This is a genomic window from Chitinophaga sp. SVR4-12A (assembly GCF_056754765.1).
Genome location: NZ_JBPGWP010000001.1, coordinates 3,726,201 through 3,841,543 on the forward strand (window position 1 = coordinate 3,726,201; position 115,343 = coordinate 3,841,543).

Sequence of the window (115,343 nt, forward strand, 5' to 3'; positions counted from 1 at the left end):
AGCATCCTGAAAAAAATTTAGCGCCCTGATTGTTTTTCCAAATAATTACCTACCTTTACCCTACCAATATAGTAGACTAATAAATGCACTCAACTACTACGATACGCTTACTTATCTTAACGGCCAGGCAACATTGCAGCACTGGTTGTTGTTGTTAATCTCCTTATCTCCACCAGCTTTTATTAACATCATTCACCGCACCCGCCGCCATTGATGGCAGCAGGCGCCCTGTCTTTTCAAGCTATTAAAACAATCATTGTCTATGAACACGCAGTATCCAAGGTTTACCTTGTCAGGAACCCTCAGCTCCGAACAACATGATTTCTTCGAAGAATATGGTTTTATCCATTTTAAAAACTTTATTGATCGCGCCACCGTACAGGCTATTATTGACGCCTCGGAAGAAGTGCAGCGTAAATGGATCGCCGGTAATGTCACCAAAGTGAACGGGGTACCTATCAAATATGGAAAAGACCTGAATGGCGATACCATTGTACAACGTTTTGCATTTATTAACCAGCATGCTTCCTTGCTGGCCGACCTGTTGCGCGATCCGCGGTTCACCACGCTCCTGGACCTGATAGGCCCCGGCGCACGGATCGGCTCTCATGAAAAGGACGGCATGGTGTTCAACCATTACGTGAGCGGGCCGCTGAGCAAGTTTACCAAAATGGGCTGGCATACAGACGGCCTGCGCGACCTGTTCTATGGCACCCGCTTAAATCCCATGCTGAATGTGGGCCTTCACCTGAGCACGCAAAAGGCGGAGAACGGCGGCCTGCGTATCATACCAGGCACACAGCGGCAGAACCTCTTCAACTTCCTGTTCCGGAAACTGTACTTCCTTGATCATACAGAAGATCCCGAAGAAGTGGCCATCCTGCCGGAAGCCGGCGATCTTACCGTTCATGATGGGCGTCTGTGGCACCGTGTAGCACAATCACAACGCAGCGGGGAAGAAAGCCGCCGCCGGGTGATCTACATACCGATCATCGCAGGCAAATATGAACCTAAGCATGAAAGCAGCCCTACCCTGTTTTATCAGCGATTTGCTGGCCTGGTGAAATGAGTGAAAGGTCCATGGTCCATAGTCGATGGTCCATGGTATTATCTCGCATGATAATTGCTGACATATACAGCAAAATGGGCCATGGACCATCGGCTATGGACCATGGACTAATTCCCAATCAAACGTTAAAAACCGTCAAAAAGCTTCCATAATAGGGCGAAAAGGCTTATTATTGAACGCATAAATGGTATGTGATTGATGAACTATCCCGGTAACAGCTCTTTTATGCGATCTGTCAAAGGGAAGGTGGTTATTGCCTTCCTGGCGGGTTGTATTGCCCTGGGACTTGCATGGATCGTGAGCCAGACGGCCTTCCGTGAGATGCTGCATACCGTTAAACAGCTTTCAGAGCCAAATGAAAAACTGCGGATCGTAAATGCCCTCTTCCGCGACATCACCCAACTGGACCAGCTGCAGAAAAGACAAGCCCTGCTCAAGGCCAACTCTTACAAGACCTTCCTGAATGAATCCAAAAGCCTGCGCCAGACCATGGACAGCCTGCAGGAGCTGTATAGCGACAACCCTGCACAGATGATCCGGCTGGACTCCATGAAAAGGCTGCTGCTGGAGCGGGACAAGCTGTTCCTGAACTACCTGCAAGTAAGGCAGGGCCTGGTAAATAACAATGACCTTACCAAGCAGATACAGACCTTGTCTGAGCTGATCCTGAACTATGCCCCGCAAATAGATAGTACGGTGATCACCACGGAGAAAAAAGTATCCACCACTTTTATATACCCTTCCGACTCTGCTGCCGCTGCTGCTGCAAATGCAGAAAAGACAGAAGCACCGGCTGTAAAGAGCGGCTTCTTTGCGCGCCTGTTCGGCAAAAAGAAACCGGAGCCGCAACCATCAGAACAGGCCGAACAGCCCAAGCAGGCCCCCACCAAGATGGTGACAGAGGAAGTGAATGTGAAGATAGACACCCTTGCCCTGGCCAAACAGGATAGCATTATGTGGGAAGTGGAAAAGGCCATGCAGGACTATGAAAAAGAACGCCGCCTGCAAAGCAGCCGATTTGTGAACCGTGAAATAGAACTGGCCAACGCCAGTAACGTGCTTACCAGCCAAATGCTGTCTATCCTGCAGGAGGTGGAGAAGGAAGTAGTGAAACAGGAAGCGCAGAATAATGTGCAGGCCCGCAACGTGGTAAGCACCAGCGTAATGAGGATCAGCGTTATTATGGGCGTATTCCTGCTGCTGATGGCCATCCTGGTATACTTCATCCTGACAGACATTGCCAAAAGCAATGCCTACCGCCAGCAGCTGGAGATCGCCAAAGAGGAAGCCGAATACCACGGCATGGCCAAACAACGCTTCCTGGCCAATATGAGCCATGAGATCCGTACACCGCTGCAGTCCATCATCGGTTATGCCGACCTGCTGCGCCAACAGGACAAACCCTCCAAGCGCCATATAGAAGCCATCTTCCACTCTTCAGAGCACCTGCTGCATATTGTGAACGAGGTACTGGACTACAGCCGTATCATCTCCGGCAAGTTCACCTTTGAGCGGCGGGATTTTGACCTGCACCAGTTACTGGAAGAAGTAATCACCGTGATGCGCCCGCAGGCAGAAAAGAAGCTGCTGGCGCTGGAGCTTCATAATAATATCGCCGGCAACGGCTTTATCAACGGAGATCCTTTCCGCCTGAAGCAGATGCTCTATAACCTGCTTGGCAATGCCATCAAGTTCACAGAAGAAGGACATGTGGGGCTGACCGTGGATGAGGCACCGGGTGAAGAAGCGGGTAGTACCGTGCTCACCTTTACCATCAGTGACACCGGTATGGGCATCACGCCGAAAGACGTGCGGCGCATCTTCAACCAGTTTGAACAGGCGGGAGAGAGCTCTCACCAGAACGGTACCGGCCTTGGACTGAGCATCGTGAAGGCATTGACCGAGGCCCAGAACGGCACCATAGAAGTGACCAGCGAGCCGGGTGCAGGCTCCCGCTTTGCCGTACAGCTGCCATTTATAAAGGCCCTCAGCGCTCCGCCCCAGCAGTATACGGAGACCATCCCTGCTTCCAGCCGCTTTACCGGCAAGGTATGGGTGGTAGACGACGATCCATTTATCCTGCATTTATGTGCCGCTATTTTCGAAAAACATGGTATTTCCCATACCTGCTTCCAGCTACCGGAAACCCTGCTGAATACGCCCTGGGATGACAATGTAACACTCATCCTGGCAGATATGCGGATGCCGGGCCTCAACGGGGCAGAGCTCTGCAAACGCCTGCGGAAACAGATACCGGAGCAGGTGAAGATCTTTGCGCTCACCGCACAGGCCCTGCCCGAAGAAAGAGAAGCCGTGCTGCAGGAAGGTTTTGACGGCCTGGTGATGAAACCTTTCAGGGAAAGCGAGATCCTGGCCCTGCTGGATGATCATACCCTGCTGCAGGAAGAAGACTTTTACGATTACGATAACGAACAGGAAGAGGATGACATCGACCTGGCAGCATTGGAAAAGCTGACCTTTGGCGACAAGGAACTGCTGCAGAAGGTACTGGACCGTTTTGTGACTGATAACCGGAACGACCTGGAACTGTTATGCACTGCGGCCAAAGAAGTGGATATGGAACAAATCAGCCTGCTGCTGCACCGTATGGCAGGAAGAACTGCACAAATAGGGGCCGGGGAACTGGCAGCCCGGATGCGGATGCTGGAGATCGCCTTACAGCGTGATACCGTGCTTCCCGGGGATGCTATTGCCGAAGTGAATACATTAACAGATGCGGTAAGGATACTGCTGGATAAGGTAGAGCACCTTTCTATCCCTCAATCTGATACTTCTCCATCTTTTTATAAAGCGTCTTACGATCAATATTAAGCAGCCTTGCGGCCTTGCTTTTGTTATTCTTCACCTGCCGGAGTATTTCCTGGATCAATTCCTTTTCATTTACCTCGTTGAGCGCTTTAAGGTCGGTGCCCTGCACCCGGGGCATCTGGTTAACAGACAGCGTCATTTCATCGGGCAGTGATTCCATACCTGCAGTTTCCCCGTCCGTAAGCAACACCATCCGGCGGATCACGTTCTTGAGCTCACGCAGGTTGCCCGGCCAGTCGTACTGGCGGAAGGTGGTCATAGCGCCGGAGGAGAGGCGTTTAATATGCTTGCCCAGCTCCTGGTTGGCCATTTTGATAAAGTGCTGGGTAAAGATCTCCAGGTCCTCATCTCTTTCGCGCAGGGGCGGCACCTCCATTTTAAACTCATTGAGGCGGTGATAAAGGTCTTCCCTGAAATTGCCTTTGCCGGGCTGCAGCATCTCGTTGGTAGCGGTAATGATACGTACATCCACTTTGATCTGCTGGGTACTGCCAATGGGCTGTATCACCCTTTCCTGCAGGGCGCGCAGCAGTTTTATTTGCACCTCGTAACTGAGGTTGCCTACCTCATCCATGAAAAGCGTTCCGCCATTGGCTGCTTCGAAAAGCCCTTTCTTATTCTGCAGGGCGCCGGTGAAAGCGCCTTTCACATGGCCAAACAGCTCGCTGGCGGCCAGCTCTTTGGACAGCGCTCCGCAATCCACCGCGATAAAGGGCTTATCGGCCCGTTTACTGAGGCTGTGAATGGAGCGGGCCACGTATTCCTTACCGGTGCCGCTTTCGCCCAGGATCATGACAGACATGTCTGTAGGCGCCACCAGTTTGATGTATTCATATAGTTTGTGGGCGGCTTCGCCCTTACCCTCAATAAAGCCGGAGATTACTTTCTGCGGGGCCACCGGTTCCTCTACCTTACGGTTCAGGGCTTCGTTGAGCACCAGCAGCAGCTCGTCTGCATTCACCGGCTTGGTGATATAATCAAAGGCGCCTGAACGCATGGCCTGTACGGCGGTGCGTACGTCATTGAAGCTGGTCATGATGATAGCCGGTATCTGCATGCCCCGCTCTTTGGTGGCTGCCAGCACTTCAAGGCCGTTACCGTCTGTAAGACGATAGTCCAGCAGCAGCAGGTCATATTCTTTTTTTTCCAGCGCCTTAATGCCGCTCTTTACGTTATAGACAGCATCCACTTCATGGCCGTGCTTTTTTAAAAAGCCTTCCAGTATTTGTGAAAATGTAGTGTCATCCTCGACTAATAATATATTGGGCATAGCATCTATGGGTTCTGGTAGTCCGTTTCACTGTAATATTAGTCAACATCTACGGATAAAACAAAAATAGAGAAGTCCCCCGTCCGGGAGGACTTCTCATTTTATTCTACTGCATGTCCAGGGCTCTCAGTACTTAGGCGACTACCTTACCGTCTTTGTCGAGCTTTACAGTTTTGGTTTCTTCACCTTTCTTCAACTCGATTTCATAGTATTCAGCACCGGAAGCTGGTTTTACCATGAAAGCCTTTTGGGCCATCCACTCTTTGTAGTCGTCTCCTGCCAGGGTAGCCTTTACAGCATCCGGCAGTTCTTCTACCTTAACAGGTTTCTTTTCGTCCTGAAATTTTACGATAGCAACATCTTGTTTATTGTTGGCATAAACAGTTACGGTTCCAGCTACAGCGAGGAACGCCATTGACAGCATCAGCTTTTTCATTGCTCAAAGTATTTAGGTAAGCAAAAAGTTTAACGTCTATATACTATGAAAAGCATGCCATCAATGCTGCTAAAACGTAAGGGCACTGATTATTAGCGAGTTTAATGCAAATCAATGCGTATCCTCCACACGTTCCTGCTGAGGACGTACTCCCGAACATGAGGACAAAGTCTACACATTCGCGCCCACAGGTACTTCCTGTACCAACTGAATGTTCATGTGCAGCTTCACTTCATCGCCCAGTATCAGGCCACCGGCTTCCGTGGTAGCGCTCCAACGCAAGCCGTAGTCAGAACGGTGCAAACGCCCGTCCAGTTCAAAACCTGCCTTTACCTGGCCCCATGGGTCGCGGGTAGTGCCGTTGTAGGTAACGGTCAGTTCAATGCTGTGTGTATGATCGCGGATGGTGAGATCTCCTATCAACCTGAAGTGGTGATCATTTACCTTCTTCACCTGTTTGGAAACAAAGCGGATGCGCGGGAAACGCTCGCTGTCAAAAAAATCTGCTGTCTTTAAATGTTCGTCGCGTTGCTGGTTGTGGGTAGTAACACTGTTTACGTCTGCTTCAAAGATGATACGGGCGTCGTGAAAGTCTTCGCTGTCGGCATGCACAGCTCCTTCGAAACTGGTAAAGCTGCCGCTTACGTTAGTGATCATGAGGTGCTTTACTTTAAATCCGATTTCGCTGTGTGAAGCATCAATTTTCCAGGTAGCCATATAATTAAAGTTTTGTGTCCGTTATTTGAACTATCCGTAAAAATACTTGTTGTAACATTCACCTGTAGTGCACAAATTGCCGGAAAGCGTGGACTTTTTTCCTGGTCCGCACATTTTAACATTTCTTTATAAAAACTGGCTAAAAACAGCTGTGGCAGGCACTTTCACGGGTACAACAGCGCGCATGGCAATGTATTAAGAAACGCGGCTGCCACAGAATTTATTATTTTCACCTAAACCGGAACGGCATGAAGATATTATTGGTGGAAGATGAACCTAACGTGGTATCCCTTATCAAAAGGGGCCTGGCAGAGAACGGGTATGAGATCAGCGTGGCGCTGGATGGCCTCTCCGGCCTTCAGATGACCACGACGAATGATTTTGACCTGATCATACTCGATATTATGCTGCCCGGCATTAACGGCGTGGAGATATGCCGGAACATCCGTAAACAAAATGAGCAGGTGCCTATTATGATGCTGACCGCATTGGGCACTACCGAAAATATTGTGAACGGCCTGGATAGCGGGGCGGATGATTATCTTGTAAAACCATTCAAGCTGGCGGAGCTGAACGCCCGGGTACGTGCCCTGACCAAGCGTATTAAAAGCCTGTCGCCGGAGAATAACCTCCTGCGCATAGCCGACCTGGAGCTGGACACTGTTTCCAAATCCGCAAGGCGCAATAACAAGCAGCTGAGCCTTACCGCCACAGAATACCGCCTGCTGGAGTTCCTGCTCAAACATCAGCGCCGGGTATTATCCCGCATAGAGATCCTGGAACACGTATGGGACATTGATTTCAACCTCGGCACCAACGTGGTGGATGTATATGTGAACTACCTGCGCAAGAAGATCGATAAAAATTTTTCGCCTAAACTGATACATACCGTTGTAGGTATGGGCTATGTAATGAGGGAGCAAGATGAAGATACAGAATAAGATCGCCATACTCTTTACTACCCTGACTGCCGCTATCATGCTGCTGTTAAGCCTGTTCATCTATTATTTTGCCTCCCGCAATACTTTTCAGAACTTTTATCACCGCCTGGAAGTACGGGCCAAAATAGTGGCCCAGGCCGCGCTGGAAAAAGATACAGGCAATACCCACATTTACTTCAGGGTAAAAGAAGAACAGCTGGAAAACCTCCCTTTTGAAAAAGATTATTTTCTGCGCCTGCAACCCGGCACCCGTCAGCTAGCAGAGAAATCTCCCCTGCCGTTGCCTGCTTATTTCTATGAAAAGGTATTAGAAGAAAGCATCGCGCGCTATAACCTGGGAGGCACTTTCTATGTTGGTTACTATCCGGGCAAGGCGCATAATTTTATGGTGATCACTTCCGCCCAGGATGTATACGGTATGGAAGAGCTGGAAGGCCTGAAGCGTGTACTGGTAACCGGCTTCCTGGTATTCACCGTACTGGTGTTCACTGCAGGTAAGCTGTTCAGCCGGCAGATCTTCCAGCCCATACGCGCCATTGTGCAGAATGTACAGAAGATCAGCGCCAATAACCTCCACCTGCGCCTTGATACCGGCAATGGGAAAGATGAGGTATCTGAACTGGCCATCACCTTTAATGATATGCTCAGTCGCCTGGAAACCACCTTTGAATCGCAGAATAACTTTATCAGCAACGCATCTCACGAGTTCAGAACACCGCTTACCATCATCAGCGGAGAAGCGGAGCTGGGCATGCAAAAAGCCGGCGACTCACCAGAGCTGGCGGCCTCTTTTCAGCTGATATTGGGGGAAACAGAACGGCTGGACCACCTGGTAAGCAGCCTCCTGAGCCTTGCGCAAACGGGCTTTGATGGCAAGAAAATGCAGTGGGAGATGATCCGGCTGGATGAGCTGCTGTTGTCTGTGAAAAGCACGGCAGACCAGATTTATCCCGGCAACAAAGTATGCCTGGACTTTAACAGCCTGCCCGATGAAGCCGACAACCTGAGCACAGAAGGCAGCCTTACCTTATTAAAACTAGCCATCAGCAATGTAGTGCTGAATGCCTGCAAATACTCCAACAACCAACAGGTAGTCGTACAGCTCTCCGGTACCCGTAAAGTGCTCACTGTCACCATTACCGACCGGGGCATTGGCATTCCCCAGGCTGAACTGTCGCAAGTGTTTGTGCCCTTCTTCCGCGCCTCCAATACCGGCGATTACGAGGGCTATGGCATTGGCCTGCCGCTAACGCTGAATATTATCCGCCTGCATAAAGGGTCTATTGAAATAGACGCTAAAGAGATGCAGGGAACGACAGTCAAAATTCACCTGCCAGTGAAAGTTTGAGGTTTGAGGTTTGAAGTTTGAAGTTTGAGATTTGAAGTTTGAGGTTTGAAGTTTGAGGTTTGAGGTTCGTTGGAGGTTGGAGGTTTCAGGGCCAGCTATCAGCCTCCGGACTTCTAACTTCTAACGAACCTCAAACCTCAAACTTCAAACCTTCAGCGAACCTCAAACATTCTAATCTGTTTCTAATCTTTTCCTCATCACATTCTAATTCCCCTCTTAGACCGTACTAACCCCGTGGTTGTTCCTTTGCATTATCAAACAATCACAAAAAAACAGTGTATGAAGAATATTTTAATTCCCACCGATTTCAGTGTCCGCTCTCTCGACCTGGTGAAGGCGGCCGTATATGCAGGTATTAATGAGCCGATGAACATCCTGCTGGTACATTGCTTCAAAATGTCTGACGATATCCAGGAGCTGATGGCCCTCTCCCGCCGCAGGAAAGACTACGAGCACATCAGCGATGAGTTCAGGGCCGTTTGTGCAGAGCTGCAGGAACGTTATCCCGCCCGCATCAATGATATCCGGGTAGAATGTTTTTACGGCAGCACTATTGCCGTTTTCAAAAATTACCTGTATGCCAACAAAATTTCCCTGATCATTTATGATGAGCACTTCCGTTTTACCAAGGTGAATAAAAGCAGTATAGACCCGCTGAACATCATCAAAAAATCGGGTTGCGCCCTGCTGCCGCTCACACCCGGCCGTGAGGAGAACATAAGGGTAAAAATATACCAGCCCTCCCAGGCTGTTTAACAGGTACTAATTACTCACTCATTAAAATCGTGTTGTATGCTGCTAAAAGAGAATATTCCTTTTGGTTACGTGTTTGGTAAAATAAAGTATGAGCTGATATGGATAACGATGTATGCCGTAGGCATTGCCATCTACCATAATTTTCATATCACACGCATCTCCATTCCAATCGCTATTCCCGCTATACTGGGCACTGTGATCTCGCTGTTGCTGGGCTTCCGTTCCAACCAGGCCTACGAGCGCTGGTGGGAGGCGCGTATCATCTGGGGCGCCATCGTGAACGATTCACGCAACCTCACCAGGCAGCTGCTCACCTTTACTAATTATTCAGAAGAAACGCCGCCCGAAGTGATCCGCTTCCGGGAGCAGTTTGTCAGAAGGCAGATAGCCTGGTGTTACTCCCTTGGGCAGTCGCTTCGCAAACTGAACCCGATGGGCGGCCTGGACCGCCTGCTGTCCAAGCGGGAGATGGAACATATATCCCGTTACGATAACAAACCGGTAGGACTGCAGGAGCTGCATGCTATGGACCTGGACTATGCCCTGAAACAAGGCTGGATCAACCGCTACCAACAGGTGCAACTGGATAGTACCCTCACCAAGCTGTGCGATTCCATGGGGAAATGTGAACGTATCAAGAACACTATTTTCCCGGCTACGTATAGCCTGTACATACATCTTACACTAAATCTTTTCATTATTCTTTTGCCTTTCGGGTTGATAGAGTTTTTCGGAGTGATAGAAATTCCTCTGGTGGTGGCCATCGCCGCATCTTTCCTGTTAATTGAAAAGATGGCCATCCACCTGCAGGATCCCTTTGAGAACAAACCTACCGATACGCCGGTAACGGCTATTTCGAGGAATATTGAGAAGGACCTGAAGCAAATGCTGAAGGATTGGCAGGTGCCGCAGGCGCCGGAAGTGGAACAGGCAGAAAAGTACTATATATTATGATGCTCGTTTAAATACCCAGTAGCGCAACCGGCTCAGATATGAAAGATATTTGGCCGGTTTTTTTTATTCAGAACACTATAAGAATAATCATTCCAAATTTGCCCTGCACTCAAAAGTTTATTGAGTAGTGAATGCTACGTGTTTTCCCTTCGCTTATCAGGGCCCCCAACTCAACGAGCTCCTGCAGATCCCTTGTTGCAGTGGCTTTTGAGGCCCGGGTAATGGAAATATATTTCCGGGCAGTCATCCCTCCTTCAAATCCTTCAGGGCCCGCCTCTAACATTTTCCTGATTACTTTCAGCTGACGGTCGTTCAGGTTATTCTTAAAGCGGTCAAAGAATCTTGTTCTCATGAGGGTCAGATCTATGAGCTGCTTCGTCTGTTTCTGCGCCTCCAATACGGTATCAACAAAGTATTTCATCCAACCGGTCACCTCATTGCTGCGCTGTGCTATTTCCAAAGCGGTATAGTACGCACTTCTATTGCTCTCAATGGTGGCCGACAAACTTAGCAAAACCGGCCGGCCTATAGTTTGCGATAATGCTTTCTCTGCGATTGCCCTTCCTATACGGCCATTACCATCTTCAAACGGGTGAATGGATTCAAAATATAAATGTGCTATGGCCGCACGGACAGCTGCTTTCCCTATCTCTTTTTTTCCCATCGGAGCGGTTTCATTGAACCACTGAATAAATCTGTCCATTTCATAAGGCACTTTCGATGAAGGAGGCGCTTCAAAATGCACTTTTTCGTTTCCGATGCTACCTGACACCACTTGCATTGGAGCTTCGTCTTTACGCCACACACCAAGATTTATTCCTTTACTGTGTTGCAATAATACCCTGTGCCATTCGAAGAGCTTTTCTTTTGTTAGCTCTTCCTTATAAGTATTTCTTACATCAACCACTAATGCACTGACGCCTTGCGCCCTTTTATCTTTAACTGGGTCAAGGGTTACATTCAATCCAAACTGGTTGCGAATAGAAGATACTACGTCCTGGCGACTTATATACTCTCCTTCAATCGCAGAAGTTTTAATCGCTTCTGCGATCAGCGTATTGGTAATTGCTTCCAACCGCATCTCTTCGGGCAACGTGTTCAGCATACCACTCACATGCCCTGTTTCCTGTGCAAAAGCCAAAAGCACATCCCCGATTACACCTGGATCAAACTTAAAATCCGGCCAATCCGGTTGTTGCCAATTGTATATCATCTGCCTTTTATTTGAAGCGTATGAGCCGATTATTTACTCAAATCGGCTCAAATATAGGCAAAATATGAGCCGATTATCTATTCAAATCGGCTCACAAAAATATAACATGTTAATTATCAACACATTCAACATCTAATAAACAACGGTATACTTCCTTCCTTCAAACTTAAAATTTTGTTAATACCCACTTACCGGCAAATCCCTTCGCCTCTGTGTACTTTACAAAACAATCGAAAAACCGATTCTATCCGAGCAAACTGTTTCGTTCACTATCATTAAAACACACCCTCATGAAAATCCAGGTACGTTATGCCTTCCTGCTGGCTATTCTGTTTGCCGCATGTAAAAAAGAAACTATTGAGCCCATCCAACCGGCGCCCATTCAAAGAACAGCGGGCACCGAAGCCGTAGTAACATTATCCGAAAACTTTGAGTCAGGTATTAAAACAGCCTATGCCGCTGGCGACGTATCATTGAGCAGTGGCTCGTGGTACTTCGACGATGCCTTGATCGGCAACCTGGCAGCAGACGCCAAGAGTGGTACCAAGTCTGTACGTATCCGCAATACCGGTAGCATCACCATGAACTTCAATGGTAGCGGCGCCAGCACCATTACCATCCGCCACGCCGTATATGGCAGCGACGGCAACAGTACCTGGCAGCTTTGGGTTTCTACCAACAATGGCAGCAGCTATTCCCAGGTAGGCGGCACAGTTACCAGCTCGTCCACTTCACTGCAAACTGCTACCTTCAATGTAAATATCACTGGCAGCTTCCGCTTGTCTATCCGTAAAGTGTCTGGCGGCAGTAACCGTATCAACATCGACGACGTTTCGGTAAGCACGGGCGACAGCAGTGGCGGCAGCGGTACACCCGGCGATGACGACAACATGCTGCTCGGCAATCCCAGCGGAGCTGTTGCCAGCATTTCTTTTCCTGCTAATTACCTGATGGTAAAAGCTTACTACTCGCTTTCCTATAACCGTGACCGTGGTACCCCTAACTGGGTAAGCTGGCACCTGAGCAGCTCCGACATCGGCAGCGCTGCCCGCCAGGATGATTTCCGTGCAGATGCCACCCTACCCTCCGGTTGGTACCAGGTAGGCGCCACCAGCTACTCCGGCAGCGGCTTTGACCGTGGGCATAACTGTCCTTCCGGAGACAGAACCTCATCTGTTAGCGCTAACTCCGCCACTTTCCTGATGACCAACATGATCCCCCAGGCGCCTAACAACAACCAGCAGACCTGGAACAACCTGGAAAGCTACGGCCGATCACTGGTAAGTGCAGGTAATGAAGTATACATCATCATGGGTAACTATGGCCAGGGCGGCACCGGCAGCAACGGCACCGTGAATACTATTGACAATGGACATATCACTGTACCTGCCCGCGTTTGGAAGGTACTGGTAGTGCTGCCCAATGGTTCGAATGACCTGAGCCGTGTTAGCGCAAGCACCAGGGTAATAGCCGTGAACACCCCTAATATCAACAGCATTAGCAGCGACTGGAAGCAATACAGAACTTCTGTGGATGCTATAGAAAGCGCAACCGGGTATGATCTGTTGTCAAATGTTCCGGCAGCTGTGCAGCAGGTAATAGAGGCGCTGGTAGATAATCAGTAAAAAAGGAACCCTGCAGGTTTTGTGTAATGCATGCGGCCTGCAGGGTTTACTATGTTTGATACAAAAATTATCACTCCAGAGAATAAACTATTTACTACCTTAGCATTAGTTGCCTGTTGCCTTACTTCTCTCTACTTGTAAAGGACTAAAGCAATTTAAATGATCACACAAGTACAAGCAGCGTATTTGTTAGCCTTACAAAAAGAATTTAACCCGAAAATACAGGCAGTAAATTTAGCTGACGAGAAGATCAAATGGAACCTGATATCACCAGATGATGATGATGGGAACTTCTTGTTGAAATTAACAATAGCAGAAAGAAGTCTTTCAGAATATCCCTTCATCACCAGGAAAATATCACCAAAACCGGGCTTCTGAGAATAGACTTTAACAGCGGTCATAGAAATCCGGAGGTGATCAATTCTTTTGTACCGGAATTCCTCCATAAATATGCTGGACAATGGTTCCTTAATGAGCCACATATTAAGACCCCGAAACCTTTAAAAAAATGGTGGCGTGATCCATCATCCCATTTGCCTTACCTCCTCGTACAATTAATCCAACCCCCCGCCGCTACCAGGTGCAATGTGAATCCTATCCGGAACGCAGTGCCATCCGTCGCCACTATTTCCATTTCCCCGCAATCTTTCCTATTTTAAGCTTCCTTTATAAAAACCGGCAGATGAAAAACATACTCGCGTCATTACTGGCTATCGCTATCATAGCGGCCTGCTTTAGCTTTAAGAAGCCTTTAGCTCCTGCAGAAAAGCCCAATGTCATTATCATCTTTATGGACGACATGGGCTATGGCGACCTGGAGTGTTACGCCGGAACTCCCTGGCGCACACCCAATATTAACCAGCTGGCAGCCCAGGGCATGCGCTTTACTTATTTCTATGTTGCACAAGCGGTATGCTCTGCTTCAAGAGCGGCTCTCTTAACAGGCTGCTACTCCAACCGGGTAGGCATACACGGTGCGCTTGCGCCCAACAGCCCTATTGCACTGGACACCAGCGAACAAACCATAGCAGAAGTATTGAAAAAACGTGGCTATACCACCGGCATGGTGGGTAAATGGCACCTGGGCCACAAAGCCCCTTATCTGCCATTACAGCAAGGCTTTGATGAATACCTGGGACTCCCCTACTCCAATGATATGTGGCCGGTGAATTATGACGGCAAACCTTATGCAGATACTTCCAAAAGCTGGCGGGCTAAATATCCGCCACTGCCTTTGATAGAAGGAAATAAGCCGGTGAAGATCATTAAAACACTGGAAGACCAGTCGGAACTGACCACCATGTATACGGAGCGAGCCTGCAGCTTCATCAAAAAGAATAAGAACAAGCCCTTCTTTCTGTATATGGCGCACAGCATGCCGCATGTGCCTATCGCAGTTTCCGGCAAATACGCAGGCAAGAGCGGCGACGGACTGTTCGGCGATCTGATGATGGAAATTGACTGGTCTGTTGGGCAGATCATGAAGACACTGGACGAAACAGGATTGAGCAAGAACACCCTGGTAATCTTTACCAGTGACAACGGCCCCTGGCTTTCTTATGGCAATCATGCCGGCGGTACCGGTGGCCTGCGGGAAGGCAAAGGCACATCCTGGGAAGGCGGTATCCGGGTGCCCTGTATCATGCGCTGGCCCGGACAAATCCCCGCCGGCACTGTGTGTAACAAAATGGCTGCTACAATAGACCTGTTGCCTACCATCGCGCATTTCTGCGGCGCGCCGCTACCCGAAAAAAAGATAGACGGCGTAGATCTGCATACTTTATTATTCAACCAGGCAGGCGCCAGTCCGCGTAATGAACTGGCCGTGTATTATGAAGTGAACAGCCTGCAGGCCATCCGCAAAGGCCCGTGGAAACTGGTGTTTCCACATAAATCCCGCACCTATAAACAGAACCTGCCAGGCTATGATGGCTGGCCAGGCGATCAGCCCAATGTAAATACACCGCTGGCCTTATATGATCTGCGCCATGATCCGGGAGAAACACTGGATGTGCAGGCACATTTTCCTGAAGTAGTAAAGGAGCTGGAAGCGCTGGCAGCCAAATACCGTCAGGACCTGGGCGATGATCTCACTGGTCAGGCGGGACCTGGCCGCCGCACTGCAGCTAAAGTGAATAACTAAAATTATGCATGCTTGCGCTCCACATTGGGCAAGAACCCGGTGAGCAGCCCTATCAGTGGCAACCAGGCGCAAACATGGAACACATGATTAATACTGGTGTGGTCTGCCAGGCGCCCCAGCACCGCAGATCCGATACCGGCCATACCAAAGGCAAGGCCGAAGAACAGACCGGCTATCATACCTACTTTGCCCGGTACCAGTTCCTGTGCATATACCAGGATAGCGGAAAACGCAGACGAGAGTATAACGCCAATGAACACACTCAATACTGCTGTCCAGAAAAGGCTTACATGCGGCAACAGGATCGTGAAAGGCGCTACCCCCAGGATGGAGATCCATATCACGTATTTACGCCCGATACGGTCGCCCACCGGCCCGCCGATGAAAGTCCCTGCCGCGATGGCAAACAGGAAGATGAACAGGTACAGCTGCGCGCTTTGCACGGAAATATGGAACTTGTCTATCAGGTAGAAAGTGTAGTAATTGGTCATGCTCGCCATATAGAAATACTTGGAGAAGATCAGCACCAGCAGTATCACCAGGGCAAAAGCCACCTTGCCTGCGGGTAAGGCCACATGCGCATCGCCTCCTGTTTTGCGCTTAGGCTTTACACGATGCCGGTTGTTCTTATACCAGCCGGCGATATTCAGCATCACCACGATAGCCAGCAGTGCAGCCAGCGAAAACCAGATCACGTTGAACTGTCCGAATGGTACGATAATCATTGCCGCCAGCAAAGGCCCCAATGAGCTGCCTGCATTGCCGCCCAGCTGGAAGAGGGATTGTGCCATACCATGCCGTCCGCCGGAAGCCATATAGGCCAAACGCGATGCTTCCGGATGGAACACGGCAGAGCCCATGCCCACCAGCGCCACAGCTATCAGTACAATATAAAAGCTATGCGCGAGCGACAGGCAGATGAGACCCGTCAATGTAAAGCCCATCCCGATGGCCAGTGAATAGGGTTGTGGACGACGGTCGGTGAAAAGTCCCACCAGGGGTTGTAAGATAGATGCCGTCATCTGGAAGGTAAGCGTGATCAGCCCGATCTGTGTAAAGCTGATATGCAGTGAATCCTTTACTACCGGGTAAATGGCCGGTATCAGGGATTGAATAGTGTCGTTCAGCAAGTGTGAAAAACTGAGGGCCAGCAGTATGGAGAAAACCGTTTTCTCTGCTGCGTCTCTGGCCGCGGCTGGTATGGCCGCTGTTGCTGTGTCTTTTGTTCCCGTTTCCATAATAATTTATGCTGTTGATCTTTATAGGTTATTACTGCTCTTTTTCCACCATGTGGTCTGTAATGCGGGAAGCCCATTGCCAGGCTTTCTCCGGGTTTTGATCGATGATGCTTTTAAGCAAATGCTGATGCAGCTGCTGCGTTTCGGTAAATGATCTGGTAGAGGTAAATATTGAAACGAAATGCTTTTTCAGATGCTCCGCCACGGTACTGTACAAGTCTGCCAGGATGCTGTTGCGGGCTGCGGCAGCAATGCTGCGGTGAAAATCTATATCCGCCTGTATACACTCCTCTACGTTATTGGCCAGGGCAGCTTCTTTCCGCTTTTTCAGGAAGTCCTGCATCTGTTCTATGTCCTTTTCCGTACGGTGCAGGGCGGCTTTTTGGGCGATCTTCAGTTCCAGCAGCTGGCGCACTTCGTTCAGGTCCTCGAACTCGGCGCGTTTCAGGCGTTGCGACCAGGGCTCTGCGTGGTCTGATACCGCCTCAACAAAAGTGCCCAGTCCCTGTTGTACGCGTAGTACCCCGGCATTAGCCAGGATGCGTACCGCTTCGCGGATGGTGGAGCGGCCTACGCCGAACTCCTGCATAAGGGCAGGCTCCGGTGGCAGCCTATCCCCGGGTTTATACTGGCCCAGGGAGATCTGTTGCTGTAAGCGCTGGGCAACTTCGTCGGCCAGGCTTAATCTTTTTATGGGAGGTAATTGACTCATCATATCATCTGATGTTTCAAAGGTAGGGAGAATAGTTGAAAGTTAAAAGTCCATGGCCGATGGTCCATCCTCCATGGCGTATCCCGTTTATGGGCAGCTAACTTATCATAAACGGCCAATCCATGGACCACAGACTATGGACCATGGACTAATTTCCCTACCTTTGCAGCCTCATTGAAGATTATCGGATGAAAGCATTTAACTTTTTTATTCTATACAGGCTGCCGATCGGTATCCTGCTGTTGATAGGCGGTATAGCGCTGGGCGCTACCGTAGGTTGGTGGGAAGCTACTATTCCCCTGCTGCTGGCCCTTATCTGCCTGGTAACCCATTTTATGTTCGGCCCCATGCGCCTGGTACAGGAAGCTGTAGAGGCAGGGGATGTGGAAAAGGCAATGGGCCTGATGAATAAAGTGAAATTCCCCAAGCTGCTGTATAAACCCATCCGCTCCGTATACTATTTCATGCAGAGCAACCTGGCCATGCACAACCAGGACCTGGATAAGGCAGAAGCTGCCGTTCGCCAGAGCATCAAAAGCGGCAGCCCCATGAAAGAGTACGAGGGTATGCAGTATTTCCAGCTGGGCACCATCGCCTACCAGAAAAATGACCTGAAAACTGCTGATCAGAACCTGAAAAAGGCAGTAAGACTGGGCCTCCCCGATAAGGAGAATACAGCCGCTGCGCTGCTCACCCTGGCTTCCATTGCCATGAGCCGCCGCGACTTTAAATCTGCTAAAGATCTGTTCCGCCGCGCGAAGGCACAGAAACCTACTACCGCACAGATCGTAAGCCAGATCAAAGAAATGGACAAGTATATCTCCCGTATGCCGGGTTGATGCTAATAGTTATTTATAACTGGAAGGGGTGTATCGGTTGCGATACACCCTTTTTTATGCCCCTTGCAGCCCTCCGGTTGCATCCGGATAGCACCCGGGTTACTATTTGTCCCGTTAATGTCCCATACCTCTCACATAGTCGTCACATGCCTTTTAGAGGAATGGGACATCTATGAGACTGGATTGGAACGGTACCAGATGAAACCGTCACCCAGATGCTACCCGAATGCAGCAAACAGGCTGCAACATGCAATAAATGACGAACGCTACACCTGTTTAGATGCAGGCGCCAGCCATTATTGTGGTAGTATTTTACCCGCCTTATCCTTGCACTATCCTTGCTGTATCCTTGCTGTATCCTTGCTCTATCCTTACTCCCCGGGCATTTTGCTAAAATAATATCAGGTTTGAGAATTCCTCATTTTGCTTTAGGTTTGCTCCCGCATTTGGTTCCCGATGATGAAATAATCGGGATTAAAATGGGAATCCGGTGTAAATCCGGAACTATCCCCGTAGCTGTAATCCTGCCTCCCGGCTAAAACCGGGCTGTGATTTTCCGGAATACTCCATACCACTGTCCGCCAGCTGGCGGATGGGAAGGTTTCCCGGAAAAGCAGGAAAGTCAGAAGACCTGCCAGGTGTTTCAACATCATTAAACGCTTTCGGGTGAAAGGCTAAGGATGTATGCACCTGCAAGGGTGCCTGTATTCTTTCTTTTTAACATCTCCGGCAGCGCATACCAGTTATTTTTTTAAAGCTTAAACAGTTTTATGCGCAGGAAACTTTACTCCTTTATCCCGGCTGTTGTCATGCTGATGGTTTACACACATGCCAATGCCCAGGACTCATCCCACGCCAACCATTTAAACGAAGTGGTAGTAACGGCTACCAAATTTGCAAAGAGAGCAGGCGAGAGCGGCAAAGTAGTGACCGTGATCTCATCTGATTACCTGCAAAAGAACAGTGGAAAATCCCTCAGCTCCATCCTTAACAGCCAGGCAGGCCTGGTAGTGAACGGAGCCGAAAATGCCCCCGGCACCAACCAGGACCTGTATATGCGCGGGGCCAGCACGGGAAACACCCTGATACTGATAGACGGCATCCCGGTAAGCGATGCATCGCAGATCTCCAATGCCTTTGATCTCAACTTTATACCGGTTACGCAGATAGACCGTATCGAGATCCTCCGCGGCAGCCAGTCTACCCTCTATGGTTCTGATGCCGTTGCGGGTGTGATCAATATCATCACCAAAAAACCGGGCGACAGCAAAGTAGGCATCAGCGCAAATGGCGCCTGGGGCACTTATAAAACCCGGCAGGGCGGCGCAGGCGTGAACGGCAGCGTTGGTAAATTCTCCTACCTGGGCGGATACCAGTACCTGAAAACCGATGGGTTTTCCTCTGCTTACGACAGCCTGAATACCGGCAATTTTGACAAAGACGGCTTTAAACGCCACAGTGTATTCGGTAAAATAGGCTTCCAGGCCACCAATCGGTGGAAATTGCAGTACATGGTGAACTGGAGCGATTATAAAGGCGGCCTGGATGAAGCAGCCTTTACCGACGACCAGGACTATAACATGCAGAATAAATACCTGCTGAACACCATCAGCAGCCGTTACGATTTCAATAAAGGCAGCTGGACCATATTGTACAGTTATCAACGCAATAAGCGCCACCTGCAGAATGATTCCGGCTATATCGCTAAATCAGATTTCCCGAGCAAGTACTACGAAGGCAATTTTGAATCCAATACACACCAGGCAGAAACCTACGTAAACTGGGATATAACCAAAGAGCTGCAACTATTAGCGGGCGCTGAATTCCGTACGTCTAACACGGATCAAAGTACGCAGTTCGTTGATGAGTTCATGGCCTATCCTCCCAGCAAACTATCACCCGACAGTGCCCATGCGCGCCAGTTCAGCCACTATGCGTCACTGCTGCTGCATAACCTGGGCGGTTTCAACCTGGAACTGGGTGGCCGTTTCAATTACCATAACATCTATGGTAATAACCAGACCATCTCTTTCAACCCTTCTTACCTGATCAACAACAGGCATAAGGTATTCATCAACATCTCATCTGCCTATAAAGTGCCTACGCTGTACCAGTTATATTCTGAGTACGGTAATAAAGACCTGCAGCCGGAATCTTCCATCAACTACGAAGGCGGCTACCAGGGCGCGCTGTTCCAGGACAAAGTGAACCTGCGCGTTGTAGGTTTCCAGCGCGAAACCCGCGACCTGATCATTTTCTACACAGAACCGGTTACTTACCGCAGCTACTACCGGAATGCCGACAAACAAAAAGCTTACGGCGGAGAGCTGGAAGCGAGCTGGCAGATCGTTGGCGGCCTGAACCTGAGCGTCAATTACACCTATGTAACCGGTAAGCTCACCCAGCAGGACACCAGCTACTACAACCTCTACCGCAGGCCCAAACATGCCCTGAATGCAGAACTGGGTTACCAGGTAACGCCAGGCCTGTACGTAAGCGCGCAATACAAATACATCAGCAAAAGATGGGAAAGCGTATTCGGGAAAGGCGACCTGCCGCTGGGCGACTACTATACCCTGGGCGCATACGCGGAATATAAACTGGGACAGTTTTTCAAAGTATTCGGTGATTTCCGCAATATTACCGATCAACAATACTTTGATGTGAGAGGATATACCGCCAGGAAGTTTAATTTTACGGCCGGAATGGCAATTAATTTATAAATTACGCTAAATGCTGAACGCCTAAGGCATACGCATTAAGCGTTCAGCATTTAACGTTAAGCGTATTAAATCATCAATCATGTCTCTCAGGAATCTTAATCCGCGTTTAAGTGTGCTGCTGCTGTTCATTGCAGCCGCAGGTATATTGAGGATACTAGGAGAAGGTCATGTTACCCCCTATTCCAACATCAGCCCTATTGGCGCTATGGCCTTATTTGGCGGCGCTTATTTTAACAACAACTGGAAATCCTACCTGTTTCCGCTGCTCACGCTTTTCATCAGCGATGTAGTAGTGCAGCAGCTTTTCTACCCGGATTTTGCTAACGGCGGATTGCTTTACCAGGGCTGGGCCTGGACTTACCTCGGCTTTGCAGCTATGGTGTTGGCCGGACAGCTGATCATCAAAAAAGTGAACATCGGCAATATCGTCATAGCGGCAGCTGCAGCAGCGGTAGCACACTGGCTGATCGCTGATTTCGGCGTGTGGCTCGGCGGCTGTACAGACCCTACCACCGGTAAATTATATACGAAAGACGGCGAAGGCCTGCTCAGATGCTATGCCATGGCCGTTCCCTATATGAAATTCATGTTCATTGGCAACGTTGTTTACGGCGCTATCTTCTTCGGAGGATTTGAACTGATGCAACGCAGGTTTGCCGCCCTGGCAAAATAAGTCGAACTATGATCCAATTGATTACAGGAGGCGCCCGTTCGGGAAAAAGCAGTTATGCACAACAACTGGCGCTGTCACTGGCAGAAGACCCCGTATATGTAGCCACCGCCAAAATATGGGATGATGATTTCGGAGCGCGTGTAAAGCGGCACCAGCAAGACCGGGGCCCTGAATGGACCAATATCGAAGAGCAATTATATGTTAGCCTCTTACCGCTGGAAGGACGGGTAGCCGTTATCGACTGTGTTACCCTCTGGCTGACCAACTTCTTTATGCAACATCATCAGGACGTAGACACCGCCCTGTATAGTATACAACAGGAAATTAACGCCCTTACTAAAAAGAACGCCACGATTATTATAGTGACCAATGAGATCGGCATGGGCGTACATGCAGACACCGATACCGGGCGTAAGTTCACCGACCTGCAAGGCTGGGCCAACCAATACATCGCCCAGCGCGCACAAAAAGTGGTGTTAATGGTATCGGGTATACCCGTAACAATTAAATAATGAACATCTCTCCTCTTTCCCGCGGGCTGGCATCAGCGCTGCAGGAAAAAATTGACCAGAAAACCAAACCGCCGGGATCACTTGGCAGGCTGGAACATATTGCCCTGCAGGCAGGTCTTATCCAACAAACACTGGAACCGGCTATCACTAAACCTACGATCGCCGTATTTGCGGGCGACCATGGCGTTGCGGCAGAAGGGCTCGTCAATCCTTACCCGCAGGAAGTAACGGCGCAGATGGTATATAATTTCCTGCACGGAGGAGCCGCCATCAATGCATTGTGCCGCCAGCTACAGATAGAGCTGGTGATCGTGGATGCAGGCGTGAACCACAATTTTCCCTCCCATCCCATGCTGAACCACTGCAAGATCGCATACGGCACCCGCAACTATCTCCACGAGCCCGCTATGACAATAGAAGAGTGCGAAAAGGCCATGGAGGCAGGCGCAGAGATCGTACAGGGCATCCACCAGCAAGGCTGCAATACCATCGGCTTCGGAGAAATGGGCATTGGCAATACTGCTGCGGCTTCACTGCTGATGAGCTGCTTTACCGGTATTCCTATTGAAGAATGCACTGGCGCAGGTACAGGCAGCACATCCAAACAGATCGCACGGAAGATCGTGATCTTACAGGAAGCATTGAACCGTCACGGCGTGCCCGAAGATCCGATAACCATACTGGCCACCTACGGCGGTTTTGAAATAGCCATGCTATGCGGGGCTATATTACAGGCTGCAGCCCTGAATATGATCATCGTGATAGATGGTTTTATTGTTACCGCAGCTTTGCTAACGGCACAACGCTTACAACCCGCTGTAACAGACTATTGCATCTTCGCACACAGCTCTCATGAAAAAGGCCACCGCGCCATGCTGGAGCACCTGCAGGTGAGCTCCCTTTTACAACTGGATATGCGCCTGGGCGAAGGCACCGGCGCAGCCCTGGCGATGCCCATCATACAATGCGCAGCAGCCTTTATGGAGCAGATGGCCAGCTTTGATGACGCACAGGTTTCAAACAAAACAACTTAAGGTTTGAGGTTTGAAGTTTGAGGTCTGAGGTTCGTTAAAAGGTTAAAGGTTCCGGGGCCGATAACCGGCCTTAAACGTCCAACATCTAACGAACTTCAGAACTCAAACTTTAAACATCAAACGCTATTTATTGATTATGCGACGGCAATGGCTCTTATTACGTACCGCCATCATGTTCTATACACGTATCCCTGTGGGCGGCAACATGGGCCACGGGCTGGATCTGTTGAACAATGCTACCCGCTATCTGCCTCTTATCGGCTGGATCACCGGCGGCGCCATGGCCCTGGTGCTGTGGGGCGCCAGCCAGATCGCTCCCTGGACCATCAGCATCCTCTTTTGCCTGGCTGCTGCTATCTGGATCACCGGCGCTTTTCATGAAGATGGCTTTGCAGATATGTGCGACGGATTTGGCGGCGGCTGGACCAAAGAAAAGATCCTGCTTATCATGAAAGATAGCCGTATCGGCACTTTCGGCATGCTGGGGCTTGTGCTGCTAATGCTCCTGAAGTTTTATGCGTTACAATCTCTGTCCCTGAAACAGGCGCTGCTGGCTATTATCATTGCGCAACCGCTAAGCCGTTTCGTGGCGGTTACCATCATCTATACACTTCCTTACGTAAGAGAGAACGAAGACAGCAAAGCAAAACCTGTGTCCAAAGGTATCAGCGGCTGGGAGCTCACGCTGGCTGGTTTCTTTGGCCTGCTGCCGCTGATCGTGATCATCCTCCTTTTCCAACACTATATACTGATCCTCCTGCTGCCCGCATTGTGGTTGGTACGCGCCTATATGAGCCATAAAATGCGCCGCTGGATTGGCGGCTATACAGGCGATTGCCTGGGCGCTGTACAGCAAGTTAGCGAAACAGTTGTATATTTGTTGCTTTGCATTGCAGCATGGATATATACCTGATCCGGCACACCACGCCGGCCATTGAACGAGGCACCTGTTATGGATTTGCGGACCTGGATGTTGCCGACACCTTCACTGAAGAAGCTACCCGCGTAAAACTACTGCTACCCGGCAAACCTTTTGCCGTATATGCCAGTCCGCTGCAACGCTGCAGTAAACTGGCCCGTTTCCTGTTTGAAGATAATTTCACGCAAGACGATCGTCTGAAAGAATTGAACTTCGGCGACTGGGAGATGAAGCGCTGGGATGATATCGGCCCTAATGCCCTGCAGGCCTGGATGGATAATTATGTATATGCACGTGTGCCGGGCGGAGAAAGTTATGAGGACCTGTATAAACGCGCCGTGGAGATCTTTAATGAAGTGATTGCCCGCGGAAAAGATGCCGTGCTGGTTACCCACAGCGGCGTGATCCGCTCGCTGCTGGCCTATGTAACCAACACTCCGCTCGAACGGTCTTTTGAATTGCGTGTAGAGTACGGGCGTATCGCGCGCTTACAGGTGGAGAATGGAAAAGTGGAGCTCTTAGGGGTGAACGAGTGAAGCAACAGTGGCGCTGCCCCTGTATTTCCTCCTGAAATAGCGGTAGGCGCCCAGCATCAGGCATATTCCCAATACAGACATGCCCAGCACCATATCCATAAAGAAGCGGCTCCAGGAAAGCTGTAGCCTGCTGAAATTCTTTACCAGCAAAATGCTTACGCTGCCCAGGTAACCAAATGAATCTGCCACATAGATAATGAAGCCCACATTGCTCACATACCTGAACGTAGCAATCATTCTTTCAAAAAAGATACAGTTAAAGGGAATATAGCCCATATACAATCCAAGCCCCGTCATGGTCATCCAGGTAACCGGCCCAATCTGCTGCTGCATGAATAAGAGGCAGCTGGCTCCTGCTATTACAAAACCAGCGATCACGATCACGAAGTTGAACATGAATGCCTGGTAATTGTCCTTTATAAATACTAACAATCCCATTATGCCCAGGATCACCAGTGATACCGGCACTTCCGTTTGTGTGAAGATACCTGATTGTTCTCCCATACCCAGCTCCTGCCAGATGTTGGAAGCAAAGTTATCGCGCATATCGCGCAACATGGTCAGCAACACATAACTCAGGATGCAAAGCGTTAAGCCCGGCAAAAACTGCTGCAAAAACTGCCAGCGCTGATGTTTGTCCATGGGTTCTCGTCGCGTTCTTAAGGCCTCGTCTGTAGCTGAAGGCGGGGGAATCTGTTCCAGCAGCATTACAAAGATGATCATGGGAACCATGAAGATCAGCCCTGTAACAAAAGGCATCCAGCGTTCGCTAATGCCCCAGTCTACCATCACCATCATACCAGCCGATTTTACAAAACCGGATGAAAATATAAAGCTGATAGACAGTACAGATCCCATGAACTCTGTGCTCTGCCTGCCTTCCAGGTAGCTGAAGACCAGGCCCCAGATCATGCCCAGCGGAAAGCCATTGAGGAACAGGAACACGATATTAAAAGGGGCTGGCACTACTGCAAACAGCAATAGCGCCAGCCAGGAAAAAAAGATCAGTATAACAATACTGCGCGCTCTTTTAGCGCCCTGCATCTCAGCAATAAAGCGAATGCCATAAAACTTACTGGCGGCGTATCCCATGGTCTGGGCAATCACCAGCCAGATCTTGTAATCTATGCCCAGGAAGCTGACACCTTCAAACAGCGCTACAGCAAACGGTTTGCGAAAGGCATACATACAGGAGTAAGTACCGAATGATACCAGCGCGGCGTACAGTGCAAAGGTGAACTGGTCTGTACGTTTTAACCGTTGTTGGATCCACATAATGGTTGTCAGTTGTTAGTTATCAGTTGTCAGTTGTTAGTTATTAGTTGTCAGTTACTAGTTATCAGCTATACAGTTCCAGCATTTGCTGACAACTGTCAACTATCAACTGACAACTGTTACTAAGTGTTTTATGGCCATCTGTTTAAAGCGCGACAATTCAGGCAGCGGCTGATCCGTTTCTTTTGCCAGATCATCCCAGGTGCGGAGGCGAACCATATCTGCAAACAGCGGATCTGCTTCAAACGCGGCAGCTTCTGTTGCCGTCATCGGGCCTCCCTGGAAGGCCAGCGTTTGCTTGCTGGCCGGCGACAACTGTTCATAATATGCGGGATGCTTGTAGGTGAGATAGCGTTTAGCCGCTACATGCGATCCTACCAGCCGGGCCAGCGTATCAGAAAAACCGCAGCGCTGCAGGTAGATGCTGCCCCATTGCTCGTGGTCCTGTACGCCGTAGCCGTCCATGGAGCTCTTTCCATCCAGCTCGCACAGGTGGCCTATGTCATGAAAGAAAGCCGCCAGGATCACTTCTTCCGTGGCGCCCGCCTGTTCGGCCAGCAAAGCCGCCTGGTACATATGCTCCAGCTGTGACACCGGTTCGCCTATATAATCTGCCGCGCCGTATTGTTTATACAGGGCAAACACTGCTGTTGCTATTTGCTGCGCTTGTTCCAGTTGCATACCGTTTATTTTATCAGCCACATGGCTGCATTAATATCATCAGTGGTGGTACCGAATTGTTGCTGCAATGCTGCAGCCCAGTTGGCGGCATTCGCATCGCGGTGGTTGTTCGGGTATTTAAATCGCAGCGGGATCTTGTTGCTGTTACCGGTGCCGGATCCTGTGCTGAATACAGGTACACCTGTTCTGCGCCAGTTGAGATAACCTTCCCAGTCTGAGTTCTCGAAGAAGGCCAGGTATTTCTGTGTGAGGATCTGCTGCAGGCCGGTGGCGTTATTGCCCTGGTACTTCACCGTGGCCTGTGAGTAGTAATCTGTTTCAAAATTGAAGGCGATATCATGACGCACACCTTTGTATATTTTGGTAACAGTGCCGGGTGCAGTAGCAGGGATACCATAGAAGCTCATAGATGCCTGGATGCCTTTCTTATACCAGTCTTCAGCGTTACCGGTAATCCAGCCACGGTTGATGGCTTCTGCAATGTTGAAGCACATTTCAGGATAACCTACCAGGATACCCGGTTCTGCTGCATAGTTGGCATAGTAACGGGCGCGGCTACGCAGTGAGTACACCGCTGTGTCCACGCTGGACATTTTAGAAGACATATCTGCCAGGTTCTCTCCTGAAGGAGCGCCTACATAAGCGGTAATATCAGCCGGCGTTTTCTTAAACTTATTCAGCTGTTCGGTGGCTGGTTCAGCTGTGATATAAGCACGGGGATCGCGCAGTGAAGACAGCGTGTTCAGGTAAGTAGCCGACATGTTATAACGGGTAGCGTCAAAGCCCAGGTTATCCGGGTTGACCGGGTACTTGTTGATGTTGTTGTAGATGAACTGCAGGCTCTGATCCATGCCTTGCATCAGCGGATACCTGGTTGGATTGGAAACGATGTCGTTGAACTGCTGCTGGATCTTCAGCTCTGCATCTGTTGTTTTCTTGCTGAGCGCGATCAGCACACGCAGGTGGAAAGCATTCACTGCACGTTGCCAGAGATCCAGCTTATTGTTGTAATAGAAATCATTCTTAAGGGTCTGTCCTTCTGAAGTATTACTCTGGTCTGGATTCTTGATCAGCTGGTCCAGTTCTGCGTTGGCTTGTTCCAGCCAGGCGAGGATCTGGATGAAGATGGCACGCTGATCGTCATACCTGGGCGTGAGGTTATTCCTTCCGTCCAGCGCGTCTGTCATAGGCAGATCTCCCACCAGGTTGGTCATACGGTAAAAGAAAAAGGCGCGGAAGAACTTACCTAATGCAGCGTAAGGGTTCAGGTCCTTACCGCCCAGGCGGATCGCTTCTTTCTCCATCTGCTGTACATTCTGCAGGGTAAAATAACCGCCCAGGTCTGCACCGCCCCAGTCGTAACGCTGGTTGCCATAGTAGTTATAGTTGCAGCAATCAAACTGGTTAAAGCGCATTACATCGCTCCATGGTTTGATGGCGTTCATATCATTCAATACACCGCCCAATACCAGGCTGGGAGGCACCTGGCCGGGCTTATTGCTGTTCATTTCATAATCAGTGAACTGTTTGTTACAGCTACTGAATCCGGCGCCTACAGTTAGTAAGGCGGCGATCGTTAATATCTTGATCTGTTTCATTATCGGTTGCTTGAAGTTTTAAGTTTGAGGTTTGAAGCTTGAGGTTGGAGGTTAGTTAAAAGTTGGAAGTTCAAGGCTGATAACCTGCTTTGAACCTGTAACTTCTCACGAACTTCAAACTTCAAACCTCAAACTTCAAACAATTAAAAAGTTACGTTTACATTAAAACCATAACGGCGGGTGGTAGGCGTTTGCAGGGAAGAGGATCCCTGGTCTCCTGCATACTGTTCAATATCCACATCCTTATGGCTGGCGAAATAGAGCAGGTTACGACCTACGAAGGAAACATTTGCCTGCCTGATAAAGCTGCGGCCCAGCAGGCTTTGCGGCAGTGTATACCCGATCACTACTTCGCGGAGCTTGGCAAAGGTCTTGCTGATAATATTCGCTTCGTTCGTGTTGTAGTAAACGCTGATATAGTCCTGCAGGAAGGTTTTGGTAGTGTTGGGCGCAAACTGCATGTCTTTGTAGTTGGTCACATTACCGTTGTTATCATAATTGATAGCGGCGCCGTTGCTGATCACTACCCCTTGTCCAACCCATGATTTCACACCTTTGTAGTCCTGGTAGCGGGCATCGCCCATAGCGCCTTGTACGGTCTGTATATTGCGGCCGCCACGGAAGGTTTGCTGCTGAATATAGTCGATCATTTTACCGCCTACACGGCCATCAAACTGGAAGCTGAAAGTAAATTGCTTGTAGCGGAACACGTTGTTGATCGCCCAGGTCCAGTCAGGATTGGTATATCCGAGGAACTGGTTGGTTGGGTTCCTGATAGGACGGCCATCGCCTGCATCGTTAATGATCTGTCCATCGGGCGTTTTTACGAAAGCGGAACCATAGAATCCATCCACCCTGTCGCCAGGTTTAAAGAATACATTCAATGTATTTACACCTGGATAGAAGTCTACATATTTCTCCTTAAAAGTGCTCCAGTTCACCAATACATTCCAGTTAAGGCCTGTATTGCTGCGGAGGGGAGTTCCGGTAATAGAAGCTTCCCAGCCTGTTTTACGGGTGGTCACACCGTTTACGAGCATCTTTTCAAAACCGGTAGCATCAGATGTTTGCAGTTCAAAAATGCGCGGACCGTTTTTGGTTGTAAACCAGGTTCCGTCAAAGCCAATGCGGTTCTGCAGGAAGCGGATATCCAGACCGGCTTCATAAGCCGTGGTGGAGAATGGTTTCAGATCAGGATTTACGATCGTGCGGGTGTAGAAAGCGCCTGCCTGGTTCTGGTATACCGGTCTAACGTCGTAACCGGCGGAGTTCTGGAAGGTAGGGCCATCATAAGAAGACAGGTATTCTGTTCCATATCCCAGCGGGTAAGCCGCCAGCGGCGTAGCGCCGATAGTGGGCTGTGTAAGGCCGCCTTTTACGTTGGCATAGGAACCGCGTAGTTTCAGGAAGGAGATCACTTCCGGCAGCTTCACATAATCAGATATCACTGTGCTCAATGAAGCGGAGGGATAGAAGTACAGGTTATTGCCTTTAGGCAGTGTAGACAGTTTGTCGTAACGGCCTGTCAGCGATAAGGTGGCGTATTTGCTGAAGGTAAGGTCTACATAACCATAGGTACTGAGCACCAGCATGTCTGAACGGAAATTGTTGGCATACAGCGGATCGCGGGTGTTGGCAAAGCTGTACCAGCCCGGTGCGTTCAGGTAACCGGTGGTTACGTAGCTGGAATTGTATTTAAAGTTGCGGGCATTTCCACCTACGGAAGCACGCAGGTCTATTTTATTGAAAGTATTGTGATAGGTGAGCAATACGTCTGTATTGTTCTCGAACAGTGAGCGTTTGTCTTCGCGGTAATCGCCTTTACCTTCTTCACGGCCGTAGGGGTGTGCAGAGTAAGGCATTTTTTCATTGCGGAACAGGTCATAGGTAGTTACCTGTGTACGGGCCAGCAGTTCCAGGTTATTGGTCAGCTGGTAGGTGAGCTTCATATAACCGTTCACGTCAGTTTTATAGTGACCGCGCAGCCATTCTTTTACCATGAACCAGGGGTTATGGTAGCGCTGGTATTCTGCATAGATAGACTGAACGCCTTCTTTACCCGGCTGCCAGTAGTTGCGCATATCGTCAATGTTCCAGTCGGCGCCGCCCCAGATCTCGATATTATAGATAAGACTGTTGGGGCCATAGTTCACATCCGGGAAGTTGTCTGTGAACTGGCGGTTATAGTTCAGGTAAGACTCCAGGCGCAGGCGATCCGAAAAGTTATATCCCGCAGAGATATTGAAATTGGTAATATTCAGCTGCGTGTTAGGGATGATACCTTTCTGATAGGAATGCGACAGGGAGAAGCGCAGATCTGCCTTGTCGGTCCTGGCGGAAACGGAAATGTTGTTCGTGCTGAGAATACCCGTCTGGATGAACCTTTTCAGGTTATCCTTACCGCGGGCCACCCAGGGTGTTCCTTTGCGCTGACCGGTGGCAGGATCCACGGGACTGTCATACTGCGGGATCAGCTGGCCTTCGAATTTAGGGCCCCAGATATCATAGTCGCCATCGTTGGTACCACCGCCTTTACCGTCTACAAACGCGTAGCGGCCATGGTCGCCGGGACCGTATTCATCCTGCACTTCCGGGATGGCGATGAAGCCTTTATCGAACATGGTGCTGGAGTTCAGTTCTACGGAGAAGCCGCGTTTATCTTTAGACCCTCTTCTGGTAGTGATCATGATAGCACCGTTCAAGCCACGGGAGCCATACAGGGCGGAGGCGGTGGCGCCTTTCAGCACGGTATAGCTTTCAATATCATCCGGGGAAATGTTCCAGGTGTCTGAATTGATAGGTACACCATCTACCACGTACAGGTTGATGGCGCTGCCGCGCAGCAATACCTGGGGAGTGCCCAGCATTTCTGCAGAAGCGCCCACGGTAAGGCCGGCTACTTTACCGGTAAGGCCGTTGATAGGGTTTGGCTCCCTGGCTTTTACCAGGTCTTCACCTTTTATCTCCTGTACGGCATAGCCCAGGCGTTTTACTTCTTTTTTAATACCCAATGCGGTTACCACTACTTCATCCAATGATCTTTTGTCGGTATGGAGGGTGATGACGATGTTTTGCTGGTCTTTCACCGCTACTTCGGCTGGCGTAAAACCGATGTAGGAGACCACCAGGGTGTCAGCAGGAGCGGCAGCGATGACGAACTGCCCGTTGCCGTCTGTAAGCGCTCCTTTGGAGCTGCCTTTGATTTTTACGGTCGCTCCCGGTACCGGCTGACGGTCTTCCGCGGAAGTTACCTGCCCGCTTACGGACTGTTGCGCCTTAACGGCGTAGCCGGCCAGCAGCATTAATATGCACAGGCCAAGCCGTCTGAAATGGTGGTGTAAATGTTGTTGCATGATAATGGATAAGATTTTTGGTTTGGAAGAGGAGATTTGGTATTCCGCCCTTTTATCATGCAAATCTTAAAGAAGAATGTAACCTAATTGTTAAGTAATACTAAAATTATCATTAAGTATTTGTAAAATACGGTTTGAGGTTTGAAGTCTGAGGTTCGTTGGAAGTGAGAGGTCGGGATGGATAGTCAAGCCGACCGGTTAATTATCGCCTTCCAGGAAGAAGTATACTACCAGTATACGTGCGTCTTCGTCACCTATATTAGCGGGTTTGTGGCCCAGGCGGCCGTCAAAGAACAGGGAGTCGCCGGTGTTGAGAATGTACTTTTCGTTCTCTATCTGGTATTCTACTTTACCCTGGATGATGTATTTGTATTCATAGGCATCCGTCTTAACCATCTGGTTGCGGCGGGCGCCTTTCTTTAGCTCCAGGATCACGATGTCTACGGGGTAGTTCTTTACGCTGCGGGTCAGCACGCGTTTGTAGAGGAAGCCTTTGGCGGTCTCTTTTTCGAATACCTGGTAAGCGGCTTCCTGTTTGATAATGACTTTGCTGCTTTGCTGCTCGGTACCAATTTCATTGAAGAACTCGTTCATATCGAGGTTCAGGGCGCGGATAATATTGATGAGCACCAGCAGGGAGGGTACGGTACGGTTATTCTCTATCTGGGAGATCAGGCCTTTGCTCACTTCTGCTTTATCGGCCAGTTCCTGTATGGTGATACCTTTTGCCTTTCTTTTTTCCTTGATCTTATTGCTGATCTGGATAATGATATCTTCGGTCATATATCAGTAAATTGTCATAGAAGGTCCCAAACAACCAAAACAAAGAAAGGGAATAGATGGTCAATAAGCAACTTTTTTAACATACTATGGCCATTCACATAATAAATTATATTTGTATAAAATATATCAACCAGCATGTTTAGCCTAGACCAGATCCTCGCCATTACGTTTACCCTTTTTGCCGTTATCGACATTGTGGGGTCTATCCCGGTGCTGATCTCCCTTAAAGAGAAGCTGGGGCATATTGATGCGGGCAAGGCCACCCTGGCTTCGGGCCTTCTGATGGTGGGCTTTTTGCTGGTAGGCGAGCCTTTCCTGAAGCTGATGAGCGTAGATGTGCATTCCTTTGCCGTGGCGGGTTCTATTGTGATCTTTGTGATCGGGCTGGAGATGATACTGGGTATCGAGTTCTTTAAGAGCACCGAGGCGGATAATAAAACAGGCAGCGTAGTGCCGATTGCGTTTCCGCTGATAGCCGGATCGGGAACATTGACCACGATCATGTCGTTAAAGGCCAATTTCGGGGAATATAACATCATGGCGGGCATCCTTATTAACCTGGTGATCATCTTCCTCGTGCTGCGGTCATTGAAGTGGATAGAACGTATATTGGGCAAGGCGGGGCTGATGGTGGTGCGTAAGTTCTTCGGGGTGATCCTGCTGGCTATTGCGGTGAAGATCTTTAAGAGTAACCTGAACATGTAGAAATGGTTTTGTAATTCAGGGGTAAAAAGCTTAGTTTTGCCATCCTTTCCCGGGAAACGGGAGCTGGACCTGGCCTCGTAGTACAATGGATAGTATAAGAGTTTCCGAAGCTCCAGATACAGGTTCGATTCCTGTCGAGGCTACCTGGTAGATCATGAAAGGCATTCAATTGAATGCCTTTCATGTTTCAAACGAAATGAAACGTCAACAATCTCCAAAATAGTTCCGCATCGATCAATAGCTTTTTAAGCTGTTGCTTAACTCTACAAAAAGTGGCTTTAAGGCAATTAATTTCTGATTGTGTTTTCAGGACATTCCATCTATAGCTACTCTTACATTTGTTTAGTGTACTTCATTTTTCGCAGACAATTGTCCGGAATCGGACAGTAAGCGTTCGTATTCGCACGGACACCAGGATACCCAAAAGATGGGTATTGGGCTATAGGTTTATTCAGTAAATATGGCAGTTTTATTGTGGGTCTGTAGTGCGTATCTCATGTTGACAGTTAAACCCTTCAACTATGCTGAAAAATTATTTCAAGACCGCCTGGCGTAACCTTGTAAAAAACAAATTTTACACTGCCATTAACATTGCCGGGCTTACTACCGGGCTGGCCGTAGGAATTCTTATCATCCTATGGGTACAAAATGAGCTAAGTTACGACAGGTTTCACCGGGATACCAGGAACATTTACCGGGTACTGTCTAACATGGGGAGCGGAAGCAGCAGGCAGATATGGTCTAACTCTCATGCACCATTAGCCACCTTTGCTAAAAGAGATATTCCGGAAGTCAAAAACGCGGTGCGTATCAAGGATAATTGGGATTTCTCCCTATTTAAATACAAAAGCAAACAATTTATTGAAGAAAAGAAGTGCTACGTAGATCCTTCGTTTCTCAGTGTTTTTGATTTTAAATTATTAAAGGGCGACCCTGAAAATCCCTTTCAGGGGAATTATTCCGTCATCTTAACAGCGTCAACAGCCAAACGTTATTTTGACAACGAGGACCCTGTGGGTAAAATTTTATTGGCCGACAATAAAGAGCATTTTGTTGTCGCCGGCGTCCTGGAAGATTTTCCGGAAAATTCAAGTATCAGGTATGACATGCTTTTCCCTATGAACCTTTATGAAAAGATCTTCTCTGTAAACGGTGAAGGGAAAACCATAGATGAAGACTGGAGTAATTTTAGCTATAATACTTTCCTGCAATTAAATCCTGTAGCTTCAACCGCGACCGTTACAGATAAACTGGCTCTGATGCTTCGCAATAATTACAGGGATATAGGTATTGATGATCCTTATAGCCTGCAGTCTCTGACTGATATGCATCTTTACAAAACGGATGGAAGCGACGGATTGATACAAACGGTCAGAATTTTTCTGCTTGTCGGTATCCTGATCCTTATTATCGCCTGCATTAATTATGTCAACCTGTCAACGGCCCGCTTTTTGGTCCGTGCAAAAGAAGTGAGCATACGCAAGATGATTGGGGCAGGAAAAGTTCAGTTATTTATTCAGTTTGTTATAGAAACAGCCCTGGTTTTTCTTTTTGCCGCCGTGGCTGCGCTGGTGTTGGCTTACTTGTTGATGCCAGTGTATAACGACATTGCCGGAAAGAACATGACTTTCAGCTTATTCGACCCGCATATCTGGATTATTGTCAGTATCACCGTACTAGCCACCCTGACCTTATCGAGCATTTACCCTGCATTGTTATTGTCCTCGCTTGAACCGTTAAAAGCACTAACAGGAAAGATTTCTGCAGGCATAAGTGCAATCTTCTTCCGTAAAGCCCTCGTAACAATCCAATTTGTGTTTTCCGCAGCATTGATCACCGGCACCTTGATCATTGACCGGCAGTTGACTTATATTCATGAGAAAGAATTGGGTTACGATAAAGAACATGTGTTCACATTTGGAATGAGGGATATGCAGCCACATGCTCAGTCTGTTAAAGCAGCACTGTTAAAACAGCAGGGCGTGCTGGGAGGTACTTGCGCCAGTGACCAGATCGTAAACATTGGAGTTACTACCAGTAAGGCTGACTGGGACGGCAAAGATCCCGACCAGCGCTTTTTTGTCCATCCGCTTACAGTAGATGAGGATTTTCTTTCCGTCTTCAAACTGCAACTTGTTGCAGGGAACGGTTTTACAGGCATGGCATCCGATTCATCGCATTACATTCTCAATGAGACTGCAGTAAAGGAAGCGGGAATTATTGATCCGATTGGCAAACGTTTCAAATTGTGGGATACAGAAGGCACAATCATTGGCGTGGTCAAAGACTTTCATTTCGCATCTCTGAAACAAAAAATAGCGCCTGTCATTTTCCAGTACCGGCCCGGAAACTCCGGAATGTATATAAAAACTACTGGTGAAGGCGCTCCAAAAGCCATTGCCGCAGTAGAAAAGCTATGGAAGCAGTATAATGCGGGATTCCCTTTTGAGTATACTTTTCTGGATGAAACGTACGATAACCTGTATAAATCTGAACAGCGCACAGGAACACTATTTAAGGGATTTTCCATTGTGGCTATCCTGATCTCCTGCCTGGGCCTGTTCGGATTGGCCACTTATACCGCCCAGGTGAAAACCAAAGAGATCGGCATCCGTAAGGTCATGGGAGCCAGTATTAGCAGCATTATGCAGCTGTTGGCTAAAGATTTTATGAAATTAGTGCTTTTGGCCATTTTGATCGCTACTCCTCTTGCCTGGTATGCTGTTAACCAATGGTTGCAGGATTATGCATATAGAATAGAAATACAATGGTGGATGTTTACCTTAGCAGGATTGCTATCTGTGGCGATTGCTTTGCTGACGGTGAGCTTCCAATCGATTAAGGCGGCACTGATGAACCCAGTAAAAAGCCTGAGATCGGAATAAGTCAATTTGTTTTAGCAGATCAGTGCGGCTAATGATCTCATGCAGCATTTTAAGCGTACATTATTTACTCCATTCTTCGTATTTTGCATAAATTCAGTAAGTTATCTCGTACTTACATCAGACAATGAGCACTATATTTAGACAACATATAGAAAAGATCACACCCATTTCAGACAAAGAGTTTGATTATATCCTTTCACATTTCACAAGAAAAAAATTTAAAAAGCATCAGTTCCTTATTCAGGAAGGCAGTAATGTTCCTAACGACTTCTTTGTTGAAAAAGGCCTGGTCAAAGCTTATTTTACCAACAGCAACGGGAAGGAGCACATTTTGCAGTTTGCTATGGAAGACTGGTGGATCTGCGACTACCAGGCATATTTCAATGAAAGCCAGGCGTCTTTAAATATTGATTGCCTGGAAGATACTGAAGTACTGTGCCTTTCGCTGGCCAACCGTGAAAAAATCTGTGCTGAACTACACAAGATCGAGCATTTCTTCAGGCGGAAATCCAACTTCGGCTACATCGCCTTACAGCAGCGAATCTTATCATTAATAAACAATAGCGCACAGGAACGATACGAACAATTATTAAAGCAATATCCTACACTTTTTCAGCGTCTTCCTAAAACACTTATTGCCTCCTACTTAGGCGTATCAAGGGAAACGCTAAGCCGCCTTTCATCATAACGTAGTATACATCGCGATCCGTTGGTTATCTCCTATGCCGCCATTGGCATTATTTGCAGTTGCCCTATCTCCCTCCGCCCCTCCATTTCCTAAAATAACTCATACATAACAATGAGATCTCAGCACAGCATGGTCTCAAAAAGGGTGTGATGTAGCTCACACAGAATTAGTGCGGTAGGTCCTTTAAAATCAGTTGGTATACATCCAACTTTGCATCATCAATTATGTTCAATAATCATGAAAAACTTAATTAGAAAAAAAGCGGCTGCCTTGTTTATGATCGCCGGCTGTCTTACCGCTTTGTATTGCAATAATGCGTCAGCACAAACAGAAAAGTCAAAAGAAATGAAAAAGAAAATTCTTTTTGTGGTTACAAGCCACGACAAAAAAGGGGATACCAATGAACCCACAGGCTATTACCTGAGCGAAGTATCGCATCCCTGGGAAGTCTTACATAGTGCAGGTTTTGAAATTGACTTTGTAAGCCCTCAAGGAGGCAAGGCACCTGTAGATGGTTTCAACTTAGATGACCCAACTAATAGCAAATTCTGGAACAATACTCAATATCGCTACAAAGTTGAACACACCCTGAAGCCGTCGGAAATTAAAGCCGACGACTATATTGCCATATTTTATGCCGGAGGGCATGGGGCTATGTGGGATTTGGCAGACAACACTGAATTAGCAAAGATCGCTCAGCATATTTATGAAAATGAAGGCATCGTAGCTGCTGTGTGCCATGGACCTGCCGGATTGGTAAACATCAAACTAAAGGATGGGAAATACCTGGTTGACGGAAAGAAAATAAACGCCTTCACCAACGAAGAAGAGGTTGCGGTGAATATGCACAAAGTAGTACCATTTGCGCTCGAAACAAAGCTCATTGAACGTGGCGCCAGGTTTGAAAAATCAGGTTTGTGGCAACCACATGTAGCAACTGACAACAGAGTTGTAACAGGTCAAAATCCGCAATCGGCTAAAGCGGTAGGCGAAGCTGTTCTCGGAATCATAAATCAATAAGTCACTTCACAATAAAATTTTAGACAAAATGGACTTACAACTTCAAAATAAAACAGCATTTATAAGCGGCTCAACCGCAGGAATTGGCTACGCCATTGCCAATCGCCTGGCAATGGAAGGTGCAGCGGTCATTATTAATGGGAGAGCTCAGGAAGCTGTTGATAAGGCTGTTGCCGACCTGAAAGCAACAAGCAATAATCAAAATATTTCGGGCATTGCGGCAGATTTCTACAAGGTCGATGAAATAAACAACTTACTAAAGCAGTTACCTCATATTGATATACTGGTAAACAATACCGGCATCTTTGAGCCAAAAGCATTTACTGAAATTCCGGACGAGGACTGGTTTCGCTTTTTTGACATTAACGTCATGAGTGGCGTCAGACTATCCCGTTATCTATTCCCTAAAATGTTAGAAAATAACTGGGGACGGATCATTTTTATTTCAAGTGAAACAGGTGTCTCTACTGCCAGCGAAATGGTGCACTATGGAATGACAAAAACAGCGCAGATAGCCGTAAGCCGGGGTATGGCCGAGCTCACAAAAGGAACCGGCGTCACCGTAAATTCAATTTTGCCCGGCCCGACAAGATCCAGAGGTATAAATGGCTTTATCGGGGATATGGCAAACGCAAGTAATATTAGCTTCGAAGAAGCTGAAAGCAATTTCTTTAAAGACATCCGTCCTTCTTCTCTTCTTCAGCGTTTTGCATCAGTGGAAGAAGTAGCCGATACCGTTGCATACTATGTAAGCCCGCTTGCGTCAGCAACCAATGGTGCAGCCATCAGAATTGAGGGAGGCATTATTAAAAGTATTATCTAAAAAATGAGGCGCTGTTAACAATAGCCCGGCAAATTGCCTGGCTATGGCTGCCAGGGATAAAAAGTCTTGTAACAAAAATATAGTTACAAAGCTTTTACCCTGGTTTTCCCACTTTCCGGAAATCTGAGCCTTTCAGTTTAAACCAGCCAATTGTTCCCCTAAAACACTCATATATAGCAAATTATACATTTATTAGTGTTAAACAAACAATTATTCCTATACTTGTAGCATAATAGCTAAATTCCATTAATAATGAAAAGTTTCCACGGTATAAAACCCCTCCTGCTTTTTCTATTTTTAAATCATGTGGTACAGGCAGGCTGGGCACAGTCAAATGCAATGCAACCGTTTAAGTTAAGTGAAGTGCGCCTGCTCGAAAGCCCTTTCAAGGAGGCCGAACAAACGGATTTAAACTATATGCTTCAGCTGGAGCCAGACAGGTTGCTGGCGCCTTTTCTGCGTGAGGCAGGGCTTACGCCAAAGGCCGCAAGCTATGGTAATTGGGAGAGCCTTGGTCTTGATGGTCATACGGCGGGTCACTACCTATCGGCCCTTTCACAAATGTATGCGAGTACAGGTAATGCCGAATGCAAGAAGCGGCTCGATTACATGGTGAGTGAACTGGCGAGGTGTCAGCAAAAGAATAATAATGGCTATGTCGGCGCGGTACCTGGTGGAAATAAAATGTGGCAGGAAGTAAAAACAGGTGATTTTTCGGAGTACAATAAGAAATGGGTACCCTGGTACAATCTGCACAAACTTTTTGCAGGGTTGAGAGATTGTTATTTACTTGCCGGAAACAAGCAGGCAAAAGACGTATTCATTAAACTTACGGCATGGGCTTATAACGAACTGGAAGGATTAAGTACGGAACAGCTACAACAAATGCTTGCATCGGAGCATGGTGGAATGAATGAAGTATGTGCCGATGCAGCTGTGATCACCGGTGACGATAAATACCGTTTACTGGCCGAAAAGTTTTGCCATCTTGCTATACTATCACCGCTTATCCAGCACCAGGATAAACTCAGTGGCCTGCATGCAAATACGCAAATACCTAAGGTAATAGGTTTTGAACGGATCGCCGAGCTGAATGGCGATAGCACTTATCATAATGCTGCCAAGTTCTTCTGGAGTACCGTAAAAACTAACCGCAGCATTTCCATAGGAGGCAACAGTGTAAGGGAGCATTTCAATCCAACAGATAATTTCGCCACTATGCTGGAGTCTGAGCAGGGACCGGAAACCTGCAACAGCTACAATATGCTGAAGTTAACCAGGATGCTGTTCATGCAAGATCCCCGCGCGGAATATATTGAGTTTTATGAACGGCTTCTTTATAATCACATTCTTTCTTCCCAGCATCCAAAAAGAGGAGGCTTTGTTTATTTCACGCCGATCCATCCTCACCACTACCGGGTATACTCTACTGCAGATGAAACTTTTTGGTGCTGTGTAGGCACCGGGATGGAAAATCATGGTAAGTATGGCGAACTGATTTATACGCACACTAACGCAGACATCTATGTGAATCTTTTTATTCCGTCTGTACTGCAATGGAAAGAGAAGGGTATCGAATTGGTTCAGCAGACAAAGTTTCCGGAGTCTGAAAAGTCTGAGCTGTCGCTACGCCTGGATCGTCCCGGTCGCTTCTCCATATACATCCGGAAGCCGGAATGGGTCAAAGGCGACGGTTTTACTGTAGCAGTAAATAACCAACCAGTGCAGGATGCGCACAGTATGGCTGAATATATACAGCTAAACCGCAGCTGGAAAACCGGTGACCGGATAACAGTGATGCTACCGATGAAAAATACTGTTGAATATCTGCCTGATCATTCCCAGTGGGTATCGTTCCTGCATGGCCCTGTTGTGTTGGCCAGCCCTACTGATACAACGGACCTGGCCGGGCTGAGAGGTGACAGCAGCAGGTGGGGACATATTGCCCTGGGCGCCCTTTACCCTTTATCAAAGGCGCCTTTACTGCTAAAAGAAGGAGGTGACCTGGCCGATGCCCTGCAACCGGTAAATAATGATGCTTCAACTTTTTCTATTAGCGGACGGATCGTTCAGCCTGACTTTAAAAATCTATTACTGAAGCCTTTCTACAAGGTACACGATACCCGGTATGTGCTGTACTGGCCGGTAGCCTCAAAAGATAGTATCAGACAGAAGGAAAGAGCGCTAGAAATGCTTGATGAACGTTACGTGAAATATGCAAATCGCACAGTGGATGTAGTTGCACCTGGGGAACAACAACCGGAAACCGACCACGCCCTGTCTGCAGAGAAGACAGTAACCGGTACTTTTGAAAGCCGCCACTGGCGCAGTGCTGCTGGTTATTTCAGTTATAAAATGCGAATGACCCCCACGGTAAAATCCCTGTATATCGCTTACAACGGGAAGGACAAAGACAGGGACTTTGACATTTATATCGATGACGTTAAAATTGCACATGTGAAGCTTGACCAATCTGGCACAGATGACCTGGTTGGCAAGGAATATAATGTTCCTGAGCAACTAAAGGCAAACAAGAGCGTAATAATCAAATTCCTTGCATCGCCGGGAAGCCAAACAGCATCTATTTACGATGTACGCCTGTTGCGATAAATTGTTCGTTGAGGCTACAACTGAGAAGGACGTCCGTGTTAAACTGGCCGTCCTTCTTCATTTATTACTAAAGAGGGGCAACCATAAGGGTTCTGAATTCCGTATCTTGTAACAGGCTTGCATATGCCCTTTAAGATAATGAAGCATTTACATACCGGAGAATTTCATGGAAAGACCAGTAGAACTATCGACTTAAATGGAGTAATCTTAACAGATACTGAATACACGCATGATAAAGTGGACTGGCACTACCACGAAAATGCCTACTTTACTTTTATACTCCAGGGAAATGTAATTGAAGGAAATAAAAAAGAAATATACACTTGTTCTGCAGGCAGTTTACTATATCATAACTGGCAGGACCCTCACTATAATATCAAACTGGAAGGGTTCACCAGGGGATTTCATATTGAATTGAAAGATACCTGGTTTAAAAATTTCTCCTTTAATAGCTCCGCTTTGCAGGGAAGTATTAACATCTCCAACCCGGACGCTAAATTTTTGTTCTACAAAATTTTCAAAGAAACAAAGATCTGGGACGATGTATCGGTACTAGCGATTCAAAGCCAGCTATTGCGGGTGTTGGCCATGATGTATGGCAACGTCGGGCCTGCACAGTATAACAAACCTTTATGGGCAGCTAAGATAGAGGAGATCCTCCGAGACGACTTTTCTAAAAGCTACAGGTTGGATGATCTTGCTACCTCTCTAGGGATACATCCTGTTCATCTCTCCAGGTATTTCCCAAAATACTTTCATTGTGGATTGGGAGAATATGTAAGAAAACTGAGAGTTGAAAAGTCGCTGGCTTTATTGTCAAATAAAAAAACACCTTTAACGGAAGTAGCTTTTGAATGCGGCTTTTCAGACCAAAGCCATTTCAACCGTTGTTTTAAGGATATTATGGGCATCACCCCCTTTACCTTCAAAAAGCTGGTACATAGCTAAAGCACGGCAGATGTTAATTTCGTTCTATTTTTGTTGCAGGCAGTACATTAGCTTTGTGCTTCATTTATCTTACTACTTAAAATGAAGCGTATTCTTCTTATAATAAGCTGCCTGGTAACTATGCATGCTGCACATTTATATGCTCAAACAGCAGACATAGTAAAAACGGAAGGCATTACCTCTACACTGCACAGGAATAATATTGGTAAAATTTTCTTCAGCTCAAAAGGCATTGCTACAGCAAGCCTACATGAGGCCGACTTTCTAAATACCTATAAGCTGACAAATAAAAGCGATCTGTTTTTCATAGCTTTCATGGGAAACTCCATCACTAATTATTTGCATCGGATGGCCCCTGCTCTGCCGGCTGACTCTCTTGTTAAAATCGGGAATTATCAGTTTACTTTATTTGTTGACGATAGATTGATCTACCAAAGCAACCTATATCCGGGAGCGCCTTATGCAAAAATACAGGACACTGCGACCGTTATCAATAAACCACTTATTGATAATAAAAATGGATACGGATTATGGAGTGAGTCTTTCTGGAACAGGTTTATGCGCTATGGCGGTGACAGTGCTTTAACAGAAGGCCCTCATACACTAAGGATGGAAATAAGGCCTTACGTAAAAACCGACAGTATAAAGCTGGGCGAATTGATTGCTGCAGGCACATTGCCCCTGATTGTTGAGAGAAAGCCTGTCATTAATACCGCAGCCATCAGGTTAAGCCCTATCAAACCTTATGATGGTTTTGATGTCTCAAAGGAGGGTTTTGACATAGATAAAATCAAAGAACTGAAAGGCAGTATTGACGAAGGCATCTTTAAAAAGATCAGCAGCGTAGTTGTTATTAAAAATGGTAAGCTGTTAATAGAAGAATATTTTAACGGCGAAGAGCGTAACACATTGCACGACCCGCGATCGGTTGGCAAGTCATTTGCATCAACCATGTTGGGCATCGCTATTCATGAAAAGCACTTGTCGTCTGAAAATCAGCCATTGAAAGCGTTTTACAACTTGCATGCTTTTAAGAACTATTCACTGGCAAAAGAAAATGTAACACTTAAAGACTTGCTTACCATGAGCTCGTCTTTTGATGGAAATGATGAAGATGGAAATTCTCCGGGCAATGAGGAAAATATGTACCCAACAGATGACTGGCTACAGTTTGCGCTGAACCTTCCTACCAGGACAGATAGCCTAAAAAAAGAATGGCATTACTTTACTGCTGGCATTATCCTTTTGGGCGACATTTTAAATAAAGCTGTCCCTGGCGGGCTTGAAAAATACGCCGATGAAAAGCTGTTTAAACCATTACACATTTCTAATTATAAATGGCAATATACACCGCAGAAAGTACCCAATACAGCCGGTGGTATTCGAATGAACGCTTTAGATTTTGCCAAGTATGGACAACTATATAAAAACGGAGGAAAATGGAGCGGCAAACAAATACTTCCAAAGGAATGGGTAACTAAAACGTTTACAAAACATCAGCAAATAATGAACAGGAACAGTGAGTATTATGGATACTTGTTTTGGAACAAATCCTTTCCAGTCAAAAACCAGATGTACGAAGCTTTTTATTGTGCAGGAAACGGTGGAAATTATATTGTAGTATTTAAAGATCTGCCCGTGGTTATTGTGATAACAGCTACGGCTTATGGGCAGTCATACGCACATCCGCAGGTGAATAAAATGATTACCAGTTATATATTACCAGCTATATTAAGGTGATCTGCTTGGATAGCATTGCTCATGTGAAGAATGAGTAATAGTCTTGCAGAGAAACCTACGACAGCGCTGAGTTTGGTTGGTTTTTAAATACTCTTACCATACATTTATCCTATAGAAATTCAAAAAGAGTATGATACAAGGGGCGACATTACTATCCACATTGGTAACAATTCTTGGGTTTTCAGGTGCTATTACAGACTACATGCTGCTGGTCTCAGTTGTATTTGGGTTGGCTATTAGCCTTACCGTCATTGCATTTTACAGAGAAAAAGCATCTATTAGCCTGGAGTACCGTTCCCCGAGCCAAAGAAGAAGAAAAAGGGACTACTGGTTTCCGTTTCTGAAAAAAAACGTTGAATAGAAGGGTCCAGAAATGGTTGCATGCGCCGGGATAGCGTGTGATTTTGATTATGACAATTACAAAAATTATTTTAAATTTAAATGAAATTATAACGGGGACAATTTAGAACAATGAAAAACCACACTCACCACATGCGATTGGATTAACACGCAACATATCTTATCACTTTATACCTAAACCGCCTCTTTTTGTACCACAGGAGAGTACTTAAAGCGGGTAGGGAATTCCATGAAAAACTTTAAGTCATGAACCATTCGAAAATCAAAATAGTTCACGGGACAGTGCTATTATTCGCATTAATAGCAGTATTTCTATTCATGTTAACGCTCATAATAGGCCTGTCGGGATCATTCATAGAATATATTCTTTGGACTTTGCTTAAATATGTAGTCATTACCGCTCTTGCAGGTATTTTCCTCTGTGTGCTATTAAGCTACAATCGTTATTGGGCTAAGAGGCGGGGGAAGAAGAAAGCCTTAACTGGTTTCGAGAATTGACAGCATTTCTTTAATGATCTTTTTCAATTCATCAATGGAATTGGGCTTTACAATGTATCTCAATGCTCCTTGTTCATAAGCCATTTTAATAGCAGATGGCGAGCTAGCGGTTGAAAACATGACAACAGGAATACGATGAATACCTGGTTGTTTTTTTATCTCCTTTAAACACTTTTGTCCGCCACCTCCCGGCATATTCATATCCAGTAAAATAAGGTCAGGCCGATCGTTTCCGGCAATTAAAAATCCAAGCAACTCTTCACCTGTCTTGCACCAGGTAAGTCTGACTGAATCATTTTCTTCTCTTAAGATGGTCGAGAATAAATAAAAATCATCATAGTCGTCGTCAGCCATACAGATATGTCGAACCTCTAAAGTCATAAGCTTAAAAGTTTCTTGGTACTTACAGCGTAATAACGAACCCAAAAGAACTGTCATAGATGCATTACTGAGAAATCAGCATGCGAGAAGTTAAAAGCAAGCTACGAAAAAATTAAAAGCGCTTTAAGATTAAAGCGCCTGTTACTTTTAACCATATGTTTCAATAACATAATAATGATTTAAGGCGCAGAATTAATGCCATAAATTGATTGTTCTACCTGAGATTGCTTCCAATAGCCAATTACGGGCTATTGCTACTATTAAAAGGGAGATAATACCGCAAAACTGATTATAAAAGAGGTGGGCCGCCTCCTATTAGCACTTCCAGGAAAAACATTGTCTGGCATTAAATGTGCTTTTTAATCATATTATTTAGTTTTTCATAGGATATGGTCAAAAAGGTGCTTTAATCTTAGAGCGCCTTCTTTTTTTTCAATTCTCTGCCAAACTGGGCAAAAAGCAATCTCTTCCAATCCAGATACACATTAATAACTGTATAAATATATTAAACTGAACTAAAAAATGCTGTTGATATTCAGTTAAGCTTCCTATTATTAGTAGGGAGTTCATCCCCCATTTTGTGGGCCTTCTCTTTTCTTTTGCGTCTATAAATTTCCGCAATAAGAGCATCAATTCTGGATTGATGTAAGGAAATCTGGTCTGGGATTTTGGCGATGCAGGCTTTGGTGTATTTTACTGTCTCCTGAGCTAACATATCAAACAAACTCTGTAAATCTGGCATGCGGGCAAGAACGGAAATTACATAGTCTTCAGTTTCCCTTGCCAGTGAACTAATTAAAAATTGTAAATCCAATTCTTTGTTCGCGTCCATTACACACATTTTCAGAAAATCAACAAACATTGAGCCAAGTGGCCAAGTGCCTGGCTGCGGACAACATAATATCCCTTACCTTTACTCCGTCTTTATCCTAAAAGAATCCCCTCCCTTATCCTCTATTTATTAATTGTTAAAACCAAAATCGATGAATCACCAAAGATTTGCCTGTATGCTTATTAGCGCAACCGTAATCGCTTTCTTAACCGCCTGCGGAACAGGAGGCGGAAAAAAAGCAAGCACTGACAGTACCGTTACCGGTACGGATACTGCTACCGTTAATACCGCCACCGAAACGCCAAACACCGTTATCACCACACCACAGAACATGTTGGTGGTTACACACAAGGTTGCCAATTTTACAAAGTGGATCGCCTCCTATAATGAACATGATTCCATGCGCCTGGCTAGCCAGATCCATAGTTATGTCATCGGCCGTGGCGTGAAGGACTCCAATATGATACTGGTAGCCCTTAAAGTGGAAGATATGACTAAAGGGAAGGCATTTGCCAAATCTGCCGATCTGAAAAAGGCGATGCAAAAGGGCGGTGTGACAGGCTCCCCAACTGTCAAATTTATTACGATGACCTTCCAGGACACCGTCCACCTTGATACAGATGTCCGGGTCAGCTCCGCATTTACGGTAAAAGATTGGGATACCTGGCAAAAAGCATTTGAAGGACACAGGGTGGAAGGGCTGGACAATGGTTTAAAAGTACGGGCTTATGGTCATGAAGCAGATGACAACCATAAGGTAATGATCGTATCCGCCATAACAGATACGGCAAAAGCCAATGCCTTCTGGAAGTCTGATCTGCTTAAACAAAGGAGAGCTGAATCAGGCGTAACAAGCGAGCCGGAACGGTTTATATTCCGGATAGCGCGCAGGTATTAAGTTTTATTTGAGGATGCAGTGAAGCGCTATTTCTTCACTGCATATCCTCCATAAAGTATATTCATATCTTTGCTTTCTACCAGCCAAAACTTTTCTCCCAGCTCCTTAAAAGTCCATTCACCTTTTGCGCGCTTTCTAAGGTAGCTTAGCATTTTGGGGATAGATACGTTGGGCGCTGAACCAACATGATCCTGCCATTCAAGTCCGTTCTTGGCTAAGAGCTCCTTTAGCTCAGCCGGTTTGATGAACATTCTCCATACGTGGAGGTTGGGTGGCATAAATGCCCAGCGTTTCCACTCCTGCCAGATCTTAATAGCTACCAGCTTGCTGATAAAAGTGCGGTTAAGCGTATCGTAAATAAACACACCGCCTGGCTTCAGCACCCTGGAAATTTCACCGATCACCTTTGGCAGATCACGTACATGTTCCAGCACATCGCAGCAAAATACACAGTCATATGATTGATCGGCATACGGGAGCTGCTCACCGGTTCCTTTCTCATAGCTAATGCTCAGTCCCTCTGCCTTTGCATGCTGCTGAGCGGTTTGGAGCGACGCTTCTGCCGGCTCTATGCCCGTGGTGGTGAATCCCATCTTACATATTTCTTCTGTCAGGATCCCGCCTCCGCTGCCTACTTCCAGCGCTGTTTTTCCCCTGGGATCGATATTCAGCTTTTTCAAAACCCTTATGGCATAATTTACTCTCCAGGGATTGACCGAGGTCTTGAGGAGGTGTAGAATATGATCGGGCCGCCACCATATGTCGCCCTCAGTTTTGTACACCTCGTTGTTGATCTGGTCGTAAATGGATTGTGGTACCTTTTCCATTTTTGGTTGATTTAGGGGTTATTACGCTAATAAATATAACATTTTTTACTCCTACCGTTTATTCCAAATTATTTCGCTACCTTCATATCCGCGCCTATCAACCCCATACACCGCTGCAACATGTGAATGTAACCACTACCACCACAGATGGACTTAAGCGAAAGGATTTAGATGTGACATTACCCCAAAATCTGCATCAGCATGCCTGATGAGGCACGCGTTTTTTCAACGCTCTAAAAACACGCGTATGAAGATCTTATTTATTGTTCCCTCTTATAAACCAGCTTATCTCTATGGCGGTCCCATTGTCGCCATTGCAAGGCTGGCAGAATGCCTGGCGCAGCTGGGACATGACATCACTGTATATACCACCACTGCCAATGGCAAATCAGAACTGGATGTGCCGGTGAATCAACCGGTAATGGTAGATGGTGTTAGTGTGTGGTACTTCCGCCGAATTACAGGCGACCATACGCATCTGTCTCCTGCATTATGGCGGCGTACCTGGACAACAGTAAATAAGTTTGATATCGTTCATATACATTCCTGGTGGAATTTACTGGTATTAGGCGCCGCATTGATATGCCGGTTAAAGAAAGTAAAACCATTGCTATCGCCACATGGTATGTTTTGCGATTATGTAGTGAACAAAAAGAATGCTGCCAAGAAGCGCTTCCTTCATCGCCTGATCGGTAAACGCCTGTTAAAATATTCTTACCTGCATGTTACTTCTCTCATGGAATGGAAAGAATGTTTAGACTTGTACCCCAGCTGGAAAGGCGGCATGATCTCTTACCTGATAGACCTGCCGGGAAACCAGTATAGCAGAACAGACAACGATGTATTTACCATCAGTTTCCTGTCAAGGGTGGATCCCAAAAAGGGCTTGGATATCCTGCTCAAAGCATTAGCCGGCTTACCTATTCCATACCGCCTGCGCATTGCAGGCACCGGGAAAGTAGCCTATATCTCGAAATTGAAACGGCTTATCTCCACATTGAACATTGCAGATAAAGTGGAATGGGTGGGATGGAAAAGCTATGAAGAAAAGTTTTCGTTCCTGGCAGCATCCGATCTGTTTGCACTCACTTCTCACAACGAAAATTTTGCGATCGTGGTGATTGAATCATTGCATGCCGGCACACCGGTATTGATCAGTAAACATGTAGGCTTGTCTGATTATGTACATCAGCACAAACTGGGATGGGTAACGTCTATTGATCGTATTGAGCAGGTACAGGCAAAGATCACAGAAGCTTACCAGGATCGTGAAGAACGCGCAAGGATCAGCAGAGATGCGCGGACAATTATACTAGGCGACTTCAATGATGTAACACTGGCCGGTGAATACCTGGAGCTCTATGAAAAATGCAGAAGTGATTTTGCAGTCCGGCATCATACTACTCCGGTATAACTGTTCACCTGATGAAAATATGACGGGCAATATTACATTACCACTCATCCAATACATTAAAAAAACTTTTGAACAATTGAAAAGTATTATTTAGTTTTGGCTCCGCTTAACCATATTCCTGTTTAAGAAACCTTAAGTAGGAAAATTAAGTTTAACCTCTAATAAAAACCTCTAACAAAAAAAAACTTTAACCTCATGGAACTCAAAATACTATCCTTGATCCATTGCATAGTCACGTGACCCGCAACTTTACAAAGGATCCACAACGACGCTGAAAGACACCACAAGATTATCCTGCAATGAATTGTTTGTTACGATATCCCCAAGATATCTGCAAATCCCTATGCTTGCAGCATGCTTGTCAAACAACATCTTAACAGATGCTGTGTAGCTATCAGCATACACTAAACCTATTTTGCCCTGATTAATCATCTAACAATGATTGATGCTGCTTTTGCTTTGCTGAATAATCAGCTGGCCGCATATATTGAATCTATGGGAGGAGACCGGCTGGATGTGATCATGGCCAATATCGCCGCGATTGATGCAGCCAACAGCAATGTTGACCTCGAACGAAAAGTAATTCTTAGTCTTGTGAATATCGAAGAAGAAGCCGCATTGAAAAATGCAGGCCCACTCTACCGGAATGTGAAGACGCTGAATTATGTTAATCCGCCCATCTATCTTAACCTGTACTTACTGATCACCGCACATTACGAAAAGTACGAGGATGCACTTACCAGGCTTTCCAATGTGATCCAGTTCTTCCAGGGTAAGAACAGCTTTTCGCTGAAGAACTCCCCTCCTAATGACATGCTGCTGAACCCCGATACGTATGAAGACATACAGCTGCACCTGGAGATGTTCTCGCTTTCCTTTGAACAACTGAACCATTTGTGGGGATCGCTCGGCGGCAAACAATGGCCCTCCGTGCTTTATAAAGTGCGCCTCGTGAAGATTACTGAAAACAGGATCACCGCACAAGGCCCGCTCATTGAGCAGGTACAGACAAAAGACAACATTATCACCGCAGAATAACAGACCCTGATGTCATTTGCCACAACATATAAACGGTTAGCGGCCGTTAATATACTGCATCCCTGGTACCTGGATACTGAGCAGCAACGCTTCTATGAGCTGTCTGCCGCAGACCAGGATACCGTACTGACGGCGCAGCTGCAGGCAGGCCGTTATGCTTTGCTGCAGGACATAGTGCTGGAGCCTAGCCCCTCTACCGCCGCCCTGCTGCGCGGGCATAAAATGGTGTACCGCCAGACACCGCAAGGCCTCCTGCTGGGTGTTGCAGTAGAAGCGATAAATGCCGGCGGACAAGAACGTTACCGTCCGCAGATCATCCCGGACAACCACCTTCGTCTGCAGTTCTACATAAGGATCAAAGATCCTTTATTGCTCTCCCGCAGTAATCTTCGCTTCAACCCCGTATTTCCTGCGATCTACTATTTCACCAACGATACCACCACTGCCGGAAAAACTTTTCCTTCCCTCTCTGTGCCCATGCAGGACTTTGCAGATGGGCGCCTCTATGAGATGGGAGAAACAGCCATAGTGAATGGTACCCCCTCGCAGGCTTCAGCGCCCACCAGCACTGCTGCGCAAGGATGGGCTGCATTAGCAGACAGGCAATACATCAGTGAATATGATCGCATTTTACTGCCTTTCAATTTTACCTACAAGATGGAAACAGCAGGCATCGATGAAGCCACATTTGAATTGAAGCAAGGCGCTGATGTGGTTAAAACATTGCCATTTCAACGCCCTGAAGGATTGCAGGAAGTAACGCTGGATTTCCGTCCAAAAGCAAACGAAGCCCCGCTTCAAAATGGCGTGTATACATTGGCAGTAAGCGGCAGCAATAACTATGAGCGCACCTATACCATCTATCTCAATAACTCACTATACCGGCCGGATGTATGGGGCGTGCTCGATATCGCGCTGCACACTTCCGATGTCGTTTTCAATCTGCTGGACGATGATGGGCTGCTGATAGCCCCTGCCCATCCGGTATTTGAACTGCGTTTCCTGAACAGGTCCACTTATTTCAAATACTATTTCCAGCAAAAAGAGCCGCCGGTAGCAGATCCCTCATGGAACGAATTACCCGCTCCGGCAGGTATACAGAAAGTGATCATCAGCAAACAGCCTATTCCTTTAATGCGGGCTTACCGGAAGATCAAATATGATACTGTGCAGTTGCCCAACCCCGATGGAAGCCTGATCAGCAGGCAGGATGGCCGTGTTTGCGCCGATACGATGTTGACAAGAATTAAACTATAAATAATAAAAATCCAGATTATGCCGAACAATACGTATTATACACCTGGCGTGTATGTAGAGGAGATCTCAAAGTTTCCCCCATCGATCACAGCTGTACAAACAGCTATTCCGGCCTTTATCGGTTACACACAGATAGCCAAAAAAGACGGTCAGAGTTTAATCAATGTGCCCCTGCGTATCAGCTCCCTGCTGGAGTTTGAGAGCTACTACGGTACTGCGCAGCCGGAAGAGCACCTGCTGACAACAGTAGAAAACGAAGCAGGCACCACCCGCTACAATGTGTCGCTCCCTGACACACAAGCCAAGCCTGCATCCAAACACCTGCTGTACTATGCTATGCAGCAGTTCTTCGACAACGGCGGCGGCCCCTGCTACATTATTTCTGTTGGCACCTATCTTACACTGGGTACGGTTATTTCAGACAAAGACGCCTTTACCAACGCCCTCGATGAACTGAAAAAACAGGATGAGCCCACCCTGATCGTAATTCCCGAAGGACAGGGCATGTCAGCAGACACCTACATTTCCATCATTCAGAAAGCCCTGGAACAGTGTGCACTGCTGAAAGACCGCTTCACTATCATTGACCTTACCCACACCGGTAAAGGCCTGAAAACTGAAGGAGAGATCCTGGCTGCAGCAAAAGCATTCCGTGACAAAATGACCGCCACTGCTGAGGAGCTGCGTTTTGGTGCTGCTTACTTCCCCAATATCCGTTCTTCTTTCAACTATGTGTACGACGAAACCAAGATCAAAGTGGTGATCGACGGCACAGAAAAGGATTTCAGCACGTTGACCAATTTGCAGAAAGCAAACGTAAGGCTGGCTATTGACAATTTCTCTATCTACCTGCCGCCCAGCGCATCTGTAGCTGGTGTGTACGCCCGTGTAGACAATACCCGCGGCGTATGGAAAGCCCCGGCCAATGAAGTACTGAAATCTGTTTTTGAACTGACCTGCGATATTAACGACCAGATACAGCAAAACCTGAATGTGGATGTGGACAATGGTAAATCCATCAACGCTATCCGCTTCTTCACCGGCAAAGGCGTTAAGGTGTGGGGCGCACGCACACTGGATGGTAACTCCAACGAATGGCGCTATGTCTCTGTACGCCGCTATTTCAACATGGTGGAAGAATCTACCAAAAAGGCTACAGAACAGTTTGTGTTTGAGCCCAACGACGCCAACACCTGGGTGAAGGTAAGGGCCATGATAGAAAACTTTCTCACCAACCAATGGAGAGCAGGTGCACTGGCCGGCGCAAAACCTGAGCATGCCTTCTATGTAAAGGTAGGTATCAACGAAACCATGACTGCCTTTGATATCCTGGAAGGTAAGATGATCGTGGAGATCGGTCTGGCAGTAGTTCGCCCCGCGGAATTCATCATCCTGCGCTTCAGCCACAAAATGCAGGAGTCCTGAGACCTGATCTAACCCCCAAACATTCACATTTAAACTAGTGATACATGCCAGAAGATAACAAACAACAACAATACCCACCGAATCACATCCACTGCTCGCCAGAGAAGCCCTCACAATACGACCTGGTGCTGAAACAGTACGGTGATGCGCTGAAGGAAAGCGTGAAGAACGCCTCCGACGTCCTGATCACCAAAGCTACGGATGCAAGCACCAAGAGTGCAGCGGTATGTACCGATCGTAAGATCAGCGACAAGCTGTCTGCCGCATTGAAAGAATACAATTTCCTCAGCATCTGCATAGGCGCTTACGCCAGCAAAGACCTTGATCTGTTACAGACTGTTGTGGCAGAAGACGTGGCCCGCTATGATGCGTTGAACACCGCCTATACCACTGCTGTAAATGCCATTAAAGCAGCCAAGCAGAAAATAGCAAAGGTGAACACCCTGGCCTGCAAACTGAAAGACGCAGTACCTGATTCCTGCAACTCAGAAGAGCTCAAGCAGATCAAGGAATGCCTGAACAAGAACAACAACACTGGCAAAGGACAGCAGCAGGATAGCCTGGAAGAAAGCGTGTACAAGATCGTACACCAGGCGCATCACATAACCGACCAGGTGGATGACCTGTCTGAATCTGCTGTAAAAGTAGCCGGCATCAACGCCTTCATCAACATCGCCAGCTTAACTCCTGCAGCTACGCTGATTAAGGAAAAAGGCACTGCATTTATCGCCGATGTGGACGCCAACCTGAAAGCCCTGCAAACACAGTACGATACCGCCCGCCAAACCCAGGTGGATGCCCTGAAAGCGCTCAGCACCAGTACTGTAGATAAATACAAAGCATGGATCGTTAAAGACGGCCTTGCCGCTACTGCCCAATTTGTAAAGGATAATGACTGTGATCATGACTGCCGTTCGCTGGACGAAATAGCCAAAGAAGCAGAACAATCTTTCAACCGCTGCTGCGGCAGTGATGAGGAAGAAGAGGGAGGTGAAGACAATCCGGCCTGATCCCCGCTTTCATGATTCCGTTCACCCTAAAAAAAAACAGAATAAAATGCCTAATCATAATCACGACAACGATTCCGTACAAGAATACCTCGACCGGCTCAAGCAGGACCTCGCAGTAGCCACCGCAGCATTGCTGCTGGCGCAGGCGCAGGAGAACCAGAAAAGCAGCGAGCTGACCAAAAAAACACAGTGGTCTACCCTCCTGAAACAGGTGCTTGACCTCCTGAAAAGAACCAACCAGCTGGGTATGACCTACATCCGCACTGTACAGCGTGTACGCAGGCAGGGCGAAAAAATAGGCGAGAATGCCGAACTGGGTATCGAAGCCATGGAAATACTGATCTGCCAGATCAAGAAGCTGACAGACTGCACCGAAGTGCTGAAAACCATGATCAAAACCCTGCTGGATCGGATCAACTGCACCATTACCGGCAAGGACGATGGCATCTTCGGTACGCTGAAAGCCCTCAGGGATGCAGTAGATGAAGCCCTCACCGGCGTAAAGGATGCGGTGACCGCCCTGCTGAATGCTTTGAAAGCACAGGAAGAACTGTGGGTAAGCATCTCTGGCGACAGAGGCCTGGTATACCAGCTGAATGGTTTGTCAGAACATATGCTGAAAGGCCAGAAGCCTGATATCGAAGACTGCGCTTCCTGCAAACCCAAACAAACACCGCTATTCCCTATGGATGACCCGGATTGCGATTTCTACTCTCAGACAGAAGAACAGTACGAAAAAGTAGAAAAACAGATCACCGTACTGCGCGAAGAACTGGAAGAGGCTACCTGCAAACGCGAAACTGCGCAAGCCAGGAAAGATGCCCTGCAGAAAGCTTACGACGCAGCAAAAGCAGCAAAGGCCTGCTAAGTAAAACATCATCATTCATCTAACAAAAAACATTATAACAATGGCAACGTATCCACTTCCTAAATTCCACTTCCAGGTTGAATGGGGTGGCAAGAATATCGGCTTCACTGAAGTGACCGGGCTTACCGTAGAAACTGAAGCGATAGAATACCGTCATGGCGCCAGCCCTGAATTTCACAAGACCAAACAACCCGGCTTGCAGAAATACAGCAACATTACCATGAAACGTGGCACCTTCAAATCAGACAACGAATACTTTGACTGGTGGAAGGAAACCAAATTCTTCCAGGAACAAGCCGGTCAGTATCGTCGCGATATCACCATCAGCCTGCTGGATGAAACCCACAACCCCATCATCGTATGGAAAGTGAAGAACGCCTGGCCTATCAAGGTACAAGCTGCTGATCTCAAGGCAGACGCCAACGAGATCGCAGTGGAAAGCGTGGAGCTGGTGCACGAAGGTCTGGTGATCCAAAACGACTAAGCCCATGGCAGCACCGGTATCACATACGCCTCCGGCCGGGATACACTACTATCCCCCGGTAGGCTTCCACTTCAAAGTGGAGTTCCAGTTCCAGGACAGGAAAGACCTGGACATCCTGTTCCAGTCTGTTTCCGGCCTTAACAACCAGATGCAGACCGATACATTGCGGGAAGGCGGTGAAAACCGTTTCGAGCATGTAATACCCGTAAGGAACAAATGTACCGACCTGGTGCTGCGCCGCGGCCTTTTAAGCCCGGGGCAGTCCAGGATCACCCAGTGGTGCCAGCAGGCCTTCAACGATTTCATCTTTGAACCTGTTGACCTGCTGGTAACTCTGCTGGATGAGCAGCACAACCCGCTCATGACCTGGAACGTGCACCGCGCCTGGCCTAAGAACTGGAAGATAGCAGACCTGAATGCAGATAAAGGAGAAGTGGTGATAGAAACCTTTGAACTGAACTACAATTATTTCACGTTCAAATAAAACACCACTTCATTCCCAACATCAATAAATCACTACCATGCCCGTAGAAATAAAGGAACTCGTGATCAAAGCCGTAGTGAACGAGAACGCTGGCAGCGGCGCTACGTCCGCAACGCCGTCCGGACTGGATGGCGGCTCGCAGGATGCCATGATCAAGCTCTGTGTAGAAAAGGTGCTTGAAATATTAAAAGATCAAAAGGAAAGATAATGGGTAACGCCAACGTAACGAAAATAGTGATACGGCCCTTCCTGAACCAGAAACAGGATCAGCGCGCAGGAGAGGATTTCACCATCCCGGTGAACCCGGAAAGCTATTCCCAGGCCTACAAAATAGAGCTGAAAGATAAGCCAGCCGGCGGCAACCAGGGCAGCGCTCCTGAATACAAGTTCACCTCTCCTGAAGAGCTGAAGCTGGATTTTACGTTGGATAACACCGGCACCATCGAAGGAAATGTGTACGAGGGCACCCCCGTACCAAAACAGGTGGAAAAGCTGCTGGCTACTGTATACAAGATGCAGGGCGAAGCGCACCGGCCCAGTATACTGAAGATCCAGTGGGGCTCCTTCTTTACGTTCGATTGTGTACTGTCCAGCCTTGACATCAACTATGTGCTGTTCAGGCCTAATGGCGAACCGCTCAGAGCCAAGGTGAGCGCCAGTTTCAAACAGTACACCGAGCCACAGATCAGGTCCCGGCAGGAAAATAAAAAATCGCCGGACCTCACCCGCGTAATAAAAGTAGCTGACGGCGATACCCTGCCTAACCTCTCTTACAAGAGCTACGGCACACCGAAGTACTATCCGCAGGTGGCTTACGCCAACAAATTGATGAGCATACGCACACTCCGTACCGGCGAGGACCTGGTGTTCCCACCGGCACGTACAGATGCGCAGAACCAGACAACCTCCTGATAAATGGCAAAGATATCTCCTAATGACAGGATCATTCCAACTCCCGGCGTACATGACTATACGCAGGTAGAGATCCACATCAACGGTAGCAGGGTGAATAATCCTGACTACCACGTGCAGTCGGTAACGGTAACAAAGGAAGTGAACAAGATCCCTTCCGCCCGTATCACGCTGCTGGATGGGGATTTGTCTGCAGAGAAATTTGCCGTCAGCGAAGCGGCTGACTTCATACCCGGTAATAAGATAGAACTGAAAGGCGGACGGGATGGACAACAAGCTTCCTTTTTCAAAGGGATCATCGTTAGACATTCTATCCGCGCCGGAGAGAACGGCAAATCCTATCTCATGCTGGAATGTAAGGATGAAGCCGTGCAGCTGACCCTGGGCAGGAAGAACCGCTATTTCAAAGATGTAAAAGACAGCGACGCCATGCAGGCCGCGCTGGGTTCCCATGCCGGCAGCATAGAAGCTACGGCTGTTACACACAAGGAGCTGGTGCAATACTACTGTACTGACTGGGACTTTGTGATGAGCCGCGCAGAGATGAACGGCCGTGTAGTACTGGTGCAGGACGGAAAAGCAGATGTAAAGGTTCCTAAGGTAGGATCAGCCGCTTTAGTGCTTTCCTACGGCTCCACCATCGAAGAATTCGAAGCGGAGATGGATGCCCGTACGCAATGGCAGCAGGTGAGCGCCAGCTCATGGGACTATGCCCAGCAGCAGCTATTGAAAGCAGATACTTCCAGCAGTCCTTTTTCGGAGGCAGGTAACCTGAAGGGTGCTACGCTGGCGACAGCGGTGTCTCCTGCAGACCTGCAGCTGCGGCACAGCGGCCTGGTAAGTCAGCCGGAGCTGAAAGCCTGGACAGACGCTTTCCTGCTCAAAAGCCGCATGGCCAAGATCCGTGGCAGGGCCAGGATCACTGGCTCATCAGCCGTTAAGGCAGGCGACACCGTAGAGCTGAAAGGGCTGGGTGCACGCTTTAACGGACTGGTATATGTAAGTGCCGTAAGACATGAGATCGTTTCTGACATCTGGCAAACCCACCTGCAATTTGGTATCTCACCGGAATGGTTCCATCAGAGCCCCGACGTGATAGAAACCCCTGCTGCCGGTTTGCTCCCGGCTGTACAAGGCCTGCAGATAGGCAAAGTAGTGCAGCTGGAAAGCGATCCTGACGGAGAGCACCGCATACTGGTGAAACTGCCTACGCTGGATAACGAGGCCAAAGGCACCTGGGCAAGAGTAGCATCCCTGGATGCAGGCGATCAGCGTGGGTACTTCTTTCGCCCCGAGATCGATGATGAGGTGATCGTAGGCTTCGTAAACGGAGATCCGCGCTTTGCCGTGGTGTTGGGCATGCTGCACAGCAGCGCCAAACCGGCTCCCGTAGAAGCAAAAGATACCAATCACATCAAAGGCCTGGTAACGCGCAGCCAGATGAAGACCATGTTTGACGATGAGAATAAGGTAATGAAGATGGAAACGCCCGCCGGCAACTTCATAGAGCTGAGCGAGAAAGACAAGGCCATCACCATCCAGGATCAGCATGGCAACATGATCAAAATGGAATCTGCAGGCATCACCATCAAAAGTGCCAAAGACATTGTGATGGAAGCCACCGGCTCATTCTCATTAAAAGCCGGTACAGACGTGAAAGTGGAAGGAGTAAACATTACAGAAAAGGCCAGCGCCGGTATGGAACTGAGTGGCGGGGGCAGCACCAAGCTCACCTCTTCAGCTATACTGGAAATTAAAGGCAGCCTGGTAAAGATCAATTAAAACTTAAAGACTATGCCTCCGGCAGCAAGAGTAACAGATATGCATGTTTGCCCGATGAGCACCGGGCCGGTGCCGCATGTTGGCGGTCCGGTTACAGGCCCGGGAGTGCCCACCGTGCTGATAGGCAGTATGCCCGCCGCAGTAGTAGGCGATATGCTGGTATGCAGCGGCCCGCCAGACGTGGTCATAAAAGGATCGGCTACCGTACTGATAGGCGGTAAGCCGGCCGCCCGCATGGGTGATTCAACAGCGCATGGCGGCACCATCGTGGCCGGCCTGCCTACCGTGATGATTGGAGGATAGATCAATCTGAATGCATATGGCAGAAGGAAAAGATTTTTTAGGTAAGGGCTGGTCGTTTCCGCCCACCTTTCATAAGGATAATGGTGAGACAGACTGCTACGTACAAATGGTAGCAGCACGGGAAGATATTGAACAGAGCCTGCATATCCTGCTCTCCACCAGTTTGGGCGAGCGGGTGATGCAGCCACTGTTCGGCTGTAACCTGGAAGATTACCAGTTTGAGCCGATGAGCAGCACCCTGGTAGGATTCATCAGGGACCTGGTAACAAAGGCGATACTGTACCATGAAGCAAGGATCTTGGTAGAGAATATCACCGTGTCTCAATCAGATTCATGGGATGCCATCCAGGGCTATTTACGTATCAACATAGATTATATCATCAGCGCCACCAACTCCCGCTTCAATTATGTATACGATTTCTACATAAGGGAAGGCAGCGCTGATGGACTGCAATCAACGACAGGACTATAATGAGCAATACCGATAATATAGCAAATACGCTGATACGCGATGGAGCCAGCCAGCAGCAACGCATGGCAGTAGTAGCAGATAATGCCGTACTGTCTGCCGGGTATGTGAAGCTGGACGAGCGCAGCACGGCAGACCTGTTAAGCCTGTTGTACCGCTATGCCAGGTTTGTGCTCTACTACGACGAGCGCGATTATGCAGGGCAGACGGCACGCACACAGTTCCTTCCAAAAGGCGACTGGCAGGCTTTCTTCAGGAACAATGCGCCCTTCCAATATGCTTTTATACAGCAGTTTGCTGCTGCCGACCTGGAAAGCGACTACAATACCGCCCGCGCCCGCCAGGATAAACAGTTTGCCGACAGCGGCCACTGGCCCCTGCTGAACAGCATTCTCGCAGTAGCCATACAGGTGAATAACTGGTACGAGACCTTGCAGGAGCTGCAGCAGGAAACTGCCCTCCGCCGCATGCTGAAAGCGTTGATACAAAATGATCTCAGCAAGGCATTACAACAGCTGATCGCGGTAGGCAACACCTATAACACGGTGGATGAACTGCCTTACACCGCAGAGCTGCTGCAACTGGCCAACCAGGAAGAGGACATATGGGGCATCAAATCCCCCATGGTACGGCTGGCAAAAGATACTTACCTGACCAAGCTGGCCCCCTACCCCCGCAGGCAACGCACACAAACACTGGTGCAGCTGGATGAGCTGTTCCAGCTGTTCTTCAAAGGCGTGCAGCAGGTGCAGCAGTTCGCATTGTCAAACTTTGAAGAAACGCTGACTGGCAACGACCAGGAGCATGCCCCTTACCAGGGCCTGTTATACGCCTTCCTCGAGATCTTCAAAAAAGTAAAGAACGGCGGCAATGGCCTGAACGATATTACCCGCCTGCACCTGGATTTCTTCTACAAAGAGATCCTGCAGCTGAAACACCGCCCGCATGTGCCCGATCATGTGCATGTGGTGACTACGCTGGCCAAACAGGTGGAAACATTCCTGCAGGCGAAAGACACGGGGCTTAAAGCAGGCAAGGATGCTACGGGGAAAGAGATCACCTTCCTCACAGAAGAGGATGTGGTGCTTAACAAAGCTACGGTAGAAGAGATCCGCACCCTGTCGAAAGACAGCTTCTCTACACTGTTTGCAGCGCCCAAAGCCAATAGCGCCGATGGCCTCGGCGGCGCCTTCCAGCATCCTGCCAACAACAGCTGGCCGGTGCTCGGTGCCGCCTCCTGGATCAGCAAGAACAACCCTGCTGCCGGTGCACAGCACTACCCTTTTGCGCTCAGCGGCTTTATGCTTTCATCTGCTGTACTGCTGATGAAAGAAGGCACCCGCACGATCACCGCGAACATTAGCTTACAGCACCTGAACGCAGACGCTGCAGCGCTGAACAACGTGCTGAAAAACCTGCTGCAGGTACAGTATACATCAGACAAAGGTTGGACGACAGTAGTCAACCCGGGTATCAGCTATAACAATGGCAAGCTTACCATCGTTATCAGCCTGCTGCCGGATGCGCCGCCGGTACTGCCGCCAGACGAAAAGAAACTGCTGATCGCTTACCCGGTAACCGCACCCATGCTGCGCATCCTGTTTAACCAGCAGCAACAGTATGAGCTGAAAACAAACAAGTGGTACGATCTGCTGAGCCATGCAGTAGTAACAGGCGCTGATATCAGCGTAGAAGCCAAAGGCTTAAAACAGGCATTACTGGGTAATGATGATGGGCCGGTAGACCCGAATAAGAGCTTCCAACCCTTTAGCAGTGTACCTAAAACCGGCGGCAGCTTTATTGTAGGCAGTGATGAAGCCTTCCGCAAACATCTCACCAGTATGTCGCTGGATCTGAAATGGGAAGGACTGCCGAAAACCAACTTTACGGAATATTACCAGGCATATAACCCTAACCCGGCGATCACTACAGCCAGCTTCACCGTTAAAGCGGAAAAACTGGTAAATGGCGATTGGCAGGATTTATCAAATACTACGAATGCATTGCCGCTTTTTCAGCAGGACGGCAACGGCGTACCGCAGGAGCATAATGTCCTGCAGCTGGATGTTACCACCATACCGGTATTGAAGCAGGATACCACCCTCGCTTCCTACAGCAATGCCTCGTTGTTTGGCTTTGTACGTTTCAAGTTGAACCAGCACTTTTTCCACCAGGAATATCCGGCTGTGCTGGCCGTGCAAACGCTGCGGCTGAGCGATCCGAAGATGGCAGCTAACTGGATTAAGCTCCAGGAAAACGTCGGTGGTGCAGGATTGGTGGTAGAGGCCGGTGCTACCGTGGCGAATGCATTGAATGCTGATGACAAAGCAGATAGGCTTACCACTACGCCCACTGAGGATGAGCTGAACCTGCTGCGTACGGATACACAGAACACGCTGAATAGCGCTGACGCTGTGAATACGAGATCAAACACCATTCATGATTACTTGTTCCCTATCGGTACCGGGAATGAACTAATCGCCATCCCGAACCAGCCGTACACTCCTTCCATCAAGGCATTTACAATGAACTATACGGCGGATGCGGGCATGAACGATATCGTGCTGCTGCACCAGTATCCCTATGAAGAAAGTAATTACAAACAGGTGCCCACAACATCTGGAAGCCTGATGCCGGTGTTTGATGATGAAGGCGCCCTGTACCTGGGCGTGAAAGATGCAGTACCCGGCACCAACCTGGCTTTACTGTTCCAGCTCGCTGAATTCAGCGCCGATCCTGATATACCGGCCGCTGATGTATACTGGCAATATCTTTCAGGTAACGAATGGAAGCCCCTGGCAAAAGATACAGACGTGATCAGCGATACCACGCAGTCGCTGCTGGCATCCGGCATTGTCACTATCGCGCTGCCATGGGATGCAGACCTCCAGCATACCATACTGCCCTCGGGGTTTCACTGGCTGAGAGTAGCGGCAGCGAGCCATACCACGGCCGTATGCGAGGCCATTGTAATAGCGGCGCAGGGCGCCCGTGCTGTGTTCAGCAACCAGGGTAATGACCTGGGGCGCCTGGCAACAGCGCTGCCTGCACAAAGCATCAGCGCGCTGGTAGTGCCGCAGTCAGCGATCAAAAGCATTGCACAGGATTTTCCCTCCTTTGGCGGCAGAACGGAAGAAACAGATACGCAGTTCTATGTACGCGTAAGCGAACGCCTGCGCCATAAAGGAAGGGCCATCAACATATACGACTACGAAAGGCTGGTGCTGGATGCATTTCCCGCCATCTACAAAGTAAAATGCGTACCGCATACCAAAATATGCCGCAATGATGCGGGCGAAGGAACACCCCTGCAATCACCGGGCTGGGTAACACTGGCAGTGATTCCGGAGATAGCAGGCTTCCCCGCCGGCAGCCGCTTTCGCCCTAAGGTAAGCCGCATCCTGCTGAAACAGGTAAGCGACTACCTGCAACAGCGGACATCCGGATTTGTAAGTGTGCAGGTGATCAATCCCGATTACCAGGAAGTGAACTTCAGCGGTAACATCAAATTCAAAAGCGGTAAGGATAAACAGTTCTACAAAAACCTGCTGGAAACAGAAGTACAAGGTTTCCTGTCTCCCTGGATCCTGACCGGCTCGCAGGACATTGTATTTGGCAGCACCATCATGATGTCGTCTGTACTGCAATTCATTGAACAACGGAACTACGTGGAATATGTGACCGAATTCAAAATGTTCAGAACAGGCGGGCCGCCGGAGCAGGGTATCACGGCAGACACGCCCTGGTCTATACCGGTGGCCGGTACACAAAACTATGTACCATTACCCTAAACAATAAAAACAACCAATAAACCCAACAACAATATTCATTCAACAACTAAAAGATATTCTCATGGCTATTACATCAAGAGCAGCCCTCAAAGCACAGTTCAAAACGGGAAGCGTGCCTACTGCCCAGGATTATTTTAACCTGATAGATTCCGTTCTTGTAAAAAGGGATGATGCTTTCTTTGGTAAGTGGCAGCCCGGTATCAGCTATCATGAGTCGGATGTAGTGATCTATAATAATGCCTTATACAGCCTGGTGCTGGAGGGTTCAAAACCCTGCGGCTGCGATGATGATGACAAACCGGATCAGACCCTGGATCCTTCCGGCGCCTATTGCTCCATACTGCCTCCCGACCAGGATAAAACACACTGGCGCCTGCTGGAGCTGCAGATCGAAGACGATGATTGGGCGATCATCCGCGCTGCAAAAGACAGCGGCGAACTGGATATCATGTATGCCAAAGTATTCGGCAAAATAGGCATGGGCACAGAACAGCCGGCAGCACGGGTACATATACACGATGACCGTAACAACGGCAATTATCTCTTTGCCCCTGATCAGTCGGCCGCACCGGAATTCATTATCCAGCAATCCGGGGAAGTGTCCCGTCACCTTTCCCAGAGCGTAGCAGACAACAAAGCGAAGTTCACCACCGATACGGATGGCTTCCTCTTCCAGCCGGCTATACAGCCTCCTCCTGTACCGCTTGAAGAGCCGGTACAAGAACAGGCGCCCGGTACAGCCTCTACACCGATATTTATTACCTCTCTGCAGGGAAGGGCAGCCGCGGGTATCGGCACCCTGACGCCCGAAGCCGCAGTAGATGCACAACAGGGCCCTAATGCACGCGTACTGCTGGCGCCCCTGAAAAAGGATACGCCTGAAATTGCTTTCCTGAACAAAGGCGAGTACAACCTGCGAACTTGCTATGTGAACCGCCTGGATGCCAACAGCACCCAATTCATCACCAATGCGCCGGAAGGTTTCTATTTCAGGAAGGGGCTGACAGACTGCAATAACTATCCTATCGGGGAAGAGTCAGTATCAGAGACAGTGTTATCTATCAAGCCTGATAACAAGATCGGTAAGGTAGGTATCGGCACAGAAAACCCGCGTACGCAGCTGGAAGTTACTGATAACATTTCAGGCCGCATACTGGTGAGCCTTGAAAAGATCAACCCTGCTTTTTCTGTAGTGAACCTGCGGCCCAAAGGTGGTAAATCCAACTACATGACCATAGGCGCAGATAATGATTTCGGCACACTGGTAACTGATTCTCCCGGCGGCTTTGTATTCCGCAAAGGAGGAGAATACGGGTTGAATGATAATGAGATCAACCTGAACCAGGGAGACGACCTGGTGACTATCCGGCCTGATGGTAAGGTAGGTATCGGCATATCACCCAAGCAATATGAGCTGGATGTATTTGGTAAGGCACGCATGTTTACGCTTTACCTGGACACTGACCTCAAAAAAATACAGGACCCGAAACCGCTGGACGACGTGATGAACCAGGTGATGAAGCTCAACCCGATACGCTTCCGCTGGAACAGCAAACGCACCAGCTGCCCCGATACGGAAGAACAACTGGGCTTCCTGCCGCATGAGGTGGAAGAAGTTTTCCCCGAGGTGGTAAAAACACATGAAGACAACAGCAAGGCCCTGGCCTATCCTAACCTGGTAGCGGTGCTTACCAAAGCCATACAGCAACAGCAGGAACAAATAGCAGCACTGGAAAAACGCCTGGCACGCCTGGAATCAGGTAACAAGTAATACCCACCCCATGGAGGATATAAAAATCATAACGACAGAAAAAAACAGCGGCTTCCCGGAGTATATTGATTTTGCAACGCTACGACAGGAAGGCATTGATCATATTGCAGCTTTCTCCGGTAAGGTGTGGACAGACCATAACCTGCACGATCCCGGTATCACCACGCTGGAAGCATTGTGTTATGTGCTGACAGACCTGGATTACCGCAGCAAGCTGGATTTCAAGGACCTGGTAGCCAGGCAGGGCAATGCGCAGGAAAACAACTTCCTTACATCTGCACGCATTCTGGGCAATAACCCGCTCACCGTAACAGATTACCGCAAGCTGCTCATCGATATCAACGGCGTACGCAACGCATGGCTGGAAAAAGCGACGGAGGCTGAATATACCCTTAGCTGGAACTGTGATACCGGTAAGCTGCAGAACACTCCTCTTGCGACAAACCTGCGCAAGGTGCCACTGAATGGCCTCTACAAAGTGTATTTAGAGCCTGATGATGTATATAAATCAGCCTATGTAAAAGATGCCTGCGGTAACGATGTATTCCCCATGGATGAAATGCTGAATACCGTAAAGGAACGCCTGCACCGCTACCGCAACCTTTGTGAAGACTTTGCAGAAGTATCTGTGCTGCGGGAAGAGCGCATCAGCCTGTGCCTGCACGTAGAATCAAAACCAGACTACGTTCCGGAAGATCTGCTGGTGGAAATATTCAGCCGGATACAGGACTTCTTTTCTCCTGCCCCGCAGTTCTATACGCTGCAGCAATTGCTGGACAAAGGCCGCAGTATGGAAGAGATCTTCGAAGGCCGCCCCTTCGACCTGGAGAAGGATACCGTTGTACAAAAGAATGGCTTCATTGATACCCGGGAGCTGGAAGCACTCGCGCGTCACCGCGTTATCTACGCTTCTGACCTGTACCGCATTATTATGAGCGTACCCGGCGTAGCCGGTATTACCCGCCTGGTAATGTTCACCGACGCTAATGGAGGTAACCCCAATACCGCATTTGACCTGGGCCAGGAATGGAGCCTTACACTGCAGGACCATCACCGCCCCGTGCTGGACCCTGAGCAGTCGAGCGTGATCTTCTTCAAGAACAGGCTGCCTTTTACAGTAGATCCGGCGAAGGTGAAGGGCCGCTATATCAAAAATATTTCTGACTACAATAAATCTGAGAAGAAGGAAACGGAATTGGATACTGTCATTCCACAGGGCAGGCAGCTGAACCTGGCAGAATACCGTTCCGTACAATACGAATTTCCCCGCGTATACAATATCGGCAAGCACACCGTTCCCCCCGATGCGCCTGCCGAACGCAAGGCCCAGGCGCTGCAAATGCAGGCCTACCTGCTGTTCTATGATCGCCTGCTGGCAGACTACTTTGCCCAGCTGGCAAACATCCGCAACCTGTTTGCATTATCCCCCGGCAGCGATGCCCCTCAACATACTTACTTTACGGCAGACCTGACAGGCATTCCCCAGCTGCCCGAACTGCTGCGCGGCTACCAGAATGCCAGCGGAGACGGCGCTCCCTACAGGGGCATGCCGCTGGCATATGTGCCTGACAGCGATGATCCGTCGCAACATCGTTATTACAGCTCCCTATTCATCAGGGAAGAAGCCATCCGCCGCATCCTGAATGCCTGCACCAACAATAATGTACAGCCCCTTGCAGCGCAGGATGAGGAAGGTAACTTCTATTTTTACCTGGAAAGCAATCATGAAGAGATCCTGCGGGGCATCCAGCATTTCCCTACCGAAAGGGATGCACTGCGCGCCGCCAGGGATGTATTGTTCCTTGCAGGCCTGCCTGATTCTTACAGCCGTATCAACGACCGTGAGGGAGAGCGTTACGGTTTTGACGTGGTGTATACCGATAGCGGCTATACAGAGATGATCACTGCACTGTATGAAACAGCCGAAGCTTATAACACCCGGAAGGAAAAATTCCTGGATCATTTACTGGCCCGTTTCTCCGAAGATTTTACCGACTATGTGCTGATGATGTATGCGCTGAACGGTAAAAAGAACGACCCGGCGCTGAATATCCGCGATAAAAGCAATTTCCTCTCCGTATATCCGGCTATCAGCGCTTACCGCTCCCGCGCATTCAACTACCTGGAAACACAGGAGGGTTTGCCCGTAAGCGGTTTACAGGAACGCGTTTCAAGGTTGATAGGGATTGAGCATGATCCCTCCGCCTCGCTCAATAATTTTGACATCGTAGAAGTAAGCGACGGATATGTTTTCCGCGCCAAGCTGCCCGGGCAAAGCGATGGAGATACTCCCCTGTTTATCAGCCGCAGCACCTATGCATCTGAGAAAGATGCAGAAACCGCTTACCAGTTCTTCCTGCATGCGGCCGCTGAAAAGAACTTCTATAAAAAATATGGTTGTACCGGCGAAAATGTTTATGGCTTCTACGTACAGCACCTGCATCGCGATAAGGATGGTAAAGAATGGTGGCTGGATGTATGGCACCCGGTAGAATATACCCACAGTGGAAAAAGAGATGCGATACTGGACTGGATCGTACAGTACTTCGCTATGAAGGGAAAGTATACGCAGCTGGTACGTTTAAACGAAGGTTATTATTTTCTGCTGCGTGATGATAATGGTCAGCTCTTATTCCGCAGCGTGGAAGGATATGAAACACCGCAACAGGCATACACCGCCTGCTTCGATATCCTGGAATTGCTGTTGCAGAACAGTAGTTACCGCGTACGCTACCGTGCTGAAGCTGCCAGTTACCTGGTAGAGATCATTGATCCCCATGCACACCCGGTAACCGCACTGGCCCGTTATCCGCGCGCTTTTAATGATGAAGCCAGCGCAAATAAAGTGATGTTGCAGCTGCAACAGTTCTATCAGCAGAAATACCTGCTGTACAAAGAAGAATCAGAACGCTCTTACAGCTGGAAACTGCATTACAAAGGACAGCCTGCCTGGGAAAGCTTTGCCACCTTCAAACATAGCAATCAACTGCGCCCGGCCTTTATACAATTCCTGGAACTGGCCATTTCAGCAGATAACTACATTCCTGTAAAAAGTGAGAATGACAATTACAGCTTCCAGGTAGTACGCAAAGAAGTACTGACCGAAGAAGAGCCTGTGCAAACCGTACAGACCATAATGGGCGCACACCTGCAGGATTATGCCACCGAAGCTGCCCAGCAGCAGGCCATACAGGAATACGTAGCGCTGTTCAACCACATATGGCAGACCATCCGGGATACTTCCATACAGGTAGACACCGGCTACTGGGATTTCTATAATCCAGAGCTGGTATGGGAAGTAGCGAAACACGGTCACTACTTCTTTAAGATAAAGGACCAGGAAGAGACCCTGCTGCAGGAAACAAAGGAGTATAACAGTCTTGAAGCGGTACGTACCGCTTTCTACAAAACGATACAACTCGGCAAGCGTTTCGAATATTACCAGCCCATGGTAACAGACGGCTGTACCTATGGCTTTATAATAGTGGATGAGCAACAGGCTCCGCTCGCCCTGCATCCCTCCGTTTACTTCACCGAGCAGGAAAGAGATCTTGCCATACAAAGAGTGATCCGTTTCCTGCAACAGCACGGCGCAGCACTGGAAGTGGTGCAGCTGCCAGGCGCATGGCGCTATAACTGGCAATGGTTGTCTTGCGGTAGCGGCTTCCCTGAAACAGCGCTGGAAGGACTGGATGAAGTACATGATGAACAGGAAGCAAAAGATAGCCTGGCTAAAATGATGGAGCTGGCGGCCAACCCCGCTTATTATGAAAGAGTAGCCGAAGAAGGCGCCTGGCACATATGGCTGCGCGCTGGTGAGAACGGCGCGGGCAACCGCCTGGCAAGGCATCCGGGCAGCTACCCTTGCGAACAACAAGCCCTCATGGCGATTGAACGGCTGGTGAGCTGGGCACAGAATGATCTGGACAAACAAACCGGCATGGAGCTGACAAGCGTATTTGCCAGCAGCCATCCCGGACAGCCCGTTACTTCAAAAGATAGTGGGTTCCGCCTCTGGGACCGCAATTATCGCGTAGCTGCCTATTACCGCCGGTTCAGCTGTGCCGCCGACCGCGATGCTGCATTGCAGGCGCTCTGGCTGCAATACCAACAGCAGGACCCTGCATATACCGTGGTATATACAGAAGAGCAAGGCAGCTTCGGCTTCCGCTTATATAATCCGCAAACAGGTATATACGAATGGGATAGCCTCCAGTCTTATGCTTCAGAAGAAGCGGCAGCAGAAGGCGTATATGAATTACTGCAGCTGTTTGCATATATAGGTAACTACTGCCGCCAGGATGAACCTGCGGCCTGCCTGTATACCATTACCATGGGCAAGGTGCTGCTGGATATCTACTATGCAGCCCAGCGAACCCCCGATAAAGATGAGCCCAGGGAAACAACAGACTGGGAGCGTTTGAACGAATTCATCTCCAGCATTCCGCAGGAAAGTGAAATGTTCTACAGCTACACCAACCATCCGGACGATTGCCGCTATGGATTCCGCATGATCAACAACAACCGCTATCGCATCGCTGCTCATACCGGCTGGTATCACAGCACGACCAAAAGAGAAGAGGCCCGTACTGAGCTGCTGGCAGACGTAGCCTGCAAAAGAGAGTTGTACAGCTGGGTTCTGGCCACTGCCGGTGTTACTTCAGAAACGCCTTTGGAACTGCTGGAGGCAACAGAACAGAACACCGTTAGCCTGCTTCCTTGCTACTTCCCTCACCCTGAACTGATAGATATAAAAAGGCTTTGGCTGAATGCCGACAAGGATATGCCGCTGCAGACAGAATGGAAGCTGGTAACAGAAGAACTGCCTTATGGAGCTGGTTCCCTCTACTACTACCAGCTGGTAGAGAAAAATATGGACGGTAAGCCCTGCCCTGTTATCTGGCGCAGCGTCAACAAATATCCTGATGTCTGCGCAGCAGAAACGGCTGAAGGTTTTCTTTACATCTACCTGCTGGAACTGGCCCGCTCTGCCGCCTCTTACTGGTACGAAAAAGTACCTAAAGAAGAAAATAAATATACTCTTTCACTGAAGGATATCAGTGGTGAAGTAATAGCAGTAGCGCCGGGTATTATCTGTGAAGAAGACCTGGAAAAAGACAAGGCTGCCCGCATGCTCAATGCGATGCTGTACCCGGTAATGGAGAACGGCGCCGGTTATTCTTTCGAGATCAACAGCGTATGGCAGCAGTTGATCGGTCCGGGCGAAGCCACTTACGATTACAATACCGTATGGCAGGGTTTAAGGGTGTACAGCACGCCTGCTGAAGCTTTTACCGCCTTCAGGCGTGCAGCAGAACTGCTGCCCGATCTGCGGAACTACCAGCGTGTGGAAGACGACAACTGCGGGCCTTTCGGTATTGAGCTTACAGATCCCGCACAGGTAATTGCCGAGCACCCGCTTACCTACAGCACGCAGCGCGCCAGGGATGCAGCCATTGCAGCTACCCGCAGCGCGATCAATGCAGAAGGGTTCCATGTGCTCGAGCATATCCTGTTACGCCCGCAACAGCAGGACCGTGTCTATAATGCGCTCTACCTCAGGTGGAACCTCGCGCTGCGATCCGGGGAAGAAAAACCTGTTGACGTAACGCTGGACCTGGTAGCACGCACCACCTTTGACCAGAAAGGGAAAACAGAGCAGGAAGCTTTTGTGGAAGCATTGAAAGCCACTCTCGCTAAAAACGAAGGAGAGAAAGACGCTATCTACATCGAAGAATACGATAACCGCTATATTATCTCCTGCTGGGATAAACAGCAGGTAATGATTGCCAGCGGCACTGTTTACAAGCAGCATGCTGACGAGCACCTTTGTGATATACTGGGCTTACAGCTGAGAGGACTGATCGATGCCGCCAAGGCGAGCGACGTTCAGTTGCAGGGTGCAGCAACAACTGCCACTCCCCTGCTGGCCCTGTGCCCTGAAGAAGACATCTGCCAGCTGCCTGCGCCTGACACGAGTGACCCTAACAGCAGTTATTGCGACAAAACCTTCATGGTAGACCCTTACTCTTTCTGGGCTACTGTAGTATTGCCGGGATGGCCGCGCCGATTCCAGTCGTCAAGATTCAGGCAATTCTTTGAGCAAACCCTCCGCAAGGAAGCGCCTGCACACATACGCCTGCGCATCCTATGGGTAAGCCCGCAGGATATGTATAACTATGAAAAGGCCTGCCTGGCATGGCTCAGGTCATTTGAGTGGACCGGTGGTTGTGATTATACACAGCGCCTGCAGGAGCTGACCAGCATTTTGCAGTCCATGCGCACCATCTACCCTGCTACCTCACTTTTTGACGAAGGCGGTAATGCAGACAGCCAGGTTATTTTATTAGACGAAACATTGTTGGGATTATAAATAATAAAACGCTTTACTAATGATACTTAATTCACCCACCCACTATCCTGTTTTCAAGAAGGGGCAGCCTTTAAGGAGCGATGATCTGAATGACCTGATCAGCTACCTGGAAGCAGAAGAACTGGATACCCGGGTATTTCTTATAGGCACCGGTATCTTCTACGGGCTGGTGCCCAGCTGGAACGCGAATGAAAAGCAACTGGAATTAACGCCCGGTGCAGGAGTAAGCTCAGATGGCTTCCTCCTGGCCAAAGATGGATTTACCAGCCTTGTGTACAAAGGCATACAGGGTGAAAGTAACATTGCTTATCCCGGCGGCACCATTCCTGTATCTGTGCTTACAACAGCCGCTACCGACAATGATAAGCTGGGAAACCTTATCACGCAGCAGCAGGCCATAGTGATGCTCCGCCTGAAGGCAGAGGACACCACAAAATCAGACTGTCTCAGCAGCTATGATAATAACAGCGTACGTAAAGACATCAGCGTAGAGGTAGTGGTAGCCCTGAAGGAAGATCTGCTGAAAGCCAGTGAACAATGGCGGGTACAGCATACCGGCTCCCAGTCAGGAGAAGATCTCTTCGTGCACCGTTTTGGCTATACCGGTGATCCGGAAACAAGCGCTACCATCTCGTTCAACAACTTTACCGACTGGAAAAAGGTAAAGGACAATTTTGACGCAAGATGCGCTGCAGCGGAAGCTACCATCGCCGCTGTGTATAATGATGTGTATAAAGATTATGCAGCGATACTGGAAGCAACGCTGCCCACTAACCCCCTGGCAGATATGGCGCAGCAGCTGAAGGAGGCAAGACAGCGCATCAATGCAGACAACAGTGACCTCTCATGGCAGCTGCCTTACTACTACGACTATTTGAAGGACCTGATCAGCGCTTACCAGGAATTTTCATATACAGGTTTTAACACGCTGTACCTTACACCGCTCAAGTCCCGTTTTGAAAAATATCTTTCACTGGGCGCCTGCACCGGCGAACAACCGGAAAAGTTCCGTATGGGCCTGTACCGTCCTCCCTTTGCAGATGCGGACCGCTCTACCATGGAAAAGCTGCGGCTCTTACTGAAACGCATGATCCATATCGGGCAGGTGAGCAATACGATGTTTAACGCAAACGGACAGTTGCCGGGCACGGTGAGCATTACGCCCAGCGCCTTCCTGTCAGCAGCCTTGAGCCGTAAGGCCATCCCTTTCTACTACCGCGACCGTGATCTGGCAGGCGGCATCAAATCTGTCTGGAACTACGAAGCGGTGCAACAGCACCGCCTGTTCAGTATCCCCGGTGTAGATGATGCTACCGACAAAAAGCTGTTGCTGCGTGATTTGGATGCCTACAATTTCTTCCGTACCCAAGGCTATATAGGTAAAACAGCCCAACAAGCACAGGAAGCGATCGCCAAATCCCGTGGAGACCTGCATCTGCCCTTTGATGTAAAGCTGGTGTTCCTGGGCACAGACGATGTAGCCGCCTCCCTGATAGAGGGCGAAAGCGCCTGGTTCTCCGACCTGGGCCTGTTGCTGGAAAAAGTGGTGAACGACATCCGTTGTACGGCCGAATGCGGTGAGAATTACGAAAACGCCATATTCGACGGCACTTCCACCAATATGAACATTGGCCAGATGTTTGAAGCGCTGGGCCGCTTCTTTATGGGAGTAAAGCCAGAAGCATGGGCGCAATGGGTAAGTAACAAATGCAGGTCCATATGCAGACCCAACCTGCCCGACCTTGCCGCAGCAGCACCTGCTGACGATACAGAGTTTAGCTGCTGCCCGCTGCATCTGAAGATCCTGTTTGACCTTTATACAGAATACGCCCGGAGAAAGGTAGAAGTACTGGAAGATCTGTTCTTCCACAAATTCGCGGCCAAGCATCCGGGGCTGGAGCACAATGCAGGCGTGCCCAAAGGCGGCACCCTTGTATTGGTGTGCGCCGTAGCAAACCCCAGCAGCGATAAACAGGAAGTATTCGCGGCTATGCTACGCAACCTTAAGTCGCTGAATGAAGCAACCAAAGCTACCCTACTGCTGGAAGCAGAATCTTTATCAGACTATATCGTAGTCGCGGATTTCTGCCTGCCTTACATCTGCTGTTCTAAAACACCTACCGTGAAGATAGAATTGCAGCAGGTGCAGCCGGTAGCCGATTTTGAAATAGTGGACGACCCGGTAGAATTACCGCAGGAAGCAGGCAAACGCTTTAAGTTCCACAATCTTTCCAGCAATGCCACCGTATTCAAATGGGAACTGTTTGACTTCAGAGGTCAAAAGAAAGACGAGAAAACTACCAACAACCTGGCCGATGATATAACATTCGATATGAAGTATGCAGACGGCGTTCAGTACGTGGTACAGCTCACCGCCAGCAGGGGCCCATTGTTCCAGCAGGTGGCCAAGCCGGTGGTTTTCTGTCCCGGTAAAAAGAGCCTTCAGCTGGAGGACTCTAAAGGCAACAACAAGTTCACCTGGAAGAAAGATACCGACATTACCGAGCTGCAGCTGAAAACAGCTCCGTACGGAGGAGAATTCTACCTGTATAAAAATACCGGTGGTAACGAATGGGAATATGTAAGTGACAATTATACCATTCTCTGGCTGGATAACAAACTAGCTGTTGAGGTGATCTATGATGAGCTACCTGTAGGCACTTATCGCCTGGATTATACCTTCCCTCAATGTGATATTACCATCTCTTTCACTATCGTTATCGAGGAAGCTGACGAACCTTCAGACAATACACGTCTTGCAGCTGAAACCACTACTACAGATGCCACCGTTGATATTGCCAAAACTTTTAACCGGCGCCTGCAACAATACCGCAAAGCAGTAAGCGCCATCGGCGATGAGGATAAAACCCTCGCCAAAACAGAGAAGTTTGGTAAAACAGAAGCCTTCCTGCGCTTCAGCGGTAAACAGCCGGAACTGCATAACCGTTATGCAGACGTGTTGAAATCATTGCAGACCGGCTTAAGCAATGCAGGAGAGAAACGCCTCCAACAGGTGTCGGATATGGCGATCTACAGCACTGTTTTTTACCTGGACCGTTTACTGGTAAGCACTCCTGATGCACAACCCGAAGAAGCCAAATCATTGCTTCCGGAAGCAGCCAGTCTTATAAAAGGCCAGACAGACGGCCTCAAACGCCTGCAGGAAGTATGGGATGCCGCGGCGGTTACCAATGAGCAGAATACTGCTTCTATCAATGCCTATAAATCATTACTGAGCTAATGTCGCAGCACCATACCATAGGAAAGCTGTTGCTGGAGCTGGAACTACCTGCCAGGCAAAACGCCCTGTCCATACAGGAGCAACTGGGCGCTGTTTGCAAGGACAACCTGGTATATGCGCTACAGGAACTGCTGGACAGTTGGACGGACGCCAACACACTGCTGCGCGTGGAGCGACTGGAAATCAACCTGGGCGAATGCACCGCACAGCAGCTGGAAAAGGAACTACCGGAGAGGATCATATCGTATTTACGTGACCGTTACCCTGCGCTCCGACAGCAACCATCGCTGGAAACAGGGATGGAACGGCACCCTATGATACAGGGCTATTTCGACAGCTGGCTGTATTTTCTTGAACATGGCCTGCTGCCGGATACCTCTCCCGTACAGGATACTGCCGCATGGGAAGCCGGCGTGCTGGAAATACTGGCCACCGCCACACCTGCCCTGGAAAGATGCAGGCGCGTACTGGAAACCCAGCCTGCGGCCATCAACAGGATGGTGCTGCAGTTCAGCCGCCAGTTCATAAGGCAATGGATCCAGGCTTATGCTGGTCCGGCGCAGCAACCGGTTATGCAAATGGTAAAGGCATGGGAACAATGCTGCGATTCAACAGCGTTCTTAGCACAGCTACGCAATGCCGCGGGCCTTGCCGGTGTTACGCTGCCGTCATTACCGGGCAAAACAGACTTTCAGCGCAGGCTGGATGAATGGAGCATACAGCAGATCTTATCAGCATCGCCCGTACCTGCACCTGCGACATTACTGGAGGAGATATTAGTAGTAAGCTTTGGCACAGCGCGATTACCTGCATATGTGCAGGCATTGCAACAGCTGCCGTCATTACCGGGAGAAGACACTGCAATAGTGAAAACAGCCCTCCGGGATTTGTATAAGCGGTATGTATCTACAGGTAAGATCAGTCATGCTGTAGAGCCGGGTGGCCCGGCTGGGAAAGATCTTATTGACAACCACCCTACTGCCAAAACGGAGGATGCTCAGGCATCACAAGCGTCGACGCGCCCGGATGAGCAAGCTGCTGCAGCCAAAGCAACAGATATCCCGTTAACATCAACAGATCAACAAAAAGATGAATTACGGCCTGGTGCTGATGACACAGCAAACAGTTCAGCCGCATCCCGTGATGCTACGGAACAGTTTACGGAAGGTACACCCCCACGCGCTGCTGCAATTACACCGGCCGCACAGTCGGCAAGTCCATCCGGTACTAATGAAAATCCAGGACAAACAGTATCTGCGGACGGAAAGCCTGCAGACAAAGACAAAAGGGCGGAGCAGCGTAAGAAGCCAGGCCCACCACGGGATGGGCTCAATACCTATATCAATAATGCCGGATTGGTATTATTGCATCCCTACCTGCATATCTTCTTTGATGCATTGGGCTTGCTGGAAAAACGTGCATTCAAATCGCCAGCTGCGCAGGATAAGGCAGTACAGTTGCTCGGCTTCCTGGCCAGCGGCGAAACTGATATTCCCGAATACGACCTGGTATTTCCCAAGCTGCTTTGCGGCTTATTGCCGGAAGATCCGGTGGACCGTTTTGTAGAGCTGACAACGCTGGACAAAACAGAAGCTAACCAGCTGCTGGAAGCGGTGATCAATAACTGGAATGCCTTGGGCAGCACGTCTGCAGACGGTTTGCGTGGCAATTTCCTGATGCGCGAGGGCAAGCTGCAATGGCAGGGAGATGAGTGGAGATTACGGGTAACACAGACTTCCTATGATCTGTTGTTAAACCGCCTGCCCTGGGGGCTCAGCGTTGTACGTTTACCGTGGATGCCCTGGGTGCTGAAGACGGAGTGGGTGTAAGAAACTAATAGTTAATCCTAAAGAATAATTATAGTGGTAAAAGCCACAGATACAAAAAGCAGTGCGCATCAATCGCAGCAGGCCCAGCCAACTCAGGGGCAACCTTTCTTTAACAAGGAAGGTGGAGATTCCTTTTTCCAGCCTGAAGCCTCTGAGCAAAACACCCCCTTCTTTGTTCAGCCTAAGCTGAACGTTAACCAACCGGGTGATCCGCTTGAAGAAGAAGCCGATAAAACGGCAGAAGACCTGGTGCAGCGCAAGCCCATCTTCGACAGTATGGCCGCATCCGATGAGCCGGAAAATAATATTCAGCGCAAAAGCGAAGGAGAGGAGGAAGAACAGGAACAGCCACTGCAGATGAAGGAAGAACCGGAGAGAAAGGATGATGAAGAACTGTTATTACAGCGGGAAGAAACACCAGACGCTGTACAGCCTCCTCCCGTTCCTTCTCCGCAACAGGCAGCTGCATCTGCAACCCCTCCCCCTTCCGGATCATCGCAGTTAACACCACCGGAAGCAAAGAACCCGGCATTTGATTTTAAGCTTGCTCCGCTGCAAGAGGGCATGGACTGGTTTTCCATGACACGTCCTTTCTCAACAAGGGGCGCAGAACACTTACAATCCGGCAGCGCCGATGCGATCAATCAGCGCTGGATGCAGACCTACATGTTAACCCAGGGCCTGCTGGGCCCTTCCCTTGCCACGCGCGCCGCTAATATGGCGACTCCCATGGCTGTAGATAATGCCCTGAAACGGGATTATCCTACCAGGAGCGAACAAACAGATCAGGCATTAGGCAGCTCTCCGGTAGGAGGCAGCGTTACACTTTTCCAATTCAAATTATCTGTCAACACACCACAGGATAAATATGAAAAAGAAGCCGATGCTGTAGCAGATGAAGTAATGCAGCGGGATGCTTCAGGTAAAGCCAGTTCCCCGCAAACAGATGCCGCTGGTCTTTTACCCAAAATATCAAGGCTGAACAGTAAAGAACTGGGCACAGGAAAAACAACTGAACAACCGGCACAGCTAAAACCGGGAGCACCGGGAGAAAGAAATACCGGTACAGGATCTTCCTCTGTCGAGGAACGCCTCTCAGCATCCAAGGGCAATGGCGCTCCATTACCGGATGATACCCGTACTTCCATGGAAGGCTCTTTAGGCGCCAACCTGGATAATGTACGTGTACATACCGACAGCAACGCCGTACAGATGAATAAAGACCTGCGTGCGCAGGCTTTCACCAACGGCAGGGATGTTTATTTTAATGAAGGCAAATTTAACCCTGGCAGCGCCGAGGGCAAACGCTTACTGGCACACGAACTTACACACGTAGTACAACAAACCGGCGCAGAAGGCAAAGGAGCTGAACGCAGCGCAGCGCCGGCGGATGATAAAGCAGCCGGTGCACCGCAAAACGGCAACGGCAGCCCCGCTGCCGGAAATAAAACACCGGCGGGAGAACAGCCGGCGGTAAAGCAGGCAGATGCACCCCAACCTGAGACGGCGGCCCAGGCGGAAGGAGCTGCTGCAACCGAAACAGCAGCAGGAACAGTACCTGCAACAGGTGAAATGACTCCTGCCGTACCGGAATCACCAGCTGCAGCAAGTGCAATAGCCGCCTTACCAGGCGCTAAAGCAGGAGGCAGCGCCAAAGACAAAGGCCCCGAACTGGCAGTAGATGCTTCACAAGTAGAGCCTATGCCTTCTTTTGAAGAATTATTGGGCAGTGTGCCGGATGAGGAACCTGTCAGCGCCGCAGAGAGTGCCGGGGGCGCCGCCGGTGAGGAAATGGCTCCGCCACCTGAAGAAAATAAAGGAGCCGAAGGCCCCGACATTCAGCGCCAGGAAGAAGACGGTGAGGAAGGCAATTTCACTCCGGAAATGTCGGGAGACGAAACAGTCGCCGCCGGCAACCCGGAACAGGAAGAGACCGGAGAACAGTCTACCTTCAACCCGGATGGCATTGTCCAGCAGATCAGCGCACATTCCCAGGCCAGGCAGCAACAGGTACAGCAGGAAGCAGACGCAGTGAAAGCAGATGCACTATTACAGGGCAATCTCTTACGGAACACCCTGTTCGGCATCATTGAGGAAAAAAGGAATGCACTGCGCGCAACATTTGCAGACCGCCGCGTAGCACTGGAAACAGCCATTACAACAGCAGACGGGCAGATAACAGAACGGCTGGCGCAACGTACTGCTATCCTTGAAACAGCCGGCCAATCAAGTAAGGACCGGCTGACAGAAATATTTGCAAACCACGAAATCAATTTAGATACACTGGCGGAAGACAAGGTGACGGAAGTGGAAGACATGACCACCACCAGCCAGGAAACCGTTAATAACCGGGTAACAGAGCAGGCTGCTGCTGCAAGAACGCAGGGCGCCCAGAAAGCCGCTTCCTTCCCTTCAGATGAAAGAGGAATGGAGCAGCGAAATGCCGCAACCGGGGTGGCTAATGAAACCGCCCGGGAAATTGAGTCGAAAAGACCTGAACTGCTGGATGCCATTGCAGAACTGACAGCCGATATTCCCACTTCCTTTGTGGACCAGGCTACAGAAGCAAAAAGCGGCCTGGCAGATACCCTGCAGGAACTGCATGATAACGTAGATGAACAGGTGGCAAATGCCATCAGTACACTCGAAGATCAGGCAGATCAGGCGCGTGATCAATTACAGGAGCAGGCGGATAGCGGCAGGGAACAATTAGACATGCAGGAAGAGCAGGTAATGGAGCAACTGGATCAATATGCATTGCAGGTAGAAGACCAGGTGGTGAGCGGCGTAGATGAAGCAATAGCGCAAACAGATGCGGCGCTCCCTGATGTAATAACGCAGCTGCAGCAGATAGAAGCAGAAGCTACCGGCACCCTGTCTGCCCTTGAAGATCCTGACCCGGCTGCAGCGCAGGACTTTGGCAACGAAGTAATGACCTACCTCAGCCAGGTGGCAGATACTGCCATAGGCGGCTTCCAGGAAACAGCCACCGTATTGAGCGGATCATTTGCAGAGAAAGTAGGCGCTACCCAGCAAGCGCTGAACAATATGGAAACCGATGTAGAGACGCAGCTGCAACAATTCGAGGAAGGCGTGGATACAAGTATACAGGACCTGCTGCAAAACCTGGATACTTCTTTTGATGATATTACAACCGGTCTGGAGCAGTCTTTCAGCGAATCTGAATCCAGCGCCGAAACGGAACTGCAAACATCCTATACAGACCTGGAATCGGATTTTAATGAGACAATCGAAGAGACCCGTACCAAAATTAATGAAGCAGTCAATGAAGGATTAGCGAAGAATGATGAAGCGCTCGCGGGGCTGGATGCCAAAATGCAGGAAGCCGCCGATGACGCCGCATGGGATTTTGATCATCCTATACTATCCACCATCCGCGACATTGGCATGTTCATCGTCGGAGTGATCGCAGCCCTGGTGGTACTGATCGCTATAGCTATAGTAGTAGTGCTGGCATTCAAGGCCATTGTAGCCGGGCTCATATTCCTGGGATTATCTGCTGCAGTAGCCGAATTCATTGTTGCTATAGCGGCAATAGCACTGATCGCATATGGCGTATACGAAGCTTATCAGGCCAGGATGGCAAGAGGCGCCGCCGGCGGCTGGGGTACTTTCGGAATGGCCTTGCTGGACACAATAGGCGTAACAGATATCTATAACGCCTTTGCACAGGATGGCTTGTCACCATTCCAGCGTGGCTGGTTATTTGGAGAAGGCGTATTTAAGTTCGTCACTACCATCCTCATGGTAAGAGGCGCCTGGAAATTTGTAAGGTCCGGCGGCTTAAGGAATGCATGGCGGGGCCTGTTCAGAAGAAGGCCATTCAGGTGGGGCGGCTTCGGTAGAAGGGCAAGGGCGATCGGACGATGGGCCAGGAGCGGCGTTCGGGCAGTAGGAAGAATGATAAGCAGCGCTGGAAGAAGCGTAGCAAGGGGATTGCGCTCAGCCGGAAGGGCTATCCGGGACTTCTTCAAAGACCCGCTTAACAGAAGAGATACCCGTGGCAGAACACCCGGGCGCAGGTTAGACACCGGCGCCAAAACCGGAGAACCGCCAACTCCGGAATCTATCCGGCAGGGCACTGTAAGGATGGAGGATCATCCTGAATATGAAGCGGTACTGGCCGAAATAAGGGCTAAAGGATTTGAGGTAAGAGAAGTGCCGGGAGACCCGCACGTGTCTGTGGTGGAAGTGCTGAATCCTGAGGGAGAGGTGATAAGAGTAGAGAAAGTGCTGTTTGTACGCAGAGGTATGCGCTTCCTGGACCTGGAACATGAGCTGGGCCATATCAGGCAGGTAACGGAAAGGTTTGGAGCAGACAGGGTGCTTCCCACGGAAAGAGTAGTAGAATATCCAGATGGCAGAAGAAAAGTATGGACACAGGGCGAGTTTATGACCGAATGGCAGAATCCTATTGTAGAATACCATAACAGGCTGGTTGAATTTATCCGGCTGGCCGAGCGTGGAGCTGATGAGGCACTGTTGAGAGAACATGCCCGTGGCGTAGCTGAATGGCGTCAGTCATACCTGAACAAAGGATTGAAAGGAGGCAGGAGCCCGTCGAGAAGAGAGTGGGCAAATACCCACTTCCCCGATATAGGCCAGCTGCAGACACGGTATAACGAGCTTGGAGGCCTCAATCTTGAACGATAATTTGTAAATTACAAATGGAATGAAAGCTATTATGAGCGATAAAACAATACATATCAGGCATCAACCCCTGGAGGAAGAGGCATCCATTGCCGCTTTATTTGAGAACATTTTTGATATAGGTTTCAGTCCCCTTTTTCATATCGGCTTCATTCCCGCTGTGAATAAAGATGATCTCTCACACCTGGACGATATACTGCCCCAGAATTTTGACGAGATCACTACCGAAAAGGAAGCAAGGCTCATGACCCTTCTGCAGTTTGAATATGTGATCACTAACAGCCCCAAAGGTAGACCTCCCGAGAAAATAACATACCAGTTCGATAACAGCGAACGGGAAGTAACGCTGCTCTACGTGGACGATCCTACATTCGAAAAATTCAGACAGGAACTACAGGAACTGGCCCCTGAATTTGGCGATGTACGATTCGGACATCCCATCGGTACTTACGCACGCTATAACGTTGTCAGCTACCTGGCGAAATGCCTGGATAGCGGGATGATCAAAAGCGCACATCAATAATTGAACTTACATAATCTTATACGATTATGAAATCCAGACTACCCAAGGACAAGCAGCAACAGCCCCGGCAGGACAGCGCCCCTTTCTTTGACAAGAACAGGGACAATAGCCTGCTTAGCCAACCTGAAGGCAACAACTTTTTCACGAAACCGGTACAAGCCAGGTTACGTGTTGGGCCGCAGGATGACGCTTACGAAAATGAAGCCAACCAGGTAGCAGCAGGCATGTTCGGTGCAGCAGGCATGTCATTACCCGCACAAGCCCCTGCTGCTGCCCCCGCACAGGCAGAACCGGATAAACAGCGGACCGCCGCACTGGAAAGCGAGATCAATGATGCCAAAGGTGGCGGACAATCTTTGCCAGGTGATGTAAAAAGTCACATGGAGCCTGCTTTCAATACAGACTTCAGCCAGGTAAAGGTACATACCGGCAGCAGGGCCGAAGCTTTGAACAACCGCATCAATGCATATGCTTTTACGTACGACAATAATATCTTTTACGGCAAGGGCCAGCAGCCTGGCATGAATCCGCTGACCGCCCACGAGCTTACCCACGTGGCGCAGCAGCAGGGCGGAACGAACCTGTCCTCCAAACCGGCTTATCCTCCCGCTAAACAGGCGCAAAGCAACAGTGCTGTTTTCAAAAAAGATCTCGGTGAATTCACCAGCACAGATACCAAAGAAAATCTGCAGGGTGGAAAACAACAACGGAAAGTTTCCAAACAGGAAAGCCCTAAAACGCTTCGCTCCTGCAGCAGCTCTCCTTCATTCTCCCCCACATTAGGGCGTAAGAAAACCCCGCTGAAAGGTACTTTTGGCGACTTTGAAGTGGAGCATGGATTAGATAAAGCGCCCTCCACAAGCGGTTTCGGCGAATACTACTTTAATGTGGAGATGACGCCTAACATAAAGACCAAAGGCAGCAAGATCGCTTTTGTGCAAACGGTGAGGTCCGGCAAGCCCGGAGGAACCTGGTTCAGCAAGGCAAGCGATCCGAATGTTGGCGCGGACCGTGCCAAAAGAACCACAAAAGAGGGCTGGCGCCTTGACCGCGCAGACCCATCTGCAGATAAAACCCCGTTCTACGGGATGTACAAAGATAAAGGCGGCCTGAAACAATACTCAACATCGAGGATAGGCGAATATGGCGGCAACACTGCCATGATGCACGACGAACCTGGAGTAGCAGATCCTGATGCCATGCAGTTTGCCGCTACCGCAATGGATATGAGCACCGGCGCCAATTACGGCACAGTGGCATGGGGTTTTGAATATGACAGCTCCAAGAGTTACTATAAAGAAGAAACTCCCAGGCTGCTCGACCCGGCGGATCCGAGGATGAAAGGGAGAGACGATGCATTCAAGAAATTTAATACGGACGTGGCAACTGCAGGCAGTGGAATTGATAAGGTGCCGGGTGTATAAGCCTTGCCTTATGGACAATAAGTCGTAAATTCCAGGTGGAATAAATGTAATTTTGAGCAACCATAATCCCTTACGGTGATGAAATCCAGATTACCCAGAGATAAACGGCAAGCCCCAACAGATAACACCCCATTCTTTGATAAAAATGCGGATAGTAAATTAGTTGATAACCAGCAAGGGCAAAGCTTTTTTAGCAAACCGGTACAGGCCCGGCTACGTGTTGGCCAGCAGGATGATGCTTACGAAAGTGAGGCCAACCAGGTTGCTGCGGGCATGTTCGGTGGAGAAGGCATGTCATTACCTTCACAAGCCGCTGCGCCGGCCAATACCCAGGCAGAACCGGATAAAGAGAGGGCTGCAGCGCTGGAAGGGCAGATCAATGAGGCCAGGGGAGGCGGACAATCTTTACCTGGCCATGTAAGAAGCCATATGGAACCGGCCTTCAATACAGACTTTAGCCAGGTAAAAGTACATACCGGCAGCAGAGCAGAAGCACTGAACAGCCGGCTAAATGCATATGCGTTCACTTACGACAATAATATTTTCTATGGCAAGGGGCAACAACCGGGCATGAACCCGCTAACGGCACATGAGCTTACGCATGTTGTGCAGCAGCAGGGAACAAGCACAATGTCTACCCAACCGGCATATCCCCCTGCTAAGCAGGCGCAAAGTAATAGTGCAGCCTTCAGGAAAGATCTTGGCGGCTTCACCAGTACCGATACCAAAGAGAACCTGCAAGGGAAACAACAACAGCGGAAAGTGTCGAAAACGGAAAATGCAAAAACACTACGCACCTGTGGCGGTTCACCTTCATTCTCTCCTACATTAGGGCGTAAGAAAACGCCGCTGAAAGGTACCTACGGCGATTTTGAAGTGGAGCATGGACTGGATTCAGCACCTTCTGCCGCGGGCCTCGGTGAATATTATTTTAAGGTAGAGATGACCCCGAATGAGAAAACCAAAGGCAGTAAGATAGCCTTTATACAGGCGGTAAGACGCGGAGCACCCGGTGGAACATGGTTCTCAAAAGCAACTGACCCAGGCATGGATGCAGATCGCGCCAAACGAACCACCAAAGAGGGCTGGCGGCTTGATCGCGCAGATCCGGCTGCAGATAAAACACCATTCTACGGAATGACCAAGGATAAAAGTGGCAATCTGAAACAATATTCATCTTCCAGGATAGGAGAGTATAAAGGGAATAAAGCGATGCTGGAAGATTCACCAAGCGTTGCCGATCCCTCTGTCAGAGAGTTTTCCGCTACTGCGGTGGATATGAAAACCGGCGCCAATTATGGAACCGTGGCCTGGGGGTATGAGTTTGACAGCTCCACCAAAACTTCCAGGGGTGAAACCCCGAGGCTGTTGGATCCCGCAGATCCGCGGATGAAGGGACGTGATGAAGCATTTAAAAAATGGAATGATGTTGTGGCTACGCCAACGAGCGGCATCGATAAAGTACCAGGCATATGAACCGTTCCCGATTATTGTATACGCCGGCCTTACTGCTTTGGCTGATTGTTTATGTACCCGCAACCGTATTCTCCTGTACACCTAATACCCGGAGTATGAGTAACAACGATACTGCTATAAAAAAAGCGACCAGTGATATGCTGATGGAAAGCAGGACCTATATCACAATGGAAGGCTTGAAAAGCAGAAAAAAACTGGAAGAGCTGTTAAAGGATTATACGCTGAATGAAAAACAATTCACGCCGATAGAACTATTTTTTATGGCGGAGACTTCACCAGCATTAAAAACTGCCATCAGCAACAGCGCCCTGCAACAAGCCTATTGCGCGGCAGTAAAGCAATTGAGCCCTGATTGGTGGGGACTGCCCTCATCGACCAGGGCCGAGGTAGCAAAGCACCTGGTCTCAATACCAGGCGTAGTTAGCTGCCTTGAAGCCTTGCTGGACGACGCTTCACCCCTCCGCTATGAAGATGGAGAGTCAAATACACTGGCCAAGGCATTACAATGGCAGACAGGCGATCTGGCGGCTGGTTTTATCAGTGCGATACATGACGCGGAATACGATTTTCGCGCGCCGCTGGAAGAGCGTTTGAAAGCAAGAGAAGCATTACGTAAAAAATAGAAGATCAAAAGCCCCATGTTAACTCCTTTTACAAATGATATTAAAGCGAAGCTGTTTGCACATATCCCCCCGGATTGGCAAGCCTTGAAATACATTGCCGAAAAATGGATGGAGCGGGGCTTGCCCCCTGAAACCGGCATTCCCATGGCCTGCTGCCAATATGCGGGCGGGAGTGCACTACAAGCCACCGGTGTAACGGCCGCACTGCTCGCCGGCGCTATCAGCCTGCGCATACTGGATGATCTTAGCGATAAGGACCGGGTAGATACCCTCTGGAATGTAGCAGGAGAAAGCCGTGCATGGAACTTTGCTTTTGCTTTTAAAATGATCTCCCTCCAGATACTGCATGCCGCCATTACGAATACTGAAAGGCGCAGCTATGTACAGGAGGTTTATCTGGCTAAACTCATGCAAATGGGCGCAGGGCAGGATATGGACCTCGGCAACCGCGCATCTACATTCGAAAGCTACTGGAAGCTGATGGACCTGAAAGCCGGCACGCCCTTCGGCTGCGCCGCCTGGCTGGGAGCAGTAGGCGTAACGGCCAACCGCGATCTCTGGAATGCCTGTTATACATATGGCCACCACCTGGGCCTTGCCATCCAGATATTAAACGACAGGGAAGGTATCTGGTCTGACAAAGCAGTGTCAGACCTCGACAGAGGAAAAGTAAGCCTGCCCCTGCTGTATGCCCTGTATTGCGACCATGAACACAAGGAAAGCATACAGACTATAGTAAATGAGGGAACGATCAGGGAGCATGCCGCCTGGCTACGCACGGTGCTGGAAGAAATAGAAGCCCCGCAATACCTGGTATGGGCAGCATGGCAGCATCGCAAAGAAGCGCTGGCCGCTATTCAAAAAGGTGGTGGTAAAGCAGCCGGCGCTCAGATACTCGAAGCATATGTTAACGGCATATTCGGCGACCTCGTACCGGATCAGGCGCTTGCCGAAAGCCAGTCTTTTGAGCTTCCGAAGACCGTTGCCTCCGCTGAAAGCAATGGCGTCGGCAATAAAGATGCTGAATACAGATCAGCATCACTGCGGTTAAGGCAGCGTATATAACCTCAAATCGAATGATAATGGACGAACTATTAAATAAAAACGGAGCGGAAGGCGAAGAACTGGAACACCAGCTGAAGCTTTCTAACTTCTTCATGCATACAGAGCTCAGCAGGATCTCCAGCAAAATGAATGAGATAGACGCCTTCCTGAATGGAATGGCGGATCTCCTGCTGAAAAAGCATATCATCCGCGAAGAAGACCTTGCCACCTCGGTAACAGAGAACCAAACCGAGATGATAGAGAAGAATACTGTATTCCTTCCAAGGATCGCCACCAGGAAAGACGACCCCGACGCGGTATTCCTGCCCGTGAATTGCCAGGAAAGGCTGCATATCTGTAAAGCGGCCTGCTGCAAACTGCATTTTGCCCTGACCACAGAAGAAGTGGAATCCGGCCACGTAAAATGGAATCTCGGAGAGCCCTACTTCATACGCCAGAAAAAAGATGGATACTGTGCGCACAACGATGGCAAAGGATGTTGCGACATATACGAGAACAGGCCTACCGTTTGCAAATACTATAGCTGCAGGAACGACAAACGCATCTGGAACGATTTTGAGAAAATGGAGCTGAATGAAGAATGGATCGGACAACACCTGCAGGGTGGACAAATGGTGATCGTAAATAACACATTATAACTATGCAGGTAATATCTGTAGCAATACAAAAAGGCGGTTCGGGCAAAACCACCACTGCGCTTAACCTGGCCGCCGCATTGCAGCAGGAAGGGCACCGCGTATTACTGGCCGATCTTGACCCGCAGGCCAACCTTACGCAGGCATCGGGCATAACAGACGAACCTGCACAAAGCATCTATGAGCTGTTAAAGCAGGCCGCAGAAGGAGAATCAACCCATTGCCGGGACACTATCATTAAAGCAGGCCCGGTACCGCTATTACCCGCGTCTTTGTCGCTGGCTGATGCAGAAATGGAACTGGTGAGTATCTACGGCCGGGAGCATCTGCTTAAACAAGTGCTGGCCCCACTACAGGATGACTACGATTTCATCATCATTGACTGCCCCCCGGCTATGGGTATGCTGACGGTTAACGCGCTCGCTGCATCCTCTTATGTGCTGATCCCTATGCAGGCAGAGTTCCTTCCCTTCAAAGGAGTGCTAAGCTTCATGAAGCATTTCCAGCTGATTAAAAAACACGTAAATAAGCAGCTGGAGCTACTTGGCCTGGTGCTCACAAAATATGATGAGCATAAAAGCATGCACCGACAGATAAGACTGCAGCTGGAGGGAATATACAATGGTAAAGTGCTGTCCACCACCATCCGCAATAACATTGCCCTTGCCAAAGCTCAACAACAGGGTACGTCTATCTTTCACTTAGACAAGCACTGCAACGGCGCCAGGGACTATCTGCAACTGGCACACGAAATACTGGAAAAGTTTAACTGATCCTCTTTCCGGTCATATCATCCTAATGAAAACAAACCAGCTAAAACTGACGAAGGAAAAAACATGTTTACAAGTTCAGAAAATGCGATCGTATTAAACGAGTATCTCCAATGGCTGCAATCAGCCGTTACAAACCGTCTTCAACAATATTTCAATAAAGAGGAACAACAAGTAAACGGTAATGGAACGGCCACACTGGCCCCACTGGTAGTTAGCTATCCCCAGACGCCCTTACCTGCTTTTATCAGTGAGCATGCGCTGGACCTCAACGAACAGCTGCTATTGTTACTTGCACTGGCGCCTCATATCAACCCGGTTTTCTTCGACGAGATCATACAACAGTACATTCCCAAAGCCGGCGATTTTCCGCAGATAGGCGGCGTGCGTGGAACCCAGTTCCGTGGTTTCCTTCCTACCGGCGAAACCGCGCTCTTCCTGCTGGCCGGAAATGTGCTCGAACAACGGATGCAGGTAAAAAACCTGCTGCGCGAAGAACACCTGTTTGCCAACAGGCAGATCCTGCGGCTGGAGAATCCTCCTGAAGGCGAACCCATGATGAGCGGTAAGATCGTACTATCACAGGAATATGTAGATCTGTTCCTGACAGGCCATTATACACGGCCGCGGTTTGGCGCCAGCTTCCCGGCCGACAGGATTACCACTCCGCTTGAATGGAGCGATCTTGTGCTGAATGCACAAACCCTGGAGCAGGTGCAGGAGCTGAAAAAATGGCTGCAACACAAGCATACGCTACTGAAAACCAACAAACGCCTGAAGCCCGGTTATCGTGTAATTTTCTATGGCCCTCCCGGTACCGGTAAAACATTAACTGCCTGCCTGCTGGGAAAACCGGAAACACCCGATGGCCCTGAACTGGATGTATACCGGGTAGACCTTTCGCAGGTAGTATCCAAGTTCATTGGCGAAACGGAAAAGAACCTCTCCAGGCTTTTTGACAAAGCAGAACATAAAGACTGGATCCTGTTCTTTGATGAAGCAGATGCCCTGTTTGGTAAACGTACCAACATCCGCGATGCACATGACAAATATGCGAACCAGGAAATATCTTACCTGCTGCAACGCATCGAAAACTATAACGGCCTCGTAATACTGGCCACCAACTTCAAAAGCAATATAGACGCAGCCTTTGCACGGCGCTTTCAGGCCATTATTCACTTCCCGCTGCCTAACCAGGCAGAACGCCTACAGCTATGGAAAATGATCCTGCCGGAGCCCATGCTGCAGCAACAAGGCATACTGGAACGCCTTTCAGCCGCCTATGAGCTGCCCGGCGCGTCTATTATCAACGTAGCACAGTACTGTTTCCTTAAGAACATGCAGCCGGATGGCTCCATTGCCCCCATCTCAGGAACCGACCTGGAAGAAGGGCTCATCCGTGAATTCAATAAGGAAGGAAAAGTATATAAATAAGATGTCGCAAGCGGCCTCCTAAACTGTCTCTTTCGCCCCCCTTGTGTAAAGCAGCGATGTCTCATCTTTGTGTTGTAATCATTTCACTAAAAAACAGCCAAATGAAAACACTGGACTATAAAATCGACATCAATGCTGATAAGGAGAAGGTATGGAACACCATGCTGCAACTTGATACCTACCAACAATGGACAAATGTAAGCTGGCCCGGTTCCAGCTATGAAGGCGAATGGAAAGAGGGAGCGGCCATGCGCTTCGGTTCCCCCGGACAAGGCGGTACCTATGCAGAGCTCAGAGAGCTAAGGCCGTATGAGTACATCCATGCAGAGCATACCGCTGCCATCAACGCTGATGGTTCTTTAGACAGGGATAGCGAGATGGCAAAGGGCTGGGTAGGCACTACCGAAAGCTATACCTTCACTGAAAATAATGGTAAAACAACACTAAGGGTACAGATGAAAACAAGCCCCGAGTGGGAATCCATGTTCAATGAGGGCTGGCCGCCTGCACTGGAAAAACTGAAAGAGCTTTGCGAAAGCTGAGGCGCTAATAATAAGCGCCCAGCTCTTCTACATGGATAGTTACCGGCTGCTCTTCGCAACGGTCTTTAATTGCAGCACTGAATTCATTAAATGCTGGCAGTGCTGTAAATAACTGATTTGCTGCCTTGTCTTCAAAAGCTGCGATGTGCACAAAGCTTACGCCATCGCTTTGCTTGTACACGCTGTACTGTACACCTTCAGGCAGTTGCCTGAAGAGCTGTTTAAATACCTGTTTGATCAGCCTTTCATTTTCTTCCGCCTGTTCAGCCTTTACCCTGTAAGTAACCATCACCCGTTTCATAGATATATTGTTTTAGTTAGTAAAGGCAAAACTAGCGAGGAGTAAAGACATCGCAGGGATGCAAACCTGCCAAATTAAGGGGCCATTCTTGCCAGTATTTTTTAACTTAGACGCATGTTCAGCGTTTTCCGTGAGTATTTGTCTCGCAAAATCCAGTTAAGCGATGAAGATTACAGGATGATCGAATCACACTGCATCTTCAAAAAATTGCGTAAACGGCGGACAATCAAGCTGTCCGCCGCTATCAACCAGGGCTATACTTACAACGGATAGAACGATACCGCCGCTCCTCCGCCTGCAGCCAGCTGCAGGGTCAAGGTGCTGGTGCCGTCTACGACCATTTCATGAATGCGGTAGGCTTCCGGGTTGGTTTTCCAATCGGCGCCGGGAGCATCTGCGTAAATAACAGCGCGATATTTTCTCCCTTTATCCAGGAACTGCAGGGGCACAACAGCTTTGCGCGCGTGCTCGTCTGTAATGGCGCCCAGGAACCAGTTCTCCTTCCCCTTCTCTTTACGGGCGATGGTAATATAATCTCCCGGCTCGGCTTCAATGATACGCGTATCATCCCAGTCAACCGGCACCTCGCGTATAAAGCGGAAAGCATCAGGATGCGCTTCATAATTTTCAGGCAGGTCTGCTACCATCTGCAGCGGACTGTAAATGGTAACATACAGGGCCAGCTGTTTGGCCAGCGTGCTATGCACCGTTCTTTCAGGTGCATGGGGCGCATAGTTCCTCAGCTTGAAAATGCCCGGCGTATAATCCATAGGGCCGCCCATTAACCTGGTAAAAGGCAATATGGTTTCATGATCCGGTGCATTGCCGTTACTGAAGGCGTTGTACTCATTCCCCCGCCCTGCCTCAGAGGCCATCCAGTTGGGATAGGTACGCTGCAAGCCAGTAGGACGGGGCGGTTCATGTGCATCGATCATCACATGGTACTGCAATCCCTTGCGCGCTACACGTTCATAGTGGTTCACCATCCATTGCCCGTCATGATGCTCACCACGCGGGATGATCCTACCTACGTAACCGGTCTTCACTGCATGATAGCCAAAAGCATTCATGAAACGGAAGGCGGTATCCAGCTGCCTTTCGTAGTTGGTAGCAGAACCAGATGTTTCGTTGTGCATGATCATCTGCACGCCCTTGGAAGCAGCGTATTGCTCAATTCCCTTCACATCAAAATCAGGATAGGGCGTAATAAAATCGAATACATCTTCTTTCCAGTTGCCGAACCAGTCTTCCCAGCCGGTGTTCCAGCCTTCTACCAGCACAGCGGGTATATTATTGGCGGCAGCAAAATCTATGTAGCGCTTTACATTAGCAGTATTGGCGCCGTGCCGTCCGTTAGGTTTCAGCACATCGTCCTTTCCCCTGGCTGCATCGTCAGCATAGTTCCAGGTACTTTTACCGCTCTGCATCTCCCACCACACCCCTACAAATTTCATGGGTCGTATCCAGGAGAGATCGCTTGCGGCCGGAGGCTCATTAAGGTTAAGGATCATTTTAGAAGCCAGGATATCAGCTGCCTTATCACTGATGATAATAGTACGCCAGGGCGTGGTGCAGGGCGTACGCAGGTAAGCTTTATTGCCTACTGCATCAGGCACCAGCCGTGACGACAGCTGATAGCTAGCTCCATCTACATGCAGCTGCATGGCAGGATAGTTGGTCAACGCCGCCTCGTGTATATTAATATAGATGTTGTTGCTGGTCTTGAGCATCAGCGGCGTTTGTACCGCAAAAGGATCCGGCACGGTACGTACCGCAATATCAGTAGCGGCTTTTACCACGCTGCTGTTATTCACCTGGCTCAGTCTGGAAGTAGTATAAGTGTATTCATTACTATCGTAGTCACCGGGGATCCAGAACGCAGTATGATCACCGCTGAGATTAAAATCCGTCAGTTCATCCTTCACCACAAAATACTTTAAGCCTGCCTGCCGGGGGAATTCGTACCGGAAACCTACGCCATCGCCAAACACCCTGAATATAATATCGAGAAGACGTCCCGGCGCGTTCTGCTGCTTTAAATGCACTGTCAGCTGTTCATAGCTGTTGCGGATGCTGCTCACCTCTCCCCATACCGGTTTCCAGCTTTCATTCACAGACTTTCGTTCCGTACCGGTGATGGTAAAGCCTTTGTAGAACAGACTGTCTTCCGCCAGCACAAAGCCCTGCCGGGAGGGCGCGATAAGTTGTTGCCCCTTGAAGGATACCGCATAACGCGGGCTTCCTTCCCCGTCCAGCGAAAAAGACAGCCGGATATTATCTCGTTCAAGCTGCAAGGGAGCATTGTCCTGTGCAAAGCCCTGCAGCAGTATCCCGGTAAAGAAGATGATCAAAAACAATTTTCTGAATAACATATGCTCAATTAAAGATTAGTAGCCTGGGTTCTGTTTCATCCTGGTATTTGTATTGATCTCATTCACAGGGATAGGCCAGGTATAAGACTTTGCATCGCTCCACTTAATAGGCCCGCCTACTAACGAAGTGGCGTAGTAGGTCGCTTCTGCGCTGCCTATACGCCAGCGGCACACATCAAACCACCAATGCCCTTCTCCAAACAGCTCCGCCCATCTTTCGTAACGCAGCGGGTTGTTGGCCAGGTTAGGATCAGTAGCCATGGTAGCTGCGTTGAGACTGGCATAATCTACCGGCGAAGCAGCATTCACCGGGTAATCATAGGCCCGGCGTTTTACCTTATTAACATATTCCAGCGCAGTAGCCCCTTCGCCTGAGTTTGCACAGGCTTCTGCATACAGCAGGTACACATCGGCCAGGCGCAGCATATAATAGTTAGCCGCATCCGCAGCTGCCTGCCTGTTAAAAATGGAGTTATCGTAGGTGACGAATTTGCGAAGGCTCCAGCCGTGGTAGCTTGGTTTTAAAGCAGCGCTGATAGCAATGAACTTGCATACCGGGCGCCAGTTGATCCCATCATTACTTGCAGAGTCCAGCCAGGGCTGCAGGGCTGATACATACAAACGGGGATCCACTGTTTTATTGGTACGGGCCGCCATCGACTGCTGACGGTATGCAGGGTCTATCACCTTTTGCGGGTTCTTATAAGATGCTGGTTTACTGTTATCGTAAGCAGGATTATTCACCAGGGTATACACCGGCTGCTTAAAGCCAAAGCGCTGTAAATTCTTTTCGTTGAAGAACTCATTGCAGTAACCCAGGCCCAGGCCCTGGTCTTCCGTACCATTATCTCCCAATATGCTGGGCGACCATATCAGCCCCTGACTGGTCGTAAGATTGGTATTGAAGCTAAAGATACCATAGCCGCCCAGCGAGTTGCGGTCTACGTTGATCTCAAACAAGGATTCTTCATTGAACTCATTTGCATCATTGCCATTAAATGCATCGCGGTATTTGCTGAAAGGCATGAGTGATTTACCGCTGTTGTTGATTACATCCAGCAAAGTGGTTTTGGCAGATGCCCAATGCTGTGTGAATACATATGCTTTCCCCAGCAGCGCTTTGGCAGCCCATTCTGTTACACGTCCTTTATTGGGGCCGGTCCATTGCGCGCCTTTCAGCAAGGTAGCCGCCTGCTGCAGATCACTGATGATCAGGTCCCACACTTCACGGGTAGTTTTACGTTCCACCTGTGTAGCTTCCAGTGAGCCGGCTATTTCAGTTATAATGGGCACGCCCATTTTATCACCTCCTGCACCATTCGCGCTGATATAGCTTTCGCCGTAAAAACATTCCAGGTAGAAATAGTACAATGCACGCAGGAAATGCGCTTCGCCCCGCATCTGGTTGATCTGTTCCTTTTCATTGGGAGAAGCATAACGCTGCTCATAAAAATCTGCACGGTCCAGGAACACATTGGCGCTTTTGATGCCGCGGTACAATCCCAGCCACAGGTTGTTGGCATAGCTGTTAGAAGTGCTGAGGTTATTAACGGTCAGCTCCGTCCATGATTGATCGCCGCCATAGGCCAGCTCTGCTACGTGCTCACTACCGGCAAAATCCTTGCACAGCAATTCAAAGCCCTGCAGCTCCATTGAACGGAAATTACCATAGGCAGGTACCAGTACACCAAAGAGATTATTTAAGGTAGTAGGATAGTTTAGGCTGCTGTACACATCTGTGCGGGATACTTCATCCGGCGATTTTGTACAGGCTGCCAGCAGCACCAGCAGCAAGGTGCTGATATATCGGAGTGACATCATTCGCTTTGTCATTGTTTTTCATTTACAGGTTTAGAATGTAAGGTCCAGTCCTACTGAATAAATACGCGAGTGCGGGTATTGCCATACCGCATCTATGCCCCTCGCAGTAATACTGCCTGCCAGCTCCGGATCAATGCCCGAATATTTCGTGATAGTAAACAGGTTGTTACCCATTACATAAATACGCGCTGATTTGATGGACACCTTTTGCAGCCATGCATCAGAGAAAGTATATCCCAGCTGCAAATTCTTCAGCTTCAGGTAAGCGCCGCCTTCCACGAAATAGCTGCTGGATCTTGAATAGTTGCCATTCGGATCATTGTTATCAATACGGGGCTGGTCTGTTACCTGGTTATTACCCAGGAAGGAAGCGCCAAACACTTTGCTGGTAGTATTACCATCTGCAAAGGGATAGGAAGCATAGGCTTTTACTCCGTTAAAAAGATCCACACCTGCTACGCCATTCCATAACATGGCCAGGTCAAATCCTTTCCAGTCGAGGCGGATGTTAGCGCCATAGATCAGCTTCGGATTGGGATTGCCTAACTCGGTCCGGTCCTTATCATTGATCACGCCGTTGCCATCCGTATCAGCAAATATGAGATCACCTGGACGGGCAGTATAGCCTTCCTGCTGCGCATGTTTGCTGATCTCATCGTCTGTACGGTAAATGCCTTCTACTTTATAACCATAGAACTGTCCGAAGGGCAGGCCGGCTTTGGTAATGGTAATCGGCTGATTTACCATAATGCCGAAAGTGGCGTTACCATAATTGTTGTTTCCGTCAAGAATAGGATTGCTGTTAATATTGTCGAGGTTAAGCACTTTGTTCTTATTGAAAGCGCCGTTCACACTGATGCTGTAGCCCAGGTCTCCTGTTTTGCCTTTATAGCCCAGCACTATTTCCACACCCCGGTTCCTTACGGAGCCAATATTGGTATAGAAAGGCACCGTAATACCGGAGCTCAAAGGAATAGGCAGTCCATACAGCATGTTCTTCGTGGTCTTGTTATACCACTCTACCGTAACAAACATTTTACTATCAAACAGCTCTGCATCAATGCCCACGTTGCCTTCGTACACGCTTTCCCATTTCACATTGGAGTTAGGAATAAAGGTGGGGCTTACGCCGATGAAGGGTGAGCCACCAGGCGTGAAATTCTGTGCATTGATCAGGTCAAAGGTGGACAGGAATTTATAGGCCCCGATATTGCTGTTACCCAACACGCCATAGCTGCCTCTCAGCTTCAGTTGGTTGACCTGTGGCACCGCCCTGCGGAAGAATGGCTCTTCGCTGATGCGCCACCCCGCAGAACCTGCAGGGAATACGCCATACTGGTTACCCGGACCAAAAACAGTGAAGTTACCATCACGGCGTATGCTGCCGGAGAGGTAATAGCGGTTATCATAATTATAATTCAACCTGGCGAACGTTGACTTTATCAATCCGTTAGGATCATAACTCCCTGCCACCGTTGCCTGCGATGCAGAGGTCTGGATAAAGCTGTAAGAATTACCGCCCACAGATGTCTGCGTAGCATATTGCGAATTGTAAGTGGTCTTGAATTGCTCATACCCTGCTACTGCGCTGACAGCATGCTTACCAAATGTATTATCAAAAGAAAGGGTGTAGTTATACATGGTGGTAGGCTGCGTGATATTGTACTTCTGCAGCTGGTTGATCGTAGTGGAAACGCTGCCGAAATTGTACGCATCCTGGAAATAGCTCTGGTTCTCTGTATAGTGGGTATACCCAAAGGTAGTGCGGAAGGTCAGGTAGAAGGGCAGCTGGATTTCTGCAAAGGCATTGGCCTGCAGGTTGAACTTCGTATTCCTGATGTCTGCCGTCATGATCTGTCCTACCAGATTAGGGCCGCCAAAGCCTACCGGCGATTTTCCCCAGGGGCTTTTTGGATCAGTCTTGTCATACACCGGCATAATAGGAATGGAGCGGAAAGGCGGATTGATGGCTGTTACCACTTCCGGTTTGGTGCTCCTGCTCCATACATACAGCTGTTCTCCTACTTTGATCCGTTTACCCAGCTTGAAATCAGTATTCACACGGGCGCCGGAGAGGTAGGAGGTATTATTCAGATAGATGCCGTCCTGCCCGTTGTAAAAGGCAGAAACATAATAATTGACGTTCTGTGTAGACCCTGAAACAGACAGGTTGTAATTCTCTTCCCTGCCGTTGCTGTACAGTTCTTTTACCCAATCTGTATCTGCCAGGGTATCAACATTCACATTAGAGAGATAATTAGGGTCCAGCAAACGTTTCATCCGCACAAAATCATTCCTGTTCAGCAGCTCCAGCGTAAGCGGTTTGGTAACGCCGTACCTGGCGGAGAAATTCACCACCGGCTTGGCGCTTTGCCCTTTCCTGGTGGTGATGATGATCACCCCTCCGGCAGCGGCAGAACCGTATATAGCAGCAGCGCTGGCGTCTTTCAGCACATCCACGGAAGCAATATCCTGCATGTTGATATTATCTCCCGACTGACGTACACCATCCACTATATACAGCGGGGGCGCATTATTCAGGGAAGATACGCCGCGGATAATAATACTGGCTGTAGCATCTGGCGCGCCGGAGCTTTTTACTACTTCTACGCCTGCCATACGGCCCTGCAGGGCTTCCTGCACATTGGTGACCGGCAGGCTTTTAATATCTTCTCCCCTGGCAGAAGCTACCGCACCCGTAAGGTCGGTTCGCTTTTGTGTACCATAGCCTACCACCACTACTGCATTGAGCAGCGTTTTCTGTGGTTGCAATCGAATGTTCAACTCATGGGAGGCGCCAATAGCCACCTCCTGCGATTCAAATCCAACATAGGAAATAAGCAGGCTACTGGCGGATCCTGGTACCGTAATAGTAAAGGCGCCCCCGGCACCGGTAGAAATACCGTGCTTACTTCCTTTTACTGCAACGCTGGCCCCAATAAGCCCGCTGCCTGTTTCGTCAGATACCGTACCGCTGATGCGGCGGTCCTGGGCATAGGTGTCATACGTGTTTAAAAGGATCAGCAAACCCAAAAGGAACGTGGACAGCGATCTTGTTTTTCTCATAACAAATGTTTGGTTGTGATTAGGGATAGATTCCAAAGCCGGATCTTGGTGGATGTCTCTTTAGCGGAACTTTTTTGTATCAGTGATTTACCGCATCAAAGAAAAACCGGCGGCGAGCCACGGGCAAATTATATGGGGAAAGTATAAGAATTAAAGGGCTAACCGGGCTTAACACGCCCTGTAACAGATTGATAACAAAATACTTGTAAATATATTATACTAAATGATATATATCAGCATCCTACAACAGAAAGGCCTTATTTATACGGCTTTTATTTCCATCACGCGCTTTTCAAACTCCTCATTAGGCACAATAGAGCGGTTCTTTATTTTGGTTTTGTAGGTGGTGATGGTATTCACGGAATACTGGAGAATATGGGCTATTTTTTCATTATCGTGGATGCCCATCCTTATCAGTGCAAAAATCCGGAGGTCTGTATTCAGCAGTTCATTTTCTTCCAATACCTGCTGATCCTCATCCCGGAACATGCTGTTGAAGACCGTTACAAAATTGGGGAACAGCTTTAAAAAGGCATGGTCGAAATGCTGTACCAGCTCTTCCTTTTCCTTCCGCAGGTTGATTTTGGTGATCAGGGACTTTATTTCATCCAGTTTACGGTCTGCCAGCTTCTGTTCCAGCGACTTCTTAAACTTCTCCATCTTGTCATAAAAAGCGGCGTTAAAGTTGAAGAAGTAACCGATGTATTTCTCCTTGATCTTGTTGGCGTCTTCCAGGCGGGCATTGGTTTCGGCCAGCTGCCGGTTGATCTCCAGCTCCTTGATATGCGCCTGGGTGATGGTCTTTTGCGCCAGCTGCAGCTTCTTTACCTGCCGTAATATAATCAGGCCCAGGCCGATAATAAGCAATAACAAGAGGGTTACCGTAGTGGCATAGAACAGCAGCTTTCTTTTCTCCGTTTCTACCATGCTCAGTTTCTGGGCCTCAATGAGGGGCAGGATGGCGCTCACCTGTACCTTGCGCTGCCTGGCCCCGTAAAAGGAAGCGTCTGCAATGGCCCGGTTAATACAAAGAGAAGCATACTTTACATCTCCCTCTTTAAATAAAAGACTCGCCAGGTTAAAAGCGGCCGAAGTTTCTTTGGTTGAAGCCTGTATATCTGCAATAGCAGCGGTGGTCAGCAGCTGAATAGCGCTGTCTGTTTGACCGTTACGGATATAAAGATCGCTGAGGGTAGAGGTAGTAACCGCTACCTGGTGAGGTGTCAATACAGGGCGCTCTAAGATCGCCGTCAGGATGCTGAGCGCACCCGCCTTATTATCGGCCTTCAGCTCTTTCAGTCCGCGGTAGTAGGCCGCCTCATACGTGCTGGCAGGCAGCAGGGCCAGTGCAGAATCAATGTAGCGGCCTCCAAGAATATTATAAACAGGCGTATGGTATTTATCATTATCAAAATCGCCCAGGTCATAATAATAACGGCCCAGTAATGCGTAATATTCGGCCTTGCCGCTGTCAGGCAGCTGCTGCACATTAACCGCGGAAAGGGAGTCTAAGGTTTCCTTATACATACCTGAAGACAGCAATGAAAATCCCAGCTTGATCCTGGCATAAGCCAAACGGGCAGGATCATTCATTTGCAGGGCAGCTTCCCTGAGCTTGCGGGCATAGTGGTAGGAAGAGTCGAACTGGAAAAGGCGGTATTCTTCATACAGGCTTTTATATAAGCCGAACTGCGCCGACAGATCACCGGGACGGGCACTGCTTAGCAGTCTTTTAATACTGTCTATACGCTGTTGCTTATGGGCATCATACTGGTCTGCCTGTTGAATGGCCGTACCCAGCGCCTGCAGTTGCAGCGGCCTGTTGGTTTGGGCGTAAACTGTGCCTGCCAGCAATAGAAAAGGGATAAAAAAAAGGAGCTGCTTCCTGAGAGGGCGTAAGGAGTTGTGTGTGGAACCGGGCCGCATAGTAGAAAGATTGAATAACGTGTAACGGCAAATATATCCAAAAATGCTAGCTCCACACACAGCCGCTGATCTCCTGCTGCTTATGCTCCTTCAGGTAATCAACAGCCCACTTTTCCATAGCGGCTATCAGCGGGATCAGCGACTGCCCCGTAGGGGTAAGCATATATTCTACCCGTGGCGGCACCTCGGGCCAGGTAGTGCGGGCAACGATCCCGTCTTCTTCCAGCTCCCTGAGGTGATTGCTCAGCATGGCGGGAGTAATACCGGTGATGGCGCGGCCTAATTCACCAAAACGCTTTGCCCCATGCCGCAGGTTCCACAGGAGCAGCATTTTCCATTTACCGGAAAAAACATCCAGCGTAACCTGTACCGGGCAAAAATCTTTATCACTGTGCGTATTTTTTTCTGGCTGATTACCAGTAATTGTATGTTTTTCCATAGTAAGTATGATGACTGATACTACTTGATTTACACAATCTACGGCTTTTACTTTGCCCGCAAAAACAGTTTGTTATGAGAAAAGTGATCCTGATAGGAGCTACCGGCATCATCGGCAAAAATATACTGGGCGCGCTCCGTAGCTATGATGATCTTGAAATTGTAACGGTATCCCGCAAGGGTGGCGCCGACATACAGGCAGATATTTCATCCCTTCCCGATATACGCCGCATGTACGCTGAAGCGGGTGCTTTTGATGCAGTGATCTGCGCCGCAGGCGACTGCTACATCGGTCCTTTTGACCAGATGACGGAAGAAGACACGTACATTGGTATACGTGGTAAGATGATGGGACAGATCAACCTGGTGATGGCAGGCAAAGACCTGATCAACGACAAAGGCTCTTTTACGCTCACCTCCGGCTTCCTCTCCGATGATCCTATCAAAGGCTGCATCAATTATGCCATGGCCAACGGCGCTATCGATAACTTTGTATTTGCCGCCTCCATTGAGCTTTCCAGGAACATACGCATCAATGCAGTAAGCCCCGGATGGGTAGTGGAAGATTACGATGGCAGGATGGATAAGCCTACTATTGGCCAGTACCCGGTACCAATAGATAAAGTAGTACATGCATACTACAAAAGCGCATTCGGATACCTGAGCGGACAGGTGTACCGCGTGTGGGAAACATCCACGCAACGTAGGAAAGTTTGAGGTTTGAGGTTTGAAGTTTGAGGTTCGTTAAAAAGTTGGAAGTTCAAAGGTTTGCTTGCAACCTGTTTTGAACATATAACCTCTAACGAACCTCAAACCTCAAACGTCAAACCTTAAACTAAATTTGTTTTCCTTTCCCTTTGGTTTCCTCTTCAATGTTCTTCAGCTTATCCGGGTCTACCACGGTGCTGATCTGGTAGATCTCGCCCGCCGGCGAGATCCCCAGCACCTGGCAGGACAATATTTTTCCTTCCACATAAAACAACAACGCAGGCTGATGATTGACAGTGGTAGCTATAATGCTGGCGTTCACTTCAAATTTGTTGTATACATATACCAGCAGGTCTGCCACTTCATGAATACCCGTGCAGATCTTCTTCACCACATTCACTTTACCACCGCCATCAGCATAGAAGGTAATATCTTCCGCCAGCAGGTCTTCCAGCCGTTCGGTGTCTCCTCCCCTGATCGTATTTACATATTTTTCAAGGATCTCAGAGGGCACCGGTTCGCGGTGCAGCTTCACCGGGTGCTTTGACTGGCTCAATTTACTTTTGGCGCGGCTCAGCAATTTCCTGGACAGCTCCACAGTGCCCGACAATACTTCCGAGATCTCCTGGTGGGAATAGCCAAAGCCCTCCTTCAGAATAAATACGGCCCTTTCTTTTGGGTTCAGCTGTTCCAGCAGGATCAGTAAAGAATACGATACAATATCCTTCAGGTTGATATTGGTATCTGCCAGTTCAGTGGCCACAGGCTCGGGCAGCCATACTTCACCATAGCTCACCTTCTTCCGCCTGTTGCGAAGATTGATCGCATGATTGATCACTGATTTTATCAGGTAGTTCTTTTCGTTCTCCACGCCCTCCCGCGGTGTAGCCACGTAATTAGAGAGCACATCCTGGATAGCATCCTTGGCATCTTCTGCTGAGCCGAGAATGTTATAAGCATATGGAAATAGTACCTGCTGATAATCTTTCACCTTATACTATTTTAAATTCTTTACGCAATGTATTCAGGTTGATCAGTACGATCGCGGTAAGGATGAGCACAATGCCCAGCCATTGAATAGCCAGCACCTGTTCATGCAGCAATACATACGCCATACTTACGGATACTGGTATTTCGATGGAGATAATAATAGATCCCAGCCCGATGCCTGTTTTGGGCATACCTATACTGAACAGCAGCGGAGGCAATATAGTACCGAACAATGACAGCAGCAATCCCCACTTCCAGAAAACGGAGAGATGGAAATTTGCAGGCCATTGCGGAAGAGCTGCCAGCAGCACCAGTGTAGTGGCGCCTAATAGTGTCCAGTAACTCTTCTGCTGCGGCGGCATCTCCAGCGCGATCCTGTTTGATACAAACAGCATGCTCGTATAGGTCACCGCAGATGCCAATCCCCAGAGAACGCCGCGCAGATCCAGCCCTTCGTGATTATTGATCGCATTGGTGGCCAGCAAGGTGCCGCCCAGGATGATCAACACCGCCAGGCATTTGCCTTTTGAAGGCAATCGTCTCATTAATATTGATTCCAGCACAATGCCCATCCAGATCGTTTGCATCAGCAATACCACGCAGATGGAAACAGGAATATACTTTACAGACATATAATAACAAGTGCCCGTCAGCCCATAGGCAGTGCCGCCGATCACCAGTTTCAGGCGGTCGTATTTAGGGGCGGACGCTATGTATTGCCTGCCTGTCTTATTTTTCACGAGGGTAATGATACCCAGGGCCAGCAGGCCCAGGGTATATTGTGCAACTATCACCTCTGTGGTAGTATAACCTTCATTATAAGCCAGTCTTACCAATGTTGCCAGTACAGCATAGCATACCGCCCCTGTGATCACCAGCAACACGCCTTTTAACATTCCGGTTTTCATTGCCGCCATCATTTAATGTTGTCCTACTTCGTATTTACCCGGAATAGTGCCGAAGGCTTTATTAATACGGTTCCAGGTGTTGATCTGTGCAATGGCCAGTGTAAGGTCGGCTATCTCTGCTTTGGAGAAATGCGCCGCCAGGTTATTGAACACTTCATCGCTTACATGCTGGCTGTTGGCATGGGTCAGCACTTCCGCAAAAGCGAGTACTGCTCTTTCTTTGTCGCTGTAATAAGGCACTTCTCTCCATGCGGCCAGTGAGTGCAGCCGCAGTTCTGTTTCACCCATATTAGTGGCTTCTTTATGATGCATATCCAGGCAGTAGCCACAGCTGTTGATCTGTGATACCCGGTAGTTCATCAGCTCCCGCAGTTTCGGGTCTACAGTAGATTTCTTCAGATAGAATTCGGTCTTCATCAAACCATCCATCAATCCTTTGTTTGCTTCCTGGTAAGAAATACGCTGTGTCATATACTTTGTTTTTTGTTTTGAACAATGTTGTTTGATATATAGACACAGGTATTTCCCGAAACGTGACGAAAAAATAAAAAAAGTTGTAAATAACTAGTTATCAATGGACAATGTACCAGATACATAGGTCCGGGCGTGACCGGATATCAATACACGCTCACCCACATTCTCACAATACAGCGTCCCGCCCCTTTCAGATAGCTGTAAAGCTTTCATTTCTTTTTTTCCCAGCTGTTCAGCCCAGTATGGAATGAGAGAGCAGTGGGCAGAGCCGGTAACCGGGTCTTCAAAGTGAGAGGCCTGCGGCGTGAAAAAGCGGGAGACAAAATCGCTCTTTGTGCCGGGGGCGGTAATGATCACGCCGCCCGGATCAATATTGATCTGGTCGATGATCTGCCGGTTGATATGGATCTCACGTACATCCTGCTCCGATTCATACACCAGCAGGTAGTCGCGCGCTTTCAGTACGGCAGCGGGTAAACGGCTCAGGGACTGCGTGATGATCTTTGGCAGCTCTGCAGGTACAGGTTTACGGGAAGGAAAGTTCAGCGTATACAAGCCATTCGCTTCGCTTACTTCCAGCGGCCCGCTCCTGGAGCTGAAAACGATCTTATCCCCGGGATACTGCAATATAGCTTTCAGCGCATGTGCAGTGGCCAGTGTAGCGTGGCCGCAAAGATCCATTTCAATCTCGGGTGTGAACCAACGGAGCGCGAAGTGGTCGCCCTCCGGTATAAAGAAAGCGGTTTCAGGCACGTTGTTCTCTTTGGCGATCTGTAGCAGCAGCTGGTCTGGCAGCCATTCCTGCAGGGCTATTACGCAGGCAGGGTTACCGCCAAACAACTTATCAGTGAACGCGTGAATGATGGAAAACGGCACTTCCATAGCGCTGTGGATTTAAAGTATAAGTACCTTTTATAACAGTAACGGCCTGACCAGCCATTAAAACGCGGTCTCCATTTACCTTCACTTTCATAACACCGCCACGGGCAGACGCCTGGTAAGCCAGCATTTCGGATTTACCCAGCTTCGCAGACCAGTAGGGCGCCAGGCAACAATGGGCAGAGCCGGTAACCGGGTCTTCATTGATACCAATACAGGGGGCAAAGAATCGTGAAATAAAATCAAACTCAGATCCCTTCTCCGCCCTCGCAGTAATGACCACTTTAGGATGAGCTGTCAGCCTGAAGAAATCGGGACTGGCATTATATACCTCCGCTTCGGTAGCCAGTTCTACCAGGAACCGGTTGAAAACATATTCGGTATGTAAGGGACTTACGCCTAATATTTCCCTGATTTCCTGCGGTAACTGCACAGCATAGCCTGTGAAGGATGGGAAATCTAATGTGATCCAATCGTCATTACGGGCGGTAGTCAGCCAACCGCTCTGGGTATCGAATCTGATCTCCTCCTGCGGGGCTACCATGCCCTCCTGCCAGAGCGTATGAGCAGTGGCCAGTGTGGCATGCCCGCACAAGGGCACCTCTGTAACAGGAGTGAACCAGCGCAGGGTAAAATTGTCTCCGGCACGCGATACGAAAGCGGTTTCCGCCAGGTTGTTCTCCGCAGCAATCTGCTGCATAGTAGTATCGGGCAATGCGTTCTCTGTGATACAAACGGCTGCAGGGTTGCCCTTGAAGGGCGTGTCTGTAAATGCATCCACCTGGAAAAATGGTATTTCCATCCTGTACTGTTTTAGTCAATGCAATATTCGGCAAAATAACAGTGGCAATACAGATGCAGATTTTGAAATTTCGACCAGATCAGATGATTGCCCCGCATTTAGTAAATTGCCGCTATGGAACAGAAACAGGAAGAGATTTTTGATAACGGTATCAGGCGGTCCATACGCTGGCAATGTGGCGATATCCTGCTGGGGCACGCCGTTTCCACCTTTAAAGAGCTGACCAGCTTTAACGGCAGCAGTACCGCCGATGTGGTGCGTTTCCACTTTGGGCTCAAAGGCGATTACCGCTTTTACTATAAACAGCTGGACCGCTCATTCGACCTGATAGGCGGGCACCACAATATCATGTACTCCCGGGATTTTGATATTGAAGTATCTAATAAGACCCTCGAACTGGAAACATTCGGTATACAATTCCCCAGGCAGCAGTTCATACAGATCACAGAAAATGCCAACGATACGTTAAAGCGCTTCGCAGCAGACATCATGGACGGCAAGAGCATCCTGCTATCCGAAAACTGGGGCGCTATTGACGCTCCCATACAACAGGCCATACAGCAGATCATGTACTGCAAATACGGCGGCGATCTGAAAACCATGTTCCTCTTATCCAAAACCGTTGAACTGCTGGTGCTCTGCGCAGAGTCCTATACCGCCGCCAACAACAAAACAGATGCTTTTCTCCGCAGCAAGGCAGACAAGGAAAAGATCATTGCGGCCAGGGACCTGATCAACGACCGTGTTAGCAACCCACCTAATTTATCCGAGATCTCCAAAAGCATCGGCCTCAATGAATACAAGCTGAAACGCGGTTTCAAGGAAACTTTCAACAACACGGTGTTCGGTTACCTTACAGAACAGCGCCTACACCTGGCGCACCAGTATTTAAGAGATACACAGAAAACAGCTGCTGAAATATCCTTTGAGCTGGGCTATGCCACTCCGCAGCATTTTAATAATGCCTTCAAGAAGAAATTTGGGGTTACACCTTTTTCTGTCAGAAATAATCCGTAAAACGCAATCACCTCCGTTATAAGCCACCTAATATTGCAGTGTACTAAAAAACTGACAATATGAACGCGCCATTAACCTTATCAAGCAGTATCCTGATTAATGCATCTCCTGCCAGGGTATGGGCGGTACTGGTAAACCCGGAAGAAACCGTAAAATACATGTTCGGTTGTGTGCCTGATTCTGACTGGCAACCAGGCAGCCCTTTGTTATGGAGAGGAACATTTGACGGGGTGGAAATAGTGGCTGTAAAAGGCACTGTGACGGAGATCAGGCCGGAAGCTTACCTGGCCTACACCGCTATTGATCCTAATGATCCTAAAGTAGCCGACATCCCCGAAAACTACATTACCATTACCTATACGCTGACGCCCACAAACGGGCATACTACGCTCAGCGTAACACAGGGCGATTACTCAAAAGTAGCAGAAGGCGAGAAACGCTATCAGCACAGTATTGAAGAAGGCGGCTGGGACCCGCTGCTGGAGCAGATCAAACAGATCGCAGAAAATAATTAAATCAAAAGGATGGTACCTTTATTACGGACCATCCTTTTTTTATCTTGTTCAGGCCTCTTTTACCTGTATATAGAAATGCCGCTCATCCACTTCGAAATCATCTTTATTCATCTGCTTTAGCGTCATCACTTTCCAATCAGTGGCCGGGTAAATAAACCCAAAGCGGTCCGGCGCCAGTGTTACTTTTACTGGCATACGAAAACCAGCTACATTGGCCTGCCAGCGGTATTTCACCTGCAGGTCACGCCCCTGTTCTTTCAATGCTATTTCCAATGTGGGCAGATTGGTATATTTCAGGTATTGATCAAAGAACCAGGTATAATCTTTCCCGCTACGTTTACAGATATAACGCACCAGGTCATCTGAAGAAAGCGTGTGATAACGGAACTGCTGCTGTATATCTTTTAACAGATTAAACCATAAAGTATCGCTGTTCAATACCGCACGGAAGGTGTTCAGCATCAGGCTGCCTTTGGAGTACATATCCCCGATATCATAAAAGATGTGGTTAACGTCGTAAACACCTATAATAGGTTCGCGGTTCTTTACACCGTCTTTCTGGTTGTTCAGGTATTCAACAGCAGCGTCTTTCCCAAAAGAGCATTCCACCATCAAAGACTCTGCATAGGTGGCAAATGCCTCGTGCATCCACATATCAGCAATATCTTTGCAGGTAATGGCGTTGCCCCACCATTCATGCGCAGCTTCGTGCCAGAGTAAAGGGGCATAATCACTACGCATACCGGATTTGATCTTTCCTATACATACGCCGCTCTGGTGTTCCATGGGATAAAGGCTTTCCAGCAGTCTAAAACCGTCGCGCGGAAAAGGATATTTACCGAAATGCTGTTCAAAGCACTTTAACATTGGCTTTACCTGTGCGAACATCGCTTTGGCCATTTCCAGGTGATAAGGCATCGCATAAAAGTCCAGTGTAAGCGTGTCCTTACCGCTGATGTATAGATCATTAAAATGTGCGTATTTACCAATGCAAAAGGTGGCATTGTAATTATTGATGGGATAGCCCACTGCCCATTCATAACGGGTTTTATCTGTCCCTACCGCCGTCTTTCCCTGCAGCCGGCCATTAGATATTTCTGTAAAACCGTTGGGGACAGTGATCCAGATGCGCATACTATCCGGCTCATCAGACAAATGATCTTTGCAAGGCCACCAGAGACTGGCTCCGGAGCCCTGGCACACCATCTGGATCCATGGGTTGCCGTCTTCGTCCTTATCCCATAGCACACCGCCGTTCATTGGAACATTTAAGTCAGGCACCTGCGGCACACCGTTATAATATACGGTCACTTCCTCTTCACTGCCCGCAGGCAGCTTGGACGGGAAGCTTACAACAACAGCATCATACTCACGCGTAAACGGCAAAGCCTGATCGCGGTACAAGATCTTTTCAATATGCATATCAGCATACAGGTCCAGCTGTATGCGATTAAACGGATCCACTACTTTAAAACGGATCTTACTGCTGCCGCGGATGGAACGGCTAGCGGGATCAATTTCCGCATCCAGATGGTAAAAGCTGACATCATAACAGGAACGAAGCGGTGACAACATACCGCGTAAGGTATCCGCCCGTGTGAAACCATTCTGACGATTAGAAACATGCCTGGCCTGGGGCGGAGCCGGACTTTCGTGCTTTTGTTTCAGCGAATCCGGCAGCACTGGTAACAGGATGTTATAATTCTCCCAGAAACTGGCATCGTATTCATTCCCCACTTCGTTGTACATAGACGACTTGTTGTTACTGACACCGCTAGTAAAACGATCCACCTTGTCGGTATTAATGTCTGTCACCAGCAGATAGAAATCTCCCGTCCACGCCACGTTGGTCATGCCCCTCTTTTTACTGTTCACCACGCAATCCCAATGACGCTGTACCGTGCTGAGATAAGTTTTATTCCGGTACTGCTTATAGGTAACCACCATCTTAAGCCGTGTAAAATCCAGCGTGGCCTTATTCACCTTCGACATGATCGTGTAGCTGATCCCACCTTTCTGGTGACCGTTTATATAGTCAACACCCGCCGGGGTGGTTTCCATTTCACAGCGCACCAGCGCCATGGAATTTTCGTCAATGTAAAGTGTTGCCCTCACCAGCGCTTTACGGCTGTCTTCTTTGGGTTGCAGGAAAAGCACCAGCAGGTTACGGTCGCCTTCCCGAACGGTTTCCTTATAGTCGCAGTTGTAGTAGCGGAAATTGCGTTCATTCAGTATGTTCCGCCTGGCATCGAGGTATTTCTGCAGGTCTTCGTTCAGGGATGAATAGGCGGTGTTCATGATATTACCGATCCAGTAATACAGCTGCGGATCCTTGCTCCAGTCCACCTTTTTCTTACGTCCCTTGAGAATGCGGATCTGGTCTTTATGGTCCCGGCTGCTATGATAGGTTTTATAAATATCCAGCACCGATTCATTAAAATTGATGGTATCCCCCGCCAGGCGGATATTTTCGCGGTAAAAAGCGGTCAGCTTTACATCTGCGGTATCATAGTTGTCTGGTATCTTACTGATCATTTGTTTCAGGATCGCCAGGCCACTACGTGCGTTTACCGACACCGCAGGTAGCAGGTATACCGCCGGTTCGAGGCGCATATCCATATCCTGCAGGTTGCCGGAGGGCAGGGGTATCACAGTGGTTTTATAACCAATACAGGAGATCAGCAGGGTGTCCTGCCAATATTTATCCGGTATATTGAACATGAAGTCTCCCCCGCATTGGTAAGGGTACCAATGCTTCCCTGTTTCAACTGGATATTGGCATAAATAACAGGTTGATGGCTTCCGGCATCTGTAACGCGGCCGGAAAGGGTCTTGAACTTCTCCTGGGCAATTACCTGGCCGCCAGCCAGGAGCATTAGTAACAAACAAAGCCGAAGGTGGTGTTGCATCTTTTTTTCTGACAAAGCAAGCTATTTCAGGTCTTTAGGTCTACTCAAATCCGGACTTGAGCACTATTTTACTGCTCATTTTCCTGTTTTGAGGCCCCCTTGAGGTGTTGCTGCATATACTCCCGGGGCGACATTCCCGTACTACTGCGGAAGGCGCGCTGGAAAGTGGCCTGGGAATTAAAGCCGGCGTCAAGGGCCAGGGCCAGGATCGTCATATTATCCTGTTCCGCCTGGCTAAGCTTTTGCTTAAAGGCCTCTACCCGGTATCCGTTCACAAACTCGTTAAAGCTTTTCTGCAGGTGCTGGTTCAATACCAGGGAGATGGTTTTCTGCGGCAAACCGGTATGACGGGACAGCACGGCCAGGTTAAGGTCAGGCTCGAGGTACAGGCGGTCCTGCTCCATGGCTTTGCGCAATAAAGGCACCGCCTCCGCCACCAGCTCTATGGGTGGTGGCGCCACGGCTTTCCTGGTGACCGGTGTTTCCTCCGGTGCCATGAGGTACCCTTTTAAGCCCAGGCAGTAGATGAGCACCACCAGCGGAATGTATACGGGGTACCAGTCTACCGTATTCAACACTTTATCTGTCAGGGAGGGGATCACATAAGGCACCAGGTAAACGAACCAGATAGCCTGGAAAACAAGGAAAAGGCGGATAAACTGCCGCAGCCACTGGCGGTAGGCATTGTTTTCCGTTCCTGACGCAAGGTACCTGGCGGATAACCAGAGATATAGCGTGATAGCGCCCCAACGGGGAATATCAGCATATACATTATAGTTGTCAATAAATCGGCCCCAGGGCGCGGGCGGCGAGCTAATAAGGCCGGTCAGCAGACCAGTGAAATAGATCAGTGTGGTCAATTCAGGTACAACGTCTATGATCACCGGCAGAAAATGCAGCCGCTGCTTCCTGCCAAGCCGGAAGGATGGCTCCATACTGCTTCTGATATAAAAATACAACAGCGGGCCTACGGGCATGATGATCACCAGCGGTATAATGTTGCCCAGGAGATTCAGTACAGGATCATTATTGAACCAGGGAGATTCGAAGAGGTACAGGTTCAGACAAGCCAGCGCGATCAGTAATATAAGCGTAGCTAAAAAACGGTTGGGCCGGGATCTTTTCTTCGAAAAGAAGAGCAGCACGCTCATAATAGCCCCCTGAAGGAAGCCCAGCAGCATCAGTATATGAAAAAATTCGGCGAAGGTCATGGCCCGGGGGTTTGGGCTTTAAAGATAAAAATATTCCTTCCATATACCTGCTACATACCCTCCACATACCTTCCATATACCCCCCGCCTTTTTCCAATACAATTTTACCTGTCTTCTCCTTGCACTATCCTTGCAGTATCCTTGCTCCCTGAGCATTTCGTTAAAATAGTATCACTTCATCAGCGCTTTTCAATATCCTCTGTTCAATAACTGGTCCGCCAGCTCCAATAAAGGCCGTTTATGCTCCGCCGCCACCGTCATATCTTCCAGGTGCTGCAAAGCAATCTGCGTAAAACGTTCCTTTTCCCGCAGGGCCCATTCATCCACCTTGCAATCCCGGTACAGCTGCAGCATACGGGGCACTTTATCGGGCCCGGTTAAAGACAGCAGCTCTTCCAGGTAATCCCGCTGTACCGGGTTGCCAAATTCATGGGCTTTCAGCAGCAGGAAGGTCTTTTTATTGGTAACGATATCCCCGCCCAGCTGTTTGCCGAATTTCTCCGGGTCGCCAAAGCAGTCCAGGTAATCGTCCTGGATCTGGAAGGCGATGCCTACATGTTTGCCAAAGGCGTACAGGTGCTCCTGGTCTTCGCTGCAGGCGCCACCTATAATACCGCCCATCTGCAGGCTGGCTGCCACCAGCACAGAGGTTTTTAAGGTAACCATATTGAGGTAATCAGGATAAGAAACGGCCCTCAGGGGCATATTTTCCAGGTCCAGGTCCATTTGCTGGCCTTCACATACCCCTAAGGCCGCTTCTGTAAATACCGCTGTTACTTTTTGCTTATAGCGGCCCTGTATACAATTCAGATATTCATAGGCATATAACAGCAGGGTATCACCGGCCAGTATGGCGGTGTTGGTATTATATTTCATATGGATAGTGGGCCTGCCCCTCCGCAGAGGGGCGCGGTCCATAATATCGTCATGTACGAGCGTAAAATTGTGATACAGTTCCACTGCATTAGCGGCCAGGAAGCTATCCAGCTGCAGTGGACTGATAAGCGCATTGCCCATCAGGCATAACACGGGGCGTATACGTTTACCGCCATTGCTCAGCGTATAATCTATGGCGTCATAAAGGGTGGCAGGAGCTTCAGGAAAAAGGCGGTCGCTGAATTGCTGCTCAAAAGCAGCAAGAAGGTCTTTGAAGGAAGCCGGCAACTGCTCTCCGGCAGTGGTATTTTGAGGAGAGGGATAGGCATCCATAGCCATACGGTTTATACTAAGATAAGCATCCCTCCTGAAATAGGGTCGCAGTAACCGCACAACTGAGGATCAGCAAGCCTCCAACCTTTAACATTTAACTAACACCAAACCTCAGTCCTCAGACCTCAAACCTGTCCCACTGGCATCATTATTGGGTAGTTATATGTATATAAAATCAAAACTTTTATGAAAACAATGAAAAAACTACAGGTCATTTTATTCGCGGCCGCTGTTGCGGTTTCCGGATCACTGATCGTAAGCAGTTCATATGCACAGGGCGTTGACAGCGCCATCAGGAAAGTAGGACAGGCCGGTAAGAAAGTAGGACAAACAGGCAAGAAAGTAGGGCAGAAAAGTGCATCAGTAGCAGTAAAGGGCGCATCCAAAGTGGCAGACAAAACCTATAAAGGAAAAGAAGGCCCCAACGGTGAAACCGTATACATCGATAAAAACGACCACAAGTATATAGTAGACGATAAAGGCAAGAAAGTATACCTGGATGAATCAGATATCCGTGATAAGAAACAGGATTAATACATCCAGCACAATAAAAGAGAGAAAATGCAACGTGATGAGATTTCATCCGCTGCATTTTTCAATTTAAAGCCCACACATCTTTATCTTAAAGGAATATTCAGATCAGATAAGGCAGCAGCAGAACGCTCCCCTTCGGTGGCCAACAGGTAGAGCTTATACCCCTTGGGATTGTCCGGGATGTTGAGCGTCAATTCAGGCCCCTCTCCTGCCCATTCCATTACCAGCGGATAGCCCCAGCGGTCTGTACGTACCAGCCTCCATTCATACCGTATATGCGTTTTACCCGGTCCCGGCGTAGCCCATTGTTGTCCCTTGCGGATCAGCGCCCGGTAGGTAAGTGCAGCACCGGGCTTCACCAGCCGTGCCGGACGGAGGATCTTCATCTCCGGCAAGGCGGAAGCTGCTTTTTCTTTACCCCAGCGCTGACCTAACTGGTACCAGGCTGGTTTATAGCGTCCCCAGTGGTCTACCATCCCGTCAAACGACAAGTAATCTTTCTCCCCCGTATCCTGCCAGGCATTGATGAAAGCACCCATATGTGGGCCCGCTATTTTTACATACTCCGGTACGGATATACGGCTGATAAAGCAGGGAACCTGCAGCTGGTTCACCGCCGCAAGGCCGCTGGTATCCTCGCCAACGATCAATCCGAAAGCATCTACCTCGGGCAACTGCAGCTGCAATTGCTGTAAAGTAGCTGCCGCCCTGGTATTCAGGGGCACTTCCATGGTTATGGGCCGTTGCGGATCAATGGCTTTGATACGAAGCAGCAGCTTCTTTAACCAGGTAACATAGGCCTCCTGCTGGTAAAGCAGGGAAGGTTTGTAATACCTTTCGCCCAGCTGCTGCCAGAGGGTGTCTGCTATATTCCAGGCCACAATGCTTTGGTGATCCTTCAGGTCTTTGACAGTAGCCACGATCTCGTTAGACAGGCTTGACAGCTGCGGCATATCCCGGATCACATCCGGCGTTTCGGGTACATCAAAGCTGTAATGCACACCGATATGATACCTGGCTGCCAGGGTAAGGATGTTCCTGTCGTATACACCAGGGCCTTCCCGCATGATGGTATTGATACCCACCCGCTGCATGCCTTCAAAATCATTGATGATGGTCCTGCGGGTAAGCGCATGGAAATTCTTATACCAGTGACGTCCCTTCTGGTAATGTACCCCGTGTATGTCGGCAGGTAAAGGCCGCCGTTCTTTTGAAGGCGTGTTATACACTGCCAGACTGGGCGTTATTTCATCCCGATGAACAGAGCGGTATCCCCTGGACGCCTGGTATTTTGTGATGGTGGCAAAGAAAGCGCCGGGATCCTGCAGCTTCCAATGCAGCTCCGTGTCCTTTGCGCCGTTAGGCAGGTTCCTGTCCACATCAGAGTTGAACAACACAATACCTTTAATCTCCGCAAACTGCTGGTCTATGGCTACAAAGGAATCTGAGAGCCATTTTTCCTGTCCGCCTTCCTCACGCAGCGAGCCTGTTTCTGCCACTATAACGGGCAGGCCCGAACGGAAAAGCGGATGACGGTGAAAAGGCGCATACAATTGCTTGAACGAATAAGCGGTACTGTCAGGATTATAGGTACCATAATTCAGGCAGGTAACGCCCAGCCAGTCCACATATCCCGGACCGGGATAGTAATCATCTATGTGCTCCGCGCGCCAGGGGTTCCACACCCATATTACATTATTGGCTTTTTGCCGTATAAAGAAATCATGTACATATTTCCAGGCCTTCCTGAAATCTTCCGGCGTGTTGCCACCGCTGGAAGACCAGGGATAGAAGGGATTATCTGCCTCATGCGCAAAACGCAGGTATACCGGCCTGTTAAGCGCCCTTACCTGGAAAGCAAATTTCTCCAGGTAGCGGTCAAAGTGACCGGTATAGATGTAAGACAACATGTACTTACCTTCGGTAGCGATGCCGCTTTTAAAAAGCTCGCCCCAGGGTTCCCAGGTGATCATGGGATAGGAGCCATTCCTGTAAATGGAATCCATCAGTTTCGAAGGCACATAGCATTGCTCCTCATCGCCCCAGGGAATATAGAGCGACACAATATTGAAGTGGGTGTTATAACGTTGCTGATAATCCTTCACCTGTTTCATGACGCTAAGGCCATTTGGTTGTGCAGGGCTGAAAACACCGGAATAGAATACATGCTGTTTGGAACGATAGCGGGGCATATGGCCGGGGAAACGGGCGGCGCCTGTCAGGAAATACAAAGCGGAGAACGAAACAAGGAGCACCAGCGGCAGTGCAGCACTGCGGATACCATCGTACATTCCATGGCGGAAATCCCAGAGGAACTGCTTTACCACTTTCCAGCCTGCAAATACTGCCTTCATAAAACCTAGCCGGGCCCGGAGGCGTATCAAATCATTCCTTCGGCTGATAATGATGTTGAACAGCATGATGCCGCAGTTCATACCTGCAATACCTGCCATTACCAATATAAAGGGGTTCCAGTCGTTATACAATCCGTATATAATGGCGCCCAGCGAAGCCAGGGCAACTACCCCGTTGGGAATATTCAGCTTCCAGTTATCCGATTCGCTGTCATCTTTAGGTGTAGGTATATAAGGTATCTTTTTCCGGATGATGGTATACACCAGGCCCAGTATATAGATCCACCAGGTGCCTATCAGCAGTAAGCCGCCTAATACGTGATTCCCCCTTTCATTCTCTCCCATTACCCAGCGTTGTACAAAATGCCGGATGGCCATCGTGGTGCTCAGAAACGGCGCTCCCACCAATGCAAACGACAGCAGGTCCATCCGGAAAGGGATCAGTCCCAGCGTGAGTGAAAGAATCGGCACCAGGAAATTGACCAGGAAGATCACCCCTGAAAAATAATGGAAGGGTATTGTAAAATAATGCAGCCGCTGCCGCCAGGTAAAATGCTTAAACAGTTTGGGGTAAGTAGTAACCAGCAGTTCAAAGGTGCCCCTTGCCCATTTCAGCTGCTGCTTGTAATAGGCTGATAAAGTAGAGGGCACCAGGCCATAAGTAAGCACCGCAGGTACATACACTGATCTCCATCCTTTGGCGTGCAGCTGCATGGCAGTATGCATATCCTCAGAAAGGCCCGCTGCATGCCCGCCGATAGAGTCCAGCGCTGTTCTGCGGAAAGTACAGTTGGCGCCGATGGCCAGCACCGTACCATAACGGTTCATGGTCATCATCATAGGGCCGTAGAACTGGAAGGTTTGCTGGGCGGCCCCTTTGGCTATCAGGCTGTCCTTCATATTATCATAAGCCTGTACTACCTGTACAAAACCTACTTTATCATCTGAAAAATGCGGTATGATATGATCCAGGAACTCCGGCAAAGGCACGTGATCAGGATCCAGCACCACGCAGAGATCGCCGTTCGACTGCCGCAGTGCGTTATTGATGTTGCCTGCTTTGGCATCTACTTTTATAGTACGCGTAACATGGTGCACACCCAGGCGGTGGCATAATGCCTTCAGGTACGGATCATCTGCCTCATCACAGAGATAGGTATTGTGCGGGTACCTGATGGCCTGGATGGCCTCCAGCGTTTCCTCGATCATTGCATAAGGCTCCCCCGCACAAAAGGTGGTAAAGATATCCACCGTGAAGTGTTTGCTAAGCGGCGGTGTAGGCGGTACCGTTATATACAGGTAATGGTACCATTCATGCAATACCCGCAGGCAGTTAAAGACAGTTGTTACTATCAATAGCCAGTAGAAGGGCGCATATCCTACCTGCAGCGGGTTTAGCAGGCAGTATAAAAAATACGCCATACTGCAAACTCCGATGAGGATCATCAGGCGCAGCGACCAGAGTTCTGTTCGCGTTGGAGGGTTAGCTTTCTTGGGTGTTACATGCATAAAATAATCATTCACATTGTCTACTCAACTACATAAAAAGGTGTATTGGCTGTGGAGAAATTTCCATGCTCATCCATCACCTTTGCGTAAATCCGGTAGGGGCCTTCCTTTAAAGGGGCCTTAAATGTTAAGCGTAATTTGTTATTGGCAGACAGCAGGGTATCCAGCATGGTAAGCGGCGCCTGGTGCAGCTCGTCAAACCAGTCCTCCTGCAGGATCTGCCAGTGTACTTTAAGGTTGTCTGCCCGGTTATCTTCCAACAGCAATTCAGCTGTTTGCTGATCGCCAGGCAGCAGCATAATATTGTCCCTTGCACCTTTGTTATTCAACAGCATATATTTGATCTGCGGCGGCTGATGGGCAGGCCATTTACCCGTCCACAGGTACTGTATGG

89 protein-coding genes, 1 tRNA gene and 1 riboswitch (2 of these 91 cut by a window edge) are annotated in these 115,343 nt (G+C 48.9%); of the genes, 59 read left to right on the forward strand and 31 right to left on the reverse strand.

What is annotated here, in order from left to right:
• The 3 genes from ACR9Y8_RS15230 to ACR9Y8_RS15240 form a co-directional block, all read left to right on the forward strand.
• On the forward strand, positions 1–2 hold a 2-nt sliver of the coding sequence (locus ACR9Y8_RS15230; protein ID WP_481214101.1) for an SDR family NAD(P)-dependent oxidoreductase. Its footprint begins 778 nt before the window's first position; only 2 of the gene's 780 nt are visible here; its start codon lies beyond the left edge, outside the window; the stop codon is cut by the window's left edge — 2 of its three bases fall inside, at positions 1–2.
• A gap of 260 nt (positions 3–262) precedes the next feature.
• Entirely contained in the window at positions 263–1,069 is an 807-nt protein-coding gene (locus ACR9Y8_RS15235) for a phytanoyl-CoA dioxygenase family protein (protein WP_481214102.1), read from the forward strand.
• A gap of 225 nt (positions 1,070–1,294) precedes the next feature.
• Positions 1,295–3,901, forward strand: coding sequence for an ATP-binding protein (locus ACR9Y8_RS15240; RefSeq protein ID WP_481214103.1), 2,607 nt, complete (start codon positions 1,295–1,297; stop codon positions 3,899–3,901).
• On the opposite strand, the gene ACR9Y8_RS15245 is transcribed toward ACR9Y8_RS15240, so the two are convergent.
• From ACR9Y8_RS15245 to ACR9Y8_RS15255, 3 genes are all read right to left on the reverse strand, one after another.
• Complete coding sequence (locus ACR9Y8_RS15245) at positions 3,843–5,168, reverse strand: sigma-54-dependent transcriptional regulator (protein ID WP_481214104.1); 1,326 nt, start codon at positions 5,166–5,168, stop codon at positions 3,843–3,845. The genes ACR9Y8_RS15240 and ACR9Y8_RS15245 overlap by 59 nt on opposite strands.
• Before the next feature lie 133 nt (positions 5,169–5,301).
• Entirely contained in the window at positions 5,302–5,604 is a 303-nt protein-coding gene (locus ACR9Y8_RS15250; RefSeq protein WP_481214105.1) for a hypothetical protein, read from the reverse strand.
• 171 nt (positions 5,605–5,775) lie between these two features.
• Positions 5,776–6,321, reverse strand: a complete 546-nt coding sequence (locus ACR9Y8_RS15255; protein ID WP_481214106.1) for a YceI family protein — start codon at positions 6,319–6,321, stop codon at positions 5,776–5,778.
• Positions 6,322–6,569: 248 nt separating this feature from the next.
• Here ACR9Y8_RS15255 and ACR9Y8_RS15260 point away from each other — a divergent pair, with 248 nt between their 5' ends.
• The 4 genes from ACR9Y8_RS15260 (at position 6,570) to ACR9Y8_RS15275 (ending at position 10,320) form a co-directional block, all read left to right on the forward strand.
• Positions 6,570–7,262, forward strand: coding sequence for a response regulator transcription factor (locus ACR9Y8_RS15260; protein WP_481214107.1), 693 nt, complete (start codon positions 6,570–6,572; stop codon positions 7,260–7,262).
• A complete protein-coding gene (locus tag ACR9Y8_RS15265) occupies positions 7,246–8,610 on the forward strand; it encodes a sensor histidine kinase (protein ID WP_481214108.1) in 1,365 nt (454 codons plus the stop codon). Before ACR9Y8_RS15260 ends, ACR9Y8_RS15265 begins: the two co-directional genes overlap by 17 nt.
• A 279-nt stretch (positions 8,611–8,889) precedes the next feature.
• Positions 8,890–9,366: a hypothetical protein gene (locus tag ACR9Y8_RS15270; RefSeq protein ID WP_481214109.1), complete on the forward strand. Its 477-nt coding sequence runs from the start codon at positions 8,890–8,892 to the stop codon at positions 9,364–9,366.
• A gap of 36 nt (positions 9,367–9,402) precedes the next feature.
• On the forward strand, positions 9,403–10,320 hold the full coding sequence (locus tag ACR9Y8_RS15275; RefSeq protein ID WP_481214110.1) for a bestrophin family protein: 918 nt from the start codon (positions 9,403–9,405) through the stop codon (positions 10,318–10,320).
• A gap of 109 nt (positions 10,321–10,429) precedes the next feature.
• Here ACR9Y8_RS15275 and ACR9Y8_RS15280 read toward each other — a convergent pair whose 3' ends face one another.
• Entirely contained in the window at positions 10,430–11,533 is a 1,104-nt protein-coding gene (locus tag ACR9Y8_RS15280; RefSeq protein WP_481214111.1) for a Fic family protein, read from the reverse strand.
• 290 nt (positions 11,534–11,823) lie between these two features.
• On the opposite strand from ACR9Y8_RS15280, the gene ACR9Y8_RS15285 reads away from it, so the two are divergent.
• The 3 genes from ACR9Y8_RS15285 (at position 11,824) to ACR9Y8_RS15295 (ending at position 15,301) form a co-directional block, all read left to right on the forward strand.
• Positions 11,824–13,158: a DNA/RNA non-specific endonuclease gene (locus tag ACR9Y8_RS15285; protein WP_481214112.1), complete on the forward strand. Its 1,335-nt coding sequence runs from the start codon at positions 11,824–11,826 to the stop codon at positions 13,156–13,158.
• 159 nt (positions 13,159–13,317) lie between these two features.
• Positions 13,318–13,536: a hypothetical protein gene (locus ACR9Y8_RS15290; RefSeq protein ID WP_481214113.1), complete on the forward strand. Its 219-nt coding sequence runs from the start codon at positions 13,318–13,320 to the stop codon at positions 13,534–13,536.
• A 304-nt stretch (positions 13,537–13,840) separates the two neighbouring features.
• Positions 13,841–15,301, forward strand: coding sequence for a sulfatase family protein (locus ACR9Y8_RS15295; protein ID WP_481214114.1), 1,461 nt, complete (start codon positions 13,841–13,843; stop codon positions 15,299–15,301).
• A 2-nt stretch (positions 15,302–15,303) separates the two neighbouring features.
• On the opposite strand, the gene ACR9Y8_RS15300 is transcribed toward ACR9Y8_RS15295, so the two are convergent.
• Together ACR9Y8_RS15300 and ACR9Y8_RS15305 are read right to left on the reverse strand one after the other, a co-directional pair.
• Positions 15,304–16,539 carry an MFS transporter gene (locus tag ACR9Y8_RS15300; protein ID WP_481214115.1) on the reverse strand — a complete coding sequence of 412 codons (1,236 nt, stop codon included), beginning with the start codon at positions 16,537–16,539 and terminating at the stop codon, positions 15,304–15,306.
• Between the two features lie 31 nt (positions 16,540–16,570).
• Positions 16,571–17,254 carry a FadR/GntR family transcriptional regulator gene (locus ACR9Y8_RS15305; protein WP_481214116.1) on the reverse strand — a complete coding sequence of 228 codons (684 nt, stop codon included), beginning with the start codon at positions 17,252–17,254 and terminating at the stop codon, positions 16,571–16,573.
• Between the two features lie 185 nt (positions 17,255–17,439).
• Between ACR9Y8_RS15305 and ACR9Y8_RS15310 the strand changes: the two genes are divergently transcribed.
• From ACR9Y8_RS15310 to cobC, 7 genes are all read left to right on the forward strand, one after another.
• Positions 17,440–18,090, forward strand: coding sequence for a tetratricopeptide repeat protein (locus ACR9Y8_RS15310; protein ID WP_481214117.1), 651 nt, complete (start codon positions 17,440–17,442; stop codon positions 18,088–18,090).
• 430 nt (positions 18,091–18,520) lie between these two features.
• Positions 18,521–18,743, forward strand: a riboswitch (cobalamin riboswitch).
• Between the two features lie 117 nt (positions 18,744–18,860).
• Positions 18,861–20,813 carry a TonB-dependent receptor plug domain-containing protein gene (locus ACR9Y8_RS15315; RefSeq protein WP_481214118.1) on the forward strand — a complete coding sequence of 651 codons (1,953 nt, stop codon included), beginning with the start codon at positions 18,861–18,863 and terminating at the stop codon, positions 20,811–20,813.
• A 79-nt stretch (positions 20,814–20,892) separates the two neighbouring features.
• Entirely contained in the window at positions 20,893–21,486 is a 594-nt protein-coding gene (locus ACR9Y8_RS15320; RefSeq protein WP_481214119.1) for a DUF6580 family putative transport protein, read from the forward strand.
• Between the two features lie 8 nt (positions 21,487–21,494).
• On the forward strand, positions 21,495–21,998 hold the full coding sequence (gene cobU, locus ACR9Y8_RS15325) for a bifunctional adenosylcobinamide kinase/adenosylcobinamide-phosphate guanylyltransferase (RefSeq protein ID WP_481214120.1): 504 nt from the start codon (positions 21,495–21,497) through the stop codon (positions 21,996–21,998).
• Positions 21,998–23,032, forward strand: a complete 1,035-nt coding sequence (gene cobT / locus ACR9Y8_RS15330) for a nicotinate-nucleotide--dimethylbenzimidazole phosphoribosyltransferase (protein ID WP_481214121.1) — start codon at positions 21,998–22,000, stop codon at positions 23,030–23,032. The genes cobU and cobT overlap by 1 nt, the downstream gene beginning before the upstream one ends.
• A gap of 136 nt (positions 23,033–23,168) precedes the next feature.
• Positions 23,169–23,945, forward strand: coding sequence for an adenosylcobinamide-GDP ribazoletransferase (locus tag ACR9Y8_RS15335; protein WP_481214122.1), 777 nt, complete (start codon positions 23,169–23,171; stop codon positions 23,943–23,945).
• Positions 23,930–24,487, forward strand: coding sequence for an alpha-ribazole phosphatase (gene cobC / locus ACR9Y8_RS15340; protein WP_481214123.1), 558 nt, complete (start codon positions 23,930–23,932; stop codon positions 24,485–24,487). Before ACR9Y8_RS15335 ends, cobC begins: the two co-directional genes overlap by 16 nt.
• On the opposite strand, the gene ACR9Y8_RS15345 is transcribed toward cobC, so the two are convergent.
• The 5 genes from ACR9Y8_RS15345 to ACR9Y8_RS15365 form a co-directional block, all read right to left on the reverse strand.
• On the reverse strand, positions 24,470–25,762 hold the full coding sequence (locus tag ACR9Y8_RS15345) for a DUF5690 family protein (RefSeq protein ID WP_481214124.1): 1,293 nt from the start codon (positions 25,760–25,762) through the stop codon (positions 24,470–24,472). The genes cobC and ACR9Y8_RS15345 overlap by 18 nt on opposite strands.
• Before the next feature lie 105 nt (positions 25,763–25,867).
• Positions 25,868–26,443 (reverse strand): phosphonate degradation HD-domain oxygenase, encoded by a 576-nt coding sequence (locus tag ACR9Y8_RS15350; protein ID WP_481214125.1) that lies wholly within the window; start codon positions 26,441–26,443, stop codon positions 25,868–25,870.
• Positions 26,444–26,448: 5 nt separating this feature from the next.
• Positions 26,449–28,041, reverse strand: a complete 1,593-nt coding sequence (locus tag ACR9Y8_RS15355) for a SusD/RagB family nutrient-binding outer membrane lipoprotein (RefSeq protein ID WP_481214126.1) — start codon at positions 28,039–28,041, stop codon at positions 26,449–26,451.
• A gap of 143 nt (positions 28,042–28,184) precedes the next feature.
• Positions 28,185–31,394 carry a SusC/RagA family TonB-linked outer membrane protein gene (locus ACR9Y8_RS15360; protein ID WP_481214127.1) on the reverse strand — a complete coding sequence of 1,070 codons (3,210 nt, stop codon included), beginning with the start codon at positions 31,392–31,394 and terminating at the stop codon, positions 28,185–28,187.
• A 198-nt stretch (positions 31,395–31,592) separates the two neighbouring features.
• Positions 31,593–32,177, reverse strand: a complete 585-nt coding sequence (locus tag ACR9Y8_RS15365; protein ID WP_481214128.1) for a helix-turn-helix domain-containing protein — start codon at positions 32,175–32,177, stop codon at positions 31,593–31,595.
• A gap of 135 nt (positions 32,178–32,312) precedes the next feature.
• Between ACR9Y8_RS15365 and ACR9Y8_RS15370 the strand changes: the two genes are divergently transcribed.
• The 9 genes from ACR9Y8_RS15370 (at position 32,313) to ACR9Y8_RS15410 (ending at position 43,596) form a co-directional block, all read left to right on the forward strand.
• A complete protein-coding gene (locus ACR9Y8_RS15370; protein ID WP_481214129.1) occupies positions 32,313–32,882 on the forward strand; it encodes a MarC family protein in 570 nt (189 codons plus the stop codon).
• Between the two features lie 71 nt (positions 32,883–32,953).
• A tRNA-Arg gene (locus ACR9Y8_RS15375) sits at positions 32,954–33,025 on the forward strand.
• Positions 33,026–33,403: 378 nt separating this feature from the next.
• Complete coding sequence (locus ACR9Y8_RS15380; RefSeq protein ID WP_481214130.1) at positions 33,404–35,767, forward strand: ABC transporter permease; 2,364 nt, start codon at positions 33,404–33,406, stop codon at positions 35,765–35,767.
• Between the two features lie 124 nt (positions 35,768–35,891).
• Entirely contained in the window at positions 35,892–36,455 is a 564-nt protein-coding gene (locus ACR9Y8_RS15385) for a Crp/Fnr family transcriptional regulator (protein WP_481214131.1), read from the forward strand.
• 237 nt (positions 36,456–36,692) lie between these two features.
• Positions 36,693–37,475, forward strand: coding sequence for a type 1 glutamine amidotransferase domain-containing protein (locus ACR9Y8_RS15390; RefSeq protein ID WP_481214132.1), 783 nt, complete (start codon positions 36,693–36,695; stop codon positions 37,473–37,475).
• Between the two features lie 28 nt (positions 37,476–37,503).
• Positions 37,504–38,298: an SDR family NAD(P)-dependent oxidoreductase gene (locus ACR9Y8_RS15395; protein ID WP_481214133.1), complete on the forward strand. Its 795-nt coding sequence runs from the start codon at positions 37,504–37,506 to the stop codon at positions 38,296–38,298.
• Between the two features lie 339 nt (positions 38,299–38,637).
• Positions 38,638–40,908 carry a beta-L-arabinofuranosidase domain-containing protein gene (locus ACR9Y8_RS15400; protein WP_481214134.1) on the forward strand — a complete coding sequence of 757 codons (2,271 nt, stop codon included), beginning with the start codon at positions 38,638–38,640 and terminating at the stop codon, positions 40,906–40,908.
• 123 nt (positions 40,909–41,031) lie between these two features.
• Positions 41,032–41,856: a helix-turn-helix domain-containing protein gene (locus ACR9Y8_RS15405; RefSeq protein ID WP_481214135.1), complete on the forward strand. Its 825-nt coding sequence runs from the start codon at positions 41,032–41,034 to the stop codon at positions 41,854–41,856.
• 81 nt (positions 41,857–41,937) lie between these two features.
• Positions 41,938–43,596: a serine hydrolase domain-containing protein gene (locus tag ACR9Y8_RS15410; RefSeq protein ID WP_481214136.1), complete on the forward strand. Its 1,659-nt coding sequence runs from the start codon at positions 41,938–41,940 to the stop codon at positions 43,594–43,596.
• Between the two features lie 837 nt (positions 43,597–44,433).
• Here ACR9Y8_RS15410 and ACR9Y8_RS15415 read toward each other — a convergent pair.
• Together ACR9Y8_RS15415 and ACR9Y8_RS15420 are read right to left on the reverse strand one after the other, a co-directional pair.
• Positions 44,434–44,835, reverse strand: coding sequence for a response regulator (locus ACR9Y8_RS15415; protein ID WP_481214137.1), 402 nt, complete (start codon positions 44,833–44,835; stop codon positions 44,434–44,436).
• 535 nt (positions 44,836–45,370) lie between these two features.
• A complete protein-coding gene (locus ACR9Y8_RS15420) occupies positions 45,371–45,667 on the reverse strand; it encodes a hypothetical protein (protein WP_481214138.1) in 297 nt (98 codons plus the stop codon).
• Positions 45,668–45,818: 151 nt separating this feature from the next.
• Here ACR9Y8_RS15420 and ACR9Y8_RS15425 point away from each other — a divergent pair, with 151 nt between their 5' ends.
• The gene (locus tag ACR9Y8_RS15425; protein ID WP_481214139.1) at positions 45,819–46,565 is read left to right on the forward strand and encodes a hypothetical protein; all 747 of its coding nucleotides are present in this window, start codon (positions 45,819–45,821) and stop codon (positions 46,563–46,565) included.
• 26 nt (positions 46,566–46,591) lie between these two features.
• On the opposite strand, the gene ubiG is transcribed toward ACR9Y8_RS15425, so the two are convergent.
• A complete protein-coding gene (gene ubiG / locus ACR9Y8_RS15430) occupies positions 46,592–47,392 on the reverse strand; it encodes a bifunctional 2-polyprenyl-6-hydroxyphenol methylase/3-demethylubiquinol 3-O-methyltransferase UbiG (protein WP_481214140.1) in 801 nt (266 codons plus the stop codon).
• Positions 47,393–47,639: 247 nt separating this feature from the next.
• Here ubiG and ACR9Y8_RS15435 point away from each other — a divergent pair, with 247 nt between their 5' ends.
• From ACR9Y8_RS15435 to ACR9Y8_RS15570, 28 genes are all read left to right on the forward strand, one after another.
• Positions 47,640–48,806 carry an XrtY-associated glycosyltransferase XYAG1 gene (locus ACR9Y8_RS15435; RefSeq protein WP_481214141.1) on the forward strand — a complete coding sequence of 389 codons (1,167 nt, stop codon included), beginning with the start codon at positions 47,640–47,642 and terminating at the stop codon, positions 48,804–48,806.
• A gap of 438 nt (positions 48,807–49,244) precedes the next feature.
• Entirely contained in the window at positions 49,245–49,844 is a 600-nt protein-coding gene (locus ACR9Y8_RS15440) for a Pvc16 family protein (protein ID WP_481214142.1), read from the forward strand.
• Positions 49,845–49,853: 9 nt separating this feature from the next.
• A complete protein-coding gene (locus tag ACR9Y8_RS15445; RefSeq protein WP_481214143.1) occupies positions 49,854–51,101 on the forward strand; it encodes a hypothetical protein in 1,248 nt (415 codons plus the stop codon).
• 18 nt (positions 51,102–51,119) lie between these two features.
• Positions 51,120–52,526 carry a phage tail sheath family protein gene (locus tag ACR9Y8_RS15450; protein WP_481214144.1) on the forward strand — a complete coding sequence of 469 codons (1,407 nt, stop codon included), beginning with the start codon at positions 51,120–51,122 and terminating at the stop codon, positions 52,524–52,526.
• Positions 52,527–52,570: 44 nt separating this feature from the next.
• The gene (locus tag ACR9Y8_RS15455) at positions 52,571–53,536 is read left to right on the forward strand and encodes a hypothetical protein (RefSeq protein ID WP_481214145.1); all 966 of its coding nucleotides are present in this window, start codon (positions 52,571–52,573) and stop codon (positions 53,534–53,536) included.
• Positions 53,537–53,582: 46 nt separating this feature from the next.
• Positions 53,583–54,404: a hypothetical protein gene (locus ACR9Y8_RS15460; RefSeq protein ID WP_481214146.1), complete on the forward strand. Its 822-nt coding sequence runs from the start codon at positions 53,583–53,585 to the stop codon at positions 54,402–54,404.
• A 40-nt stretch (positions 54,405–54,444) separates the two neighbouring features.
• Positions 54,445–54,888, forward strand: a complete 444-nt coding sequence (locus ACR9Y8_RS15465) for a phage tail protein (protein WP_481214147.1) — start codon at positions 54,445–54,447, stop codon at positions 54,886–54,888.
• Positions 54,889–54,892: 4 nt separating this feature from the next.
• Entirely contained in the window at positions 54,893–55,372 is a 480-nt protein-coding gene (locus ACR9Y8_RS15470; protein ID WP_481214148.1) for a phage tail protein, read from the forward strand.
• Between the two features lie 37 nt (positions 55,373–55,409).
• On the forward strand, positions 55,410–55,580 hold the full coding sequence (locus ACR9Y8_RS15475) for a DUF5908 family protein (RefSeq protein WP_481214149.1): 171 nt from the start codon (positions 55,410–55,412) through the stop codon (positions 55,578–55,580).
• Positions 55,580–56,284, forward strand: a complete 705-nt coding sequence (locus tag ACR9Y8_RS15480; protein ID WP_481214150.1) for a CIS tube protein — start codon at positions 55,580–55,582, stop codon at positions 56,282–56,284. The genes ACR9Y8_RS15475 and ACR9Y8_RS15480 overlap by 1 nt, the downstream gene beginning before the upstream one ends.
• Positions 56,285–56,287: 3 nt before the next feature.
• The gene (gene vgrG, locus ACR9Y8_RS15485; protein WP_481214151.1) at positions 56,288–58,066 is read left to right on the forward strand and encodes a type VI secretion system tip protein VgrG; all 1,779 of its coding nucleotides are present in this window, start codon (positions 56,288–56,290) and stop codon (positions 58,064–58,066) included.
• 12 nt (positions 58,067–58,078) lie between these two features.
• On the forward strand, positions 58,079–58,369 hold the full coding sequence (locus ACR9Y8_RS15490) for a PAAR domain-containing protein (protein ID WP_481214152.1): 291 nt from the start codon (positions 58,079–58,081) through the stop codon (positions 58,367–58,369).
• Positions 58,370–58,385: 16 nt separating this feature from the next.
• The gene (locus ACR9Y8_RS15495; protein ID WP_481214153.1) at positions 58,386–58,841 is read left to right on the forward strand and encodes a GPW/gp25 family protein; all 456 of its coding nucleotides are present in this window, start codon (positions 58,386–58,388) and stop codon (positions 58,839–58,841) included.
• Positions 58,841–62,629: a baseplate J/gp47 family protein gene (locus ACR9Y8_RS15500; protein ID WP_481214154.1), complete on the forward strand. Its 3,789-nt coding sequence runs from the start codon at positions 58,841–58,843 to the stop codon at positions 62,627–62,629. The genes ACR9Y8_RS15495 and ACR9Y8_RS15500 overlap by 1 nt, the downstream gene beginning before the upstream one ends.
• A 61-nt stretch (positions 62,630–62,690) precedes the next feature.
• Positions 62,691–64,400, forward strand: coding sequence for a tail fiber domain-containing protein (locus ACR9Y8_RS15505; protein WP_481214155.1), 1,710 nt, complete (start codon positions 62,691–62,693; stop codon positions 64,398–64,400).
• A 10-nt stretch (positions 64,401–64,410) separates the two neighbouring features.
• Positions 64,411–70,773: a hypothetical protein gene (locus tag ACR9Y8_RS15510; RefSeq protein ID WP_481214156.1), complete on the forward strand. Its 6,363-nt coding sequence runs from the start codon at positions 64,411–64,413 to the stop codon at positions 70,771–70,773.
• Positions 70,774–70,792: 19 nt separating this feature from the next.
• Positions 70,793–74,014, forward strand: a complete 3,222-nt coding sequence (locus ACR9Y8_RS15515; RefSeq protein ID WP_481214157.1) for a hypothetical protein — start codon at positions 70,793–70,795, stop codon at positions 74,012–74,014.
• Positions 74,014–75,843 carry a contractile injection system tape measure protein gene (locus tag ACR9Y8_RS15520; protein ID WP_481214158.1) on the forward strand — a complete coding sequence of 610 codons (1,830 nt, stop codon included), beginning with the start codon at positions 74,014–74,016 and terminating at the stop codon, positions 75,841–75,843. Before ACR9Y8_RS15515 ends, ACR9Y8_RS15520 begins: the two co-directional genes overlap by 1 nt.
• Positions 75,844–75,876: 33 nt before the next feature.
• The gene (locus tag ACR9Y8_RS15525) at positions 75,877–80,517 is read left to right on the forward strand and encodes an eCIS core domain-containing protein (RefSeq protein WP_481214159.1); all 4,641 of its coding nucleotides are present in this window, start codon (positions 75,877–75,879) and stop codon (positions 80,515–80,517) included.
• Positions 80,518–80,536: 19 nt separating this feature from the next.
• Positions 80,537–81,037, forward strand: coding sequence for a hypothetical protein (locus tag ACR9Y8_RS15530; protein ID WP_481214160.1), 501 nt, complete (start codon positions 80,537–80,539; stop codon positions 81,035–81,037).
• Positions 81,038–81,063: 26 nt separating this feature from the next.
• A complete protein-coding gene (locus ACR9Y8_RS15535; protein ID WP_481214161.1) occupies positions 81,064–82,461 on the forward strand; it encodes an eCIS core domain-containing protein in 1,398 nt (465 codons plus the stop codon).
• Between the two features lie 78 nt (positions 82,462–82,539).
• Positions 82,540–83,937: an eCIS core domain-containing protein gene (locus ACR9Y8_RS15540; RefSeq protein ID WP_481214162.1), complete on the forward strand. Its 1,398-nt coding sequence runs from the start codon at positions 82,540–82,542 to the stop codon at positions 83,935–83,937.
• Positions 83,934–84,560 carry a hypothetical protein gene (locus ACR9Y8_RS15545; protein WP_481214163.1) on the forward strand — a complete coding sequence of 209 codons (627 nt, stop codon included), beginning with the start codon at positions 83,934–83,936 and terminating at the stop codon, positions 84,558–84,560. Before ACR9Y8_RS15540 ends, ACR9Y8_RS15545 begins: the two co-directional genes overlap by 4 nt.
• A 15-nt stretch (positions 84,561–84,575) precedes the next feature.
• On the forward strand, positions 84,576–85,625 hold the full coding sequence (locus ACR9Y8_RS15550) for a polyprenyl synthetase family protein (RefSeq protein ID WP_481214164.1): 1,050 nt from the start codon (positions 84,576–84,578) through the stop codon (positions 85,623–85,625).
• 17 nt (positions 85,626–85,642) lie between these two features.
• On the forward strand, positions 85,643–86,263 hold the full coding sequence (locus ACR9Y8_RS15555; protein ID WP_481214165.1) for a YkgJ family cysteine cluster protein: 621 nt from the start codon (positions 85,643–85,645) through the stop codon (positions 86,261–86,263).
• Between the two features lie 2 nt (positions 86,264–86,265).
• Positions 86,266–87,033, forward strand: coding sequence for a ParA family protein (locus ACR9Y8_RS15560; protein ID WP_481214166.1), 768 nt, complete (start codon positions 86,266–86,268; stop codon positions 87,031–87,033).
• Positions 87,034–87,096: 63 nt separating this feature from the next.
• Positions 87,097–88,464: an ATP-binding protein gene (locus ACR9Y8_RS15565; RefSeq protein WP_481214167.1), complete on the forward strand. Its 1,368-nt coding sequence runs from the start codon at positions 87,097–87,099 to the stop codon at positions 88,462–88,464.
• Positions 88,465–88,565: 101 nt separating this feature from the next.
• Positions 88,566–89,006: an SRPBCC family protein gene (locus ACR9Y8_RS15570; RefSeq protein WP_481214168.1), complete on the forward strand. Its 441-nt coding sequence runs from the start codon at positions 88,566–88,568 to the stop codon at positions 89,004–89,006.
• A 4-nt stretch (positions 89,007–89,010) separates the two neighbouring features.
• On the opposite strand, the gene ACR9Y8_RS15575 is transcribed toward ACR9Y8_RS15570, so the two are convergent.
• The 6 genes from ACR9Y8_RS15575 to ACR9Y8_RS15600 form a co-directional block, all read right to left on the reverse strand.
• Positions 89,011–89,307, reverse strand: a complete 297-nt coding sequence (locus tag ACR9Y8_RS15575; RefSeq protein ID WP_481214169.1) for an antibiotic biosynthesis monooxygenase — start codon at positions 89,305–89,307, stop codon at positions 89,011–89,013.
• Between the two features lie 260 nt (positions 89,308–89,567).
• Entirely contained in the window at positions 89,568–91,679 is a 2,112-nt protein-coding gene (locus ACR9Y8_RS15580; RefSeq protein ID WP_481214170.1) for a glycoside hydrolase family 97 protein, read from the reverse strand.
• Positions 91,680–91,694: 15 nt separating this feature from the next.
• Entirely contained in the window at positions 91,695–93,500 is a 1,806-nt protein-coding gene (locus ACR9Y8_RS15585; RefSeq protein WP_481214171.1) for a RagB/SusD family nutrient uptake outer membrane protein, read from the reverse strand.
• Between the two features lie 30 nt (positions 93,501–93,530).
• Positions 93,531–96,566: a SusC/RagA family TonB-linked outer membrane protein gene (locus ACR9Y8_RS15590; protein ID WP_481214172.1), complete on the reverse strand. Its 3,036-nt coding sequence runs from the start codon at positions 96,564–96,566 to the stop codon at positions 93,531–93,533.
• Between the two features lie 261 nt (positions 96,567–96,827).
• Entirely contained in the window at positions 96,828–98,492 is a 1,665-nt protein-coding gene (locus ACR9Y8_RS15595; RefSeq protein WP_481214173.1) for a DUF6377 domain-containing protein, read from the reverse strand.
• Between the two features lie 46 nt (positions 98,493–98,538).
• Positions 98,539–98,931, reverse strand: a complete 393-nt coding sequence (locus ACR9Y8_RS15600) for a winged helix-turn-helix transcriptional regulator (protein ID WP_481214174.1) — start codon at positions 98,929–98,931, stop codon at positions 98,539–98,541.
• Positions 98,932–99,005: 74 nt separating this feature from the next.
• On the opposite strand from ACR9Y8_RS15600, the gene ACR9Y8_RS15605 reads away from it, so the two are divergent.
• On the forward strand, positions 99,006–99,647 hold the full coding sequence (locus ACR9Y8_RS15605) for a short chain dehydrogenase (RefSeq protein WP_481214175.1): 642 nt from the start codon (positions 99,006–99,008) through the stop codon (positions 99,645–99,647).
• Between the two features lie 118 nt (positions 99,648–99,765).
• Here ACR9Y8_RS15605 and ACR9Y8_RS15610 read toward each other — a convergent pair whose 3' ends face one another.
• The 5 genes from ACR9Y8_RS15610 to ACR9Y8_RS15630 all read right to left on the reverse strand — a co-directional run bounded on the left by ACR9Y8_RS15610 (position 99,766) and on the right by ACR9Y8_RS15630 (position 103,691).
• Positions 99,766–100,629, reverse strand: a complete 864-nt coding sequence (locus tag ACR9Y8_RS15610) for a sigma-70 family RNA polymerase sigma factor (RefSeq protein WP_481214176.1) — start codon at positions 100,627–100,629, stop codon at positions 99,766–99,768.
• A 1-nt stretch (position 100,630) separates the two neighbouring features.
• Positions 100,631–101,536: an EamA family transporter gene (locus ACR9Y8_RS15615; RefSeq protein WP_481214177.1), complete on the reverse strand. Its 906-nt coding sequence runs from the start codon at positions 101,534–101,536 to the stop codon at positions 100,631–100,633.
• A 12-nt stretch (positions 101,537–101,548) separates the two neighbouring features.
• Positions 101,549–102,007: a carboxymuconolactone decarboxylase family protein gene (locus ACR9Y8_RS15620; protein ID WP_481214178.1), complete on the reverse strand. Its 459-nt coding sequence runs from the start codon at positions 102,005–102,007 to the stop codon at positions 101,549–101,551.
• A 93-nt stretch (positions 102,008–102,100) separates the two neighbouring features.
• Entirely contained in the window at positions 102,101–102,892 is a 792-nt protein-coding gene (locus tag ACR9Y8_RS15625; RefSeq protein WP_481214179.1) for a PhzF family phenazine biosynthesis protein, read from the reverse strand.
• Entirely contained in the window at positions 102,855–103,691 is an 837-nt protein-coding gene (locus ACR9Y8_RS15630; protein ID WP_481214180.1) for a PhzF family phenazine biosynthesis protein, read from the reverse strand. Before ACR9Y8_RS15630 ends, ACR9Y8_RS15625 begins: the two co-directional genes overlap by 38 nt.
• A gap of 114 nt (positions 103,692–103,805) precedes the next feature.
• Between ACR9Y8_RS15630 and ACR9Y8_RS15635 the strand changes: the two genes are divergently transcribed.
• Positions 103,806–104,708 carry a helix-turn-helix transcriptional regulator gene (locus tag ACR9Y8_RS15635; protein ID WP_481214181.1) on the forward strand — a complete coding sequence of 301 codons (903 nt, stop codon included), beginning with the start codon at positions 103,806–103,808 and terminating at the stop codon, positions 104,706–104,708.
• A gap of 59 nt (positions 104,709–104,767) precedes the next feature.
• Complete coding sequence (locus ACR9Y8_RS15640; protein ID WP_481214182.1) at positions 104,768–105,223, forward strand: SRPBCC family protein; 456 nt, start codon at positions 104,768–104,770, stop codon at positions 105,221–105,223.
• Positions 105,224–105,271: 48 nt separating this feature from the next.
• On the opposite strand, the gene ACR9Y8_RS15645 is transcribed toward ACR9Y8_RS15640, so the two are convergent.
• The 4 genes from ACR9Y8_RS15645 to ACR9Y8_RS15660 all read right to left on the reverse strand — a co-directional run bounded on the left by ACR9Y8_RS15645 (position 105,272) and on the right by ACR9Y8_RS15660 (position 110,552).
• Positions 105,272–107,944 carry a M1 family metallopeptidase gene (locus tag ACR9Y8_RS15645; RefSeq protein ID WP_481214183.1) on the reverse strand — a complete coding sequence of 891 codons (2,673 nt, stop codon included), beginning with the start codon at positions 107,942–107,944 and terminating at the stop codon, positions 105,272–105,274.
• Positions 107,902–108,132, reverse strand: a complete 231-nt coding sequence (locus ACR9Y8_RS15650; RefSeq protein WP_481214184.1) for a peptidase associated/transthyretin-like domain-containing protein — start codon at positions 108,130–108,132, stop codon at positions 107,902–107,904. The genes ACR9Y8_RS15645 and ACR9Y8_RS15650 overlap by 43 nt, the downstream gene beginning before the upstream one ends.
• A 68-nt stretch (positions 108,133–108,200) precedes the next feature.
• Complete coding sequence (locus ACR9Y8_RS15655; protein WP_481214185.1) at positions 108,201–109,343, reverse strand: helix-turn-helix domain-containing protein; 1,143 nt, start codon at positions 109,341–109,343, stop codon at positions 108,201–108,203.
• A gap of 189 nt (positions 109,344–109,532) precedes the next feature.
• Positions 109,533–110,552: a polyprenyl synthetase family protein gene (locus tag ACR9Y8_RS15660; protein ID WP_481214186.1), complete on the reverse strand. Its 1,020-nt coding sequence runs from the start codon at positions 110,550–110,552 to the stop codon at positions 109,533–109,535.
• Between the two features lie 186 nt (positions 110,553–110,738).
• On the opposite strand from ACR9Y8_RS15660, the gene ACR9Y8_RS15665 reads away from it, so the two are divergent.
• Positions 110,739–111,086, forward strand: a complete 348-nt coding sequence (locus ACR9Y8_RS15665; protein WP_481214187.1) for a hypothetical protein — start codon at positions 110,739–110,741, stop codon at positions 111,084–111,086.
• An 83-nt stretch (positions 111,087–111,169) separates the two neighbouring features.
• On the opposite strand, the gene ACR9Y8_RS15670 is transcribed toward ACR9Y8_RS15665, so the two are convergent.
• Both ACR9Y8_RS15670 and ACR9Y8_RS15675 read right to left on the reverse strand, forming a co-directional pair.
• Complete coding sequence (locus ACR9Y8_RS15670; protein ID WP_481214188.1) at positions 111,170–114,949, reverse strand: glycosyltransferase; 3,780 nt, start codon at positions 114,947–114,949, stop codon at positions 111,170–111,172.
• 20 nt (positions 114,950–114,969) lie between these two features.
• A protein-coding gene (locus ACR9Y8_RS15675) for a glycoside hydrolase family 2 TIM barrel-domain containing protein (RefSeq protein WP_481214189.1) crosses the window boundary here: on the reverse strand, positions 114,970–115,343 show its end. 826 nt of this gene lie beyond the right edge of the window; only the last 374 of its 1,200 coding nucleotides appear in the window; the start codon falls outside the window, past its right edge; it ends in the stop codon at positions 114,970–114,972.

Excerpts from the sequence above, each read along its gene's own strand:
- ACR9Y8_RS15235 (WP_481214102.1), top strand. The coding sequence starts at position 263 with ATGAACACGCAGTATCCAAGGTTTACCTTGTCAGGAACCCTCAGCTCC.
- ACR9Y8_RS15240 (WP_481214103.1), top strand. The coding sequence starts at position 1,295 with ATGCGATCTGTCAAAGGGAAGGTGGTTATTGCCTTCCTGGCGGGTTGT.
- ACR9Y8_RS15245 (WP_481214104.1), bottom strand. The coding sequence starts at position 5,168 with ATGCCCAATATATTATTAGTCGAGGATGACACTACATTTTCACAAATA.
- ACR9Y8_RS15250 (WP_481214105.1), bottom strand. The coding sequence starts at position 5,604 with ATGAAAAAGCTGATGCTGTCAATGGCGTTCCTCGCTGTAGCTGGAACC.
- ACR9Y8_RS15255 (WP_481214106.1), bottom strand. The coding sequence starts at position 6,321 with ATGGCTACCTGGAAAATTGATGCTTCACACAGCGAAATCGGATTTAAA.
- ACR9Y8_RS15260 (WP_481214107.1), top strand. The coding sequence starts at position 6,570 with ATGAAGATATTATTGGTGGAAGATGAACCTAACGTGGTATCCCTTATC.
- ACR9Y8_RS15265 (WP_481214108.1), top strand. The coding sequence starts at position 7,246 with ATGAAGATACAGAATAAGATCGCCATACTCTTTACTACCCTGACTGCC.
- ACR9Y8_RS15270 (WP_481214109.1), top strand. The coding sequence starts at position 8,890 with ATGAAGAATATTTTAATTCCCACCGATTTCAGTGTCCGCTCTCTCGAC.
- ACR9Y8_RS15275 (WP_481214110.1), top strand. The coding sequence starts at position 9,403 with ATGCTGCTAAAAGAGAATATTCCTTTTGGTTACGTGTTTGGTAAAATA.
- ACR9Y8_RS15280 (WP_481214111.1), bottom strand. The coding sequence starts at position 11,533 with ATGATATACAATTGGCAACAACCGGATTGGCCGGATTTTAAGTTTGAT.
- ACR9Y8_RS15285 (WP_481214112.1), top strand. The coding sequence starts at position 11,824 with ATGAAAATCCAGGTACGTTATGCCTTCCTGCTGGCTATTCTGTTTGCC.
- ACR9Y8_RS15290 (WP_481214113.1), top strand. The coding sequence starts at position 13,318 with ATGATCACACAAGTACAAGCAGCGTATTTGTTAGCCTTACAAAAAGAA.
- ACR9Y8_RS15295 (WP_481214114.1), top strand. The coding sequence starts at position 13,841 with ATGAAAAACATACTCGCGTCATTACTGGCTATCGCTATCATAGCGGCC.
- ACR9Y8_RS15300 (WP_481214115.1), bottom strand. The coding sequence starts at position 16,539 with ATGGAAACGGGAACAAAAGACACAGCAACAGCGGCCATACCAGCCGCG.
- ACR9Y8_RS15305 (WP_481214116.1), bottom strand. The coding sequence starts at position 17,254 with ATGATGAGTCAATTACCTCCCATAAAAAGATTAAGCCTGGCCGACGAA.
- ACR9Y8_RS15310 (WP_481214117.1), top strand. The coding sequence starts at position 17,440 with ATGAAAGCATTTAACTTTTTTATTCTATACAGGCTGCCGATCGGTATC.
- ACR9Y8_RS15315 (WP_481214118.1), top strand. The coding sequence starts at position 18,861 with ATGCGCAGGAAACTTTACTCCTTTATCCCGGCTGTTGTCATGCTGATG.
- ACR9Y8_RS15320 (WP_481214119.1), top strand. The coding sequence starts at position 20,893 with ATGTCTCTCAGGAATCTTAATCCGCGTTTAAGTGTGCTGCTGCTGTTC.
- cobU (WP_481214120.1), top strand. The coding sequence starts at position 21,495 with ATGATCCAATTGATTACAGGAGGCGCCCGTTCGGGAAAAAGCAGTTAT.
- cobT (WP_481214121.1), top strand. The coding sequence starts at position 21,998 with ATGAACATCTCTCCTCTTTCCCGCGGGCTGGCATCAGCGCTGCAGGAA.
- ACR9Y8_RS15335 (WP_481214122.1), top strand. The coding sequence starts at position 23,169 with ATGCGACGGCAATGGCTCTTATTACGTACCGCCATCATGTTCTATACA.
- cobC (WP_481214123.1), top strand. The coding sequence starts at position 23,930 with ATGGATATATACCTGATCCGGCACACCACGCCGGCCATTGAACGAGGC.
- ACR9Y8_RS15345 (WP_481214124.1), bottom strand. The coding sequence starts at position 25,762 with ATGTGGATCCAACAACGGTTAAAACGTACAGACCAGTTCACCTTTGCA.
- ACR9Y8_RS15350 (WP_481214125.1), bottom strand. The coding sequence starts at position 26,443 with ATGCAACTGGAACAAGCGCAGCAAATAGCAACAGCAGTGTTTGCCCTG.
- ACR9Y8_RS15355 (WP_481214126.1), bottom strand. The coding sequence starts at position 28,041 with ATGAAACAGATCAAGATATTAACGATCGCCGCCTTACTAACTGTAGGC.
- ACR9Y8_RS15360 (WP_481214127.1), bottom strand. The coding sequence starts at position 31,394 with ATGCAACAACATTTACACCACCATTTCAGACGGCTTGGCCTGTGCATA.
- ACR9Y8_RS15365 (WP_481214128.1), bottom strand. The coding sequence starts at position 32,177 with ATGACCGAAGATATCATTATCCAGATCAGCAATAAGATCAAGGAAAAA.
- ACR9Y8_RS15370 (WP_481214129.1), top strand. The coding sequence starts at position 32,313 with ATGTTTAGCCTAGACCAGATCCTCGCCATTACGTTTACCCTTTTTGCC.
- ACR9Y8_RS15380 (WP_481214130.1), top strand. The coding sequence starts at position 33,404 with ATGCTGAAAAATTATTTCAAGACCGCCTGGCGTAACCTTGTAAAAAAC.
- ACR9Y8_RS15385 (WP_481214131.1), top strand. The coding sequence starts at position 35,892 with ATGAGCACTATATTTAGACAACATATAGAAAAGATCACACCCATTTCA.
- ACR9Y8_RS15390 (WP_481214132.1), top strand. The coding sequence starts at position 36,693 with ATGAAAAACTTAATTAGAAAAAAAGCGGCTGCCTTGTTTATGATCGCC.
- ACR9Y8_RS15395 (WP_481214133.1), top strand. The coding sequence starts at position 37,504 with ATGGACTTACAACTTCAAAATAAAACAGCATTTATAAGCGGCTCAACC.
- ACR9Y8_RS15400 (WP_481214134.1), top strand. The coding sequence starts at position 38,638 with ATGCAACCGTTTAAGTTAAGTGAAGTGCGCCTGCTCGAAAGCCCTTTC.
- ACR9Y8_RS15405 (WP_481214135.1), top strand. The coding sequence starts at position 41,032 with ATGCCCTTTAAGATAATGAAGCATTTACATACCGGAGAATTTCATGGA.
- ACR9Y8_RS15410 (WP_481214136.1), top strand. The coding sequence starts at position 41,938 with ATGAAGCGTATTCTTCTTATAATAAGCTGCCTGGTAACTATGCATGCT.
- ACR9Y8_RS15415 (WP_481214137.1), bottom strand. The coding sequence starts at position 44,835 with ATGACTTTAGAGGTTCGACATATCTGTATGGCTGACGACGACTATGAT.
- ACR9Y8_RS15420 (WP_481214138.1), bottom strand. The coding sequence starts at position 45,667 with ATGGACGCGAACAAAGAATTGGATTTACAATTTTTAATTAGTTCACTG.
- ACR9Y8_RS15425 (WP_481214139.1), top strand. The coding sequence starts at position 45,819 with ATGAATCACCAAAGATTTGCCTGTATGCTTATTAGCGCAACCGTAATC.
- ubiG (WP_481214140.1), bottom strand. The coding sequence starts at position 47,392 with ATGGAAAAGGTACCACAATCCATTTACGACCAGATCAACAACGAGGTG.
- ACR9Y8_RS15435 (WP_481214141.1), top strand. The coding sequence starts at position 47,640 with ATGAAGATCTTATTTATTGTTCCCTCTTATAAACCAGCTTATCTCTAT.
- ACR9Y8_RS15440 (WP_481214142.1), top strand. The coding sequence starts at position 49,245 with ATGATTGATGCTGCTTTTGCTTTGCTGAATAATCAGCTGGCCGCATAT.
- ACR9Y8_RS15445 (WP_481214143.1), top strand. The coding sequence starts at position 49,854 with ATGTCATTTGCCACAACATATAAACGGTTAGCGGCCGTTAATATACTG.
- ACR9Y8_RS15450 (WP_481214144.1), top strand. The coding sequence starts at position 51,120 with ATGCCGAACAATACGTATTATACACCTGGCGTGTATGTAGAGGAGATC.
- ACR9Y8_RS15455 (WP_481214145.1), top strand. The coding sequence starts at position 52,571 with ATGCCAGAAGATAACAAACAACAACAATACCCACCGAATCACATCCAC.
- ACR9Y8_RS15460 (WP_481214146.1), top strand. The coding sequence starts at position 53,583 with ATGCCTAATCATAATCACGACAACGATTCCGTACAAGAATACCTCGAC.
- ACR9Y8_RS15465 (WP_481214147.1), top strand. The coding sequence starts at position 54,445 with ATGGCAACGTATCCACTTCCTAAATTCCACTTCCAGGTTGAATGGGGT.
- ACR9Y8_RS15470 (WP_481214148.1), top strand. The coding sequence starts at position 54,893 with ATGGCAGCACCGGTATCACATACGCCTCCGGCCGGGATACACTACTAT.
- ACR9Y8_RS15475 (WP_481214149.1), top strand. The coding sequence starts at position 55,410 with ATGCCCGTAGAAATAAAGGAACTCGTGATCAAAGCCGTAGTGAACGAG.
- ACR9Y8_RS15480 (WP_481214150.1), top strand. The coding sequence starts at position 55,580 with ATGGGTAACGCCAACGTAACGAAAATAGTGATACGGCCCTTCCTGAAC.
- vgrG (WP_481214151.1), top strand. The coding sequence starts at position 56,288 with ATGGCAAAGATATCTCCTAATGACAGGATCATTCCAACTCCCGGCGTA.
- ACR9Y8_RS15490 (WP_481214152.1), top strand. The coding sequence starts at position 58,079 with ATGCCTCCGGCAGCAAGAGTAACAGATATGCATGTTTGCCCGATGAGC.
- ACR9Y8_RS15495 (WP_481214153.1), top strand. The coding sequence starts at position 58,386 with ATGGCAGAAGGAAAAGATTTTTTAGGTAAGGGCTGGTCGTTTCCGCCC.
- ACR9Y8_RS15500 (WP_481214154.1), top strand. The coding sequence starts at position 58,841 with ATGAGCAATACCGATAATATAGCAAATACGCTGATACGCGATGGAGCC.
- ACR9Y8_RS15505 (WP_481214155.1), top strand. The coding sequence starts at position 62,691 with ATGGCTATTACATCAAGAGCAGCCCTCAAAGCACAGTTCAAAACGGGA.
- ACR9Y8_RS15510 (WP_481214156.1), top strand. The coding sequence starts at position 64,411 with ATGGAGGATATAAAAATCATAACGACAGAAAAAAACAGCGGCTTCCCG.
- ACR9Y8_RS15515 (WP_481214157.1), top strand. The coding sequence starts at position 70,793 with ATGATACTTAATTCACCCACCCACTATCCTGTTTTCAAGAAGGGGCAG.
- ACR9Y8_RS15520 (WP_481214158.1), top strand. The coding sequence starts at position 74,014 with ATGTCGCAGCACCATACCATAGGAAAGCTGTTGCTGGAGCTGGAACTA.
- ACR9Y8_RS15530 (WP_481214160.1), top strand. The coding sequence starts at position 80,537 with ATGAAAGCTATTATGAGCGATAAAACAATACATATCAGGCATCAACCC.
- ACR9Y8_RS15535 (WP_481214161.1), top strand. The coding sequence starts at position 81,064 with ATGAAATCCAGACTACCCAAGGACAAGCAGCAACAGCCCCGGCAGGAC.
- ACR9Y8_RS15540 (WP_481214162.1), top strand. The coding sequence starts at position 82,540 with ATGAAATCCAGATTACCCAGAGATAAACGGCAAGCCCCAACAGATAAC.
- ACR9Y8_RS15545 (WP_481214163.1), top strand. The coding sequence starts at position 83,934 with ATGAACCGTTCCCGATTATTGTATACGCCGGCCTTACTGCTTTGGCTG.
- ACR9Y8_RS15550 (WP_481214164.1), top strand. The coding sequence starts at position 84,576 with ATGTTAACTCCTTTTACAAATGATATTAAAGCGAAGCTGTTTGCACAT.
- ACR9Y8_RS15555 (WP_481214165.1), top strand. The coding sequence starts at position 85,643 with ATGGACGAACTATTAAATAAAAACGGAGCGGAAGGCGAAGAACTGGAA.
- ACR9Y8_RS15560 (WP_481214166.1), top strand. The coding sequence starts at position 86,266 with ATGCAGGTAATATCTGTAGCAATACAAAAAGGCGGTTCGGGCAAAACC.
- ACR9Y8_RS15565 (WP_481214167.1), top strand. The coding sequence starts at position 87,097 with ATGTTTACAAGTTCAGAAAATGCGATCGTATTAAACGAGTATCTCCAA.
- ACR9Y8_RS15570 (WP_481214168.1), top strand. The coding sequence starts at position 88,566 with ATGAAAACACTGGACTATAAAATCGACATCAATGCTGATAAGGAGAAG.
- ACR9Y8_RS15575 (WP_481214169.1), bottom strand. The coding sequence starts at position 89,307 with ATGAAACGGGTGATGGTTACTTACAGGGTAAAGGCTGAACAGGCGGAA.
- ACR9Y8_RS15580 (WP_481214170.1), bottom strand. The coding sequence starts at position 91,679 with ATGTTATTCAGAAAATTGTTTTTGATCATCTTCTTTACCGGGATACTG.
- ACR9Y8_RS15585 (WP_481214171.1), bottom strand. The coding sequence starts at position 93,500 with ATGATGTCACTCCGATATATCAGCACCTTGCTGCTGGTGCTGCTGGCA.
- ACR9Y8_RS15590 (WP_481214172.1), bottom strand. The coding sequence starts at position 96,566 with ATGAGAAAAACAAGATCGCTGTCCACGTTCCTTTTGGGTTTGCTGATC.
- ACR9Y8_RS15595 (WP_481214173.1), bottom strand. The coding sequence starts at position 98,492 with ATGCGGCCCGGTTCCACACACAACTCCTTACGCCCTCTCAGGAAGCAG.
- ACR9Y8_RS15600 (WP_481214174.1), bottom strand. The coding sequence starts at position 98,931 with ATGGAAAAACATACAATTACTGGTAATCAGCCAGAAAAAAATACGCAC.
- ACR9Y8_RS15605 (WP_481214175.1), top strand. The coding sequence starts at position 99,006 with ATGAGAAAAGTGATCCTGATAGGAGCTACCGGCATCATCGGCAAAAAT.
- ACR9Y8_RS15615 (WP_481214177.1), bottom strand. The coding sequence starts at position 101,536 with ATGAAAACCGGAATGTTAAAAGGCGTGTTGCTGGTGATCACAGGGGCG.
- ACR9Y8_RS15620 (WP_481214178.1), bottom strand. The coding sequence starts at position 102,007 with ATGACACAGCGTATTTCTTACCAGGAAGCAAACAAAGGATTGATGGAT.
- ACR9Y8_RS15625 (WP_481214179.1), bottom strand. The coding sequence starts at position 102,892 with ATGGAAGTGCCGTTTTCCATCATTCACGCGTTCACTGATAAGTTGTTT.
- ACR9Y8_RS15630 (WP_481214180.1), bottom strand. The coding sequence starts at position 103,691 with ATGGAAATACCATTTTTCCAGGTGGATGCATTTACAGACACGCCCTTC.
- ACR9Y8_RS15635 (WP_481214181.1), top strand. The coding sequence starts at position 103,806 with ATGGAACAGAAACAGGAAGAGATTTTTGATAACGGTATCAGGCGGTCC.
- ACR9Y8_RS15640 (WP_481214182.1), top strand. The coding sequence starts at position 104,768 with ATGAACGCGCCATTAACCTTATCAAGCAGTATCCTGATTAATGCATCT.
- ACR9Y8_RS15645 (WP_481214183.1), bottom strand. The coding sequence starts at position 107,944 with ATGTTCAATATACCGGATAAATATTGGCAGGACACCCTGCTGATCTCC.
- ACR9Y8_RS15650 (WP_481214184.1), bottom strand. The coding sequence starts at position 108,132 with ATGCAACACCACCTTCGGCTTTGTTTGTTACTAATGCTCCTGGCTGGC.
- ACR9Y8_RS15655 (WP_481214185.1), bottom strand. The coding sequence starts at position 109,343 with ATGACCTTCGCCGAATTTTTTCATATACTGATGCTGCTGGGCTTCCTT.
- ACR9Y8_RS15660 (WP_481214186.1), bottom strand. The coding sequence starts at position 110,552 with ATGGATGCCTATCCCTCTCCTCAAAATACCACTGCCGGAGAGCAGTTG.
- ACR9Y8_RS15665 (WP_481214187.1), top strand. The coding sequence starts at position 110,739 with ATGAAAACAATGAAAAAACTACAGGTCATTTTATTCGCGGCCGCTGTT.
- ACR9Y8_RS15670 (WP_481214188.1), bottom strand. The coding sequence starts at position 114,949 with ATGCATGTAACACCCAAGAAAGCTAACCCTCCAACGCGAACAGAACTC.